We start from the raw sequence: 114,170 nt of genomic DNA, 5'->3' as shown, positions 1-114,170 counted from the left end.
ACTGACGCTTCGGACGCTTGCCATGCCCGGAGACGCCAACCCGGCCGGCGACATTTTCGGGGGCTGGGTCATGGCCCAGATGGACTTGGCGGCCGGCATCCGCGCCGCCGAACGCTCGCGCTGTCGCGTGGTCACGGCTGCCGTGAAGGAGATGGCGTTTCAGCGGCCGGTGAAGATCGGCGACACGCTCTCCATCTACACCGATATCGCCCGCATCGGCCGCACCTCGATCACGCTGCAGGTGGAAGCCTGGGTCAACCGTGCGCGCATCGGCAGGCTGGAGAAGGTGACCGAAGGCACGTTCATCATGGTGGCGCTCGATCCGGCCGGCCAGCCGACCGTCATTCCGCAGGCGTGATCGCTGTCAGTGCGGAAGCAATAGCGCACGAACCTGAACCTCGTCTGCCGTTTGAGTGGCGCCGCCCCATCCCTCACAGATAGGCGGCGGCCCCTTCGAACGACAGGCCGGGAAACACCTTCGTCGTCAGGTTTGCCGGCGTGATATCGAACTGCCGATGCAGCAGGGCGGCGGCGATGTCGCGCAGGTCTCCGGTCGCGGCAAGGTCACGCCCATCCGCCAGCGCCGCATCGGCAAGGCCGGGCCAGCGGCCGAGCACGCGCCCGCCGAGACCGCCGGCGCCCTCTTCCGCCGCCGTTGCCGTGCCGGGGCCCGCCGGACGCGACAGGGTACCACCCGCAAGAACAGCTACGCTCGCCATGCCGTGCTCGGTGCCGCCCTGCTCGTTCTGGCGTACACTGCGGCCGAATTCCGTGGCGGCCAGGACCACCGTATTGGCCCAGGCTTCCCCCATGCTTTCCTTCAGAGATAACAGTGCTGCGGCAAGATCCCCGGCGACCTTCGGAAACTGCGTTTTCTGGTCGGCATGGGTATCCCAGCCGTTGATCGAGAAACTGGCAACACGGTAGTCGGCCTTCAGCATGCTGCCGGCAAGGCGCGCGGTCTCCACGATGCCGCTGCGGCGCTGGGCGTCGTCATAAAGACTGCCGGATGCGGCACCATCCGTTACCGCACCGGCAAGCGCCGTCTCGAAGCCTGCATCCTCGCCATAGAGCCGTTGCAGGAACTGCAGCTCGTCCGGTGCCATGGCAAAATCCGACGATGGGGCAAAGACATCCGCATCGCTCGGGCCCGTGAGCACCAGTTCCATGGCAGCGGTGATATCGAGCGCCTTGCGCGAGGACGAGCGCGGCACGAGCGACAGCGCGCGGTTCAGCCAGCCGGTGCGCAGCGCCCTGCCCTCGATGCTGCCGGTCTCCAGCACGTCCTGGCCTTCGAAATGGTTGCGTCCGCCGCGATAGGGCGTCGACACCGCATGCACGAAGCATAGCTCCCGCGCCTGCCACAGCGGCATCAGCTCGGCCGCTCCCGGATGCAGACCGAAAGACGCGTCGAGATCAAGCAGGCCATCTTCGGCCGAAAGCCAGAGATCCGGCCTCAGGCTTTTCAGTGCCGGATCGTTCTGCGGCTGCACGAGCGCCAGTCCATCCATGGCGCCGCGCAGGATGATGGTCACGAACCGGTTGTCGCCGGCCGTCGCCGCCAGCGACAGCTGCGGCATCAGCGGCAGGGCTGCGGCACCTGCCGCCGACAGAAGAAAGCCGCGGCGCGACAGCTTCGAAAATGCGGTGTCGGCCATGCTCATCTCCTGTTGAATTCGGGTGAGGCAAGCACCATCGTCACGCCATGCACCTTGGTCGGCGCCTCGGCCACCACCTGGCGCGTTTCGGCGCGCGCAGCGTCGGCAAGGGTCGCCGAGAGGAAGGCGGACGGGTCGAGATCGCGCCCGAGCGTGCGCGCGGCAAGCCGCGCCCAGGCCAGCCTCTCGGAGAGCTGGCGGGGGGACAGCCAGGCTTCGACATCGTCGGGAAAGCCCGCCGGGCTTGGCGGCTGCCACACCGGCTGTCCGAGCCGGGCAAGCGCGCGAAACGTCAGGGCGCGCGCCACCGCCGGCTGCTGCAGGGCCGGTCCCTTGGCGGGTGCCACCGGCGCTTCCTCTGCCGCCTCCAGTTCGGCAGCCTTGGCAAGCGCTGAAAATTCGCCGCCTTTCTGCTCGAAGGCGCGCAGGCCCGAGACGACGAAATCGAAGGGCGGAATGACCTTGCCCGTTTCGCCCGACCAGGCGCGCGGATGCTCCAGCATGGCGCGATAGACGGCGGAGAGATTGCCGCCGCTCTCCGCCCAGGCCGCCACCATCTGGTCGACGATTTCCGGCGGCGGCTGGTCGGCGATGAAATGGCGCACCAGCTTCGTGGAAATGTTGCGCGCGGTTTCCGGCCGGGTTGCCAGATCCTCCAGCATGGCCAGATGGTCGCTGCCGCTGCGCCCGTCCGCGCCATAGGTCTTGCCGAGAAGGGCAAGCGTTCCAGGCTCCGCCGGCGGCGGCTGATACGCCACCTGCAGCGAACGCGTGTCGAGCGACAGACCCGCCAGAATGAGGGCGGCGCCGCGCACGTCGTCGGGCGTGTAACCGGAATCGCTGCCCAGCGTGTGGAGTTCCAGAAGCTCGCGGGCCAGCGCCTCGTTCAGCCCCTTGCCGCTGCGCAACAGTGCAGTCGCCACCGGCCCGCCCGGCTGTTCGGGATCGAGATAGATCAGCATGGCCGGATGCAGCATGGCCGCGCGCAAAAGCTCCGTGAACGAGCCGGCCAGATTCGGCCGAATCGCTTCCGCCTCGAACAGCGGCACGATCATGCGCATCTCATAGGCCTTGCGGGCGCTGACGGAAAAATGGTCGATCCAGAAGCTCGCCAGCCGTTCGAAGAAGCCGTTTTCCGAGGCAACGGCCTGCCCGATGCGCCCCAGCACGTCGCGGATGAAAAATCGTTCGGCCTCGCGCTGCGTCTCGCGGCGAAGGCCCGGATTGGGCCGTCCCTCAAGGGCGGCCTTGGCCTCCACGGCGCGTACGGTCAGCAGCCGCCCGATCGTCTCGCGCCGCCCGGTGATACCGTCGCGCGGGAAACGCGGCTTGGCGGCGCTGCCGCGCTTCAGCTGCAGCATCAACGCGTCCACGTCGGCGGCCGGCGCTTCGCCTGGCTTCAGCCCATAGCCATAGCGGCGGGCGCCAAGCGTCGCGGCGGAAAGGTCCGGTCTATCCGGGCCGGATTGGGCAGGAGCCATGCGATCATCCTCTGTAACCCACGGAACATGACGCGTGAATGTGACGGAAGCGGTCTGAGATTGCGGTCTTTTTCGGGACGGGAAACGCAACAGCCGCAACCCGGTTCCCGACCCTTCTTGTCGGCCGCCGTCCGAAAGCAGCCATACCGCCGAAAAGGGCAACGCAACCGGAGGCATGGACCGCATCCGCCCCACAGCCGGCATCAGGGATAAGGGAAACCGCCATCCGGCTCAACCCTCGCCGGGTGGTTTTCGCGGCGCTAACACAGATGTGTACGGGCTTGGCGACAGCGCGCCTGCGATGACCGAAACACGACATGTCCGCGCAAAATGTCATCAAAGTTACATTTAACTTTGTAATAACCTCTCGGAAAGCGAAAAGTCTTTCAATTCATTTGGATATAGCCGGTTTGGGGACTAGCAAGTGTCACAAAAATTACATTTAAATTCACACCAGCGGGCCGGCGTTTCGCGTCTCGCCATTGCGCTCTGCTGCGCCAGTGTTTGCGGTCTTGCCGGCCCGGCGCTGGCCGAGGACGGCACGTTTCGCCTGCTGACCTTCAACACCTGGAACGAGCGGTTTCGCAGCGATCTGTCGCAGATCTCCAACTTCCTCGCCAACGGCAACTACGACATCATCGCCTGGCAGGAACTTCGCTCCAACAGCCCTTATGCGGCGCAGGCACCGCAGGTGCTGCAGAATGCCGGTCTCGGCACCTATACGAGCACGCAGACCGGCGATACCGGCCTCACCTCGCGTCTCACCGGCACGGCCGGCGGCGTTAACGGCAGCGGCAGCCAGGGCAACCGCTTCAGCTACATCACGCTCGATGCCCAGAACATGCTGCCGCAGACGACGGTCGCCTCCGTCCACCTCGATTATTCCGACGAAGCGACCAACCGCATCCAGGAAGCCAAGAAGATCGTCGACTGGGCAAAGACCGTCGATGGCCCGCTGGTCGTCACCGGCGATTTCAATGCGGCAGACGTCTCCGAACGCGGCCTCAACCACGTCGATCAGCAGAAGCTGCTGCTGCGCGATTACCTGCAGTCCGGAAATAGCTTCTACTATCAGCTTCTCACGCAGTATGCCGTCGACCGCACGCAGCTCGATGCCTTCATCGCGGCCAACAGCGGCAAGAACCTGTCCAACACGGATATTCCGGATACGATGTTCGTTCCGGAAACCTATGCGGTGGCCGGCAATACGCCGCAGACGATGAACATCCTGAAGAAGCAGTTCATGCTGCTGCAGAATCCCGACGAGCGCGAGCAGTTTGCGCCGCACGACCTGCTCGACGGCAGCACCACCTGGCCGAGCGCCGGCGAGGACGCGACCAATACCTGGGCCAGCTGGGACCGCGGCAAGATCGACCATTTCCTCGTCTCGCGCCCCTTCGGCAAGTGGTGGCAGCTGGCCGACGATCCGAACAATCCCTATCTCGGCGTGATCGACCAGGTCGGCTATGCCAATAACGGCACGACGCCGCTTACCGACCACGAGGTGTCCGCCCATGACATCAAGTGGGTCGGCCCGGCCATCCAGAAATATGCAGTGGGCCAGGGCGCTGCCGATCAGAGCCGCCTCGTCTGGGGTTCGGAAGCCGCCGTCTTCAACGAGAAGGACAAGGTCTTCTATCTCACGCGCAACAACATGCGCACCGATGTCTATCTCGGCCAGATCGCCGACGACAACGGCATGCCGATCCTGACCAACCTGACGCTCGACGAAAAGAAGACGCTGCTCGACTGCGCCAGCAAGGATCCGCGCTTCCAGCAGGCGATTGCCGAATACTGCATCGACGATCACAGCTTCATCGACGAGACGCTGATCAAGGATGGCGGCACGGTGATTGTGGATGAGGATGCAGCCCTTGGCGGGTCCCAGGCCAAGCTTCGCCTTGCCGATGGCCGCCTGCGCATCGCCGGCACCGGCATGACGTCGCTTGACCGCGATGTGGTGCTGGAAGGCACGGGTGGCGCGCTCGACATTCAGTCCGCCGGCAATTCCGTCACCATGGCCCGCACCATTTCCGGCACCGGCGCACTCACCAAGGAAGGCCTCGGCCGCCTCAACCTCACGGGCACCAACACCTACACCGGCGAAACGCGGGTGGCCGCCGGCACGCTGTCGGTCAACGGGTCGATTGCCAGCTCGTCGCTCACCACGGTTCTCGATGGCGGCACGCTCGGCGGCACCGGCACGGTCGGCAACCTGCGGATCGCCAGCGGCGGCACGCTGGCGCCGGGCAATTCCATCGGCACGCTGAACGTCAACGGCAATGTCACCTTCGAACAGGGCTCGACCTACCGTGTTGAAGTGGATCAGGCCGGCAATACTGATCGCCTGGTTGCCACCGGCGCAATCACGCTGAACAACAGCGCGCTGTTCTTCGTCCCGACCAACACCAACTACCTGCCGCAGACCGATTACACCATCTTCTCGGCGGCCGGCGGCATCACCGGCACATTCGGTTCGGTTGGCTCCAGTGCGGCCTTCCTCAACCCCTATCTCACCTATTCGGCGAGCAGCATCAGCATGAAGCTGGTGCGCAACGACGTGGACTTCGCCGATGTCGCCACCAGTGCCAATGGTCGCGCCGTCGCCGCCGTCATCGACGCGCTCGGCTCGGCGGATCCGGTGTTCGATGCCATCCTGCCGCTGCAAGCCTCTTCCGCGGATCAGGCCTTCCGTCAGCTTTCGGGCGAATTCTACGCCTCGATGGCCGGCGCCTTTGCCGAGCAGAGCCAGTTCGGTCGGGATGCGGTATCGACCCGCCTTCGCGCCACCGCTCCGGGCTTTACCGATGGCGTCTGGCAACCGTGGATGCAGGCCTATGGTGCGCATGGCCGCACTGATGGCGATGGCATCGCAGCCCTCAACCGCAACAGCGGCGGCGTCTTCTTCGGCAGCGATACCGGCGTGGACGAGACGACCCGGCTCGGCGTGATGGGCGGCTACGGTTACTCGCACCTGTCGAGCAAGGGCTATAGCGCAACCGCCGATGCCGACAGCGGTCTCATCGGCCTCTACGGCACGACCGTGCTGCAGGGCCTGCGCCTCAGCTATGGCTCGTCGGTCGCCTTCGGCCAGGCGGATGTCGATCGCACGGTCGCCTTCGGCAGCTTCTCCAACGCGCTGCGGTCGTCGGTCGATGTGACGACGGCGCAGGTCTTCGGGGAAGCGGCCTATGCGATGAAGCTGGAGCAGGCCACCATCGAGCCCTTTGCTGGCCTTGCCCATGTGCGTGTCCGCACCGGCTCCTTCAGCGAAAGCGGCGGCACGGCAGCTTTGTCCGGCGGCGCATCGGACTACGATGCGACCTTCGTCAGCCTCGGCCTTCGCGCCTCCACCGAGATCCAGCTCGGCGAGAAGTCGGCCCGCCTCTCTGGGGAAGCCGGCTGGCGCCATGCCTTCGGCGATACACCGGATGCCACGCTCGCCTTCAACCGCGGCGCGGCCTTCTCCGTCGAAGGCGCCGGCGTCAATCGCGACCGGGCCCTCGTCAAGGCGGGTATCGATGTCAGCCTTCAGGACAACACCTCGCTGTCGCTCGATTATGTCGGAGGTTTCTCCTCCGAAGGTGGCACCCATGGCGTGAATGCCGGCCTGAAGGTCAAGTTCTGATCCCTCCTATCAGCCAGTCACCAGCGCAGGGCGGAGCAATCCGCCCTGTTTGTTGTGTGATGTCGCCGTCCCTGCCATTGCCCGGCGGTGGACGACGGGCTAACTTTTTTGAAAAAGCTGCACGCCCAGATGCGGCAATACCCACAAGGGGCAAGGAATGGATAAGAAGACCCGGCGACAGTCGGAACTCCTGCGTCAGCTGGAGCAGGTCCGCTATATTTCGCTGGAGGACATCGGGCGGCATTTCAACGTCACCACCCAGACGGCGCGCCGGGACGTCCAGGAGCTGGAGTTGCTGGGCAAGGTGCGCCGCCTGCATGGCGGGGTGACGCTGGCCCAGCCCATCGATCCGGTGGTGCTGCGCGCCCGGCGCGTGGAAAATGCCGATGCCAAGGAGCGGATCGGGCTTGCGGTGGCGCGCCGCATTGCAAACGGCTCGGCCGTGTTCATCGACACGGGCACCACCTGCGAGGCGATTGCCCAGGCGCTGCTCGGCCATACGGGACTGCGCGTCGTCACCTATTCGCTGCGTGTCGCGACCCTCCTGAGCGAGGGCGCGAATTTTACCGTGGCGGTGCCGGGCGGTTTCGTGCGCCCCGTCGATGCGGGTGTCTTTCGCGCCGAAACGCCGGAATTTATCGGTCGCTTCAAGTTCGACCTCGCGGTCATCTCCGTCAGCGGTATCGATTCGGCCGGCGACATCGGCGATGACGACCATTCGGAAGTCGCTGCCGTGCAGGCCGCCATGCGCCAGTCCGAGCGCATCCTGCTCGCCGTAGACAACAGCAAGTTCGGCCGGAGGGCACTGGTCAAGCTTGCCCATGTCGGCGACGTGCACGAACTGGTCTGTGACGGCGAACCCGACAAGGGGCTGCGCGCCCAGCTCGACCAGGCCGGCGTGCGGGTCACGGTTGCGCCCTGACGCGCCCTTGATCCGTCAAAGACGCTTCAAGCAATAGGAAAAATGCGCGTCCGGCTCGACGGTCATGAATTCGAACTGCCAGTCGAACTCGACGCAGAAGCGGTTGACCGCCTGCACGACGCCATAGACCACCGGCTTCAGCACATTGCCGGTGCAGAAATCATGGCCGCAGATGCGCCCGTCCGGCTTCACCTTGGCATTGCACAGCACCAGTTCGTTCCAGGTGTTCAGGTAGGAATGGTCGGTGTCGATATAGACCCAGTCGAAGGTCGCATCGGCAAAGCTGGGCAGCATGTCCGTCGAGCCGCCGACATGCAGTTTCACGCGCTCTGCCGCGATCTCGTCGGCAAAGGCGGAGCGCACGGTCTCATAGCCTTCGTTGTAGCGGCTGAGATCCCAGGCATCGATGAGATGCAGCTGGCGCGGCTTGTTCTGCGCCATGATTTCGCGCGTATAATCGCCGAAGGCAACCCCGATCTCGGCCGCCACGCCGCCATGCGGCAGGCGGTTCAGAAGCTCGGTGCGGTTGGGCAGCAGCCGGCAGTTTTCCGTATGATGCAGCGACAGCATGGTGCGCGGCATGCTCTGCTTGAGGGCCAGCCGTTTTTCGGGGGACAACATGTGCGATCAGCCTCCAGAGCAGCGGACGGGTCCTGTCGCCCGGGCTGGAACGCGGACCGCCTGCCGCCGTCTGTAGAGCAAGCGGCGCCGAAGGCCAACGCCTTTATGGCCGCACGAAGTGTTGATGACGCGCCAGGCGCTCAGAGACGGCGCAGGCAGAAGGAAAAATGCCCGTGCGATTCCATCGTCAGGTATTCGAACTGCCAGCCCGCATCCTGGCAGAACTTCGTCACCGCCTCGACGACGCCATAGACCACCGGCGTGATGATGTTTCCCGTGCAGAAATCATGGCCGCAGATGCGCCCGTCCTTCTTCACCTTGTGATGGCTGAGCACCAGTTCCTCCCAGGTGGTGTGGAAGGTGTGGTTGGTGTCGATATAGACCCAGTCGAAGAACTGGTCGGGAAACTCCTTGAGCTTCACCGTCGACAAGCCCTGATGGATCTGCAGCTGGCCCTTGTCGATGCGCGGCGCGAATTTGTCGCGGATCTGCTCGAGCCCGATGCGGTAACGGTCGGTGTCCCAGGCGTCGATCAGATGCAGCTGGGCCGGATGGTTGAGGCTCAAAATCTCGGCGGTGAAATCGCCATAGGCGGCGCCGATCTCGGCCGCCACGCCACCGCGCGGCAGACGCTGCAGCAATTCGCTGCGATTGGGCAGCAAGCGGCAGTTTTCCGTGTGGTGCAGCCCGAGCGTGGTCTGCGGCATGCTTTCCTTCAGGCGCTGGCGCTGCTCGACCGTATCCATGAAGACGTCCCTTTCCAGGAGGCGCCGGCCCGGCGCCCGTTGATTTCGAATGTGCGGATATGGTCACACGCATCTTGCGCCAGGATGACCTCGCGCGCGGCATTCCGTTCCCAATTTGTTTCGCTCCACTCTTCCCTTTCGCCGCCAACGCCTCCATATTCCGGCCATGTCAAAAGCTCCGAAAAAATCCGCCGCCCAGAGTTTTGATCCGGGCAAGACCTCCCGCCCGGCAACTGCCTCCGGTTTCGAGGAAGCGCCCCAGGCCGCCTTCGAGGGCGCGCCCCTCTCGGGCTCGGTCTCCGACTGGGTGAAGCAGCTGGAAGCCGAAGCGGAAGCCTCCGGCATCGAGACGCAGCGCGAGATCGCCTCCAAGGCCGGCAAGCACCGCAAGAAGATCGAGATCGCCGCCCGCGAGGCCGCAATCCGCGAGGCGAAAGAGGAAGCAGACAGAGCAAAGCGCAGCGGCCAGGCCGCCGCCGCCGGGCGTCCGGCGCTGCGTGCGGAGGCCAGCCCGAAGGGCGGTGCGGCCGTGAGCACCAACAAGAATACCACCGCCTCCAAAACCTCCCGTGGCGTCTCCATCGGCGCCTCCTCCGATCCGAAGACGCGCGCCGCCGCCGGCCTCAATCCCGTCGCCGGCATGGATCTTTCGCTGGAGGACGCGCAATCACTTGCCCCCGGCGCCGTCACCGCCACCGTCGATGCCCTGTCAAAACTGATCGAGAGCGGCAATCCGCTGTTCAAGGACGGCAAGATGTGGACGCCGCACCGTCCCTCGCGCCCGCAAAAATCCGAGGGCGGCATCCCCATCCGCATGGCCTCCGATTACGAGCCCGCCGGCGACCAGCCGACCGCCATCCGCGATCTCGTCGAAGGCATCAATTCCGGCGAGCGCTCCCAGGTCCTGCTCGGCGTCACCGGCTCGGGCAAGACCTTCACTATGGCAAAAGTCATCGAGGCGACGCAGCGCCCGGCCGTCATCCTGGCGCCGAACAAGACGCTCGCCGCCCAGCTCTATTCCGAGTTCAAGAACTTTTTCCCCGACAATGCGGTGGAATATTTCGTCTCCTACTACGATTATTACCAGCCGGAAGCCTATGTGCCGCGCTCCGACACCTTCATCGAGAAGGAAAGCTCGATCAACGAACAGATCGACCGCATGCGCCACGCCGCCACCCGCGCCATCCTGGAGCGTGACGACTGCATCATCATCGCGTCGGTCTCCTGCATCTACGGTATCGGCTCGGTGGAAACCTACACCGCCATGACCTTCCAGATGGAGCTGGGAGACCGCATCGACCAGCGCCAGCTTCTCGCCGATCTCGTGGCCCAGCAATACAAGCGCCGCGACATGGATTTCACCCGCGGCTCGTTCCGGGTGCGCGGCGATACGATCGAAATCTTTCCCGCCCACCTGGAAGATGCCGCCTGGCGCATCTCGCTGTTCGGCGACGAAATCGATGCGATCACCGAATTCGATCCGCTCACCGGCCAGAAGACCGGCGACCTGAAATCGGTCAAAATCTATGCCAATTCTCACTATGTCACCCCCCGCCCGACGCTGAACGGCGCCATCAAGGCGATCAAGGAAGAGCTGAAGCTGCGCCTCGCCGAGCTGGAAAAAGGCGGCCGCCTGCTCGAAGCCCAGCGTCTGGAACAGCGCACCCGCTACGATATCGAGATGATGGAGGCCACCGGCTCCTGCGCCGGCATCGAGAACTATTCGCGCTATCTCACCGGGCGGCGCCCCGGCGAGCCGCCGCCGACGCTGTTTGAATACATCCCCGACAACGCCCTGCTCTTCATCGATGAGAGCCACGTCTCCGTCTCGCAGATCGGCGGCATGTATCGCGGCGACTTCCGCCGCAAGGCCACCCTTGCCGAATACGGCTTTCGCCTTCCGTCCTGCATGGACAACCGTCCCCTGCGCTTCGAGGAATGGGATGCCATGCGCCCGCCAACCGTCGCCGTCTCCGCCACGCCCGGCAACTGGGAGATGGAACAGTCCGGCGGCGTCTTTGCCGAACAGGTCATCCGCCCCACGGGCCTCATCGATCCGCCGGTGGAAGTGCGCTCCGCCCGCACACAGGTGGACGATGTCTTGGGTGAAATCCGCGAGACCGCGCAAAAAGGCTATCGCACGCTCTGCACCGTGCTCACCAAGCGCATGGCCGAGGATCTGACAGAATATCTCCACGAGCAGGGTGTGCGCGTGCGCTACATGCACTCGGATATCGACACGCTGGAGCGCATCGAGATCATCCGCGATCTCCGCCTCGGCGCCTTCGACGTGCTCGTCGGCATCAACCTTTTGCGCGAAGGCCTCGACATTCCCGAATGCGGTTTCGTCGCCATTTTGGACGCCGACAAGGAAGGTTTTTTGCGCTCGGAAACGTCCCTTATCCAGACCATCGGGCGTGCGGCGCGAAACGTTGATGGCAAGGTCATCCTCTACGCCGACAAGATCACCGGATCCATGCAGCGCGCCATGGACGAAACGGCGCGGCGTCGCGAAAAGCAGATGGCCTACAATACCGAACACGGCATCACGCCGGAATCGGTGAAAGCCCGCATTTCCGACATTCTCGACAGCGTCTATGAGCGCGACCACGTCCGCGCCGACATTTCCGGCACCGGCCAGGGTGGCAAGGGCTTTGCCGATGGCGGCCACCTCGTCGGCAACAACCTGCAGAGCCACCTCAACGCGCTCGAAAAAAGCATGCGCGATGCGGCAGCCGACCTCGACTTCGAAAAAGCCGCTCGCCTGCGCGACGAAATCAAGCGCCTCAAAGCCGTCGAACTCGCCTCCATGGATGACCCCATGGCCCGGCAGGAGGCAACCCGCGCCGAAGGACCGCGAACAAGCGGAAAACCGGAGGGAAAAAGCAGGAACGGCGCCACCGAAGGCGACAGAAAGAACAAGGGTGCGGCGGACGCGACCGGCTCCCTCCCCCCCGTGGGGAGGTTTGGGGAGGGGTATTCCGCCCCGGCGGAGGACGGCAATGGCTCCTCCTATTTCGCCAAACCCAGCCTCGACGACATGGGCCCAGGCACCGACGCAACCAAACCTTTGTTCCGCAAGAACACGCTGGACGAAATGACCGTCGGCCGCACCGAAAAACCGGTAACCGGCAAACTCCCGGAAAAACCGTCCGACGCCTCCGCCAAACGCTTTTCACCCCTCCTCGAAGGCCAGCCCGACCGCGCCCCCAAGGACGGCCCCCGCCCCATCGTCCGCGGCAAAGTCGGCGCCGGCAGTTACGAAGATGCGGGCGACCAGAAACGCAAGTCGCGGACCAAGGGCAAAACGGGACGGCCGGGACGGTAACCGTATCTATGCATGATGATTGAGAACGGACGCCAATCCAGCCCAGTCAATTCTGTCTACGACTTACTGATCTATACGCGCGCAGATTGGCGCTTAGAATCCAGCAGCACTCGATGACTTGTGCAGGGTGTTACGACGGCGCTAGCAGCAGATCGGTGTGGGTGCTGTGGCGGATATAATTGGCAAAGACATCAGATATCTAACGCAAGATGTTAGCCAGAATCGTGTACGGCAATCCACGGTAATTCGTCGTGTTTTACTCTTGACAACGTTGCACAAACTTTTCAAGTGTCGGGAAAGCTTGACCCTCTAATTGGTGCCGGTGAATCCACGGCAACTCGCTATAACGTCTGTACACATGCGCGCGGGCCGGCGTGACCAAACACCGGCAAGCCAACGAAGGTAAAGATCGAGGGTCAAGCTTTCTTCCCATGTCCGTTTTCGATGATCCAATAACCAAACTGCGAATAGCTCACTCTGTACAAGACGTAGCGTTAGCGCTGAATCTTGATCCCGCCAAGCTTTTCTATGTCATTCAAAACAGTGAGAACGGAAGCTATTACAAGAAGTTCGAGATACCCAAAAAATCCGGCGGTGTCAGGCAAATTTCTCGACCTCTACGTGGATTAGCACTCGCACAAGACAGACTAGCAGCAGTGCTTGCAGCACACTACAAACCTAAGTCTTTTGTCAAAGGTTACATAAAGGGTGAATCGTTTCACACAAATGCCAAGTATCACGAGAGACAAAAATGGGTATTAAATCTAGATATAAAGGATTTTTTTCCATCAATAAACTTTGGCAGAGTTCGAGGATTATTTATCTCTCGGATGTTCGGGTTCAATGAGCGGGTTGCAACCATTCTCGCACGCATCGTTACATTCGAGAATGGGTTGCCGCAGGGTGCATCCACTTCGCCAATAATAGCAAATATAATCGCACACAACCTAGACAAGCAGTTAATCGTTCTCGCCGCGAAAGAAAGACTAAGATACACGCGATATGCCGACGACATTACATTTTCTTCATCTCAGAAAACCGTGCCTTCTGCCCTGATTAAATTATGGGAGCCCGAGAAGGGCGATCGAAAGATCACACTGAGTTCGGCGGTTTATGATGCATTTCGACAAAGCAATTTCGAGATAAATGAAGGCAAGATTAGGATCCAGTTTCCGTATGAACGGCAAGAAGTAACTGGCTTAATCGTTAACAAAAAAGCCAATGTCTGGAGAAGAGATATCTCCAACCTACGCATGAAGCTGCATGCAGCACGCAAGCATGGCGCGGAAAATGCTGCCAAATTATTCGTAGGGGAAAGCGCAAATGCTGAACAATTTTGGCAGCACATAACCGGATGGCTTGCTTACATCAGACAAATTCGAGGAAACGATGATCCAGTAGTTGCAAAGCTTTGCAAGCAAGCGATTCTTGCCGGGCTAAAGGGTACAAATTGGATAAGGAGATCTGCAGACATGGTTCGAGAGTTCGACGTTTTTCTTTCTCATGCGAGCGAAGACAAAGAAAAAGCTAGGAAGCTTAAAGATAAACTTGAGGAAAAAGAGGTAAGGGTTTTCTTCGACGAAAACAGCATTAGTTGGGGCGATTCCATCGTAGAAAAAATAAATAATGGATTGTTAAAATCGCTTTATTTTGCGCCGGTCTTATCTGAAACCTTTGCCAAAAAAGGCTGGACGAATAAGGAACTTAATTCGGCTATACAAAGCAATATTGGCCGCAAAGGTCGGATCTTGCCGATCGTTATGCCGGGCTTCTCTGTCGCTGAAAACTATCCGCTACTGAACGAGACACTTTATCGTAGCTGGCCAGCAGAGGAACATGAAGAAGGAGATTTCTTGGAAGAAATCAGCGACCAGATCCTGCTCAAAATCCATAAGTCGCACCAAGACAAGACGGACTTGGGCTGAACTCATCGTGATGGTAGTTCGACGTGGCTGTTGATTGGCGACTAGATCCGTTGTTTTGCATCACGGGCGCTTGATATTTTACATAGACTGGCGACAAATTCTGGACATTCAGTAACAAAATCAATCGAAGAGCGTTTTTCCTATGGCGGGGTGAATGTACTCGAACATGACGGCGAGAAGATCAACGCTTTCCGCACCTATTTCGATACGCGCCACCTGCCCTCGCCGTATGCCGGACGGGCGGACGTAGCGGAGGGACAAGGCAGCGCCACATCCTCCCCTGAAGACAGCGATCTCGACCGCGCCCAGCGGGAAGCCGCCGAACAGCGCGCCGCCGGCGGTTATGCCTAACACCATCGAGTAACGGTTTTGGCGCGCACACCATAAACCTCAGCACCCGCGGCTTTCCCCCCTCTGCCCTGCCGGGCATCTCCCCCACAGGTGTGGAGATTAGCCGGAAGCCATCGCCCTGCGTCCCCGAATTCATTGTCACCTGCCGCCCCCCTTCACGAGGGACGAACACGCGGACCCCACGGTGATCTCCCCACCTGTGGGGGAGATGGCCGGCAGGCCAGAGGGGGCTAACTCAGGTGCGACGCCCGATGCCCGGCCCTGATCACGTTCCACAAAAATATCCACCTACAGCAGATCCTCGGGTCGAGCCCGAGGATGACGACCGTTGGCGGCAGTTCCCCTCCAACAGACCCCAAGCGCGTCCCCGAAAATAAAAAAATCTCCCCTCACATTTTCCCCACCCCCTGCCCGTGCCCCTATAATGCCCCGGTCCCGCAGCGGATACACCGGCAGGCGTGCCGGCGATGCGGGGCCGGCGCTTGGCGGGAAGAGACGACGCAGGTCTTTCCGACAAGGGTTCGCGGAAATTGGTCTCCCTCCGGCGACATGGGGGAAATGGCGGGGCATCGGATGTCTTTAGCCGTTTCCCAGTCCAGCAAGCGCGCCGGGCGTGTCTGTGCGGCACACAGGGGAACCGCAGGCGGGCATCGGCCGCCCGTGATCCGTCCGGATCTTTCCCATCAGGGGAAAAGATTTCGGCGCGGGCGGCGGCAAGGGTGTTGGCCTTCGGTTCAGGCAGAGAGGCCCCAATCGCGAGCATAAACCGCCGAACGGGACGCTGAGAGGTGTCATTTATTTCAAACCTTATGCGGCAGCTCTCAGCGGCCCGACCGGTTTGATGATGTCCAAAAGTTTCACCACGGGCCGATGCGGCCGCGCGGGTTTTTGGCCTGCGCGAAAAACAGGGGAAGAACCATGACGGAGCAGCTTTTTACCCAGGAGACCTATCTTCGCCGGGTGGCCGAGGGGCTCGGCCACCCGCAGTTCTGTTGCAAGCTGCGGGCCTGCCGCCGTGCGGGCCGCTGCTGCGGCGCCATGATCGATGACGGGCTGCCCGTCTGCGTCGGCAGGAGCGTCACCTGCAACAAAACCTATTCCGATGGATTCGTCAGGCTGTGCTCAAGCATGTTCGCCGGTTTCGCCCAGCCCACGCTGCCCGCCGATTGGGCAAAGCACGCCGATCCCGATCAGATGGTGGCGGCCGCCGCCGTGATGCGCTCGCTTCTGCCGAACCGCTTCTGGCGCAGGCTTCACCGCTATCTGACAAAAATCACGACGGAGACGGGCGCGCAAACCAATGCAGAGATCAGCCCCCGGCCCTGATCAGGCACTCACGGCCATGTCGGCGCGCGCGGCACTGTCCGTCACCCGCGTCGGGCCGCCGGCAATATCCACGGCGGCAAAGGCCCGCGCGATCAGCTCCGGATCGATGCCGGGTTTTGTCGCTTCCGAGGAGAGGATCTGGCGATACCGCCGCGCCCCGGCAAACCCCTGGAACAGGCCCACCATATGGCGCGTCACATGGTTCAGCCGTCCGCCGGAGGCCATCACGCGCTCGGCATAGGCCATCATCGTCTCGCACAGCGCCTGCCAGTCGGGCGCCTGCCACGGCGCGCCGTGGATGCGGTGATCCACCTCGGCCAGAAGGCCGGCATTCTGGTAGGCGGCGCGGCCCAGCATCACGCCATCGACGTGATTCAGATGTTGAAGCGCTTGAGAGAGGTCCGCAATTCCACCGTTTATGCCGATGAAAAGATTAGGAAACTCGCGCTTCACCGCATGCACCAGATCATAATCGAGCGGCGGAATATCGCGGTTCTCCTTCGGCGAAAGCCCCTGCAGCCAGGCTTTTCGCGCATGGATCCACACCGCATCGGCGCCGGCATCCGCCATCTGCGCAACAAACGCCGGCAACACCTTTTCCGGCTGCTGGTCATCGACGCCAATGCGGCATTTCACCGTCACCGGCACGCTCGAGACGGCCTTCATCGCCGAAACACACTCCGCCACCAGATCCGGCGTCTTCATCAGGCAGGCGCCAAACGTGCCGCTCTGCACCCGGTCGGAGGGGCAGCCGACATTGAGATTGATCTCGTCATAGGCAAAATCGGCCGCGATCCGCACCGCCTCGACGAGCTTCTGCGGGTTCGACCCGCCAAGCTGCAGCACCACCGGATGCTCGGCCGCATCATGCCCGAGAAGCCGCTCACGCGGCCCATACAAAATCGCATCGGCCACCACCATTTCCGTATAAAGCACGGCCCGTTCGGACAGCTGCCGGTGAAAGAACCGGCAATGCCTGTCAGTCCAGTCGATCATCGGCGCAACGGCGAAGACGGGGGCCTTGGAAGGCTTGGTTTCCGCACGTTTTCCAGGCTCTTGCTGCATGTCTTTCTCCGTCTTGTTCATGCTTGTCCCGGACCAAATTCGGCGATGTCAGCAACGGATCCGGTCCATCGAACCCAGAGTGATCGCCGCCGGTCTCTACAGACCGTGGCCTTTTGCGCTCACGGTGCGCGGAAGCCCAAGGCCGGCAGCGTCACCGATCGGGCGTGTCTGCGCGTGACCCGGAACGGCGCCACATATCACGGAGCGGAGGCTTTTGACAGACGCCCGGCGGCCGTGGCGTGGATGAAGACACGCACGGGGTCGCGAACCGATGCGGGCTCACGGCTCGATGGCGATCTCACGGATGCGTTGAATGCCACTCTCGGAATGGGCGGGTCCCGGCTTTGCTGCGCGTCCGCCACGGCAGTCTCACCCTATTCCGATTTCATGGGCTAGCACGGCAAATCAAGGCTTCGCCCTAACGCGCCAAGATATTCTACAGAAACCATAGAAAAAGAATAACCAGTCTTTCTCTCCGGGCGACGGCATCGCTAGGCTCAGAGCATTGGTTCAACCCGGATTTGCCAGGAGGAAAACATGCCGAAAGCGCCGCGCTCGACCGTCGACCTCGCTCGATCCTGCAGCTGTTGCCCAGGTTGACGCACCGATTGAACGCAGCGCCGAGGCCGCAAGGGCATCGCGCATTCCTCCCTTGATCTGCCACTCGAAGACCAGGATTTCAAATGTCACACCTTGCACAGTTCGTTTCTCTCTCCCGCCGCCGCCTGCTGATCGCCGGCTCCGCGCTCGTTTTCGCCGGAGCGGTGACCTTCGCCGGCGTCAATCCGGCGCTGAGCGCGGAGGATCCGCGCAATGGCGGCGATATTGTCTTCCTGATCGACTCGCTCGGCGGGACGTGGATCCCTAACAACAGCGCGATCTCCAGCTTCCAGGGTCACGTCTGGGGGCATGTCACGGACAAGCTGATCTACGTTGACGCGGATGGCAAGGTGAGCCCGTGGCTTGCGGAGCGCTGGGAGCAGAACGCAGAGGCGACCGAGTTTACGCTGCATCTCAAGAAGGGCGTGACCTTCTCCGACGGGACGCCGCTGGATGCCGCTGCAGTCGTCGCCAATCTGGACATCTGGTATGCCGGGCGCAAGAACGAAGGCATCAACCCGATCGCCCTCTTCCCGAAGACCTATGATCGCGCCGAGGCCATCGACGCGCAGACGGTCAAGGTGACGTTCAAGAAGCCGACGCTCGGCTTCATCCCGACGCTTGGCTACCATGGCTCGATCCTGATTTCACCAAAGACGCTGGCCCAGCCGGCAACGCAACAGGCCGATCTCGGCAAGACCTCCGGCAGCGGGCCTTATGTGGTGGAATCCTGGAAGGAAGGCGATCACGTCACGCTGGTCAAGCGCAAGGACTATAACTGGGGGCCGTCCGCCGTCGGCCATACGGGACCGGGCTACCTCGACAGAATCACCTACAAGATCGTCAGCGAACCCTCGCTGCGGGTGTCCGCCGTCCAGTCCTCTCAGGCCGATGTCGCCTACAATGCTTCGCCCCAGGAACTGAAGTCCCTGAAGGATGAGGGTTTCACCATTGCGACGCCCCGCTATCTCGGCTTCGTCAATGGCTGGGCGATCAATACCAAGCTCGACCCCTACAACGACGTGAGGGTGCGCCAGGCCCTGCAGGCCGCGATCAACCGCCAGGAGATCATCGATACGGTCTATACCCCTGACTGGAAGCTGGCGACGTCCTTCATCCAGAGCAATGTGCCCGGCGCCACGGACCAGTCCGCTCTGCTGGCCTATGATCCGGCCAAGGCGGAAAAACTTCTGGACGAGGCGGGCTGGGTGAAGGGTGCGGATGGCGTGAGAGCGAAGAACGGCAAGCCGCTGACACTGACCCTTCATTCCAATCCGTATCTTGCCACCGCAAAGGCCATTGACGAACTGATCGCCCAGCAGCTCGGCAAGATCGGCTGGAAGGTGGACATCCGCGCCTTTGACGTCGTCACCTTCACGGACCGGGTGAAATATGGCGGGCCGACCGTGCCGGCCTATGAGGTGACGCGCAGCTTCATCGATGCCGGCACCATCGCGAGCATCCTGACCAATGCGAACAATGGCGAAAACTGGTTCAATCTGGACGACAGCGACAAGACGCTGAACGAGCTGCGCGACAAGATCGCTGGCGCCGCCTCAACCGACGTGCGCAATCCGCTGCTGAACGACTTGCAGAAATATGTGCTCGAACAGGGCTACTTCATTCCGCGCACGCAGATCGTGCAGCGCATCTATGTGCAGTCGCCGACGCTGAAGGGCGAAGTCTACAACGGCGTTGCCTATGCAAGCTACTACACGGCCTACAAGAGCGAATGACACCGGCTGTTGCGACAGAGCGTGAGGAGGAAGCGGCATGAACCGTTCCTATCTGGACTACGCGGCAAAGCGCATCGGCCAGGCGGTCATCGTGATCCTGCTGTCCTATGTGTTTACCTTCATCGTCGTCAGCGTCCTGCCCGGCGATCCGATCACCAACGTTCTGCGGGACCCGCAGAACGGCTTCTCCGAACAGGAGATCCAGCAGATCATCGCGGCGCAGGGCCTTGACCGGCCCGTGCTCGCGCAGCTGTGGGCTTCGCTCAGCCAGTTCCTGTCCGGAGATCTCGGCCTGTCGATGCGCTCCAACCGGCCGGTATCGACCCTCATCGCGGAGGTCTTGCCGTCGACGCTGGTTCTCGCAACCTCCGGGCTTGCCGTCGCCATCGTCCTGGCACTGGTCATTGGCTACGGAACGCAGTTCCTGCCTCGCCGCTATGGCCAGGGTCTGCTGAGGGGCTTTCCCTCCCTGTTCCTGTCCGTGCCGAATTTCGTCATCGGTCTCGTGCTGATCCATATCTTCGGGTTTCAGCTGGGGCTCTTCAGGGTCATCAATGCGGACAGCTTCTGGGCGACCTTCTTTGCGGCGGTGGCGCTCGGCATCCCGGTATCCGCCCAGATTGCCGAAGTGCTGATCGCCAATCTTGACCACGAAGCCCGGCAGGATTACGCAGCCGTCGCCAGGGGTCGGGGCATCTCCCAGTCCCGGTTGTTCTTCCGCCATCTCCTGAAACCCTCTGCGCTGCCTGTGGTCACGGTTGTCGCGCTCACCGTCGGCGAACTTCTGGGCGGGTCGCTGATCACCGAAACGGTCTATGGACGCACCGGGATCGGCAGCCTCGTGCAGCGATCGGTCACCACGCAGGACCTGCCGGTCATCCAAGCCGTGGTCTCGCTCGCAGCCGTCGCCTTCGTCGTGGTCAACCTCCTTGCCGATCTCGTCTATCCGCTGCTTGATCCGCGCGTAAAGCTGATCGGAACGGTGAAGCCGCGTCCGGCAACGGGCGATGACGCCTTCGATGACCGCATCGAAAGGATCCCCTCATGAGCGCCGTCCTTTCATCTCACCCGGTTGAGGAAACGGAGCGCGGGGGCCGCACGTCGCTTCGCATCCCGATCGGCGTCGCACTCTCCCTGGCAGTCATCATCCTCGTGATTGCCTGGTCCGTCGCACCCGGCCTGTTTACCAGCTACAGCCCGGTGGTCGGCGTCCCGGCACAGAAGCTGCTTGGCCCAAGCTTTGCGCACTGGTTCGGGACGGACCATCTGGGACGCGATGTCTATGCACGCATCGTCTATGGCACGTCGTCATCGGTCACCAGCGCCCTCATTGCCGTCGTCATCGGGGTCGTCATCGGCGGCCTGTTCGGTCTCCTCTCCGGTTTCCTGGGGGGCTGGACGGATATCGTTCTGGCGCGGCTGGTCGATATGCTGCTCGCCATTCCGAGCTTCCTGCTGGCGGTCATCATTGTCACCGCGCTCGGCTTCAACACCACCAATGCGGCCATTGCCACCGGCATCTCCGCCGTCGCGATCTTTGCCCGCGTCATGCGGTCGGAAGTGATCAAGACCCGGCAGGCCGTGTTCATCGAAGCCTCCTTCATTCTCGGTGGATCGCGCTGGTACATCCTCATCCGTCACATCCTGCCAAATGCCTCGCGCTCGGTTCTGCCACTTGCGGTGCTGCAGTTTGGCCTCTCCATCCTCGTCATCGCCGGACTTGCCTTTCTGGGCTACGGCGATCCGCCGCCCGCGTCCGACTGGGGCCTGCTGATCTCGATCGGCAAGGATTATCTGAAATGGCCCTGGCTGGTTTACGCCCCTGCGTTCGTCACAATCGTGACCGTCCTCTCCGTCAACAGGATCAGCCGATGGCTTCGCAAGACAAACTGACCCCGCGCCCGGACACCCTGTCCACTCTGCTTCCGCCGCCTCCGTTGCTCAAGGTGGATGGCTTGTCGGTTGCCTATGGTCGACGCACGGTCGTCAACGATGTGGGCTTCGATCTCGCCCGGGGCCGGAGCCTGGCCCTGATCGGCGAATCCGGCTCCGGCAAATCGACGATTGCCAAGGCCGTCCTGCGGCTGTTGCCGGACGGTGCCCATGCCGATGGCCGCATCGCCTTCAACGGGCAGGATACCCTCAAACAATCCGAACGGCATTTCCGGGCGCTGCGCGGCCGTGCCATCGGCTTTGTACCGCAGGATCCGGCCAATGCACTCAATCCGGTGCGCACCATCGGCGCGCAGGCGCAGGAGGCCGCCGCCCTCACCGACGAGCCGAACAAGGCCCTGCGCAAGGCGCTGATCCTCGACACCTTCGCCGAGGTCGGCCTCGACAATCCGGGCCGCGTATACGACTCCTATCCGCACCAGCTCTCGGGGGGCATGCTGCAGCGCGTGCTGATCGGACTTGCCGTGCTGCCGCGTCCGGCGCTTCTGGTGGCGGACGAGCCGACCTCAGCGCTCGACGTCACGATCCAGAAGCGCATCCTCGACCTCCTGTCGCGCCTGCAACACGATCTCGACATCAGCCTTCTCCTGATCACGCATGATCTGGCGATTGCCTCGGAACGGGCGGACAAGCTCGTCGTGCTGAAGGACGGCACGGTGCAGGAGGCCGGCAGGACGCAGGACGTCTTCTCCGCCCCCTCTTCCGCCTATGCCCGCAAGCTGCATGCGGATGTCCCGGCGCTCAATCCGGATCGCTATGCGGCGCTCAGGGACCCCGGCTTTCATCGCCTCGACGGACGGGAGGGCACGGCCACGAAGATTGCCGTCGAGGGCGTGAGCAAGACCTTCTCCGTCGATGGCAAGTCGCTGACGGCTGTCGACAGGATCAGCTTCTCGGTTGCCGCAGGCACCACCCACGCCCTGGTCGGCGAATCCGGCTCCGGCAAGACGACGACGATCCGGCTGCTTCTCGGCCTTGACGAGCCCGATGCCGGCCGCATCACCGTATCGGGGGAAACAATATCCGGCTCCGACCGGACGTCACAGCGCGCGGTGTGGCGCCATCTGCAGCTCGTCCACCAGAACCCGTTCACCTCGCTTGACCCGACCTGGTCGGTCGAACAGCTGGTGCGCGAACCGCTCGATCGCTACCGGATCGGCACGGTGGCTGAACGGCGCGCACAGGTGCGGGAGGCGCTCGCCAATGTCGGACTGGGCGACCACCTGCTGGACCGCAAGCCGGGCGCCTTGTCCGGCGGGCAGCGCCAGCGTGTCGCCATCGCGCGCACCCTCGTCCTGCGGCCGGATGTGATCGTGCTCGATGAGCCGACCTCTGCGCTCGATGTCAGCGTGCAGGCCGACATCGTCGAGGTCCTGCTGTCGCTGCAGGCCAATCTCGGCCTCACCTATGTGTTCGTCTCGCACGACCTCGCTCTGGTGCGACAGCTCGCCCACACCGTTTCGGTCATGCGCAAGGGCCGCATCGTCGAACACGGGTCCGTGACGGACATCTTCGACACCCCCCGCCAACCCTATACCAGGGCCCTCCTGGATTCGATCCCGGCCGGGGTTCACGCCTCACAGACCGCGACACACAAGGCAGCCAACCTGCGTCAGGAGATATTTGCATGACCCTCGCTTTGCAACAGACCGTCGCGGCTGCGCACTTTCGCCCGAAGACGCGGCTCGGCTTCAATACGCGCGTGTCGTTCAACGACATCGACGGACCGGCGAAGGGCCTGCGCGATGGCATTGCCCTCTATCAGGCCGCCGAAGCTTTCGGTTACCAGTCCGGCTGGTCCTATCAACGGCACTTCGACAACTATCTCTCTTCACCGCTGCCATTCTTTGCAGCCGTCGGACAGCACACAAGCCGCATCACGCTGGGCTCCGCGGTCATTCCGATGCGCTACCAGGATCCGATCCTGCTGGCGGAAGCCGCTAGCACGACCGATCTTCTCGTCGATGGCCGACTGGAACTTGCGATTTCAACCGGGGAGAACGCCGCCTTCGATGCCGTCTTCGGCGCCGTCGACACAGACTCGAGAACCGAGGCGAAACGTCGGCAGGCACGCTTCCTGTCCGCCGTCGCCGGCGACGTGCTCCACACGGTAAACGGTCCCGGCCAGGGCGCTCCGGAAGGAACGCAGCTGCGCGTGACGCCCCACAGCCCGACCCTGCGCAGCCGTATCCGGCAGGGCGTCGCAAGTGTGGCCTCTGCCATCCAGGCCGCCGAACTCGGCATTGGCCTCATCACCGGAACCGTGCAGCACGGCCATGCGGAGGGTGAAAGCTTCGGTGCCTACCAGGCCCGGATCATTGAGGCCTATCGCTCGGCCTGGCGGCGGATCTGGCAGAGCGAGTCGCCTGCGGTGGCCGTCGCTGCATCCATCCTTGTCGGCACGACCGCCGAACTGCGGGAAAAATACGCGGCCTATGATCTGGAGCGCCGCACGCTCGGGATCGCCGCTTCGCGGCCAAAGGGCGCGCTTGCGCCGGTGGCTCCGGGGCAGCTGCCTTCGGGCAGACAGATTTCCCCCGTGTTTCAAGGCACGCCAGACGAGGTGGCGGAAGCGGTTCTTTCCGATCCCGGTCTTGCGGCCGCCGATGAACTCGTCCTCTTCCTTCCGCCTGCCCATGGCCTGGACGAGAACCTGCGCGTGCTGCGCGATCTTGCCGAGACGGTGGCGCCGCACCTCGGCTGGACACCGGCCACTTGAGAAAAGCAGGACAGGCGCGGTCGTAGACCGCGCTGTCCAACAGGAACAATATTTTCCATTAATTCGATAGAATAGAAAGACCTGTCTTTCTCACAAATGTTCAGCCCCTTAGCCTGACCCTATCGCTCGGCAATCGGAATGGAGACCTCGTCAGATGCCCGTAGAATTTATCAGTGCAAGCTTCGCCAACGCCTCCAACGACCTGACCCCCATCCCGGATGCGCCGGTCGATCCGCTGTTCCTAGAGCGATATGCCCGCGCGCTCGACGATTACGGTTTCAACTACACGCTGATCCCCTATTCCTCGGCCTCCTTCGATCCGTTCACGCTCGGCGCGACGATCCTCGCACACACGAGGCAGATCAAGATCATCGTGGCGCTGCGTCCCAACACGGTCTACCCAACGGTGGCGGCGAAATCCCTGGCCACGCTCGACCAGTTGAGCGGCGGGCGCGTCGTCGTCCACTTCATCGCTGGCGGCAGCGACGAGGAACAGGCGCGGGAAGGCGATTTCCTCAACAAGGAACAACGCTATGAGCGCCAGGAAGAATATATCCGCATCCTGCGCCTCGCCTGGACGTCCACCGAACCCTTCGATTTCGAAGGCAAATACTACCAGTTCAAGCAGTTCCGTGCCGCAGTCCGCCCGACGAAGGGCCTGATCCCTATCTCGCTTGGCGGTTCCTCAGATGCCGCCTATCGCATCGGCGGCTCGCTTTGCGACATATTCGGCCTGTGGGGCGAGCCGCTGGCGGAAACCAAGCAGCAAATCGACCGCATCTATGACGAGGCGGCCAAGGCCGGCCGCAAGGATCGCCCGCGCATCTGGGTCACCTTCCGCCCGATCATCGCGGAAACGGATGAACTCGCCTGGGAAAAGGCACACCGTGTGCTCGACCGCCTGAACGAAACCCGCCAGAAGGGCCTGAGCCGCGCGCCTCTCTCGGCCGCTCCACCCGCCAATGTCGGTTCGCAGCGCCTGCTCGACATCGCCAAGCGCGGCGACGTGCATGACCGGGCGCTCTGGTATCCGACGGTCACGGCAACCAATGCCAGCGGCGCCACCACGGCCCTGGTCGGCTCGCCGCGCACCATCGCCGACTCGATCCTCGATTATGTGGATCTCGGCGCCGATCTCATCTCGATCCGCGGCTATGACAATTTCAACGATGCCGTCGATTATGGCCGCTACGTGCTGCCGCTGGTCCGCGAGGGACTTCGCGAGCGCGAGAACGCCAAGAACAAGGCCGCGGCCTGAGCCTTTGTTTCCGGCAGGAGGGACATCTGCCGGAAACCTTTTTCTCGATGCTTCCGATCCTCAAGGGGCGGCGGCAAACTTTCGGTCATTTTGAAAGGGCCTCTGCTGATGGTTCTCGATCCCCGCCAGCTCGACCAGATCGTCCGCGCCGTTGCAGACGCAGCGCCCGAGGTCGATCGCAGTGGTGCATTTCCCTGGGCCGGCATTCGTGCCGTTCACGCAGGCGGCCTCTTGGAAAGCACGGTGGCGAAACGCTATGGCGGCAACGGCGCCTCGCTTCTGGAGACCGCCCATCTCCTTGCGGCGCTCGGCCGTGGCGACCCGTCGGTCGCCCTGATCACCGCCATGACGCTCTTCAACCATCTGGCGCAGGCCTCCAGAAACCACTGGCCGGAAGACCTTTATCTCAGCCTGCTGGCTGAGGCGAAAGAGCGTCCGCTTCTCCTCAATGCAGCCCGCGTCGAACCGGAGCTTGGCTCGCCTGCTCGTGGCGGACTGCCCGCCACCCGGGCCCGCCGGACTGCAAGCGGCTGGTCGATCTCCGGCCGCAAGCGCTTCGTGACGGGTGCGCACGGGCTGACGCATTTCCTCGTCTGGGCCCATACCGACGAGGCGCCGACCCGTGTCGGCACCTTCGTGGTGCCGAACGGACTGCCCGGCATCCGCATCATCGAGAACTGGGACAGCCTCGGCATGCGCGCCAGCGGCTCTCACGACGTGGAATATGAGGACGTCGAAATTCCCCTGCAGAATGTGGTGGACCTGACGGGAACGGAGGTTGCCCAGCAGGACAATCGCGGCCACGCGGCCATGACATTGGCCCTGACCTCGCTCTATCTCGGGGTTGCCGAAGCGGCACAGGCGGCCTTCAGCCGTTTTGCCCATGAGCGCGTGCCCACCAATCTCGGCCACCCCATCGCACGCACGGAGCGGTTCGTGACGCTCTCCGGCGAGATCGATCTCCTGATCGGCGGTGCGCGGCAGCTCATCTTCGACGCCCTGTCGACAGGACAGGCCGATGCAGAACGTCTGGTCCGTGCACGCCTTCTGGCCGGGCGCCAATTGCGTGATGCCGTACAACTGGCTGTCCGCGGTCTGGGCAATCCCGGGCTCGGTGCCGAGCTGGGCCTTGAGCGGCATTTTCGCGATATCCAGGCCGTGCTTGTGCATGCGCCGCAGGAGGATACGTCGATTTCCATGCTCGGGCGTACGGCCTTCGATCGCTGGCAGCTTGACGAGCGAAATGCCTCTGTGGAACAGCCGGTTCTTCGCACAGCCTGAGCGCTTTTCCGTTTCACCGCCATCACCTCCTCCCGTCGAGACATGATCCCATGACACGCTACATCATCATCGGAGCCGGCGCTGTCGGCGCGAGCCTTGCTGCGGAATTCGAACAAAGAGGCATTGCCTATGCCCTTGTCGGTCGCGGACAACAGGCGGCCCATATCGCCACGCACGGGCTGACCTATCGCCGGCCGGCGGAAACCCGCACGGTGCGCCTGAACATTCACGACACGGCAAGCCCGCCAGACCTCGCGCCGGGCGATATCCTGCTGCTGACGGTCAAGTCGCAGGACGTGGAAGCGGCAACGGAGTTCTGGGCCTGGCAGCCTGTCGAAGGCGACGGCCTTGCGGCAGACCTGCCGCTGGTCACCTTTCAGAACGGCCTTGCCGCCGAAGACATCGCCCTTCGCCGCTTCGCGCACGTCTATGCCGCGAGCATTCTCATTCCGGCACGCTTCACGGTCACGGGCGAAGTCGTCGTCGGCAGCGAACCGCAGCTCGGCGTGGTGACCGTCGGGCGGTACCCCCATGGCCTTGATGATACGGCCCGCACCATTGCCGCGGATCTCACGGCTGCCAACTATCTGGTTGAGGCGCGGGCCGATATCCGGCGCTGGAAGGCCGCCAAGCTTGAGCATAATGTCACCAACGTCGTCGAGCTGTTTGCTGGAGATGCGGACGTGCGGACGACGGCTGTGGACGCGCTGGTCGCGGAGGCGCGCCGCGTTCTTCAGGCCGCCGGCCATGACCCCGCCGCCCGCTCCGAACGAACCGTCGACATTTCCGGATGGCGCATCGCCGAAGGCAGCGGCATCGAGCGGGGCCAGCAATCCACCTGGCAGAGTTTTACGCGGGGTGCCTCGAGCGAGGTCGATTATCTGAACGGCGAGATCGTCAGGCTGGGCCGGCTGCATGGTGTCGAGACGCCCCTCAATGCGGCCTTCCAGCGGGCCGCCGCCGAACTTGCGCGCGACGGACACAAACCGGGGACCCGTGACATTCGTGCGGTTGCCGCGTTCTGACATCGTCACCACGAGGCGAAAGGGCGGCCCCCTTCCGTTGAGAGCGCCGAGCGCGGAGCACCAGGACAGAGACAATGACCATTCCCATCCAGGACCAGATCCTCTCCACTGCAGGCGCCCTGTTTTACCGGGAAGGCATCCGTGCAGTCGGCATCGACCGGATCATCGAGGAGGCCCGCGTTGCCAAGGCGACGCTTTATCGACATTTCCCCTCCAAGGATCATCTTGTCGCCGCCTACCTCTTGCAACGGCATGAGCGGGTGGTCGCGTCTCTGGAGGATGTTCTTCGGACCGTCGAACGGCCGCGCGATCAGATCGATACGATCTTCCAGCGTCTCTTCGAAAAGGCGGAAAGTCCGGATTTTCGCGGTTGCGCCTTCGCGCTTGCGGTTGCCGAACATGGTGATTCCGAACGGGTCGTCTCGGTGGCGCGACGGCACAAAGGTACGATCCTCGACATCTTTGGTCGCATCACCTCCAGCGCAGGCATTCCTTCGGATGAGACCGGCCTCAGCCTGGCATCCCGTCATCTCGCCCTTCTCTACGAAGGCGCACTGGCCACGATTGCCGTCAACCGGGACCCGCAAGCCGCACTCACTGCCCGCGATTGCGCCCTTGCACTTTTTGATACTCTTTATGGAACGGCACGCCTATGACACAGGTCATCGACTACTTCTTCGGCATCGGCTCGCCCTGGGCCTATATCGGCTTTGACGCCTTTCTCGAGGTCGCCGCCCGCCATAAGGCCACGGTGCAGCCTCACCTCATCCCGCTGATCGAGGAAAACGGCGCGATCTATTCCCGCAATCGGCCCGAGGCGCGGCGCGCCTACTGGCTGCGCGATCTCAGGCGCTGGGCCTCTCTTCGCAACAAGCCGCTGGCCCTCGACAACCGTGCCGGTCTTTCGGATCCGACCTCCGCGGGTCGGCTGGTCGTCGCCGCGCAGATCGACGGCCTCGACTGGATCGCCCTCACCCGAGCCCTCCAAACGGCGCTCTGGGGACGGGCAGACAATATCGGCGCGCCCGATGTCCGCGCAGCCATCGTCTCGAAGGCCGGCTTCGACGCGCAGCGGCTGGAGGCCCGCGCCGGCGACGCCGATATTCAAGCAGTTCTGGATGCCAATTTCCTGCGCGCAAAGCAGGCCGGCGTCTTCGGAATTCCGACTTTCCGGTACGAGGACGAACTGTACTGGGGGCAGGACAGCCTGCCATTCCTCGAGCGCCACCTTGCCGGCGAACGTCTGGTCGCCTGATTTTTCCTCCCGCTTGACGAGACAGACCATGTCCATCTCCCTGCCCGGCCCGCTGGTCTCCACCCGGTGGCTCGCCGATCACCTTGGTACCGACAACGTTGTTCTCCTGGACGGCTCCTACAAGCTGCCCGGCGCAACACCGACCGCGACGGAGGATTATACGCGCCAGCATATTCCCGGTGCGCGGTTCTTCGATATCGACCGGATCGCCGCATCGGGGACCTCCCTCCCGCACATGCTGCCGGATGCCGCCGAATTCGAAGCGGTCGCCGGCAAGCTCGGCGTCGGAAACGACACGCTGGTGGTGATCTATGACACGCACGGGCTGATGTCGGCGCCACGGGTCTGGTGGACATGGCGCGTCTTCGGCCATGACAAGGTCGCCATTCTGGATGGCGGCTTCAAGCGCTGGCTTGCGGAGGGACGCGCCGTGACGACCGAGGTTCCGGCACCCCGACCCGCATCGTTTACGGCGCGCTTTCGCGCAGACCTTCTGCGGGACAAGACAGCGCTCCTCACAAACCTCACCACGCAGGCGGAACAGGTGATCGACGCGCGCTCCGCACCCCGCTTCGAGGGGACGGAGGCGGAAGTCCGGCCCGGCCTTCGTGCCGGACACATTCCCGGCAGCCGCAACCTGCCGTTCACGACCCTTAGCGATCCGGCCACGGGAGAGGTACTATCGCCGGACGCCATCCGCGCGGCATTTCTTTCGGCCGGTGTCGATCTGGACCAACCGGTCGTCGCGTCCTGCGGTTCGGGGGTCACGGCAGGCGTCCTGCTGTTCGGCCTTCACCTCATCGGCAAGGAGGATACCGCGCTCTATGACGGCTCATGGGCCGAGTGGGGCATTCCGGGCGACACACCCATCGCGACGGGACCCGCGGAGCATATGGCATGAGCAGCCTTGCCCCGGATCTTGCCGATGCCCTGACGGCCCGCTTCGGTGACCGGTTTTCCCAGGGCGAAGCCCTTCGCCAGCAGCATGGTCGCGGGGAGCATCAGGTGGCGGGCGGAACAAACGACAGTCCGTCTTTTCGCCATGCCGTGCATTCGGGCGCGCCTTCTGCCTGCATGCGCAATGGATAGCTGCAGCTGCGACCGGTTTCCCGACCGCCCAATGCGGATGATCGACGGATCCTGCGCATTGCACAGCGCTCACGCGCGCAGGAGCGGCAGAAGCTTCTGTCCCTGCCGGGCGATTTCCGTGAGGTAGGGCGTGTCCGACAGAACGAAATGGCTGATCCCGAGATCGCGGTATTTTCCGAGCGAGGCCGCCACGTCTTCGGCGGAGCCGACGAGCCAAGTCGTTCCGGCCCCGCCGCCGCCGAACCGGCCCGGTGCGGTATAGAGATTGTCATCGAGGACATCACCGCGCGCAGCTAGATCAAGAAGCCGCTGCTGGCCGACGGCGACCGGGCCGCGATGATCCTGCCAGTTGCCGCCGGCGCCCTTGGCCATCTGCTCCACCTTCGCCTCGGCATCAGCCCAGGCGGCTTCCCGCGTCTCGCGCACAACGGTGGTGATCCGCAGCCCGAATTCGAGCGGTGGCAGGTCGCGGTCCAGCGTCCTGCTCAGGGTCTTCAGCCGGTCGATACGCTCCGCGACGCCTGCCAGCGGTTCGCCCCAGAAGAGCTGCACGTCGGCTTCCGACGCGGCGACCCGTTCTGCCGCATCGGATGCGCCGCCGAAATAGAGTTTGGGGTGCTGGCGGCCGTCGCGTGCCTCAATACGGGGCTCGACCGTGGAGTTGCGGACCTGGAAATGTTCGCCCTCGAAGGTCACCGCCTCCTCGGTCCAGAGACGCCGCACCAGCCGCATGAACTCGCGGGTGCGGGCGTAACGCTGCGCTTGGTCCTGCTCGACATCGCCATAGGCTGCGAGATCATCCTGGCCGGAGACGATATTGACGCGCACACGGCCGCCGCTCAGCCGGTCGAGGCTTGCGGCTGCCGATGCGAAATGCGCCGGGCGCCAGTAACCGGGGCGGATCGCGATCAGCGGCTCGAACGACTTCGTGCGGGCCGCAAGCGCGGTGGCGACGGTGAACGTGTCCGGCCGGCCCCAGCCGGTTCCGATCAGCGCCCCCTGCCAGCCGTTCTGCTCCAGTGCCTCGGCCTGCGCCGTCAGCGTGTCGAGGCCGCCGAGATCGGTCGTCGTGGTATCGCCACGATGGCCTCCCTTGGCGGCGTTCGGGATGTACCAGAGGTAGGTCGATGATGCCGTCATGCCAAAATGTCCTGCAATGTCATGTGTTCGAACTATCGCTGCATGCCCCAGCGACGCACCGTCACCGTTTCGACGATCCTGAAGAGGATGCCCTCGACCACGAGGCCGATGATGATGACCATGGCAAGCCCGGCAAACACCTTGTCGGTGAACAGCTCGTTTCGGTTGCGGAAGATGAACCAGCCAAGACCGCCGTTCGAGGAGCTGACGCCGAAGACGAGTTCGGCGGCAATCAAGGTGCGCCAGGCGAAGGCCCAGGCGATCTTCATGCCGTAGAGAATGGAGGGCAGTGCCGCCGGAATGAGGATGCGCACCACGTAGGCCGGACCGCGCAGGCCATAATTGCGCCCGACCAGCCGCTGCGTTTCCGGCACGCCGTCAAAGCCGCTCAACGTCGCAAGCGCAAAGGGCCAGAGCACGGCATGCACGAGGACAACCAGCAGGCTGGTTTCCCCGAGCCCGAACCACAGCATCGCGACCGGTAGAAGCGCGATTGCCGGCAGCGGATTGAACATGGAGATCAGTGTCTGCAGCAGTTCGCGCACGAACCGGCTGGCCATGGCGAGCGACACGAAGACGAAGGCGCCGGCAATGGCAATCACATAGCCCTTGATCAGCACCGAAAGCGAGGTCCAGGAGGCCGAGAGGAGATTTTCCTTCAGCAGCGCCTCGATGAAGGCCCGGGCGGTTTCCAGAAAGCTCGGAAAGAGGATCGGCTGGGCGCTGAAGCGCGCCGCTGCCTCCCAGACCGCCGCGAGAAGCACAAGGACCAGCACCTTTCGCACCAGCGCCGAACCGCGCAGCCAGTCGATCCAGGTGGACCGCTCAGGCGCGGCTGCCTGCAAAGTCCTGCCGGACGCCTCAGCCATTCAGCGCCTCCTCCTGTGCGGGTTGGCGGGAAAACAGGATGTCATGCACCTCCCGGCTCAGGGTCTCGAGGCGCCGGCTGCCGAGATCGGCATAGCCGAACTCCGCCGTCGACAGGCTGGTGATCGTGCGGCCAGGATGCGGGCTCAACAGATGCAGCCGCGTGCCGATGAGGATGGCCTCCTCGATGGAATGGGTGACAAACAGCAGGGTGAAGCCGATCTCCTCGGCCAGTTCGAGCAGATCGCGCTGCAGCTGGCTGCGCGTCATCGCGTCCAGCGCGGCAAAGGGCTCGTCCATCAGAAGGACATCCGCGTCGGTCACCAGCGCGCGGGCAATCGCCGCGCGCTGCTTCATGCCGCCGGAGAGCGTGTGCGGGAAACTGTCGAGAACCCGTGCCAGGCCCACCTTTCTCAAGGCCGAATCGGCGCGCTCGCGCACCTCGGCCCTGGACAGGCGCCCGGCAAGTCGCAGCGGAAACTCCACATTCTGCCGCACGGTTTTCCACGGCAGCAACTGGTCGAATTCCTGGAACACGACGATCCGGTCCGGTCCTGGCCCCCTGACAGGTTGACCATGCATGCGGATCGCCCCGGAGGCCGGCTTCAGGAAGCCGGCAACGGCCTTGAGGATGGATGACTTGCCGCAGCCGGACGGGCCGAGCAGCACGAGACGTTCGCCGCCTGCCACCTCGAACGACACATCCTCGACGGCACGCACCGGGCCTTTTGCCGAAGGATAATCCAGCGTCAGACGGTCAACCTCGAAAACGGTCGAAGCCACGGGATCTCGTGCCAGCATGGTCAGCTACCGCTCTCGGCGTGCAGCGTGTCGAAGGTGTAATCCTTCCAGCTTTCCGCCTTCCGCTTGATGGCGCCGGTCCTGTAGAGGAAATCGGCAAAGGCGAAGGATTTGGCCGGAACCACGGTGAACTTGCTGTCCGGGCTTTCGATCAGCGACTGCACGAAGGCCGGCTCCAGCTTGGATTTCTCCACCCGGATATAGGTTTCCGCCGCCGCCTTCTTGTTGGCTTCGATCCAGGCGCTGGCTTCCTTCACGGCATCGAAGAAGGCCTGGAATGTCTTCGGGTTTTCCGCCTGCCATTTGGTGGTGGCATAGAGATAGGTCGGCGTTACCGCACCGCCCAGAATATCGTAGGATGAGAAGACCTTGTGGATCTTGGGGTCCTTCAGCGCCTGCTCCTGGAACGGCGTGTTGGAGAGGTGCGCGGTAATCTCCGTGGAGCCCGACAGCAGTGCCGCCGTGGCATCCGGATGGGCAAGCGTCACGGTATTGTTGTCGAGCTTGTTCTGGTTGCCGGGGCCGAATTCCTTCTCGGCGGCCATCTGCAGGATGCGCGCCTGAACGGAGACACCGACCGCCGGCAGGGCGATCTTGTCGGTCGGCTTGAAGTCCTTCAGCGTCTTGATGTTCGGGTTGTTGGTCACGAGGTAGTTCGGCTGGTTCGCCAGCCCCGCGACGATCTTGACCGAACCCTGCGTGCGGTCCCAGAGCGTGAGGAACGGACCGATGCCGGCCGCCGCGATGTCGATCGAGCCGGACAGGAGCGCTGCATTGATGGCGTCGCCGCCGGACAGCTGCGCCCATTCCACCTTCACGTCATTGAGGCCGAGCGCCTTGGCATGTTTTTCGATGAGGTTCTGGTCGCGGATGACATGCAGCGGCAGATAGAGCGTTCCGAACTGCTGCGAGATACGGATGAGGCCCTCGGCCTGAGCGGTGATGGCGGGAAACAGAGCCGCGATCGCAAGGGCGGAGGTGGCGAACAGGCGCATCAATCGGGTCATCAGGGCATCCTTGGACAAGAGAAAAGGGTGAAGGCAGATCAGCCGGCAGCGTCCGCCCGTGCCGGGCCAGCGGCGCGTCCGACCGAAAATTCGTTGACGATCCCGTCACTGAGCGTCGTGGCCCGCCGGGGATCGATGCCGAGGAGCGGAAACAGAAGTTCCGCCACGCGGTAGGCTTCCTCGATATGCGGATAGCCGGAACCGATGATCGTATCGATGCCGAGCGCCTGGTATTCGGCAAGCCGGTCGGCGATCTGGCGCGGGGTGCCGACAAGGGCTGTTCCCACACCTGTTCTGACGAGCCCGACGCCGGCCCACAGGTTCGGGGCGATCCGCAACCGGTCGCGCCGTCCGCCGTGCAGGGCGGCCTGCCGCTTCTGCCCGACCGAATCCATCTCCACCTGGAACCTTTGCCAGCTGCGTTCGATCTGTTCGTCGGAAATATGCGAGATCAGCCGATCGGCCGCCCGCCAGGCATCATCCTCGTCCTCGCGCACGATGAAATGGATGCGCATGCCGAAGCGGACATTGCGTCCGGCCCGCTTTGCCCTGGCGCGGACGGAGTCGATCTTTTCGCGCACCGCTTCGAGCGGCTCGCCCCAGGTCAGGTACATATCGGTGGCGTTTACGGCAAGCTCCTGGCCTGCCTCCGACGAGCCGCCGAAATAGAGCGGCGGGTGCGGTGCATGGACGGGCGGAAAATCGCAGCGGGCGCCCTTCAGGCTGTAGTGGCGACCCTCGAAATCCACCGCCTCTCCGGCAAGCAGCCGTTTCCAGATCTCCAGAAACTCGGCCGCCTGCTGGTACCGCTCGTCATGGGAAAGAAAGATGCCGTCTCCGGCCAGTTCGCTGGGATTGCCGCCGACAACGACGTTGAGCAGAAGCCGGCCGCGGCTCAGACGATCAAGCGCTGCCGTCTGACGGGCGGCAAAGGTCGGCGAGGTGACTCCCGGGCGCAGCGCCACCAGATATTTAAGCCGCTCGGTGACGGCGGCAAGGCCGCTGGCGGTGACCCAGGAATCCTCGCAGGTCTGGCCGGTCGGCAGAAGCACGCCCTCAAATCCCAGCGCATCGACCGTCGTCGCCACCTGCTTGAAATAGGAAAATTCCGGTGGCCGGCTGAGATGCGACGTTCCGAGATAGGATCCATCGCCGTGGGTCGGGATGAACCAGAAGAAGTTCAGGGCGTTTGTCTGGATCGGCGGCATGGCGTTCTCTCTGCGTGTTGAGAGGAAGCCTAAAGACCGTTCTGTCTATAGAAAAGAAAGGATATTCTCAATCCGCCGCCTGCGGTGGGTTATTCGTTTCGATCAGGGCGAAGTGCGGGCGGCCCTGAACCACGCGTGGGTGTCGAGGATTGCAGGCGACCCAGGGCCGTCGAGGCATTTCGGGCGCATTTGGCGCGGTCTGGAGTTGCGGCGTCAGAAATATTCCAACTTTCGCATCTTCTGTGTACACCGGGCGACCATCCAAAGATCCGTGGCGACAGGATCACGCCGCATCGGATGCCGCTGCGGCGGGCTGATGGTGGTTCACGGTTCCGACGACCTTCGTGCCGCGCTTCAAAAGGTTGAGGATCGGACAGAATGCCTCCACCGCCGCCGTCACCCTGGCGATCTCCGCACTGCCGGCCGGAGACACCAGCGTCACCGTATAGACGATGTCATGCGGATAGACGGGGATCGCTTCATGGCCCTCGGATCCTCCGCGGGGATCAAGAACCGCGGACACTTCTGCTTCGAGCGTTTCAAGCGGCACGCCCTGATCGGCAGCGTGGATGAGGTAGGTGTGTGTCAGGCAGCTCGACAGTGCCCCGAGCAGCAGTTCAGGAGAGGAAGGTCCGAGATTGTATCCGGCAAAATCCGGTGGGCTGTCGGTGATGACTTGAAAATCGCGGATGCGAATCCGCCGCACGCCGCTGCGTCCTTCGGCGGTCGCACCCGCTTTCAGGGTGATGGCACCTGCTTCACCGCTGCGAATGCGGCTGCGAATGCGGCTGCGACGCGCCAGCACCGCCTCTCTCTTCTGGCTCAGATAATCATTCAGTGTCGTCACGCGGTCTCTCCATGGTCACGATCAACAACATGATGCCTGCGCCCCAATCCGAAGATCGCGCCGATGAAGCCGGCGGTCAGAAGAAGGGCCTGCAGCCACCGGGGAATCTCGATCGAACAGACGGAAGCCACCAACGCGAGAACCAGAAGGATGATGCTGGCGCGGGTCACGCGGCACAGCGGCGCGTGGTCCAGGGTCTTCAGGCTGATCTTGGCGATATGCATGTCTTCCACCAGTACGAGGCCCAGCCAATCTCGGTGGGCAGGTCATTTCGATCTTCATTTCCGTCCGTGCGACAGCGACCGCTGCCGATACGCCTGACTCTCAGGCAAGATGGCGCGATGTTCAAAGGCGGGACGTGTTCGATCGCGCAGCGGACGGAAACGCCGTGCCAATTTTCTAGTATTCTGGTAGAAATTTGTGCCCCTCGAGAGGATGTGGCTACCCAATCGAGTCATTCGCAGTTCGATTAAAGAGGCCGCGACGGATGATTTACTTCTGACGAACGAGCACCAGATAGGTCTGACAGACTACACGGGGTGAGGACCAGTATGTGCCGTAGAATCCTCTTTGGTATCCGCAGCGGCACCGACTGAAAGGGTTCATCGTCTGACTGAAGCCCTCACCTTCGCCACCAAAACAGCACGAAATTTAGGCATTATCGATAAGCGCAGATTTCGTGGGCACCCCGCTTGCACAGATCCTGTCTTCGTGCTTGTATAGACAACTAAGAGAGCATCGGAGAACGGGCCAGATCCGATGCCTGAGACACAGGAACTGCGCCATGATCACATTTGATGCCGTCAGCAAGCACTATCGGGGCCAGACCATTGCTGTCGACAAGCTGTCGCTGACAGCGCCCACCGGGAAGCTGACGATTTTCGTCGGCCCGTCCGGTTGCGGCAAAACCACCTCGCTGCGGATGGTGAACCGCCTGATTACGCCCTCTTCGGGCAGAATTCTTCTGGATGGCGAGCCGACGGACACGATGGATGTTGCCGTGCTGCGCCGAAAGATCGGATACGTCATTCAAAATGCGGGTCTTTTTCCACATCGCACCGTCGCGCAGAATATCGCAACCACGGCGCGGCTGAATGGCACCCCCAAGGATCGGGCACTGCGCATCGCCCATGAGCTCCTGGAGCGTGTCGGGCTGTCCTCCGCTTTCGCCAATCGCTATCCATGGCAGCTTTCCGGCGGCCAGCAGCAGCGCGTGGGCGTTGCCCGCGCCCTGGCGTCCGATCCGAAATTCATGCTGATGGATGAACCGTTCAGCGCCGTCGATCCGGTTGTGCGCGGTCAATTGCAGGACGAGTTTCTCAGGCTGCAGCGGGACATCGGCAAGACCATCATCATGGTCACGCATGACATCGACGAGGCTCTGAAACTGGGCGACCAGGTGGTCGTTCTGCGCACCGGCGGCACGCTGGCACAGGTTGCGACCCCGCAGGAACTGCTGGCAAGACCGGCGGATGACTTCGTCGCCGATTTCATCGGGCGTGACCGCGGTTATCGCGTGCTTGGCTTTGCCGAATTCGCCAAGGGCGGCGTGCCGCTCGGAGCCGAGCCGACGGCAACGCTTGGCGCCACTCCCGAAACCCTTCGCCAGATTGCCACGGACAGATGGGTCCTCGTTACGGATTCCCTGAACCGCCCGCTGGGCTGGGCGGATGTCGACAGCGTCAAAGGCCCCCTGCGGGACGGCGACCTCAACCTCAGCGGCACGCTGGCCGTCGAAGGCAGCAGCCTACGGCATGTTCTCGACGCGGCGCTCAGTTCTCCGTCCGGCCGTGGTGTCATCGTCGGGCAGTCCGGCGAGTTGATGGGAACCGTGACGCTGTCGCATGTTGCTGAAGCCATCGAAGCCGCGCGCACCGGTCGCCTGGGGACGCAGCCATGAGGTTCGACTGGCTCTACCGCGAGTCCGGCCGCATCGCCGAACTCTTTCTCTGGCACCTCGGGCTGTCCGTGATCCCCGTGGTGATCGGATTGCTGCTTGCTCTGCCGCTGGGATGGCTTGCGCAACGGGCGGGGTTCTTCCGCTCGACCCTGCTCGGTGCAGCAGGCTTGCTCTACACCATTCCGTCCCTGGCGCTCTTTGTGCTTCTGCCGCTTGTGCTCGGCACGCGTATTCTCGATCCCATGAATGTGGTCGTGGCACTCACGGTCTATGCGCTCGCGCTTCTGGTGCGCACGGTCAGCGACGGCCTTGAGTCTGTCCCGCCGGATGTCATCCAGGCCGCCAATGCCATGGGCTATCGCAGGCTGCCACGCCTCTTTGTCGCTGAACTTCCCCTTGCCGTTCCGGTGATTGCGGCGGGGCTCCGGGTTGCTGTTGTCTCCAATGTCAGCATCGTCTCGGTCGCCGCCCTGATCGGTACGCCGCAGCTCGGGCTGCTGTTCACGCAAGGGCTTCAACTGCGGTTCCTCACGCCCATCATTGCCGGGATCGTGCTTTGCGTGCTGCTTGCCGCACTGCTGGACGGTCTTGTCCTTTTTGCCGCCAAACGCATGACACCCTGGCAGCCGGGAGGTGCCGAGCGATGATTGCATGGTTTTCAGACCCGACCCACTGGACGGGAAGCGACGGGGTGTTCGCGCTTGTCATCCAGCATCTGATCTATAGCGGGGTCGCGCTTTTCTTCGCCTGCCTGATCGGCTTGCCGATCGGACTCTACGTCGGGCATACGGGCCGCGGCGTCGTCCTGATCGCCGGACTTGCCAATGCCTTGCGCTCGCTGCCAAGCCTTGGCCTCATCGTTCTTCTGGTGATCCTGTTCGGGCCTGTCTTTACCTCCGACATGGCCTTCATCGTGCCGAGCATCATCGTGCTCGTCCTGCTTGCCGTGCCGCCGATCATGAGCGGCACCTATGCAGGCGTTGCGGCTGTGGACCCGGCTGCGGTGGATGCGGCGCGCGGCATGGGCAAACGCCCGCTCGACATTCTCTTCGATGTCGAACTTCCCTGCGCCCTGCCGCTGATCTTCTCCGGGCTGCGCAGCGCGACGCTGCAGATCATATCGACGGCGACCATTGCCGCTTATGTTTCGCTGGGCGGGCTCGGGCGCCTCATCATCGATGGCCGCGCCCAGAACGATTACTACCAGATGGCGGCGGGTGCCGTTCTGGTCGGCGCTCTGGCCCTCCTCGTCGATCTGGCGATCGGCATCCTGTCCAGGCTGACAGTCTCACCGGGCCTCACCCGCCGGCTCTAGGCGGGCGACCATCCACCCAACCGCGTTTTCAGTCTCATGACGTTGAACCTCAAGGAGTAGCTAGCATGGCATTCAGTATCTTAAAGGCCGCCGGCGCGTTTGCGCTGATGGCGCTTTCCGCCACCACGACGCTTGCCCAGACCGATCCGCTCGGGGCTGCTCCGGCCGCGCGCACCGACAAGACCACCATCATCGTCGGCTCGGCGGATTTCCCGGAGAGCCAGCTTCTGGCCACCATCTACGCCAAGGCGCTTGCGGCAAAGGGCATCAAGACCGACACCAAACTGAACATCGGCAGCCGTGAGGTTTACATGCCGGCGCTTCTCGACGGGTCGATCGACCTCCTGCCGGAATATGCCGGCGCGACGTTGAGCTATCTCGACAAGAATGCAACGGCGCATTCGCCGGAAGACGTCGCCAAGGCTCTGAAAGCCGCCTTGCCGGCCGGCGTTTCGATGCTGACGCCGTCGCAGGCGCAGGATTCCGATGGCGTTGCCGTCACCCGCGCGACTGCCGAGAAGTACAAGCTGAAGACGATTGCCGATCTTGCACCGGTTGCGTCCCAGCTGGTGCTGGGCGGTCCTCCGGAATGGAAGACGCGCAAGGAAGGCATCATCGGCCTGAAGGAACTTTACGGCCTTGAGTTCAAGTCGTTCAAGTCGCTCGATGTCGGCGGCCCGCTGACGCTTTCGGCACTGGTCAATGACCAGGTCCAGGCGGCAAACCTGTTCTCGACAGACCCGGCGATTGCGGACAACAAGCTTGTCATCCTCGAAGACGTCAAGAACCTGTTTCCGGCCCAGAACATCGTGCCGGTCATTGCCAAGGCAAAGGTCAGCGACGTAGTGACGAAGACGCTCGATGCCGTATCGGCCGCTTTGACGACCGAGGACCTCATCGTCATGAACGGTCGTCTGGCCAATCACGACAGCTTCGACGTCGTTGCCGATGAATGGCTGGCGAAACACAAGTTGAACTGACCGAGCTTCGCGGGTATGGCACTCACCATACCCGCGCACGCGCTGAAGATGTGTCAGATGCCGAACCCTTGTCGTTCGCTTTGTGGAGCCTCATGCAAACGGTAGAGAACCAGGTCGAAAAGGCGCGGGACGAGCAGGCATCCGACAAGCCGCTTTACGTCACGCTCAAGGATTATGTTCGAAGCCGTGTCGAGACCGGCGAGTGGTCCATCGGGCAGAGAGTGCCTTCGGAAAACGAACTGGTCGACCTGCTCGGCGTCAGCCGCATGACCGCCAATCGCGCCTTGCGCGAACTGGCGGATGAAGGCTTTCTTGTCCGCGTGCAGGGCAAGGGGTCCTTCGTCGCCAGCAAGAAACGCACATCCCAGTTCCAGAGCGTTCCCAATATTGCCGACGAGATCACCCGCAATGGCGGCGTCCATACGGCAAACGTGATCGCTCTGCGCATGGAAACCGCCGATGCGCAACTGGCGGACGCGCTCGCCATCGAGATCGGCAGCCCGGTGTCCCATTCGATCATGGTTCATGCGGAAGATTCCCTTCCGATGCAGATCGAGGATCGGTTCGTCAACCATGCGATCGTGCCGCACTATATCGACCAGGATTTCGCAAAGACGACGCCCAACGGATATCTGACCGCCGTGGCACCGATCGTCAGGGCCGAGCAGCATATCGAGGCGGTGACGGCGCAGCCCTGGGAATGCAAGCTGCTGGCGATCTCCAAGACGGAACCCTGCCTTCTTGTTAGGCGCCGCACCTGGTCGCAAGGCGGCGTCATTTCCTCGGTTCGCCTGCTCTATCCGGGCAGCCGCTATCGCCTCTATAGCACCTGATCCTCGGGTCTGTTCAGGAAGGGCAATCGCCCGACCGTGAACGACCGTTGTGCCCCCTTGCCCAAACTGATTTCAGGAAATCCCATGACCGTGCTGCTCAATGACACGCTGACCTGGCAGGATGTGGCGCGGGTGAGCAACGGCGATGGTCTTGCGCTTTCAGAAGCCGCCTGGCACCGCATCGACAACGCCCACCGGATCGTCGAAAGCATCGTCGAGCGCGGTATCCGCGCCTATGGCATCAACACCGGCGTCGGCGCCCTGTCGGACACGGTGGTTGATCGCGGTGCGCAGAGCAAGCTGTCGCGCAGCATCATTCTCAGCCACGCCTGCGGCGTGGGGCCGCTTCTGCCACGCCGGGAGGTGCGCGCCATCATAGCGTCGCAGATTGCCAATTTCGCTCACGGCTATTCCGGGGTTCGCAGGCAGATCGTTGCCCATCTGGCGACCTTTCTGGAGCGCGACTGCGTTCCGGATGTGCCCGCCCGCGGATCGGCCGGCTACCTGACGCATAATGCGCACACCGCCCTCGTGCTGATCGGCGAAGGTGCTGCGCATATCGGCGGCCGCGCCTTGAGCGGGCGGGATGCCTTGGCCGAGATCGGTCTTGAACCGCTGGTTCTGGGGGCCAAGGAGGGCCTGAGCCTCGTCAACGGAACGGCCTGCGCGACCGGTCTTTCGAGCGTGGCTCTCGACCGCGCCGCCCGTTTGCTGGATTGGGCGGATGCGATTGCCGCGCTGACGCTTGAGGCGGCGGGCTGCCAGATGCCGGCCTACAGCGAGCCCGTGCTGTCGCTGCGCGTGTCCGACGGAATCGCGGCCGTTGGCGCGACTTTGCGCGGGCGGCTTGAGGGCAGCGGGCTGATCGCGGCGGCGCAAGGCAGGCGCACCCAGGATGCGCTCAGCCTGCGCTCCATTCCGCATGCCCATGGCGCTGCCCGCGATCTCTTCGACAATTGTGCGGCTATCGTTGACCGGGAACTGGCCTCGGTCACCGATAATCCGGCCGTTGCGGGGACGCCGGAGGAGCCGCTTGTCTGGTCGGAAGCCCATGCGGTGGCACCGGCGCTGGCCCAAGCCGCCGACGCGCTTGCGATTGCCATCGCGCAGATCGCCGCCATGAGCGAGCGGCGGATCGACCGGCTCGTCAATCCTCTGGTGAGCGGGCTGCCGCCTTTCCTCGCCTCCGATCCCGGCAGCCATTCCGGCTTCATGATTGCGCAATATACGGCGGCGGCCCTTGCAAACGAGAACCGGCGGCTGGCCGCCCCTGCCTCGACGGATGGCGGCCTGACCTCCGGCCTGCAGGAGGATTTTCTCTCGCATCCGACCGCTGCCGCCAACAAGCTTCTCGCCCTCCTCGACAATGCCGAATATATTCTGGCAATCGAATGGATGGCAGCCACGCAGGCGCATGATTTCCTCGAAACCCAGGCGCGGCGCGCGCCGGGGACGGACGTGCTCTACCGTCATCTTCGCGCTGAGGTTCGCCATTATTCGGACGACCGGCCCATTTCCTCCGACATGGAAAAGGTCCGGTTGCTTCTGTCGCAGAGCGCCCCGCCCCACTGATCTGATCGCGGGCGACGCGGCGGCGTCTATATCAGAACATCGAGATCGATCCGCTTTGCGCGGATGAAGGGCAGCCCCGCTCGCCGCGCCGTCCAGCCGACGACGTGGAGTTCTTTCGCCGCCGGTTCATGCCGCTCCGCCAGCAGCCAGGATCTGCAGTCGATCGCCGCAAAGTCCGCCTTGCCCTCGGCCACGGCAATGACCGATGCGCGATGCGCCCCCGTTGCGACCACATCCGCAAACAGGCCGAGGTTTTCACCGGCGGCTTCCAGGTCGCGCTTCAGGGCGAGATAGCCTGACATCGATCGATGCTCGTTGAAGGCCAGTTTCCTGTCGCGGAACAGTTCAAGCGGCAAGAGCGCCTCCCCTGTCTCCGGTGCGGCGGTGCTTACCCCCTCCCCCTTGTGGGCGACGATGGCGCTGGAATAGAGCGCCCCCGCGCCACCGGCGATCCCATCATAACGGTCTTGCCCAAGGACCTGAACATGCTCCAGCAAGCCAAGCTCCATGGGCCCCCAGCAGGTTTGGGACACGAGCAGCGCCGGATGGCGCCAGAGGACGTCGAGATCGAGGGCGTCCGGATCAAGCGTTGCCGGATCCGGCGCGATGACCGAACCATCTTCGCCGCGAATGCCGCCGCGAACTGCCGGCATGTCGCCATTGCGGCGAACGAGATCTCGAGGCGCATCGATGCCCTGTTCGAGGAAACGTTTCCGCATCCTGGCCCAGGCGGCATCGGTTTCATCGCGTACCTCGGGCCAGTCATACATGGGAAGCGCTGCGATCCACCTCACACCGCAAGATCCGGCATGACGGCCTCACCGGGCATCCGATAACCCGCCCGCTCGACCTGTTCATTCGCGGCGGGATGGACTGCGGCGGCGTGTTCGTCCCGCCGCAACACAGGATGCACAACGGGCTCCTTTGCCTTGAACGCGAAAGCGCGAAAAACCTCGAAATAGTTGGCAAAGACATAGCCATCATTCATCGCCTGCCATTCGGCGCGTCTGGCTCTGTAGAGCGAAGGCAGCCTGTACCAGGCAGCGGACGGCAGCTTGTGATGGATGAAGTGCAGGTTGTTGTAGAGAAAGAGCGGCGCAAGCAGCGAGGTCTCGACGATGATCGTGCGTCCATCCGGCCGCTCGGACCATTGGTGCTCGCAATAGGACCGCAGCGCAATGATGGAGAGCCCGAGATAGGCGGAGACGCCGATGTAGAGCCAGACCGGGATACCGAACACAAGGGACACGACCAGCAGTGTCGGGATGAGCCCCAAGACATGGAGGACCCACGCGACCATGACCTGGCGATCGCCCTTCATAATCTTAAGCCACTCCGACGCGGTAAACCCGACGACCATCAGCGGCGGCCCGAGCAGCATGCGCCCGATCAGTGTGTTGTTCCAGACCAGCAGACGCTTCAGGACGGCGGGCATCGCCTCCCAGTCCTTCAGCGCGCGATAATAGCTTTCCGGATCGTCGAAGGGATCGGTCAGGCGCTCGTCCTCATGGTGCTGGATGTGGGTCCGCTTGTAGCTGCGATAGGGATAGAAGATGCCCAGAGGCGCGAAGACCAGCGCCTCGTTCAGCCCTGCGCTGCGTGTCGGATGTCCATGCAGAACCTCATGCTGGAGCGATGAATGCAAGGCAATTGTGATCCCGATCAACACCAGTGCGACGATGGGAGCGGCGGGATAAAGGACATATCCGGCTACCCACCAGAGGCCGTAGCAGGCGACAAGCAGCGCGACCGTCGGCCACTCGATTTTCAACGCGCCTGATCGCCGCTGATGGAAAAGAAGCTTCGAACTCCGGAAGGAAATGTCGCTCATAACGTCCCCTGCTCTTCAATGGGAACAGAGTTTCACCAACCGGTGAATCGGACAACGAGACTATGGTGACCGATTGTTGATTTTGACAACAGAAAGCGCGATATGTTTACTATCGTAAACAACGGGGTTATTTATGGACAAGCGCGCGCTCTCGGAGCTTTTCCGCATCCGGTTGATCGAGCTCGTGACCCGATCTGGCGCCAGCCATTCCGCCTTCGCAGACGGGATCGGCATCGACCGGTCCGCGCTTTCACAACTATTGTCTGGCAGTTCGGCGCGTCTGCCGCGGGTGGAAACCCTTCTCAAGATTGCGGAGCGCCATTCGGTATCGCTGGACTGGCTTCTCGGCATCTCGCACGATCCGGGCCTGACGGGAGAGTTGCGGCCGAGCTTCGAGATCGAGGAGGGCGGCGAGGATTATACCGAGACGCTGCTCATGAAATGGCATGCCGAGGCGACCGGCTCCAAGATCCGCTATGTCCCTGCCCGTATCCCGGATCTTCTTCGCACGCCGGAAATCATCGCCTTCGAGGCCGATTCCGCCCATCAGAGCGTGAAGGCGCAGACAAGCGAAACGGCCTTCCGTCTCGATTATAATCGTCAGCCCGGCACGGATATGGAAGTGTGCATGCCGCAGGAGACGCTGCAAGCCTTCGCGCAGGGGCGCGGCATGTGGAGCGGCCTGAAACGTGATGTCCGCGCCGAACAGCTGCAATACATGGCCAGTCTGATCAACGAGCTCTACCCCTCGTTTCGCCTGTTCCTGTTCGACGAAAAAGAGCGGTTTTCCGTTCCCTACACGATTTTCGGCTCTCAGCGCGCCGCGATCTTCGTGGGCGGAATGTATCTTGTGCTGAACAATGCCGACTCGATCCGGAAAATGCAGCGTCATTTCGATCAGCTGATCAGGTTCACCCGCATCCATGCGCATCAAACCGCCGAATATGTTAGAACCCTCCAGGTGTCGTGAAGAGTACGTGGCCGCTTGAAAGGACCGGAGATTCGGCCGCATCATCCGCGAGCGCCCTCACCTACGGCCTTTGGGGCGGACGCCATCGTCAGACGCTCTATCGCGCATGCCTCATAAAGCGAGGTCGGCGACCATCCGCCGTCATGCGCGTGGTGAGATGCCGGCGCCCGGACGGTCAGCTCAGCGCGGTGGACAGCACCTGGCAGACGTCAGCCGCGATGGCCCGCTTCAGAACTTGACCCCCACCTTGGCCATGGCCGAGTGCTCATCGACGCCATTTGCCAGGAGGGCATCATAGCCGAGCGACACATTGACGTTTTCAGCCGGATTGAAACCCACCGAGAGATTGAGCAGCAGCGCATCGCGCGCCGTACCGGTGCTTGCGACGGTAAAGCTGCCGGCGCCGGCATAGGCAAGCGCAGCTTCTGACGTCGTATCGCTGAAGGCATGACGCCAGCCGACACCCGCCGTCACATTGCCGCGCATGGTCTCCACGGCAATTTCGCGGCCGACCCGGACGCCGAGCGTGGAATAGACCTGCTCGTCATGGCGCGATGCTGACGAGAGGGCGGCTGCGCCGCCGGTCTCGGCAAAACCGTCCGTCCTGGTGTTGACGTAAGCAAGGTTCGCATAGGGCTCGACATGCGCCTGCTCGAGGTCGAAGCGCCAGGCGCCTTCCGCGAAGATCTGGCTGGTCGATGCGTCGTAATCGGCGTTCAGACTGTCGCTGAAGGTGGAGAAGGAAATGTTTCGGCGGCTGTCGACATCCTGGAAGGCATGGATCGCACCGAAGCGGATGGAGGCTGGACCGATGGTCGTTCCGCCATAGGCCGCGATGTAATAGCTATCCACATCTGCCGATGCGTTGAGCGCGTTTTCCGCCACACGGTCCTGGCCGTAGCCGCCCGCCAGACCAAAGCGCCACTGATTGTCGAGGACGGTATCGGCGCCCAGCATGACGCCGCCGCCATTGACGTCGATCGCCGGACCATTGCCATCCGATCCGTAACGGCTCCATGAACCGAAGCCGCTCGACCAGACCGTCACGCCTTGCGCCTCAGGCAGGATCGCCTCGCCGGCAATGCCTCCCCCGGACTGATCCTGTGGTTCGAAGGCATCCCGCATGCGGTTGAGGATGGTATCGCGACTGAGGCGGCTGCGCTCCATGAGCGAGGCGCCAACCGACGCATGCAATTCGCCGGACAGCTGCGAAAAGGCCAGCTGAGTTTCAGGGGTCGTCAGGTAGAGAACCCTGTCGTAAAGCGTCGCCCCAGACCCCAGCGCCTCGACAGCATTGGCGGCCGCCTTGGCATTCGACGTCGTGACGGCCGCGGCAAAGGCACCTGGATCGGCGGTCGTCCGATTGAGCGTCAGGTAAACGGCCGTATTGTCCGCGCTCTTGTCGACCGCCGCCGTCAGGAAGGCAAAATTTTCCGTTACGCTGTCGAACAGGCCGGCGACGCCGCCCGCCGCGGTGATGATCGTGTATTGCGTGTTGAGGGCATAGGTTGCGCCGGTGTCGGTGCCGTTCTCCGGCGTCACGGCAAGGGTGACGCCATTGCCGATCGTGACCGCTCCGCTTGCCGCCAGACGATCGGATGCGCCGAGGCTGTCGACCTCCACCGCATAGGTCGAGCCGTTGGCGAAGCTGGCATTGCCATTCACCGTCAGCGTTCCGATGGAGTTGCCGGGCGCAAGCGTCGCGCCGGAGAGCAGGGAAATCCCGCCCGTCGAACCACTGCCGCCAAGCGTTGCGCCATTGCCCACCGTCACCGCACTGGTCAGGCTGCCGTTGATGGAGAGCGTGCCGCCTGACACCAGCGTCGAGCCCGTATAGGTGTTTGCACCGGTGACGATTAGCTTGCCGGAGCCCGCCTTTTCGAAGGTGCCGGTGCCTGAAACGGCATTGGAGAAGGTTCCGGCGCCTTTGACCACAAGGGCTGCGTCATCGACGATCGCGCCGGTGCCGAAGCTGTCGGCATTGCCGGCGAGAACGCCTGCGGAAATCGTCGTGCCGCCGGTATAGGTGTTGGCACTCGTCAGCGTCAGATCACCGGTTCCGCTCTTCAGCACGCTGCCGGAACCCGAGATCACGCTGCTATAGGTGCCGTCAAACGCCTGATCGAATTCAAGGCGGCCTTCGTTGATCACCGAACCACCCAGCGTCGAGGTGTTGCCGATGAGCTTGCCGGCCAGGACCGTGGTGGTGCCGCTATAGGTCAGATTGCCGGTGAGGGTGACGACGCCCGTGCCGTCCTTGACGAGATTACCGGTGCCGGAAATATCGCCGGCGAAGGTGCCGTCGGTTGCCTGATCGAAGAGCAGCGTGCCGTAATTGGCGACATTGCCAAAGAGGCTGGTGGTCGTCACCGCCAGCGTGCCGCCGGAGATCGTCGTGCCACCGGTATAGGTGTTGGTGCCCGAAATGGTGAGCGTGCCGCTGCCGGCCTTTTCGAAGGAGCCGGAGCCGGACATGTCGTTGGACAGCTCGCCGCTGCCGTTCACCACCAGTGCGCCATTGTTGACAATGGCACCCGTGCCGAAACTGCTGCCCGAGGTTCCGATCAGCGTGCCGCCCGAAATCGTCGTTCCGCCGCTGTAGCTATTGGCGCCGGACAGGGTCGTCGTCCCGTTTTCGACGAGAAGCTGACCGCCGCCGCTGATATCGGCAGAGAGGTCATAGGCGCTGCCCGTATGGTTGAGCACCAGCGTGCCGGTGCCGTCGCCGAATTCGATGGCGCTGGTGTCGAGCGTGCCGGCCGTTGCGGCCGCCTGCCCGGATGCCGCCCCGATGTTGAGCGTGCCCGTCACGCCCGCCCCATAGGCGATACGGATGTCCGACGCCTTCAGCGTCGCCCCGTCCGTCAGCGTCAGTGCGCCGTCACCGTCGGCGCCGATATAGAGGCGGCTCGTCATGTCGATTTTAGAGCCCGCACCCGTCAGCAGCACGGTGCCGCTGGAGCCGGCCTCGTTGCCGATATAGAGCCGGTAGCCGGTCACGCTGCCGCCATTGGATACGGTCAGAGCCCCGTCTCCGAAACGGCCGACATTCATATATCCGGAATAGGCGATGCTGTTGTCGACGAAGGCGTTCCATTCGGAACCCGTGCCGGTCACGGTCATCGTACCGGTCGATCCGGCGAGATCCCCGAGCGTGCCCTGAAGCGCGCTGATGCGGCCACCATTGCTGAGCGTCACCGTCGCATCGCCATTGTAACCGGCGATGAAGGGGGAAGTCATGGTCCACTCGGACCCCGATCCGTCAATCGTGACAGACGAATTGGAGCCGGCCATCGTGCCGACATAACCGGCGTCGCTGCTGACAGTGGCGCCCGCACGCACCGAGAGGTCACCATCGCCGCCATTGCCGACATAGATATTGCCGCTGGCGGTCCAGGAACTGCCGGTGCCGGTGATGGTCGCCGTGCCGCTGGCATTGGCATTCTGGCCAAGGATTGCATTGGCGGAGCTGAGCCTCGCACCGTTGCGGATCGTGACTGAGCCCGTGCCGGAGCTTCCGATTTCGAGATTGCCTCCGGTGATCGTCCAGCCGGAGAGAGCGCCATCGACAATCAGCGAGCCCTCAGCCCCCAAGACATCGCCGAGCCGTGCCGATGTGCTGCTGACCGCGCCCCCATCCGAGATCGTCAGCGTGCCCTCGCCCAGCGTGCCGCTGGCATCTCCGCTGTCACCGCCGATGACCAGTGCGCCGGTGGACCAGGACGAGCCGGAACCGGTGACGGTGGCGGAACTTGCGGAATGACGACCGATCAGGGCGCTGGCACTCGTCACCGTCGCCTCATCCTCCACGGTTAGCGTGGCGCTGCCGGCATTGCCGACGATCAGGCCGCCGGTGATGTCCAGCGTCGACCCCGTCCCGGTGACGGAGACGCTGCTACCGGCGCTTGAGGTCAGGCCGCCGATGGCGAAATCACCGTTATTGTTCATCGTTGCGCCGTTCTCGATCGTCAGGCTGCCAATGCCGCCGCCGCCGACGCTCAGAATGCCGGTATTGTTCCATTCACTGGAGGAACCGGAAAGGGTTGCCGTGCCGCTGGAGGCAATGCCGTCGGCGATGACCGCGCCGGCACTGGTGACGTCACCGGCGGTGACGGTCAGCGTCCCCTTGCCGCCCGGACCGTTGGCATTGCCACCGTAACCGACATAGAGGAAGCCGGTTGAAAACTGGCCGAGACCAGCAACCGTCAGCGCGCCGGTGCCGGTGACACCCGCACCGAGATAGGCCGTGCCCGCAGTGACCGAGCCGCCGCCGATCGACACCGTACCTTCGCCGTCATTGCCGACATAAAGCGAACCCGAGACAGTCCATATGCCGCTCACAGTTACCGTGCCTTCGGCGGCGGCGCTATAGCCGAGTGTGGCGCTGGTATTGGCAAGGGTGCCGTTGATGCTCAGCGAGCCCGTCTGGCCCGTGCCGACGAGGAGCGTACCCGCAGATCCGGTCGTGCCGGCCCCGATCAAGGGACCGGACGTGTTGATGGTTGCGGTGTCGCCGGCCAACGGGGTATGCCCGTCCCAGACCCAATTTGCATCGCTGAACCAGTCACCGCCTGCCGGGCCATTCCAATAGACGGAATCGGCAAGAGCCGGCTGGACAAGGGAGCCGCCGAGAATGACGGCGAGAACGCTGGTGGAGGCCCGCATCGCCCGACGCTTTCTGCCTATCGCAGAATAGTGGTGTTCCTTCCCGCGGCAAGCTGCAGCAGGAAAACCGTTCGAGCCAGTCATCTTCATTCCCCTCACCCTTTTCATGCCATGCAATCTGCATGCACCACCGCCGTCCCGAACAACGGTGATTCCGAAATTCGATTTTATGGAGAGATGCCATTCCCGATGGTGTATCGTCTTTTTCTCGAAGCAGCAAAAACTTCGACATCAGCAGTATCAGCAGCGCCGACGTGGCTTGATGTGCTTGCACGCATTATGCAACAGGACCAATAACGCTTGCGCTGGCGGGAATGGAGACAAAGGTGAGCAAGCCGTTTCGGTGGGGGAGTTTTTCACAGCTTGTTGATGCGGGGATCGTGGACGACAGCCAGCTTCAACAGGACAAGAACGGATGGTTCGAATGCACCTCAAAGCGGCTGAACGTCGATGAGGGCGAGGGTCATCTCCTCTACGTGAACACCCCCGACATGCGCGTTCTCGTCGCCGACTGCACCTTTCAGCAGGAACGGCGCTACGAGATCTGCGACGATGGCCTCGTTCGTTTCCATTTCGGCTTCGATGTCTCGATCGAGACCTGGATCGGCCGTGAGGCCCGGCCGGAACTTACCGATAATGCGGCGGGCGTTCTCCTGGCCGGGGCGGATGATCGCATTCGGGAGCGTGTGCCTGCCGAGCAGCGCCAGACTTTCGTCACGATTGCCTGTCGTCCCGACTGGATCGAGGGTTTTTTCGGCATCCGGCTGCGCGATCAGCTGCCCGAGGGCGATGAGGAGTGGATGCATTATCCTCTGGCCTTCACCCCGACCCTGCGCAACACAACGCAGGCCATTCTCGGCCGCGGCTATACAAGCATGCTCGACGCGGCCTTCGTCACCACCAAGGCGCAGGACATCATCCTCTCTGCCATCGATGGTGTCGCGCAGACGCGCAAGGCAGCGGCGCAAAGGCTGAGTCAGGCCGATATTGCTGCCGTGCGAACCGCGCACATGATCCTCGAGGGTTGCTACAAAGATCCCCCGGATATCCAGACGCTCAGCCGGCGGGTCGGGGTCAATCGCACGAAACTCTTCTACGGTTTCAAACGGCTCTATGGCGTGTCGGTCGCGCAGTTCATCGACAGCCTGCGCATGAACGAGGCCCGCCGACTACTTCTGGACACCGACCTGTCCGTCTCACAAATCGCAGCGGAAGTGGGCTATGGCTATGCGGCCAGTTTCTCTACACGCTTCAAGGGCCATTTCGGCCATCCGCCCCGCGCCTTGCGGACAAGACACTCTGCGACAGAGTAGAGATCAGTTATCCTGAGATATCGATATCCAGCCTCGCCGCCCCTGTACCCCCTGCGTGACGTGATGGTTCAGCCGCCTTTAGGCGAGACGATGTGCTCATGCCGGCGATAATGGGGCAAGGCATTCGCCCGCGCTTCGATCGCGGCGATCAGACGCTGCACGGTGGACGGCAGAGGTGCGCCGGTTGCGGTAATCACGCCCCAGTAGAAGGGGATGTGAAAGGCAAGCGGCACCACGACGACATCGGCCACAGGCAACCCGCTCAGCGTCACCGATTCAACGATGGCGACGCCAAGCCCCGCGCGCGCCAGCGACAGCGAGACATAGGTGGCATTGCTGTCGATGACGCCGCCCGGCTCGATCGAAAATTCCGCAAGCGCCTCGTCGATGCGCATCCGCAGCCGGTAAGGATTGGCGGACGCGATCAGGCGGCGGCCCTTCAGGTCTTCCGGACGAATTGCCTCGCGGCTGGCCAAAGGATCACCGGCGGCCACCACGGCGACGCAGGGCACCTCGCCGATCCAGTGGACATCGACGCCGGGATTGTCGAGCGGCAGGCTCGCAATGCCGACATCGGCCGTCCGTGCCACAACCGCCTGAACCACGCTCTCCGACGCAATGCTCTGTACATGGACATGGGCGGGAAAGAGGTCGGCGGGTAGATCTTGCAGGGCCAGCGGAACGATGCCGGCCGCAATGGCCGGGATTGATGCCAGCTCGATAGCCTTTGCCTGTGACGATTCGATCTTTCGGGCCCGCTCGCTGATCGTCCTCAAGCCACTCAGGAACAGCTCGGCCTCTGCAAAGAAGGCAATGCCTTGCGCGGTCGGCCCGATGCGCGGGCCGTTGCGATGCAAGAGCGGAAACCCCAATTCGTGCTCCAGATCCTGGATCAGGCGGGTCACGACAGGCTGCGACTTTCCCAGCGCCTTTGCAGCACCGGTCATGCTGCCGATCGAGATGACCGCGACGAATGCTTCCAGCTGGCGGGTATCGAGGTATTCAGGCGGCATCAATGCTCCTGTGGACTTGGACATCCCGAATCACCGGTCCATTGTCGATGATGCGGTACGGGAAGGATAGCGACGCCGCGTGGCCGGCCTAAGACATGTGCAGGTGAGCCTATGCAGCATCGTCATGCTGCCAAAGTCTGTTGCGGGCATCGAACGGATCGGTTTCAAACGAAAAACCTGCCCTGCGCTGCAGGCGCAAGACTGTCGGTTCCTCGCGACAATAGCGGGGCCAGAGACCGGCTGGCGTTACCGGCTGATGATCGCGGATGAACGAGGCCCAGACCGCGTGTACGCTTTCGGCAAAGAGCGGGTCACTGACTGCGTGGCGAGCGGGAAGCCGCGCGACATCCATGCCGCGGCGATACCAGACATCGGCCACTTCGGCGCCATGTCTTTCCCCCAGTTCGTCGGCTTCAATTGCACCGTAGAGATATTTGAAGACCGGATGGCGGATGGCGTGCAGCTTGGCAAAGCGGGTCGCCGGGTTCTGGAACACGAGGTCGCCGCCGATGGCGCGCCAGATGCCGAGGGGCGAATGATCCGGCAGCGCCTCACGGTAACGCCCGACGATCTCGGCGCCGGTCAGCCCCATGGGCAGGACGCGTTCATGCAGCAGCCTTTCCGCATCGCCAAAATCCATCGGCGGCTGCGCCGTCGCATGCGTCGAATATTCCGCCGTGGTGCATCCGATCATCATCGGCACCTCAGCCGTTTCGCCAAGCAGCGCGGCTTCTTCCGGATGGCGGGGAAGAGAGGCGCCGTCGATGACCGGAACGAAGGGAACGCCGAGCATGGCGGCCGAGCCATCACGGGCGAAATCGTGTTGCGTGTAGGATTGGTTGCAAAGGTCGCGCTGGGCGATCAGCAGCTGCTCGATGGGCATCGTGCGAAGCGCTGCCTCATCCGCCTGCAGATGAGCGAGGAAGCGTCTATTGAGCTTTACGGCATCGTCCATGGTTGCGATGGCGGTGCTTGCCCCGCTCTGCGGCATGGCTTTGGAAAACAGCCCCCTCGCCTGCGGCGTGGCCATGAGGGCGGCGACGGAAAAGCCGCCGGCCGATCGTCCCGCCAGCGTCACCCGCGCCGGATCGCCGCCAAAGGCCGAAATGTTTTCCTTCACCCATTGAAGCGCGACGATCTGATCAAGCAGGCCACGATTGTCCGGCGACCCGTCGGTGAGGTGCAGGAAGCCGAGCGCACCCAGCCGGTAATTGACGGTGACCTCGACAATGCCGCTTGCGGCAAAGGCACCGCTCTGCAGCACAGCCTCGTTGGCCGATCCGACCGCATAGCCGCCGCCATGGATCCAGACCAGAACCGGCGCTGAGCCATCGAGCGACGGCTTGCGGATGTTGAGCGTCAGGAAATCCTCGCCGACATCAAGGCTGGAGGTGGCCGCCGTTCCGACCGGGCCATAGGTCGGGATCTGCGGACAGACGGCGCTCAGCCTGTCTGCCTTGCGAATGCCGGACCAGTGCTCCACCGGCTGTGGCGCGGCAAAGCGGCGCTCGGGCGTGATCGGCGCGGCGTAGGGAACGCCGAGAAAGACGGCGTAGCCATTTTCTTCAAAACCCTCGACGGTGCCGGACCTCGTTTCAACCTGCATGTCAGAGCGCCTTGCGCAGGCCGATCAGCCTTTCCACCCCGATCACCACGACAACCGAGATGAGGATGAGGATGACCGAGAGTGCCGCGATTTGTGGGTCGGTGGAGTGCTCGAGATAGTGATAGATCTCCGTCGGCAGCGTCGAGGCCTTCACCGACACGATGAACAGCGAGATCGTCGCCTCATCGAAGGAGATCAGAAAGGCGATCACGCCGCCGGCCACCAGGCCCGGGCGCACCAGCGGCAAGGTGATCCGCCAGAAGACCATCAGCGGCGATGCGCCATGCACCCGTGCCGCCTCTTCGACACGCGCATCGACCGCCGTGAGGCTCATGGTGATGGTGCGCACCGTGTAAGGAATGGTGATGCCGAGATGCGCAAGCACGATGCCCGGATAGCTGTCCAGGAGACCGATCGGCGCAATCACCAGCATGATCCCGACGGCCAGCACGATATGCGGCACCAGGAACGGCGCCAGAATGAGGAAATTGACCGCTCCCCGTCCGCGAAACCTGTAGCGCACCAGAGACAGCGAAAGCAGCATGCCGGCCGATACCGCCACGACCCCGACGACCGCCCCGATGGCAAGGCTTCGCCAGAAGGCGGAGACGAACTTCGCATTGTGGAAGACCTTGACGTAGGAGCCGAAGGACAGGCTCTCGGGCGGAAAGGCCAGATACTGGCGGGTATCGAAGGAAATGATGAAGACGATGATGATCGGCGCCAGCAGGAAGAGATAGAGCAGCGTGATCAGGATGGCCCAGGACAACCGGGGAAGGAAATTCTTGTCCGCCATGGCGTGCCTCACGTCTCGAGCGCGCTCAGCGCGCGCTGGTAGAGCAGGATGATGCTGCTGAACAGAACGAGCAGCATGACGGAAAGAGCGGCAGCCAGCGGCCAGTTGAGCGTCACAGTCGCCTCGTTGAAGACTTCCGTCCCCAGCACGAAGACGCGCCCGCCGCCCATCAGCCGCGGCGTGACGAAGGAGGAGATCGCCAGCACGAAGACAAGCAGCGCCGCGGTCAGTACGCCCGGCAGGCTAAGCGGCAGGATGATGCGGGTGAACACTTTCAAGCGGTTGGCGCCGAGCATGGCGGCCGCCTCCTCCAGCTGCAGATTGAGCCGGCCAAAGCCGCTCAGCATGGCGAGAATGGCATAGGGCATCAGGATCTCGACCAGGGCAACCGTCGCCCCCAGGCTGTTGTTGGACAGGCGAACGGGGCCACCGGTCAGCGACAGCGCCTGCAGCCCGCTGTTGATCACGCCACGATCCCCGAGGATCACCATCCAGCCATAGGTGCGCACGACGGAGGACGTCAGCAGCGGCGCAACGGCAAGCGCCGTCAGCACGCCGCGAAACCGGCTGGTGGTGCGGGTGAGAAAGAGCGCGATCGGATAGGAGAGAACGACCGCGGGAACGGCGACGTTGAAGCCGAGCACCAGCGTGTTCCAGGCCACCTGCCAGTAGAACGGATCAAACAGCACCGCCCGGTAGGATTGGAGCGTGACATCGCCACCGCCGAACGCGCTGGTCGTGTCGGAGGCAAACGAGGCGCGCAGCAGCCAGATCAGCGGCAGAAGAAAGGTGACCGTCAGGGCGGCAAGCCCCGGCAGAAGCAGCATCAGCAGGAGCGCGCGGGAGTTCCCCCCGCTTCGGGGGGAGCCTGTGGCGGACGCGGCACTCATGATGCCTCCTCGCCCACCAGCGTGACATCCTCGGCGGCGACAGACAGCGTGACCTCGCTCTGCTTTTCCGGCAGCACGCCGGCATGCGTCGGCAGATCGGCCTGCAACAGCCTGTCACCGCAGCGCACCTGCAGGGTCAGCGTCTGGCCGCGATAGACGACATGCTCGACCGTGCCGGTAAAACTGTTCGGCTGGCGTACATCGGTTGCCAGGACCAGCCGGTGGGGACGGATCAGCAGTTGCACGGTCGAACCGAGCCTCGCATGACCGGCAAAGCGCAGCGGCTTCAGCCCCTCGACCATGGCAAGGCCGGGCTCGACCACCTTGCCCTTGAAGAAGGTTCCCGCGCCGATGAAGGAGGCAACGAACTGGGTCTGCGGCCGGTCAAAGATTTCGCGCGGCGTGCCGATCTGCTCCAGCCGGCCCGCCGACATCACCGCCAGCCGGTCGGCCATCGACAGCGCCTCGTCCTGGTCATGCGTCACGAAGATCGCCGTGACACCCGTGCGCGCCTGGATGTCGCGGATTTCATCCCGCATCTCGTCACGCAGCTTGGCATCGAGATTGGACAGCGGCTCGTCGAGAAGCAGAAGTTCCGGCTCGATCACCAGCGAGCGGGCAATCGCCGCACGCTGCTGCTGGCCGCCGGAGAGCTGGCTCACCTTGCGCCCGCCAAGGCCCGTAAGCTTGACGAGATCAAGCGCCTTCAGGACGCGCTCCTCCCGCTCGCTTCGCCCGACCTTGCGCATTTCCAGACCGAAGGAAATGTTCTCGGCCACCGTCATGTGGGGAAACAGGGCATAGGCCTGGAAGATCATGCCCATGTTGCGCTTGTGCACGGGGATCGACGACACATCCCGACCGTCGATCCGGATCGCCCCCGAGGTCGGGTCGACAAGGCCGGCGATCATCCGCAGGATCGTCGTCTTGCCGCAGCCCGACGGTCCGAGAAGCGCCAGCATCTCGCCGCGCGGCAAGGAGAAGCTGACGCTGTCGACGGAAGGTTTCGGCGCGCCCGGATAGGTCTTCACGAGTTGGTCGATGACGACGTGATGATCAGCCATGGCCGCCGGTTCTCCCTGAGGGTCAGTTGAGTGCGATGACTTCGCGGGTGATGCGCTGGATCCAGGCCGCATACTTGTCGGCGACGAAGTTCCAGTCGAGCGACATCTGGGCGGCTTGCGCCTCCTTCGACCCATAGATTCGGGCAGCCACAGCATCCGGCAGGCTCACCTTGGTGTTGACCGGCCCGTAGAAGCTCTTTTCCGCGAATGTCGCCTGCGCCTCGGTGCCGAGAGCATAATTGATGAACAGCTGCGCTGCCTCGGCATTCTTGGAATTTTCAACCAGGCCGATGGTATTCGTCTGGCCGATCGAGCCTTCCTTCGGTGCCGCAACGCCGATCTTGCCGCCCTGGGTGTCGTGCAGATACTGCGCGCGGCCGTTCCAGCAGATCGACAGGTCCGCTTCGCCGCTCTGGATCACCGCGTAGCAATCGGGTGCCGGTTCCCAGGTGGAGACGTTGGGCGCCATCTTCTTCAGGAAATCCAGCGCCGGATCAATGCTCGTCTTGTAGTCGGTGCCGGCAAGCTTGGCGAGGATGGGCAACAGGATGACGCCGCGTGTATCGCTAAGCTTGGCAGCGATCCGGCCCTTGTATTTCGGATCGGCGAGATCCGTCCAGCTGGTCGGGGGCTGCTTCACCGTCTCGGTGTTATAGAGTATCGCCAGGTTATCCTGCGAAAAGGCCACGGCCTGATCGCCTTCAAGGCGCGCCCAGGCGGGCATCTCGTCAAGCACTTTCACCTTGGAGGGATCGAGCTTCGCAAAAATTCCGCCCTTTGCCGCCTTGATGGCAACGGCCACGTCGATCAGCGCCACGTCGATCTTCGGATCGGCCTTTTGCAGCGTGAGCAGGGCAAGCGTTTCCGCCGAATTCTTGCTCTGTTGGTAGGTGACGTTGATATCGGGATACTTGGCCTTGAAGGGATCGATGACGAATTTCTGGTAATTTTCCGCAAAGACGCCGGAAAAGCCGACGATGTTGACGGTGCCCTTCACGGAGGCATCCTGTGCCGCTGCCACGTCCGAAAGCGCCAGCAGCCCGGCCGCGACAAGGCCGGTGCGGGCGAAGAATTGCGTCATGCGTTTGTTCGTATCCATTGTCATCTCCGTCTGTCGGTTGTCGGCGAGCACGTCCCGTGATCGCCGCGCGGGTTCCAGTCTTGGCAATGCATTGCTGACGCAGCCGCGATCAGAGCGTCGGTGTCCAGGCCTGATCCAGGACACGAAGCCAGTTGCCACCGAGGAGCTTGCGCACGAGATCGGCACTCCAGCCGCGCGCCAGCATCCGCGCCGTCAGGTTCGGCATTTCGGTCATCCGCTCGATGCCCTTCGGCTTGTTGATCTTCACATTGCCGAATTCGGTGAGTTTGCGGGCCGTGCCCTTGTCCTTGTTGGCCCAGAGCAGCCAGGGGCCGGGGCGCGGACGGTCGAGCGAGAAATCCGTTCCGATGCCGACATGATCCTCACCGACCAGATCGATGATATAGGCCATTGCATCGAGATAATCCTCGACGGTGGCATCGTTTCCGGCGGCAAGCCCGGGCGCAAACAGGCTGACGCCGATGAGGCCACCCTTTTCGGCGCAGGCCACGAACAGTTCGTCGGGCTTGTTGCGCTTCACATCTTTGAGCGCCCGCGGCAGGACGTGCGAAATGCAGACCGGGCTTTTGGAGCGCGCAATCACGTCGGCGCTGGTCTTGTCGCCGACATGGCTCAGATCGCAGAGCACGCCGACACGGTTCATCTCGGACAGGATCTCACGGCCAAAGCCGGTCAGGCCGCTGTCGACCTCTTCCAGATAACCGGCGCCCGAATAGTTCTGGGTATTGTAGGTCAGCTGCATGATGCCGACGCCGAGATCCTTGAAGATTTCGACATAATCCAGCTTGTCCTCGAGCGGCGAGGTGTTCTGCCAGCCGATGATGATGCCGGTCTTGTTCTCGGCCTTTGCCGCGTGAATATCGGCGACCGTGCGGACCGGCCGCAGGATGTCGTCGTTCTCGCGCAGGAAGCGCTTCCATTCGGAGACATAGCCGATGCCTTCGCGGAAATTCTCCCACAACAGCGAGGACACGTTGACCGCCGTCAGGCCGCCGGCGCGCATTTCCTCGAAAATCGACCGGCTCCACTGGCAGGTCTGCAGCCCGTCGACGATGATGGCGCCCTCATGCAGTGACTTGGCTTCGGCCGGGATTGCATCGGTCATCAGATGGCGTCCTTTCGTGCAAGGGTCGCGTTACGGGCGTTCAAAGCCCTGTCCACGAAGTCGAGACGATCCTGTCCCCAGAAGAGTTCGTCGCCGACGACATAGGTCGGCGTTCCGAAAATTCCGCGCCGTTCTGCCTCGGCGAGATTGCCCTGCCATTCCGCGACAATTGCCGGCGGCTGGTGCTCGACCACAAGCGCGGCCGCATCCGCGCCGACGGTGGACATTGCAATCGCCCGCAGGGTGTCGAGATCGGCGATATCGCGATCCTCGGCCCAAAGCGCCCGCTGGACGGCAAAGGAAAAGGAGAGCGCGTCGAGCCCCGCTGCCTGCAGGGCAATGACTGCCTGCGCGGCGGGCTCGATGGTGCGGCACGGATAGAATTTCGGCTTGAGGTTCAGGGCCATGCCGAGAAATTCCCGCCAGCGGCGTAGCTCGATTTCATGATAGAGCTGGCGTGCATCGGGGCGCGTGCGCAGCGGAATGCCGCCGTTTGCCTCGATGATGCGGATGGGCCGCAGACGGACCGCTGCACCGTTGCGACGCGCGATGGCCACGGCACGTTCCGCACCGAAATAGGCCCAGGGCGATGAAATCCCGTAAAAAATCTGAAGCTCGGGTGCCGTTTCGGTCTCAGCCACGCAAAATGTCCTCATATGTATCGGCATCGGTCCATTCGTCGCCGAAAAGCTCCGGCGTCTCGAAGGTCATGAATCGGTCGAGATGCCAGGCGCGGTCCTCGACGAACAGGGAGCGGGCAAGACCCGTTGCCAGTCGCGTCGCGCCCTCGCTGATCGAGGGAATGCCGCTGGTGATCTTGCCGTGGGAGGGAACGGCCGGATAGGCAAAGCAGGAGATGCGCGAGATGGCCGCTGCCGTCTGCGGATCGAGCCCCGGCTTCGGCTGGAATTCGAAGGCCGGGCCGAGATAAGGCGTGGCGGCGATGCCCGCATGCTCCCATCCGGCCGGCGGCGTGTAGGCATCGCCCCAGAGCAGGATCTTACCGTCCAGCGTGGAAAACTCCGGCCGCGCGGAAAAATCCACCGAGAAGCCGGTGGCGAAGATCACGAGGTCGGCGCCGTAGCGCCCCTTGGGTGTCACGACATCGACGGCACCGTTCCGCTCGACGAGATCCTCGACCGGGCTTGCCAGATGAAAATGCGCATTGGCATGCCGCGTGACCCGCAGCACGCTGTGCCGCGGCGGCGGGATCTGCGCGCGCTCGCCGGCCACCATATAGGTCCACTTGTCGGCGTCCGGCAGTCCCAGATAGCCATGCGTCATGCCCTGGCTGCCGACGCCGGTGAACTTGTCGATGCGCGGAATATCGGCGCGCCGCACGAAGATATCGACGCGCGCTGCACCGGCCTCAAGTGCGGCTGCGGCATTGTCCATTGCCGAGGCCCCTGCCCCGACGACGGCCACGCGCTTGCCCTTCAGCAACGCCATGTCGATCAGATCCGCGCCATGGCAGACGAAGCGCGACGACACGCGGCTTGCGACCGCCGGCATGGTCGGTGCGCCGAGACCATCGAGACCGGTCGCGAGAACCACGCGGCGTGCAAGCACGGTCTCGACCCCATCCGCGTTTTCAAGTTCAAGCGAAAGAAGACCATCCGGGCGGATATCGAGGCGGGTCAGCGCCGTCTCGTTCACGACATCGAGCGCCAGCACCCGCCGATACCAGACGAGATAATCCATCCACATCGGCCGCGGGATGAGATCCATGGCCAGGTAGGCCTCCGCGCCGAATTGCGCCTCGAACCAGGCACGGAAGGTAAGCGACGGAATGCCGAGCGCCGGTCCGACCGCTTCCTTGCGGGTCCGCAGCGTTTCCATGCGCGCATAGGTGATCCAGGGCCCCTCGCGGCCGGCGGGGCTGCGGTCATAGGCGCGTGCATTGAAGATGCCGATCTTGCGAAGCGCTGCCAGCGTCACAAGCCCGCAAAGGCCCGCGCCCACCACCGCGACATCGAGCACGTCGGCGCCCTCCGCCTTCCTCGGCGGCATCCAGGCCTTCGGCGGCTGGCCGAGCCACAGAAGGTCGAGCTCCAGGCGCTTTTCGAGAGCCTCGAGCCCCACCGGACGTTGCAAATCAATCGCGCTCACTGTCGCCGTCTCATTATGTCATTAAAGCATTATCGAGAGGCTATAATTCATTTTTAAAAATGTAAATCGCGTATTCTGCTGAAATTTGCGGCAAGCAAAAATAATATCCTACCGTCCGAGACGCGGAATGTTTTCTCTATATCTCGGTTGAAGAGGGGATTGTTCTCCCCCACGCAGACTGCGCAGCGCGCATGCGGATTATCGATGCGGTTCAGGCGTCAGCAGTGATGTCTTGCGCCTTGCATGTCGCAGGCACGGTACATGTGGTCACGCCGGGTGCGCAAAGAACGAGCTCTTGCAAGCCCTTAACACACCTTGTCGATCATCTGCGCCAATTGCTCCTGGGTATAGGGTTTGGCGAGGCGCGCCACGTCGATCTCGATGCCGGACGGCAGATCCGCATAGCCGGAGGCCATCAGGATGGAGAGAGACGGCAACTTTTCGCGCGCGGCTCTGGCGAGTTCCGCGCCTGTCATGCCGGGCATGGAATAGTCCGTGATCAGGAGGTCGAAGGGCGCGCTCGTCTCCAGAAGATCAAGCGCCTCCTTGCCGGAATGGGCTTCCACCACATCATGGCCGAGATCGCTCAGCATGTCGGCCGAACTCATGGCGATCAACACGTCATCATCCACCAGCAGGATCCGCTTCGGGCCCGTTCTGTCGTGGGGCGAGGCCAAGGCAACCGCGTGCTCCTTTTGCTGGACGGTCTCGGTGGAAACCGGGATCCACAGCTCGGCCGTCGTCCCCACGCCCGGTGCACTGTCGAGCTTCAGCTGACCGTTCAATTGCAGCGCCAGACCGTGGACCATGGACAGGCCAAGGCCGGTGCCCTTGCCCAGTTCCTTGGTGGAAAAGAACGGTTCGATCGCCTTCTGCAGCGTATCGGCATCCATGCCCTGCCCCTCATCGATGACGGACAGCACCACATAGGCGCCGGGTGCCAACGTATCGGCCCCTGCCAGCTGATCCACCTGCCGCAATTGAATGCGCAGCGCGCCGCCATCGGGCATCGCATCGCGCGCGTTGACGGCCAGATTGAGAAGCGCAAGCTCCACCTGGTTCGCATCGGCCAGGACCTGGGGAATGTGTTCGGGAACGCTCACGGAAATGGCGATGCGCGAGCCGACCGACCGTTGCAAGAGGTCTTCCATCTCCGTCACCAGGTTGACGAGATTGACCGGGCCGACCTGCAGGTCCTGGCGGCGCGCGAAGGCCAGCAGACGCTGCGTCAGGGAGGCGCCGCGCCGGGCGCCCTGCAAGGCACCATCGATCAGACGGGTCGCCTTGACGTCGCCGCTCACATGCTTGCGCAGCAGTTCGAGATTGCTGAGAACCGCCATCAGCAGATTGTTGAAATCATGCGCCACCCCGCCGGTCAGCTGGCCGATCGCCTCCATCTTCTGGGCCTGGCGAAGCTGCTCCTCGGCCCTTTCGCGCTGGCTGACCTGCGCCAGCATCTCCTCATGCGCCTCGCGCAGCGCCCGGGTTCGCTCGGCAACCCTCTCCTCCAGCATTTCGTTGAGCTGCCGTTGCTGCTCCTCGGCCTGCAGGCGCTCGGTGATGTCGGCAGACACGCCGACGAGGCGGACAGGCCGGCCGGCACGGTCCCGCTGAAGCTGTGCGCGGATCTCGGCGCCATGGATGGAGCCGTCAGGCCAGACAGTGCGGTAGGCGATGGTGTAATCGGACCCTGCCTCCAGCCTCTCAGCCACCGCCTGGCGCATCCGCTCGACGTCATCCGGATGGATGGCGGAGAGCAGATCCTCGTAGGTGAAGCCATCCTCCGGGTCGCGCCCGAAAATGCCCTTGAATGCAGCTGAAGCCGTCAGCTCACCGCTTGCCAGATCCAGTTCCCAGGCGCCGAGGCGACCAGCCTCCAGCGCCGTCTGCAGGCGCCGTTCTCCCTCGTCGAGCGCCTCCATGCGCAGCCGCGCCTCGTATTGCCGGCGCCGCCCGCGCAGGGCCGAGCGGATAACGCTGATGAAGGAGGTGGGGTGAAAGGGCCGTTCGATGAAGCTGACATTGCCCAGCACATCCGAAAGCCGCGCCGCCGCCGGATTGCGCTCCGGACCGCCACCGCGTGCTGTCAAAATGATGATGGGAAGATCGGACCAGCTTGGCTGCATCTCGATCCACCGTGCAAGCGGACGCAGATCCGCCGAGCGCAGCGCCTCTTCCGTGATCACCACAAAGGCCACATCGTCGGTCAGGCTCGCCACCAGCACGTCCATCGACGGAACCGGCCTGGAAACGACATCTGCTTCCTGCAGCAGGGAGGCAGCAATCTGCGCATCGCGGCCAAGCGGAGCATGGATCAGACCAAAAACGGCACGGTTAGGAATGGGAGCCGTCCTCCCGGAGCGTGGGCAAGAGAGGCTGGTCGCCGACAAATTCCGGAACGCCGCGCAAGACGCCCTGGAAGTCGGAGAGAGGATCGCCCAGCGTCAGACCGGTTTCGCCGATCTTGTATTCGCGGATCGTTTCCTCGTGCGGGCCTGTGCGCTTCTTGATCACCGAGATTGCCCGGCGCACGCGACCCTGCGCCTCGAAATAGCGCAGAAGGATGACGGTGTCGGCGAGATAGGTGACATCCACCGGCGATTTCATGTCGCCGACCAATCCATGCTGCGCCACCGTGATGAAGGTGTTGGCGCCCTGCCGGTTCAGGTATTGCAGCAACTCATGCATATGCAGCACCAGCGCATTTTCTTCGGGCATCGCCGCCTGATAGCCGTTGATGCTGTCAATGACGACCGTCTTTGCATCAAAGCTTGCGACGCGGTCGCGCACGCGCTGGGTAAATTCGCCCGGCGACAATTCCGCCGCGTCCAGCTGTTCGACATGGACGAGACCCTTGTCCCGCATACCTTCAAGGTCCAGCCCCATCGCCCGGGTCCTTGAGAACAGCAGCCCCAGTTCCTCGTCGAAGATGAAGATGGCGGCGCGCTCGCCACGCTCGACCGCGGCTTTGACAAATTGCAGCGAGAACAGGGTTTTGCCCGTGCCGGCCGGACCAAGCAGCAACGTGCTCGACCCGCGATCGACACCGCCGCCGAGAAGCTTGTCCAGCGCAGCAATGCCCGTCTGCAGAATTGTTCGCGCAAAGCCCGTCCGGTGTTCGACTGCGCGCAATCGCGGGAAGACCGCAAGGCCACCGGTGCGGATGACGACATCATGATAGCCGCCACGAAACGCCTGCCCGCGATATTTCAGCACCCGCAGCCGACGGCGCTCGGAGCCGTATTCCGGCGCCAGCTGTTCAAGATGGATGACGCCGTGGACGACGCTGTGCACGGTCTTGTCGGCTGCATCCGACGTCATGTCATCAAGCAGTAGGACCGTTGCATCCGAGCGCGAGAAGAAATGCTTCATGGCCAGAATCTGGCGGCGGTAGCGCAGCGACCCTTGCGCCAACAGGCGGATTTCCGACAGGCTGTCGATCACCACCCGATGCGGCCTCACTCGCTCGAAAGCCTGGAAGATCAGCTTGGTCGTTTCGCCAAGCTCGAGGTCGGCGGAGTAGAGAAGGCTCTGCTGCTGATCGGCATCCAGCAGGCTTTCGGGGGGAACAAGCTCGAAAATCTCGACGGCGCCGTCAATGTCCTTGCCGTGGGAACGGGCGCTGCCGCGCAGTTCCTCCTCCGTCTCCGACAGGGTGATGTAAAGGCACCGCTCGCCATTTGCAGCACCTTCCAGAAGAAACTGGATGGCAACCGTCGTCTTGCCCGTTCCGGGAGCGCCTTCCAGCAGGAAGACGTGTCGGCGCGTGAGGCCACCCGCCAGAATGTCGTCCAGTCCCTCGACGCCGGTTTTGGCTTTCGTCGTTGAGATTTCCGTCATGCGCCCTCCTTGAAGATCAATTTAGATAGGGCGGTCCTTCCTGTTTGGTAGACGACAAGACGCGGTTTCGGCACGTTTTGTTCCGCCCTGCGCAGGACACGCACGTGCCGCGTGCGGCTTTCAGGCAGCGAAAACGAGGAAAAGGAAACGACGCAGCCGCTTCCTGCAGAGGGACAAGTCGAAAGGCGACGCAGCCCTTTCCCACGCCCCTTTCCGGGGCGTGGAGATGTTGAGGAGATGTCGGTGATGACAAGACTCGGAGGCGGCTTTAGCGGGCCGCCCACTGTGCGCCGCGACGAAAGATCGTGCGCATCTGCGGGACGTCAAATTCCTTGGCGACATGGCCGAGCGACGAATAGAACACGCGGCCCTTGCCGTAATTGCGCTTCCAGACGACCGGCATCACCACTCCGTCGATCCAGTAGGCATGATCACCGCGAAACGTCGTCGTCGCCAAAACCTCGTTGGAGGGATCGACATGCATGTAATACTGCTCCGACGTGTAGGGGAAATCGCCGATGCCTTCCATGACCGCATCGTCCGACCGGGTAACGTTCACGGTGTAATCGATGATATTGCCCGGATGGGCGACCCACTGGCCGCCGATGATGAACTGGTATTCGACGCATTCGCGGAAGGCATCGCCGGCGCCGCCGTGATAGCCGGCAATGCCGACACCACCCTCGACGGCGGCGGCAAGGTTCTTCGCCTCCTCCTTCTCGATCTTCGACATGGTCATGATCGGCACGATCAGCGACAGGTCATGGATCGACGGATCGGCAAAGGCCTCGGTGGTGTTTTCCAGATAGACCTTGAAACCGTCCTCCTGGAGAATATCCCTTATGATATGGGCGCATTCCTGCGGTTCGTGGCCGCTCCAGCCACCCCATACGATCAAAGCTTCGCGCATCTTGGTCTCCTCCAAATCAGTGTCAGCGAGCAAGCTCGCCGTTCAGCAGTGATTGCTTGAGCGGCGCCGGCCGCTCCGGTCGTGTGGTGATGGTGACGGTCTCGCCCGTGTCCGAGGCGCGCCCGAAGGCTTCCATGACCTCCAGCACATGCAGCGCCAGATCGCCATTGGCACGGTGCGGGCGGCCGGACAGGATGGCATGCGCCATGTCGGCAACGCCAAGAGAGCGGAAATTGCCATCGGCATAGGGTTCGGTGGTGGCCTGCGGCTCGAAGGCGCCACCCTTCTTCAACAGCTCGATCTCACCACCGAAGCGGTTGGGGTCGGGCACGATGAGCGTGCCTTCCGTGCCGTAGATCTCGATCGGCACATGCTTGTGGCCTGCCACATCAAAGCTCATGCCGATCTGAACGACGGCGCCGCTTGCAAAGGCCATGACACCGCAGACATGGGTGGGAATATGAACCGGAATTTTCTGGCCGTTGCGCGGCTCGCTGGTGATGATGCGCTCGCTGCGCGGCGCAATCGCAAAGCCCGCCACCCGCGCGACCGGCCCCAGAAGGTTGACGAGATCGGTGATGTAATAGGGCCCCATGTCGAGCATCGGCCCGCCGCCGGCTTCATAGTAGAAGTCCGGGTTCGGATGCCAGCGCTCGTGGCCGGGGCACATGAAGGTAGCCGTGCCGCCGACCGGCGTGCCGAGCACGCCCGTATCGATGATCGCCCTCGCCGTCTGGTGGGCGCCGCCGAGAAACGTGTCGGGCGCCGCACCGATGCGAAGACCGCGGGCGGAGGCTGTTTCGGCCAGTTTCTGCCCTTCTGCGAAAGTAACACCGAGCGGCTTTTCGCTATAGGTGTGCTTGCCATGCGCAAGCGCCTGAAGCCCCACCTCGACATGCGCCTTCGGCACCGTCAGGTTGACGATCAGCTGGATGGCAGGATCGGCCAACAGTTCATCGATGCCACGCGCGACAAGGTTGAACTCGGCGGCGCGCTGCTCGGCCAGTCCCCGGTTGAGATCGGCAATGCCCCGGATATCGAGGACCGGAAACGACGCCATGGCCGTGAGATAGGCCGAAGAGATATTGCCGCATCCGATGATGCCAATGCCGAGCTTTTCCATGGTTCTCCTCCCAATGCAGATGCTGGATCGACCGCGCCGTCAAAGGCTCAAGGCCGGGCCCGTGGTTCCCCAGGGCGATTCGTAAAGTTCGCGCAGGGCAACGACCGCTGCCCCTTGCGCCCAGGCCTCGTCGGGCGATTCATCGAACACCAGTTCGGCGACCTCCCGGATCGAGCGTGGAATGGCCTGCGCGTAAGACTGGCGCAGGCTGTCGATGAACATCGCCCCGAGCGACAGCGTCTGGCCGACGATGATGACGCGCGGCGGTCCGAAGAGCGTGACGATATTGGCAATGGCAAGCCCGACGGCCTCTCCGGCCCGCAGCGCAGCCGCCGCCAGCGGATGATCCCTGGAGGCAATCAGCGCCTGCGCATGCGCCATGCCGCGCCCGAGCCGCACGGCTTCGGCAAAATGCCCGCTCGCCTGCTGCTCGCCAAGGATCGCTGTTTCCCCGGCAATGGCCGAGAGCCTCACCGTTTCGTCAAGCGTCACACCAAGGACGAGGTCGCCGAGGTTATGGCTGAGACCGCCCGCGCCGCGAAACAGCTGGCCATTGTGCAGAAGCGCAAGTCCCAGCGTTTGCTCCAGCGACACGATGACGAAATCATCGAGGTCGCGCGCCTGGCCGAACCAGTGATGGGCAAGCGCGATCGCATGCGCATCGCTTTCCACGATGGTCGGACGGTTGAGCCGGCTGGTCATCTCTTCGGCAAAATTGACGTCGGTCTCGCGAAAGACCGGGCTGGAGCGGACCTTGCCGGTGCGGTGTTCGACGACGCCCGGAAGCCCGAGGCACACGGTGTCGATATCGCCGAGCGACAGGCCGGCATCAACGACGCAGCGACGCACGCCATCCTCGACGAGATCGCTGATCACCGCGATCGGAAGACGGTCCACCCGCACCGGGATGGTGAGCTTCGACAGCACCTCGCCGCAAAAATTCGTCAGCGCAAAGACGATGCGGTTGGTGGCGATCTTGGCGCCGACGACGCGGGCCGCATCCGGATTGAGTTTCAGCATCACGCGCGGACGGCCGCGGGCCGCCGTGTTGCGGATATCGCCTTCGTGTCTCGTCAGGATCAGCCCGTCATCGAGCAGCGAGGCCGTGATCGCAGAAACCGTGGTGGTGGACAGCTGCGAGCGTTCGCTGATCTCGACCCGCGAGATCGGCCCTCGCCTGCGGATCTTGTCGAGCACCGTGAACCGGTTGATCGCGCGCATCAATTCTGGGTCTGCAGTCTTCATGGATCAGCGGATGCTCACGAAAGGAACCGAACCTGCAGAGGGATATTTTTGCAGGGATACGAACTAAATAGCGGCGAGGCAGTGCACGTTGTCAAGCCACGCCGCTCAAATTATCGGCGAATTCGATTGACAACGCGACAGATGTCGTTTGAATTAATCCGCATAAGGGAAAAATTGAGGATGGTTATTTCCCTTGGGAGGAGACATCAATGACCGATCATCATCGGGCGCCTGTTGGCGCCTGGCTGAGCACGCTTGCCGCGGCCACAGCCCTTTCCGCATTTGTCTGCACACCGGCGATGTCGGCGCAGACCGTCGTCAAATGGATGCACGTGGAAACCGTCCCGGCCTATGTGCAGGCCTGGGAGGAGATTGCCCAAAAATACGAGGCGCAGCATCCGGATGTCGACATCCAGCTGCAGTTCCTCGAAAACGAGGCGTTCAAGGCCAAGTTGCCGACGCTCCTGCAATCGGACGCCGCCCCCGACTTCTTCTACAGCTGGGGTGGTGGCGTGCTGCGCCAGCAGGCCCAGACGGGTGCGCTGAAGGACCTGACCGAGGCGATGAATGCCAATGGCGGCGCCTGGGCGAAAACCTACAAGCCGGCCGCGGTGAACGGCTTCACCTTCGACGGCAAGATCCACGCGGTTCCCTATCGGATGGGCACCGTCAGCTTTTTCTACAACCGGGAGCTTTTCGCCAAGGCCGGCGTGAAGGCGGACAGCATCAAGACCTGGGACGACTTCCTCGGCGCCGTCAAGACGCTGAAGGCCGCCGGCATCACGCCGATTGCCGGCGGTGGCGGCGACAAGTGGCCGCTGCATTTCTACTGGAGCTATCTCGTCATGCGCAATGGCGGGCAGAAGGTGTTCGAAGCGGCCAAGAACAAGGAGGGCGAAGGCTTCCTGGACCCGGCCGTGATCAAGGCCGGTGAGCAGCTTGCCGCGCTTGGCAAGCTGGAGCCGTTCCAGAACGGCTATCTCGGCGCCACCTGGCCGCAAACGCTGGGCGCCTTCGGCGATGGCCGCGCCGCCATGCTGCTCGGCTTTGAAAACACCGAGCCCAACCAGAGAAAGAATGCCGGCGACGGCAAGGGGCTTGCCTCCGACAATATCGGCCGTTTCGCCTTCCCGACCGTCGCAGGCGGCGCCGGCAAGGCAACCGATACGCTGGGCGGCCTCAACGGCTGGGGTGTCACCAAGCGTGCCTCCCCCGCCGCGATCGACTTCCTGCGCTTCCTCACCAGCCCGGAAACCGAACGGGAGCTTGCTGCCAAGGGCATGATCATCCCGGCGGCGGTCAATGCCGAGGATGCGCTGAAGGATAGGCTCGTGCGCGAATCCGCCGACCAGCTGGCGGCGTCCACCTGGCACCAGAACTTCTTCGACCAGGATCTCGGCCCCTCCGTCGGGCGCGTGGTCAACGACGTCTCCGTGGAAATCCTGTCCGGACAGATGACCGCGAAGGATGGTGCCCAGGCGATCCAGGACGCCATCGAACTGGAGTGAGTGCACGGCCGGCAAGAGCGTTCAGGCGCTTTTGCCGGCCGCCTCGCCTCCCCATCGATCGACGAGGAAGAATGGGATGACCAATATGACCGCGAGCCTTGGCGAGGCGTCCGTTCCGGATGCCGCCGCACATGTGCGCTACAAGAGCCCGACCGCCCGCGGCAGGCTGCCGGCGCTCATCATTTTCCTGCCGCCGGCGCTGCTTCTGTTTACGCTTTTCGTCATTCTGCCGATGGGGGAAGCAGCCTGGTACAGCCTCTATCGCTGGAACGGCTACGGCACGCCGACTGAATTCGTCGGCACGCGCAATTTCCAGGTGCTGTTCAACAATGCGGCCTTTTCGCAGGCGCTGGTCAATAACGGCCTGATCATCCTCGTGTCGCTTCTTCTGCAGGTGCCGCTCGCCATCTGGCTTGCGGTGATGCTCAGCCGAAAGATCGCCGGCGTCGTTGCCTTCCGGCTGGTGTTCTTCCTGCCCTATGTGCTGGCCGACGTTGCAGCCGGCCTTATCTGGCGTTTCGTCTATGACGGCGATTACGGGCTGTTTGCCGCCATTGCCGGCTTTTTCGGCGTCGCCACCCCTTATGTGCTCGCCGACAAGGATCTGGCCATCTACGCGGTCCTTGCGGTGGTCATCTGGAAATATTTCGGCTTCCACATGATGCTGTTCATTGCCGGCCTGCAGGCGCTCGACAAGAGCATCATGGAAGCGGCCGAGATCGATGGCGCGACAGGCTGGCAGAAGTTCCGCTTCATCACGCTGCCGCTGCTCGGCTCGACGGTCCGGCTCTCCGTCTTCTTTGCCATCATCGGCTCGCTGCAGCTGTTTGACCTCATCATGCCGCTGACTGGCGGAGGCCCGTCCAATTCGACGCAGACCATGGTCACCTTCCTCTACACCTACGGCGTCACCCGCATGCAGGTCGGTCTCGGCAGCGCCGTCGGTGTCGTCCTCTTCGTCATCTGCGTGACGATCGCCTTCGGCTACAAAAGGATCTTCATGCGCCATGACTGACACGACCTCCACCCGCCGCATGCCAATCGGCACCCGGATTTATCTTTACCTGTCGCTGTCGCTGGTGGCGGCCATCGTGCTGGTGCCGCTGGTGACGACTGCCCTTGGCGGCTTCAAGACGCTCGGCGACCTCAGGGTCAATCCGTTCGGCCTGCCCAGCGGCTGGGTCTGGTCGAACTATGTCGATATCCTCTTCGGCGAGCGCTACTGGCGCCAGATGGTCAATTCGCTGATCATTGCCTGCACCACCGTATTCCTGACGCTCGTCGTCTCGTCGATGGCGGCCTTCTGCTTTGCCCATATCCGGTTTTTCGGGGCAAACCAGCTGCTCAACTATTTCCTCATCGGCCTGATGTTTCCGGCAGCCACCGCCATCCTGCCGCTGTTCATCCGTATCCGCGATCTGGGCCTGCTCGACAGCTATTGGGGCGTGATCCTGCCGCAGGTGGCCTTCGGGCTCGGCATGAGCATCCTTCTCTTCCGCAACTATTTCCGCAACCTGCCGGAAGACCTGTTCCAGGCGGCCTTTGTCGACGGCTGCGGCTATATCCGCTTCTTCTGGTACATCTCGCTGCCGCTGTCGCGGCCGATCGTGGCGACCGTCGGCATCGTCACCTTTGTCAGCAGCTGGAACAGCTACATCCTGCCGCTGATCATGCTGAACACCGAGAGCAAATACCCCTGGCCGCTTGGCATCATGGTCTATCGCGGAGAATTCGGCACCGACTGGCAGCTGGTGCTGGCCTTCATCACGCTCACCATCCTGCCGACGATCATCGTCTTCTTCCTCGCGCAGAAACACATCATCGCAGGCCTGACGGCCGGCGCAGTCAAGTCTTGAGACAAAAGGATACGCAACATGGCATCGGTCGGTCTCCGTCACATCGCCAAGAGTTACGGCGCGCTGCAGGTCGTCCACGACGTGTCGCTTGCCGTCGAAGACGGTGAGTTCATCGCGCTGGTCGGCCCCTCCGGCTGCGGAAAGTCGACGCTTCTGCGCATGATCGCCGGGCTGGAGGACATCACCGGCGGCGAAGTCTTGATCGGCGGCACGGTCGTCAACGCCATGACGCCGCGCGAGCGCAACATCGCCATGGTGTTCCAGTCCTACGCGCTTTACCCGCATATGTCGGTCGCCGACAATATGGGCTTCAACCTGAAGCTTGCCGGCGTGACGAAGCCTGAGATTGCCCGGCGCGTGCAGGAAGCGGCCAGGATGCTGGCGCTCGAGGATCTGCTTCAGCGAAAGCCGAGCCAGCTGTCCGGCGGCCAGCGGCAGCGTGTCGCCATGGGGCGTGCCGTCGTGCGCGATCCGGCCGTGTTCCTCTTCGACGAACCGCTCTCCAACCTCGATGCCAAGCTGCGCGTGCAGATGCGCACCGAAATCAAGGCGCTTCACCAGAAGGTCGGCACGACCTCCATCTACGTCACGCACGACCAGATCGAGGCAATGACGCTTGCCGACCGCATCGTCGTTCTCAATGCCGGCCGCATCGAACAGGTCGGCACGCCGATGGAGCTTTACCGGACGCCCGCCAATCTCTTTGTCGCGGGCTTCATCGGCTCGCCCGCGATGAACCTGCTGGAGGGCACGATCGACGCGGACCAGGACCAGCCGGTGGTGCGGCTGAACGGCGGCTCGTCCATTCGCATCGCGCCAGAGCGGCGCGTGCGACGCGGCCAGAGCGTCCGGATCGGGCTCAGACCGGAGCATCTGACGGCAACAGGTGACGAAAGCATCGGCGGGCAGACGCTGCTGGTCGAACCGACCGGTGCCCAGACGCATGTGCTGTTCGAGTTTGCCGGCCAGCAGATGACCGCGGTGGTCGATGGCGACCATCCGGCCCGCCATGGCACGCCGTTTCGCGCCGGCATCGACCGCAACCTCGTCTACGTGTTCGACGGCGAAAGCGGAAAGACCCTGTAGAACCCTTCCCGATGGAAAACCCATCCGATGCCGGTCAAGGCCGGCATCGGATGCAAGACGTCAGTCCGTCTTGCCGGTCGGAGCGCCCGCCCGGCCCTTTTCCCCAAGCAGATCGACCTGATCGGAGAGGATCGCGGCCGCTTCGGTGCGCAGCACATCCTTTTCGTTCTTGCGGGCATTTTCGATCGCCACATCGGCCCTGAGGCTGCGCTCGTTCGACTGCAGCCCGTCATCCGACGTATCGCCGATATCTTCGCCCGCCTGGCGGGCCGCCTTCAGCCGCGCGGCCACGGCATCGACCTCCCGCTTGCGCTCGGCTTCGTTGAGCGAGACGGAAGGCTTTTCCCGTTGCGCCTTCATTTCGGCGGCGGTTTCGACGAAGCGCTGGAAATCGGCATTTCCTTTGACGCGCGCATCGTGACGTTCCTGCAGCTGCGGCAGAACGGCCTTGATATCGGTCTTGGCCTTATAGGTGGCCGGCTTGATCTGCGCCCAAGGCAAGGCATTGTCAAAGCTCGATTCGCCGAGCGTCTTCGGATCGGACAGGCTCGGCAGGCTGATATCGGGCGTTACGCCGCGCAGCTGCGTGGTGCCGCCATCGACGCGGAAGAACTGCGCAATGGTCAGTTTCAGCTGACCGAAGATCGGCGTCGTATTGCGGGCAATCTGATCGAGGTCGATCACCGTCTGCACCGTGCCCTTGCCGAAACTCTGCTCGCCGACGATAACCCCACGTCCGTAATCCTGGATGGCGGCGGCAAAAATTTCAGACGCCGAGGCAGACCCGCGGTTGATCAGCACGGCGAGCGGCCCCGCCCAGGCCGGATGACGGCGGTCGTCGTTTTCCACCTCGACCTTGCCCGTCGCATCGCGTTGCTGCACGACCGGCCCGCGCCCGACAAACAGGCCCGTCAGGTCGATCGCCTCCGTCAGCGAACCGCCGCCATTGTTGCGCAGATCCATGAGAACGCCGTCAACGTTCTCTTCCTTCAGCTCGCCAAGCAGCTTTTCGACGTCGCGGCTGGCGCTGCGATAGTTCTTGTCGCCCTTCCGGCGCGCGTCGAAATCCTCATAGAACACCGGCAGCGTGATCACGCCGATCTTGCGGGTGACACCACCCTCCTGCACCGGAACGACCGTCTTCTGGGCCGCCTGCTTTTCGAGGCTCACCTTTTCGCGCACAAGGCTGATGATCCGGTGGCTGCCACTCTCGCCGGCATCGACCGGCAGGAGGTCGAGACGCACGATGGTGCCCTTGGTGCCGCGGATGAGTTGCACGACCTGATCGAGGCGCGTGCCGACGACTTCCGTGATGGGGCCTTCGGCGCCCTGACCGACGCCGACGATCCGATCGCCGACGGCGAGTTTCCCCGACACCTGCGCCGGCCCGCCCGGAACCAGTTCGCGCACGGTGGTATAGCCGTCGCGGTCCTGCAGCACAGCGCCGATACCAACTAGGGAGAGCTTCATCGAGATGTCGAAATCGGCGGAGGCGGAGGCGCCGAAATAATCCGTGTGGGGATCGACCGACGTGGTGTAGGCCGCCATGAACGACTGGAAGACGTCTGCGCTATTATAAGTGTTCACGCGGTCCAGCAGGTTCTTGTAGCGCTTGTCGAGCGTCTCGCGGATCGCGTCATCCTTCTGGCCGGCAAGCTTCAGGCGCAGCCAGTCATTCTTGGCGCGCTTGCGCCAGAGGTCGTCCGCCTGTTCAGCCGTCTTCGGCCAGGGCGCCTTGTCGCGCGACAGCGTCAGTTCTTCCTGCAAGCTGAAATCAAAACCCTTCTTCAACTGACCCCGCGCAAAGCTGACGCGCTCAGCCATGCGCGCGAGATACACGTCGAAGATGGCGAACGGGATATCGAGCTTCTCGCTCTTGATGGCATCGTCAATGCGCGTGCGGTCGGCGGCGAAGGAATCGATGTCGGACTGCAGAAAGAAGCTGCGATCCGGATCCAGCGACTGCAGATAGCGATCGAGGATCTTGCCGGACAGGGCGTCATCAAGCGGCACCGGCTTATAGGCATAGCGTGAGAGCAATTGCGCGCTCAGATTGGCAGCCTTGCCCTGGCCTTCCAGCGGCACCAGATGCGGCGGCGCCGAATCGAGCGCATGCACCGGCACGGCCAAGATCAGGAAAAGGCCCAGTAAACTGTTTATGAGGCGCATGAGCACATTCCTTCCGCGTCCATCTTCGTCCTGATGGTGGTGAAACACCCGGAGCCATTTGGCAACCTGATAAATGCAAACTGCACCAAACGGTGAACATCCGTGTGCGTCAGGACGGGTACTCGCCCGGCGAGCAAGGGGCGCAGCCGACAGATCCGCCCGAGCCGCTGATTGCGTTGCACCTCTCCCGTTCCAGAAGCGGGCGACACTCCGCCGGATGTGAACAGAGGGCCACGAAAATCCCAAGACAAAGCGCTCACTCTGTTTTACGGATGATTCAGGATTCTGATCAAGGAACATGTGCATGCCAGACACGCCCCTCGTCTTTCCGCTGCCCGCCCCGGTGCTCCTGCCGATCAAGGGATCGCAGGCTGCCTTTCCGGTACGCCGCGTTTACTGCGTCGGGCGAAACTATGCCGATCATGCCATTGAAATGGGCCACGACCCGTCGCGCGAGCCGCCCTTCTTCTTCCAGAAAAACCCGCAGAATCTGGTGACCGACGGCCGCTTCCCCTATCCGCCCTTGTCATCCAACGTGCATTTCGAGGTGGAATTGGTGATGGGGCTGAAGGCGGGCGGTCGCGATATCGCGCTCGATGCCGCCTTCGATTGCGTCTGGGGCTACGGCGTCGGCATCGATTTCACCCGCCGCGACCTGCAGGATCTCGCCAAGAAGGCCAGCCGGCCGTGGGAAGCGGCCAAGGCCTTCGAGGGCTCTGCCCCGGTGTCGCCGCTTGTGGCCGCCGAGGCAATCGGCCACCCGCAGACGGGCGCGATCTGGCTCGACGTCAACGGCGAGCGCAAGCAGTCGGGCGATCTGGCGCAGATGATCTGGAAGCTGCCGGAAATCATCTGCGAGCTTTCGAAACTCTTTACGCTGGCCCCCGGTGATATCATCATGACGGGAACACCGGCAGGCGTCGGGCCGATCGTGGCCGGCGACCGTATCACCTGTGGCGTCGAAGGCGTGGCCGACCTCGCAATCGATGTGATCTGACAGGCAGCTTTGGCAGGGGAAAGCAGATGCCGCTTTATGCTCTAGGTGACCAGCAGCCGACGGTTCCCGACGGTGGCCACTTCTGGGTGGCGCCGGGCGCCCATGTCATGGGCAAGGTCGCGATCGGTGAGGATGTCGGCATCTGGTTCGGCGCCGTGCTGCGCGGCGACAACGAGTGGATCACGCTCGGCGCCGGCACCAATGTGCAGGAAAACACCGTCATTCATACCGACTGGGGCTTTCCCGCCACCATCGGCCAGGGCTGCACGATCGGCCACGGCGCCATCATCCATGGCTGCACGATCGGCGACAACAGTCTGGTCGGCATGGGAGCCACCATTCTGAACGGCGCCCGGATCGGCAAAAATTGCCTTGTCGGTGCCAATGCGCTGGTGACCGAAGGCAAGGAGTTCCCGGACAACAGCCTGATCGTCGGGGCACCGGCCAAGGCCATCCGCACGCTGGACGACGAGGCGGTGGCAAAGCTCAAACTGTCGGCGCAGAATTATGCCGCCAACTGGAAACGGTTTGCCGCGGATCTTCGTCCTCTATGAGCATGTTTTTCTCCTCCGTCGACGAGGCCGATACGGAACTGCCGAACGACATCGACCTTGACCCGCTGATCGAAAAGAGCCTCGTTCAGCCGTGGTGGAAGCTGCGCTTCGAGGAACCCCTAGAGACGGTCTACCAGGCCCATATCGAACGAAACAAATGGCGCCAGACCACCATTGTCGGCGGTCTCTGCCTGCTGATCTTCAACAGCGGCGCCATCCTCGACTATGTCCTCAAGCCGGAAGACATCTGGATTTCGCTCTTTCTGCGCGTCGTTGTCGGCACGGTCCCCTGCGGGCTTCTGTTCTGGTGCACGCGCTATGTCCGCAACCACCGCAGGCGCGACGGCATGGTGGCCGCAGGCCTCCTCCTCATTGCGCTCGTCATCAATCTGCTGCTGGCGATCCGCGGCGGCGTGCCGATGCGGCAGGCGTTCAGCATGGGACTGCTGATCGTCGTGATCAACATCGTGATGCAGCTGCCGCTGATGTTCGCCTTTGTGTGCAACCTCGGCGTCTTTTTCCTCAACGTCGCGTTTGTCATGATCGTCTCCAGACCGAACAGCGGCGAACCGGCCATGGCGCTGGTGTTCATCGCGGTTGCGAGCGCCATCACGCTTCTGGCCTCGCTGCGGCTGGATACCGCGCTGAGACGGCTCTATCTGGTGCTGTTGCGCGAAAGGGTGCGCCATGAGGCGGTGCGCCGGGAAAATCAGGCGCTGAACACCTATTCCTATACCGACACGCTGACCGGCATTGCCAACCGCCGCCGGCTGGACGAGGCGCTGCAAAATGCCTGGCAGACGGCGCGCGAAACACAAAGGCCGCTGGCGCTGCTGATCATCGATATCGACCATTTCAAGCGCTATAACGACACCTATGGGCATCCGGCCGGCGATGCCTGCCTGGCATGGGTGGCGCGTGCGGTGGCGAGCACCACGCGGACAGGACTTGATCTTGCAGCCCGCATGGGTGGCGAGGAGTTTGCCGTTCTGCTGATCGATTGCGAGGCTGTGGGCGCCCGGCTGGTTGCCGAGCGGATCCATCAGGCTGTCTCCAGCCATGCCACGGCCTTATCCGCAAACCAGCTCCTGGAACCGGTCACCGTCAGCATCGGGATGAGTGTCAGCGTGCCGGTGGCCGGCGCATCCGTTGAGGATTTCATCCAGGCGGCCGACGATGCGCTCTACCGGGCCAAAGAGAACGGCCGCAACCAGACCTGCGGACAGGCTGAGGCCGCCTGAGGGAATCAGGCGGCGCAGGCGCTGCAGAGGCCGCGCAGCTCGATCGTGGTCTTTTCCGCCTTGAACCCCTTCTGCCGCGCCCAGCCCTCCAAGCGATCATCGATGGCGTGATCGTGAAACTCGCTCACCTGGCCGCAGCTTTCGCAGATGGCAAAGGCCACCGTGCCATGGTGGCGGCAGCAGGACTGCTCCTTGTGGGAGCAGGCCACGAACGAGTTCAGGCTTTCCAGCCGGTGCACCAGTCCCAGTTCCAGAAGCTTGTCGAGCGCCCGGTACACCTGGAGCGGCGCGCGAAACCCATTGTCGCGCAGCTTGTCGAGGATCGTATAGGCGCTCATCGGTGCATCGGCGCGGTTGAGGGCCTCGAAAACCAGGGACTGGTTTTTGGTCAGGTTCGGCGCGGTGTTCATCGGCGATCTCCCGTCATGGGCGTGGATGAGGCCAGGCCTTTGCCGGCAACGGGCAAAAGGCTGAGGATGAAAAGAACAAGGGCCGCCACCACGATCGAGGGACCGGAGGGCGTGTCGCCATAGAGCGAGCCGAAGAGGCCGCCGATCACCGCAATCGCGCCCAAGACGGATGACAGAACGGCCATGGCCTCGGGGCTTGCGGAATAGCGGCGCGCGGTGGCGGCCGGTATGATGAGGAGCGCGGTAATCAGCATGATGCCGACGATCTTCATGGCAATAGCAATGACGAGCGCCATCAGCAGCATGAACAGCAGGCGGGCCCGATCCGGATTCTGGCCCTCGGCCTCGGCCAGATCATGGCTGACGGTGGAGGCAATCAGCGGCTGCCACAAAAAGACGAGGCAGACGAGGACAAAGGCGCCACCCAGCCAGATCAGCAGGATATCGGCAGGTGTCACCGCCAGGATATCGCCGAACAGGAAGGCGATGAGATCAATGCGCACCGAGGTCATGAAGGCCACGAGCACAAGACCGATGGCGAGCGTCGAATGGGACAGGATGCCAAGAAGCGAATCCGCCGACAGCGCCTGCCGGCGCTGGAGAAGCAGCAGCAGCAGAGACACACCAACCGCCACGGCAAAGACGCTGAGTAGCAGGTTCACCTCGAAAAACAGCGACAGCGCCACGCCGAGCAGGGCCGAATGAGCCATCGTATCGCCGAAATAGGCCATGCGCCGCCACACGACCAGGCAACCGAGCGGGCCGGTGGTCAGCGCAAGGCCGATGCCGGCCAGAAGCGCGCGCACGAAAAAATCGTCAAGCATGGCGATGCGCCTCCCCAGCCCGATGCGGATGAGCGTGGCGATGATCGTGGTCATGCGCGTGATCTTCATGCGCGTGCTCGTGGCCATGGTCGTGACCATGGTCGTGGTCGTGGCCTTCCGCGTGATGATGACCGTCACCCGGATGGCAGTGATCCGTAATGCTACCATCGCCGTGCTGGACACGACCATCCGGCAGATGGGTATGATCGTGATTGTGGTTATAGACGGCAAGGCCGCGGCCGATATTGCCAAACAGCCGGCGGTAATCATCGCTCTGGCTGACGACCGCCGGCGTTCCCCGGCAGCAGACATGGCCATTGAGGCACACGACCGTATCGGTGCCGGCCATGACCATATGCAGATCATGCGAGATCATCAAAATGCCGCAGCCGGTTGTCTGGCGGATCGAACCGATCAGTTCGTAAAGCGCCGTCTCGCCGGCGAAATCGACGCCCTGCACCGGCTCATCGAGCACCAGCAGGTCCGGATCGCGGGCCATGGCGCGCGCCAGAAGCGCCCGCTGGAATTCGCCGCCGGAGAGATGCTGCACCTCTGCCTTCAATAGGTGGGGTATGCCGACGGCCTCCAGCGACGCCATGAGCTTGCCGGCCTTCAGCCGGCCCGTGAGCTGCATCAGGCGCTCGACGGAAAGCGGCATCGTCCGGTCGATCGACAGTTTCTGCGGCACATACCCGACCGAGAGCCCGCCAGAGCGGACGACAGTGCCCTCATCGGGCTTCAGCACGCCGATCGCAAGCTTCGCGGTCGTCGATTTTCCCGCGCCGTTCGGGCCGATCAGGGTGACGATCTCGCCGCGTGCAATGGTGAGATCGACGCCGCGCACCAGCCATCGTCCCTGCCGGTGAATGCCGCCATTGGCAATCGAAACGAGCGTCCCCTCACGGGCTTGCGGTTGCATCAACATCAAATTTCCTGCCGTGGTGTTGCCCTCTGCTATTACACACGTTATAGCGTAACACAACCAATGTAATAACATTACAGAACGCATTCAAGGAGCGCCCGCATGAAGTCCGTAACCGCAGCCCTGTTGGCGTCCGCCACTCTGTTTGCCGCGGCCGATGCCATGGCCGCACCTCAGGTGGTGGTGTCGATCAAGCCGATCCATTCGCTCGTCGCGGCCGTGATGGAGGGCGTGGGCGAGCCGAAACTGATCGTGGAAGGGGCAGCCTCGCCGCACACCTATACGATGAAGCCCTCCAACGCCCGCGCCATCCAGGATGCCGACCTCGTGTTCTGGATCGGACCCAACATGGAAGCTTTCCTCGACAAGCCACTGGACGCTCTGAGCAAATCGGCAACCGTCGTGGCGCTTGGAGATGCGCCGGGTCTCCAAAAACTGCCGTTCCGCGAAGGCGGCGCCTTTGAAGCCCATGACGACGGCGATGCGCACGAGGCGCATGAAGCGGGCGATCATGGTGCAGAACATGCCGAAGCGCATGACGATCACGCCGGCGAAGACGCCCATCAGCATGAGACGCACGAAGCCCATGCCGAGCATGACCACGCGCATTCCCACGAAGGCTTCGACACGCATATGTGGCTCGACCCGATGAATGCCAAGGCGATGGCAAAGGAGATCGAGGCAAAGCTCATTGCCGTCGATCCGGAAAACATCGCCGTCTACAACAAGAACACGCTGGCACTCCTGAAGAAGATCGATGCTCTGGATGCCGACCTGAAGGCGACCGTCGAGCCGGTGAAAGACAAGCCCTTCGTGGTGTTCCACGATGCCTACCAGTATTTCGAGCACCGCTACGACATTCGCGTGGCGGGCTCGATCACGGTCAGCCCCGAAACGGCACCCGGCGCCGAACGCCTCTCCGACATTCACAAGAAGCTCGTCGAGCTTGGGGCGGCCTGCGTGTTTGCCGAACCCCAGTTCACGCCGAAACTGATCAAGGTCGTGACCGAGGGCACCAAGGCCCGCGCTGGCGTTCTCGACCCCGAAGGGGCTTCGCTGAAGGAAGGGCCGGAGCTCTATTTCCAGCTGATGCACAACCTTGGCAATGCGCTGAGCGAGTGCCTGTCTCGCGACAGCTGAGCCGCAAACGGCCGCGACTGGACAAAGGCGGCTTTCCGCCTTTTTTCAGAACACAATATGTTACGTTATAACAATTGGAGAATTCAGATGGATCATCGTCCGACGGACAAACGACTGCCGGTGACCGTGCTCTCCGGCTTTCTGGGGGCGGGCAAAACAACGCTGCTCAACCATATCCTCACCAACCGCGATGGGCTTCGCGTGGCCGTCATCGTCAACGACATGAGCGAGGTCAATATCGATGCGGCGCTGGTGCGCGACGGTGGCGCCGGCCTCTCGCGCACGCAGGAACAGCTGGTGGAAATGACCAATGGCTGCATCTGTTGCACGCTGCGCGACGACCTGTTGAAGGAGGTTCGCCAGCTCGCCGAACAAAGACGCTTCGACTACCTGCTGATCGAATCGACCGGTATTGCAGAGCCGCTGCCGGTGGCGGCCACCTTCGAGTTTCGCGACGAGAGCGGCAAGAGCCTGTCGGATGTGGCGCGGCTCGATACGATGGTGACGGTGGTGGATGCCGCCAACCTGCTGAAGGATTATGGCTCTTTCGATTTCCTCTCAGACCGGGGTGAAATTGCAGGCGAAGGCGACACCCGCACGCTCGTCGATCTTCTGGTGGAGCAGATCGAGTTCGCCGATGTGGTCGTGCTGAACAAGGTGTCAGCGGCATCGCCCGAGGCGCTCTCGGCAGCCCGCGCGATCATTGCCGGTCTCAACCCCGATGCGCGCATTGTCGAGGCGGATTTCGGCGCGGTGTCATCCGGCTCCGTGCTGGGCACCGGCCTCTTCGATTTCGCCCGGGCAGAAACCCATCCGCTCTGGTTCAAGGAATTGCACGGCTTTAACGATCACGTTCCGGAGACGGAGGAATACGGCATTCGCTCCTTCGTCTACCGGGCGCGCCGGCCGTTCGATCCGGCCAAACTGCATGACTTCATCAACCGGTCCTGGCCGGGTGTCATCCGCGCCAAGGGATTTTTCTGGCTGGCCACCCGCGCCTATCACGTCGGGGAAATTTCCCAGGCAGGTGCCCTCATCCGCACGCAGAAACTCGGCCTCTGGTGGGATGCAGTACCGCGCGACCAGTGGCCGGACGATGCGGGCTTCAGGAGCGGCCTTGCCCGCTATCTCGATCCTATCTGGGGTGACCGGCGTCAGGAGATCGTCTTCATCGGTGCCGATCAAATGGACGAATGCTGGATCCGCAACCATCTCGACATCTGCCTTCTGCCGGACAGCGAATTCAAGCCGGACCGCTGGCGCGATCTGCCGGACCCGTTTGCCAGCTGGAGCCGGGCGAGCTGACGGATAGGCCTGATAAAACGTCACCTGCCGTTTGACACAGCGCGATGCAGTGACCACATGCGCCTCACCGCACGGCGCGCCTGGATGAGCCTTTGACAATCCAGGCGCGCCGGCTTTGCGTAGCAGGCAGCAGTTGTCATAGGCGTCATTCATGTTTCATCTTATTTTCGGTCTGCCCTGGCTGGTGGTCGTTCTGCGGTTCATCCAGCCCCTGCCCTGGCTTTTGTCGGTCAAGTTTGGCGTCGCTGCGGTTCTGCTCGTTGCTTCGCAATACCACTTCATCAGCCGGCTTTCCTCCGGATCGGTGTTTTCACCGGAATTTCCGCGCCCGCTGATCATCGCCTTCAACATCATCTTCGGCGCGCTCGTTCTCCTCGCCGTCTTCCAGCTGGCAGTCGATGCAATCTCGCTGGTACTTCTCGCCCTGAAGGGCCATTTCCCGGCCGTGCCGCCTGTTGCGCGCTATGCGCTGGGGCTTGCAGCACTGGCGCTTTCAGCCTTCGGCGTGTCGCAGGCCGTACGGGTGCCGCCGGTCAAGACCATCGACATCGCGATTGCCGGCCTGCCCGCGGAATTTGACGGATACCGCCTTCTGCAGCTGACAGACCTGCATATCAGCCGCCTTTTCCCGGAACGATGGGCGAGAGACGTCGTCGCCCGCTCGAACGCCCTTGGCGCGGACCTGATCGTCGTCACCGGCGATTTCATCGACGGAAGTATCGAGAGCCGAAGGCAGGACGTCGCGCCGCTGGCAGGCCTTGACGCCCGTGACGGCGTCTATGCCATTCCGGGCAATCACGAGTATTTCTTCGAGTATGAGCGCTGGATGCAGCACCTGTCCGGCCTCGGTTTCTCCATGCTCTCCAACAACCATACCGTCATACGGCGCGGCGACGCGGCCCTGACCCTTGCCGGCGTGGCCGACCTTTCGGCCGCCCGCAGTGCAGCGCCCCCGCACGATCTTGCTGCTGCCCTTCGCGGCGCGCCGCCGCAGGCGCCGGTCGTTCTGCTCGACCACCAGCCCATGCTGGCAGCCACCGCTGCCAAGGCGGGCGTCGCCCTGCAGCTTTCCGGCCACACGCATGGCGGCATGATGATTGGCCTCGACCGGGTGGTCGCCCGCGCCAACAATGGCTTCGTCTCGGGCCTTTACGAGGTCGATGGCATGCAGCTTTACGTCAACAATGGCACGGCGCTCTGGCCGGGCTTTGCGTTGAGGCTCGGCATTCCCTCGGAACTGACGGTCATCACCCTGCGCCGCAAGAACTGACGGGGCGCCAGGCGAAGCAAAGGCGAAAACACGAAAACCCGGCGCGAGGCCGGGTCTCCAGATCATGAGCCGCTTTATCGATTGGTTGGGGTTCAGCGACCAGCCACGACGCTCGCAATGATGCCGCTTGCCGCACCGATCAGCAGGAACTGGTTATCCACCCGCACCCACTGGTAACCGCGCGGCGGCGCCGACAGACGGTACTGGCGATAATCGCGGATATTGGCGAGGCGTGCGCGTTCTGCCCGCGTCAGCTTATGGCCCTTCGACCAGCGATGCTTCTGCACCACGACCTTCTTCTTCTCGATCACAACCGTGCGCTCGCTGGGGCGATGGCGGTCATGGCCAGGGCCGCGATAATCCTGCGCCTGGGCAATCGGGGCGGCCAGAATGGTGGCGGCAGTCAGAAAGGAAATCAGGACTTTCATGGGGGTGTCTCCTTGTTTTCTGTATTAGACACCCTGAACCTAGCCCTGCGGGGATGAACGACAGATGAACCTCAACATTACAATTCCGCAATGATTAAAATGGCTTGGCTGAAGAATTTAAGGTTTCCATTGAGATATTCACCCGATTTATGGGACAAAAAACCCGGCACGAGTCCGGGTTCATGATACGTCGGTCAGGCCTTTGTCAGCGTGCCGGGCCTTCCCGTTCCGCCGATTTTGCCCAGAGATTGATATCGGCATCCTTGGCAAAGACTTCGATTTCCGCCAGTTCTTCGGCGGTGAAATCAGGGCGATCGAGCGCGACGACGCAATCCACCACCTGCTCCGCACGGCTGGCACCGATCAGCGCCGAGGTTACGCGGCCACCGCGCAGCACCCAGGCGATCGCCATCTGCGCCAGCGTCTGGCCGCGCTTTTCGGCAATGGCGTTGAGGCCGCGCAGATTGTTGACATTGCGCTCGTTGAGGAAGGCCGGACGCAGCGACTTGCCCTGTGCCGCACGGCTGTCCTCGGGAATGCCGCCGAGATATTTCGACGTCAGCATGCCCTGGGCGAGCGGCGAGAAGACGATCGAGCCCATCCCGACATCATCAAGGGTATCAAGGAGGCCATCCTCCTCCACCCAGCGATTGATGATCGAATAGCTCGGCTGGTGGATGATGCAGGGCGTGCCGAGATCCTTCAGGATCGCGGCCGCTTCCCGGGTGCGCTTGGAATTATAGGACGAGATGCCGACATAGAGTGCCCGGCCGGAGCGCACGATATGATCGAGCGCGCCGCAGGTTTCTTCAAGCGGCGTATCCGGATCGAAGCGGTGCGAATAGAAGATGTCGACATAGTCGAGGCCCATGCGCTTCAGGCTCTGATCGCAGGAGGCAATGAGATACTTGCGGCTGCCCCATTCACCGTAAGGGCCCGGCCACATGTTGTAGCCGGCCTTTGAGGAGATGATCATCTCGTCGCGGTAACCGGCAAAATCGGTCTTCAGGATTTCGCCGAAGGCGGTTTCGGCGCTGCCGGGCGGCGGGCCGTAATTGTTGGCGAGATCGAAATGGGTGATGCCGAGATCGAAAGCCGTACGGCAGATGTCACGCTTGCGCTGGTGCTCGGTATCCTCACCGAAATTGTGCCAGAGGCCGAGCGAGATCGCCGGAAGCTTCAGCCCCGTGCGGCCGCAGCGGTTGTATTTCATCTTGGAATAGCGGTCTTCAGAAGGCTGCCAGGCCATGTTCGGTCTCCTCCGGATTGATGGCAGGTCCGCCCAGCGCGAAAGACGTGGACGGAAAAGCCGTGCGCAACGGTTTTGTTGCGCACGGCCGATGTGTCAGGATCAAAATCTCAGGCGTTGAGGCCGCTGCCCCAGGGCCCATGCGGCTTGTCGACGCCATCGACGCGCTCGAACCCATGGGCGCCGAAGAAATCGCGCTGTGCCTGGATGAGGTTTGCCGTGCCGCGGCCACGACGGTAGCTGTCGAAATAGGACAGCGCCGAGGCCAGTGCCGGAACCGGCAGGCCCGACATGACGGCCGTCGAGACGACGCGACGCAGCGCGCTGTCGGTTTCCTTCACAAGCGCGGCAAAGGCGGGAGTTACGATGAGGTTTGCGATATCGGGATCCTTGGTGAAGGCAGAGGTGATCTCGTCCAGGAATTCCGAGCGGATGATGCAGCCGGCGCGCCAGATCTTGGCAATCGTCGGCATCGGCAGGTTCCAGCCGTATTCCTTCGACGCGGCGGCCATGACGGCAAAACCCTGCGCATAGGCGCCGATCTTGGCGGCCAGCAGCGCGTTTTCCAGATCGTCGAGGAAGGCCATTCCGTCGATGCCCGGCATGGCAACCGTCTGCGGCAGGCCGAGGATCTGTTCGGCGGCCTCACGCTCTGTCTTCTGCGACGACAGGATACGCCCGGCAACGGCGGCCTCGATGCCGGTTGCGGCAACGCCGAGGTTCTGCGCCTCGATGACCGACCACTTGCCGGTGCCCTTCTGGCCGGCACGGTCGAGGATCACGTCGACCATCGGCTTGCCGGAAATCGGATCGGTAGCCGACAGCACCTTTTCGGTGATCTCGATCAGGTAGGAATTGAGGCGCCCCTTGTTCCAGCGGCCAAACACCTGCGAAATCTCGTCCGCCGACAGTTTCAGGCCATCGCGCAGGATGCCGTAGATTTCGGCAATCATCTGCATGTCGGCATATTCGATGCCGTTATGGATGGTCTTGACGAAGTGACCGGCGCCGTCATTGCCGAGCCAGGCGACGCACGGCTCGCCATTGTACTTGGCGGAGATCGAGGTGAGGACGTTTTCGACGCGCTTCCAGCTGTCTTCCGTGCCGCCGACCATGATGGACGGGCCATGGCGGGCACCTTCTTCGCCACCCGAAACACCCATGCCGATAAAGGTCAGCGGGCTGTCCTTCAGATTGTCGAAGCGGCGCATCGTATCGCGGAAATTGGCATTGCCGGCATCGATCATGATGTCGCCGGCCGACAGATAAGGCTTCAGGAGCTCGATCTGCTGGTCCACCGGATCCCCGGCCTTGATCATGATGATGATCGGGCGCGGCGGGCGAATGGCGGCGACGAATTCCTCCATGGTTTCGCAGGGAATGATCTGACCCTGAAGACTGCCGGCTTCGGCATAGAATTTTCGCGTCGCCTCAACCGTGCGGTTGAAGACGGCAATTTTGTTGCCCTTTTCGGCGATATTCAAGGCGAGGTTGGACCCCATGACACCGAGACCGATTAGGCCGATTTCTGCCTGTTCCACGGACATATCTCCATTGCGATTGGGTGCCTGTTTTGGCACCGCAGCTGATAAACGGCAAGGCCAAGGCTGCGCAAACCGATTAAATTCGTCGCGGCTCTTGGCATTCAGCCATTATTTTGAGCAGGGTTTTACAAGTCCGGCTTGAGAAGCGCCGGCCCCTGCACAGGACCTAACGCGCAAGACAGGACGGAGGATCCGGCACATGGAACCGATGGAAGCAAAAGCAGTCCATATCGGCATTCGGCGCGACTGGCGCGCGGTCTATGCCTTTGCCGCGCGCCCGGAAAACATCGGGCGCTGGGCGGCGGGTCTTGGCGCGGGCCTCACGCGCGATGGTCCCGACTGGCTGGCCGATGGCGGCCCGCTCGGCACGGTGCGGATCAGCTTTGCGGGGGAAAATCCGTTTGGCGTCATCGATCACGTGGTCCACATGCCGTCGGGCCTCAAGGTCCACAACGCGTTTCGCATCGTGCCGAATGGCGATGGTGCAGAAGCGATCTTCCTGCTGACCCGCCTGCCCGGCATGTCGTCGCAGCAGTTCGAGGAAGATGCGCGCCAGGTGGCCGCGGACCTGGCACGGCTGAAACAGATCCTCGAAGAGGAAAACCTTGCCGAAGACGCCTGAGGGTCAGGCCTTCAGCGTATGCTTGATATTCCAGCGGTCGTGATACCAGAGCCACTGCTCGGGATGTTCGCGCACCCAGCTTTCAACCTTGTCGTTGAGCAGCTGGCCAAGCGCCTGCACATCGACGGCGCCTTTGTCGTTGCGCGGCACGTCGATCTTCGGCTCGATTTCCAGCCGGTAGCGATTGTCAGGCAGGCGGATGCTGCGGGCGGGATAGACATCGCAATCGAACTGGCGCACGAGCTTGGCAAGGAGCGGATTGGTCTGCACCGGCTGGCCGAAAAATTGCGTGGACAGCCCCTTCTGGAACTTCTGGTCGACCAGAACGCCGATGGCCTTGCCCGCCTCCAGCTGGCGCGCCAGCGCAAAGGAGGATCCGGCATGCGACGGCACGAGTTTTCCCATGCGCGCGGCACGGAACGAAAACACTTTTTCGGCGATATACGGATTGTTCGGCGGGCGAAACATCACCGTGACATTGAGCCCGAAGGCATTGCCGGCAACCGGCAGGAGCTCGAAATTGCCGGTATGGGCGGTAAAGACGATGAAGGGACGCGGGTTTTCGCGAAGCTCCAGAAAAATCGGGATGCCCGAGACCTCGATGCGGCCGGGCGTCTCGCTCTCCGGATCAAAATCGAACAGGCGGTCGAGAAAGACATATTCGGCCGCAAGCCGCCCCATATGCCCCCAGCTGGCAAGCGCGATTGCCTCGCGCTCGCTCTCCGATTTTTCAGGATAGGCATTGGCGAGATTGGTTAGCATCAGCGTGTGGCGGCCAGTGCCCGGCCCGATGCGCCGCACCAGCCAGTCGGCAAAGCGGATGGCCGGATCGGCGGGCAGAAGCTTCAGCAGGTTGAGGAAGGAAAAGGCAAGCTGCGCCACCAGCCATTGCTGGAAATGGCGCGCCTTCAGCACAATCCTCGTCAGGAGCATTTTCAACGGGTCAATCCATCCTGAGGATGATCTTGCCAAAGATCTGACGGCTCTCCATGCGCTCCAACGCCTTGTCGATTTCGCCGAAGGTCACTTCCGTGTCGATCACTGGGTGCACGATGCCGCGCGCCATCTTCTGCATGGCGTTTGCCATGTTTTCCATGCGGCAGCCGAAGGAGCCAAGCAATTTCAGCTGCTGCTGGAACAACATCATCAGGTTGACATCGGTCGACACACCCGAGGTGGAACCGCAGGTGACGAGGCGGCCACCGCGCTTCAGGCTGAACATCGACGCGGCAAAGGTATCCTTGCCGACATGTTCGAAGACCACGTCGACGCCCTTCTTCTTCGTCAGCTTGCGCACGACGCCTTCGAACCGGTCATTGCGGTAGTTGATGACGTGATCGGCGCCGAGCGCCTTCGCCTTCTCGATCTTGTCGTCGGAGCCGACGGTGGTGATGACGGTGCAGCCGATCTTCTTGGCGAGCTGGATGGCGGCCGAACCGATGCCGGAACCGCCGGCATGGATCAGAATGGTTTCGCCGGGCTCGAGCTTCGCATTGTCGAACAGCATGTGCTCGACAGTGCCGAAGGTCACCGGTGCGAGCGCTGCGGCCACCGCATCGACACCGGGCGGGGCCGGAACGAGCTGGCGGGCGGGAATGTTGATCTTTTCCTGCGCGAAGCCATCAAGATGGAAGCCATGCACGCCGGCGACGTGTTCGCACAGATTGTCGCGGCCTTCACGGCAGGGCTTGCACAGACCGCAGGTGCGCGCGCCATAGATCGATACCAACTGACCGGGCAGCACGCTCGACACGCCGGCGCCGATCGCTTCCACGACGCCGGAAGCTTCCGCGCCGATGGTGAGCGGCATCTTGCGCTTGGCAAACGCCATGCCGCGCCAGCCCCAGACGTCGATATGGTTCAGCGCAACGGCCTTCACGCGCAGCGTCACCTCGCCCGGCGCCGGAGCGTCCGGTTCCGGAATGTCGGTCGCTTCAAGACGGCGGTCATCGATCAGTTGCAAAGCGCGCATGCGTTCTTATCCTTCGCCCGGAGGCGTGCGTTGAGGTCTTCGTGGGCGCCGGAACCGGAGCCGGGTGCTGAACCGGTGTTTAGGCCGGCTCCACCGTCATGACAAGGCTGGCGTTCTGGCCACCGAAGCCGAACGAGTTGGACAGCACCGCCGTCACCTGCTGGTCGCGCTTCACATTCGGCACGACATCCAGAACGATGGTCGGATCCGGATTGGTGTAGTTGATCGTCGGCGGCAGCGTTCCGGTCAGCATCGTCTGGATCGAAAAGACCGCTTCGACCGCACCGGCCGCCGTCAGCGTGTGGCCGATCATCGACTTGTTGGAGGAAGACGGAATGCCATCCTTCAGCCGCTCGCCGAAAACGGACAGCATGGCGCCATATTCCATCTTGTCGTTTTCCGGCGTCGAGGTGCCGTGGGCGTTGATGTAGCCGATGCGGCTTTCATCGAGACCGGCATCGTCAAGCGCTGCACGAATGGTGGCAATCGCCGGACCGCCATCCGGAGACGAGCGCGTGCGGTGGAAATGATCGGCCTTTTCGCCGCAGCCCTTGAGGATGCCCAACACCTTGGCGCCGCGGGCGACGGCCGATTCGAGCGATTCCAGCACCAGTGTCGCTGCCCCTTCGGCAATCACGAAACCGTCGCGATCCTTGCTGAAGGGTTTGGATGCCTTTTCCGGCGGATCGTTCTGGGTGGACAGCGCAGACAGAAGCGAGAAGCGGATGAGCGCTTCGGCAGACACCGAGCCATCGGTTGCAACCGTCAGCGCGCGGTCCGTCCGGCCTTGGCGAATGGCTTCGACGCCGAGCTGGATGGCCGTGGCGCCCGAAGCACAGGCCGTCGAGAGCGTGACGGGCAGGCCGCGTGTGCCGAACACGTCGGACAGCCGCTCGGAGATCGAGCCGAACTGCGCGGCTTCCAGAAACACCGGATCGGGCCGCTCGCGCATGGCAGCCAGGAACCGCTCATACGCATCGCCTTCCGTCTTGGCCGACGGCGCGCGGTCGGCAAGCTCGAAGCGGGCACTCCATTCCGGTTCGACCGGGGGAGCTGCGAGAAACAGCGGACCTGCGAAATCACCGGAGAGCCCGGCCTGCGCCAGAGCCTCGCGCGTCGTTTCGCGGGCAAAGGCGAACGAGCGCTCGACGGAATTGGGGTGCGGAACCTCGATGAAATCCACCGTGCCGCAAATGCGGGTGGAAAGACCATCGGTAGGGAAGCGCGTGATCTTGTGGATGCCGGAGGTGCCGGAGGTGAGCGCTGCCCAGTTATCGGTGAGCCCCTGGCCCAGCGACGTGATGACGCCCATGCCGGTGACGGCGACAATCGGCCGGCCGAGATGATCCTTGAAAGCTGTGCTTGTCATGATGAAATCCTCAGCCGTTTGCCGACAGGACGGCAAGGCCTTCGCCGCGCATATAGCCGACCGTGGTGACGACGGCATGGCTTGCACCACCGCTCATCGGGCGCTCATGATCGGTATCGAAAGCCGGTACGTGGGCATGGTTATCAAGGGCAAGGGCTGCCAGCGCAAGGCCGAGCGGGAACTGCGCTTCCATGGCATGGCCGGTGACCCCGCCATAGCCGCGAATGGCGGCACCCGGAAATTCGGCTTCAAGCGCTGCCCGCTCGCGCGCGGCAAGATCCACAACGCCGCTCGAGCCGGAAAATACAACGAGATCACCAGGCGTCACATCCGAGGCGAGGTTCGACATGCGGCCAAGCCGGGCTTCGAGCCCACGGTCCTCGCGGCTGCCGCGATCGCCTTCGATCGCATCGACCACCGCGTAAATGTGAGCGCCGCGCGTTTCGGCATGGGTGCGCGATTCCATGACGAGGAAGGCGCCGACGGAGCCCATCATCATGCCGCCGCCGTTTTCGATGGCGCGCGACCAGAGCGGATGCCAGTCGCCGGTTGCATGGGCGCGGATGCCCTCGACCAGGAGGATGATATCGGCACGTTCGGCGACAAAGGCGCCGCCGACGAGCGAATGGGTCGACTGGCCGGCCTTGATGCGGTGATAGGCGGTCTCGACTGCGGAAATACCGGCGGCCTCTTCGCCCATGAAGGTGCGCGAGGAACCGGTGACCTTGTGGACGATGGAGATATTGCCGGCCATCAGGTTCGACAGCTGCGCGAGAAACAGCGTCGGGCGCAGTTCCGTCGTCAGCTTTTCGTTCAAGAGCTGTTCGCGGTCGTTGCGCTTCAGGGCCTCATCGACGATCAGCGAATCGACCTTGATGTCGCGTTCGCCGCCGCCGGCTGCCACGATCATGTCCATCGAGCCGCAGGCTTCGGCATTGTCCTTCAGCCCTGCGTCATCCAGGGCAAGACCGGCTGCGAACACGCCGAGGCGCTGCCAGTTTTCCATCTGGCGCTGGTCGCCGCGCTTGGCGATCTGGGCGGACCAGTCGATTTCCGGCATCGGGTGGACGGGATAGGGCTTGAAGCGTTCCGTCTCGATCGGCGGGCGGGCCACGGCGGCACCGGTCAGAAGCGCCACATGCGGCTCCTTGCCGACGCCCTGACAGGTGACGATGCCGACACCGGTGATCACGACATCCTTGTCTGAACTGCTCATCTTGAGGTCGATCCTTTTTATGCCGGCCCTTATCGCTGGCCCAGCGCATCCATGAGGCCGACTTCGCCGGCGCGCTTGCGCACGATATCGGCCAGCGGCACCTCGTCGAACGGCATGGTGCGCAATTTCAGCTGCGCGTCGCAGACCTTCTTGCCCGCAGAGGTGATCTTCGCCTTGGTGACCGCGTAGCCGGATCCCTCATGCTCCAGAAACACCTCGATGTCGAGAACGGCATCGGGTTCAACGAAAGCGCGCATCTTGGCGCCATCGACGGACATCAGAAACGGCATGGCGGCAAAATTGCTCGACGCCAGCACCATGAACCCGCTTGCCTGCGCCATCGTCTCGATGAGGAGAACACCCGGCACCAGAGGCATGCCGGGAAAATGGCCTTCGAAGACAGGGCTTTGCGAGGGCACGACGGAGCGCGCCTTCAGCGTTTTTGCCTCAAGATCGACCGCTTCGACGCGATCGATCATCTGGAAATATTCAAGAAGCATCAGGCTTGGCCGGCAAGGCGTTTCAGCCCTTGGCCGCCTTCAACTCGTCGATCTTGGCGCAGAGGTTCTTCAGCACGAAGTATTCCTCGGTGGAAACCTTGCCTTCGTTGACTTCCTGTGTCCACTGCTCGAGCGGGATCTTGATGCCGAATTCCTTGTCGATCGCAAAGACGATGTCGAGGAAGTCGAGGCTGTCGATGCCAAGATCGTCGATCGTGTGGCTTTCCGGCGTAATGGTTTCGCGGTCGATCTCGCTGGTTTCTGCGATGATATCGGCGACTTTATCGAAGGTAGCGGTCACGCTCATGTCCTCTGAGTTCTGATTGTTAGGGTTCCACATAGGGAAAAGACGCTTCGATGCCAATGGGCTGCGACGCGCAAGTTCAAATTTTGCACCTGAACTGTTGCCGAAACAGCATCCGGCGCTATGGCGGCGTGGTCGATCGGGACCAAAGGCGGGCCGAAGCCCTTGCGTCAGGCGGCGCGAGCGTCGACCAGGGCTGCCCGGATAACCTCGAGCACGCCCTCAGGACGCACGCCGACGGTCACCTTCTGGCTTGGAAAACCATCCCAGGCACCCGGCGGAAAGCCGCGGCCATCCGGCTTCTGGATCGTCTGGCCATCGGCAATGCCGCCGCAGACGACGCGGATGGCACCGCTTCTGGTGTCGAACAGGTCCGGACGCACGAGGTAGACGCAGGCGCAGCTGTCATGCACCACCATGCCGTCGGCGACACGGGTCTTGTAGAAATCGATGTAGAGCTGGGAAATATCCGAGAGCAGCCGGATTTCAGGCGCGCCCGAGGCGACCATCTCGGCTAGGAACCCGCTCGTCATCACCGTCTGCAGCGTCACGTCGAGACCGACAACCACGACCGGCCAGGCGGCGGTGAACACGATATCGGCGGCTTCCGGATCGCCATGGATATTGGCCTCGGCGGCCGGCGAGACATTGCCGTTCACATTGAACGCGCCGCCCATGATGACGACCTGCTTGACGAGACCGGCAATCTCCGGATCCGCCTTCAGCGCCAGCGCAAGGTTCGTCATGCGGCCAACGGCAATCAGCGTGATCTCGCCCGGATGGGCACGCACGGTGTCGATGATGAACTGGAATGCCGGACGCGGATCTTTTTCGCGCGACAGAGCGTCCGGGACCGGCACGTCGCCGATGCCGTTATGGCCGTGTATGGCGGTCGGCCAGTAGGCGCCGCCGCGGGCCGGATCGAATGTCTGGCCTGCCCCTTCGGCAACCGGCGCCGGAATATTCCAGGCTTCGCCCAGGTAAAGCGCATTGCGGGTGGTGATCTCGATCGGTGCATTGCCGAAGACGGTCGTCACACCCACAAGGTCGATCTCAGGGTGCTTGTGAAGGAAGAGAAGCGCCATCGCATCATCGATGCCCGGATCCGTATCGAAAATCACCTTGTGCATGCTGAACTGTCCTGCCGGTTTTGAAGTGCGGCACAATAGCGCCGAACGCCGCCGACGCAAGCCCGGCGGGCGGTCGCCCGCACAGGATCACGGAAAGGAGGGCAAAGGCCGCGCCATACGCTTGCGACAGATGCGCCGAAGTGCCAGAAGGCGGCGTCCACCCCTGCCGATCCTGCCACCCACGCCCGCCCTGCCCCCGAAAGTTCATCCGTGCACGACCTTGCCCCCCAGATCCTCGCGCTGCTCTTCCTGGCGGCGATCCTTGCCGGCTTCATCGATTCGATCGCCGGTGGCGGCGGCCTGATCACGGTGCCCTGCCTGCTGCTCGCTGGCGTGCCGCCGCTCGAAGCAATCGCCACCAACAAGGTTCAGGGACCGTTCGGCACTGCGTCCGCCACTCTTGCCTATGCAAGGCGCGGCCATGTGAAGCTGAAGGAACAGCTGCCGATGGCCCTCATCGCAATGCTGGCCGGCGGCATGGGAGCGCTGATTGCATCCCACGTGCCGGGGCGCCTTCTGGGGGCCGCCATTCCGTTTCTTCTGGTTGCCATCGCGCTCTTCTTTGCCCTGAAACCCAATCTCTCCGACAAGGACAGCACGCGCCGCATCTCGCCCGCCATCTTTGCCGTGACGGCGGTTCCTTTCGTCGCGCTTTATGACGGGATTTTCGGCCCGGGCGCCGGCTCGTTCTACATGCTGGGCTTCGTGCTGCTGGCAGGCTTCGGCATGCTGAAGGCGACCGCCCACACGAAGCTTCTCAACCTCGGCTCCAATCTCGGTTCACTCGCCGTCTTTGCGGTGAACGGCGCGATCCTCTGGAAGGTCGGGGTGATCATGGGCGTGGGGCAGTTGATCGGCGCACAGATCGGCTCGCGCCTTGCCATGCGCGGCGGCGCCCGTCTCATCAAGCCGCTGCTGGTCATCTCCTGCCTCGCCATGGCCACCAAACTCGTCGCCGATCCGACGCATCCGATCCGCCTCTGGCTTGGCCTCTGAGGCTTATCCCTTCATCTTCAGCGGCAAGCCGGCAGCGACGAAGAAAACCGTATCGGATACCGCCGCGAGCTGCTGGTGCAGACGCCCGGCATAATCCCGAAACTGCCGTGCCATCCGGTTTTCCGGCACGATGCCAAGGCCGACTTCGTTGGAGACGAAGACGACAGGGCCAGACAGCCGGTCGAGCGACGCGACCATCTGCTGTGCCTCCTCCTCCACCGGGCGCTCGGCCATCATCAGATTGGTAAGCCAGAGCGTCAGGCAATCGACAAGCACGATCCGATCCGGGGACGCGATCTCCGTAAGGGCAGCGGCAAGATCGATGGGTACGTCGTGGGTCACCCAGCCATCGCCACGATCGGCACGGTGCTGCGCGATGCGATGCCGCATCTCGTCGTCCCAGGCCTGCCCCGTCGCCACGTAATGTTTCTGGAGGCCGCTTTCCGTGGCGAGGCCTTCGGCAAATCGGGATTTTCCCGAGCGGGCGCCGCCCAGCACGAAGGTGATCTTGCCGGAATGCTCAATTGCCATGCTCTGCGCCATGAAATGTCGGGTAAGAATGGGACGGACCAGGCTTGCCGCATCGCCCGCGTGAAGGAGTGGCAAATTCGTAGGAAAAGAGGTCGCCACCCCGGCTGATCACGTGCACAATCCGAAAGCCATCGGCTGGAAGCCTGCAGAGAGAGCGGCACCTGCACGCCCACACCCTGCCCGCCATGATCCTGTTCTCCACCGGAGAACGCCGATTGGTCCGTCCAGCCCTGCTGCGACGTCCCGGACGCAGCAAAACCTAAAAGAGAGTGCGGCAGGTCAGACACACTGTCAACCTTCACCGACGCTCGTGTTCATCATGATGGTTAAAACGGCCGCACCTCACACCACCAAAGATGGTGGCCGGCAGCAAAAAGGAGAGCGATCTGGCTCCGGGACGCAATACCTATCCGGAGCCATGGGCTTGACGCCTCGTCAGACTGAATAGCCGTCCATTCGTTACCGACCGGTTATTAAGGCGGCGATTTTTTCGATTTTCTCACGCCGGCTTCGATATTTTTTTGACGGGCGAGAAAGGGCGCTAATCAGATAGCATGTGTCAAACTTCAGGCGTGACTTTTGGGCGATTTTGAAAGCCTTGCCGGCTGCATGACAAGCGCCGCCGACAATAGCGGCAGCCTGCACCGCAAGTGGCGTCTTTTGATGCAGAATACCCGGTTTGCGAGCGCCCTCACCCCTTGCTAGCGGCGGCACCTCCTCCCGGGCAAGGTTGATTTTCAACACGAAACGCTTAGGCTCACATCCCTGTCACATGCACGGGTCAAAATCCGCAGCAAGCGGAAACCCGAAGCAACGGCGCCCGCATCAGCAGACATGACATAAGGTCCGCCACCGAAGCGGACCCGCTTTTTAAGTACCTGCAAGACAACAGACCGTTCGTTCCGCGACGCAAGCTCCATTTTGACAACCATCAAAGACTGGGAGGTCTTAGACGATGAAAACACTTCTCGCTTCCACCGCACTCGCGGCTGGTCTCTATGCCATGGCAGGCAACGCCCAGGCGGCCGGTTGCGGCGACGTCTCCATCGCCGAAATGAACTGGGCGTCTGCCGGCGTGGCAGCCCAGGTCGACAAGATCATCCTGGAAAAAGGCTATGGCTGCACCGTGACGCTGGTCACCGGCGATACGATGCCGACCTTCACCTCGATGAACGAAAAGGGCCAGCCGGACGTGGCGCCGGAACTCTGGGTCAATGCGGTGCGCACGCCGCTCGATGCCGCTGTCAGCGAGGGCCGGCTGATCATAGCCGCGGAAATTTTGGCCGATGGCGCGGTCGAAGGCTGGTGGATCCCGAAATTCCTCGCTGACGCCCATCCGGACATCAAGACCGTCCAGGACGCGCTGAAACATCCCGAACTGTTCCCCGCACCGGAAGATGCCTCCAGGGGCGCCGTTTCCAACTGCCCGTCGGGCTGGAACTGCCAGGTCTCGACGGCCAACCTCTACCGGGCGCTCGGCGCCAAGGACAAGGGCTTCGATCTGGTGGACACCGGCTCGGCGGCCGGTCTTGACGGCTCCATCGCCGGCGCCTTTGCCAAGAAGACCGGCTGGCTCGGCTATTACTGGGCGCCGACAGCCATCCTCGGCAAATACGAAATGGCCAAGCTCTCCTTCGGCGTCCCGCATGACAAGGCGGACTGGGATGCCTGCACGGCCGTGCCGGATTGTCCCAACCCGAAGGTCAATTCCTACCCCACCTCGCAGGCCTATACCGTCATCACCAAGCAGTTTTCCGAAAAGGCAGGCGTCGCGCTGGATTACGTCAAGGCGCGCAAATGGGGCAATGCCATGGTGAACTCCATCCTCGCCTGGCAGGACGCCAACCAGGGCACCAACGAGGACGCCGCCAAATACTTCCTGAAGAACAACCCGGATGTCTGGACGACCTGGGTGAGCCCCGAGGCCGCCACCAAGGTGAAGGCCGCCCTTTGAGGCAGCGCCCTGCGCATGACTGATCTTTTGTCCGCCGGCCTTCCCTCAAGGGAGGCCGGCTGCAATCGGCTGGCGGACGGGGATCCGCATCATGCACACGCTCAACTGCCAGCCCAAAAAGTCTTGAAATAACGAGGGGATGAAATGGCGACCTGCACCGTGCTGCCGGACATAGCCTGCAACTTTCCGGCCATCAGCGACCAGACGATCCGCATGGCCCGCAAGACGATCGACGACGGGTTCAAGGGCCTCGTGCGCCAATATGCCGAGGTGATCGATGCGGTGGTTCAGCCTCTACAATGGTTCCTGAACTATCTGGAGCGGCTGTTTACCAGCTCTGCCTGGATTGTCGTGCTCGTCGTGATGCTGGCAATCGTTTACCTCGCCAGCCGCAGCAAGACGATCACGCTCGGAACTGCGCTCGGCATGGCCGCCATCGGGCTGGTCGGGCTCTGGCAGGATACGATGGTCACACTTGCCATCGTCACCGTCTCCACCCTGATCGCCATTCTGATCGGCCTGCCGATCGGTATCGTCATGGCGCGCTCCAACCGTGTGCAGGCGGTGGTGAACCCGGTGCTCGACGTGATGCAGACCATGCCGAGCTTCGTCTACCTGATCCCTGTGGTGGTGATCTTCGGCATCGGCAAGGTGCCGGGACTGATTGCCGTCGTCATCTATGCCGTGCCGCCGATGATCCGGCTGACCAATCTCGGCATCCGCCTGGTCGATCGCGACGTGCTGGAAGCGGCCGATGCGTTCGGCTCCTCGCCCGCGCAAAAGCTCTGGAACGTGCAGATCCCGCTTGCCCTTCCCACCATCATGGCCGGCATCAACCAGACCATCATGATGTCGCTCGCCATGGTCGTCGTCGCCTCCATGGTCGGCGTCGGCGGGCTCGGCAAGAATACGCTGCAGGCGATCAACAACCAGTTCTTCACTTTCGGTTTCCTCAACGGCTTTGCCCTGGTTGCGATTGCCATCATTTTCGATCGCGCCAGCCAGGCGTTCGGCAAGCGGCTGCAGAAACATTCCGAGGTGGTGCATGGCTAGTCACGGCATCGAGATCCGCGGTCTCTACAAGATTTTCGGCAGCAGGGGCGCAAGCTATATCGACGCCGTCAAGGCGGGCATGAGCAAGGCGGAGCTGAACGAGACCCATGGCCATGTGCTGGGGCTGAAGGACATCAACATCTCCATGCCGGGCGGTGCGATCACCGTCGTGATGGGCCTGTCCGGCTCCGGAAAATCCACCCTCATCCGCCACATCAACCGCCTGATCGAGCCGACGGCCGGCGAAGTGGTCTATGACGGCGCCGATATCTGCCGGATGAACCAGAGCCAGCTTCGCGAGTTCCGCCGCCACAAGACGGCGATGGTGTTTCAGAAATTTGCGCTCCTGCCGCATCGGACGGTTCTGGAAAACACCGTCTATGGGCTGGATATACAGGGTGTTGCGCGAGCAGACAGCCTGAAGACGGGGCGCCACTGGATCGATCGCGTCGGTCTTTCCGGTTTCGAGAACCATTATCCGAACCAGCTTTCCGGCGGCATGCAGCAAAGAGTGGGGCTTGCGCGGGCGCTTGCCACCGACGCCGACATTCTGCTGATGGACGAGGCCTATTCGGCGCTTGATCCGCTCATTCGCGTCGACATGCAGGCCGTGCTTCTCGATCTGCAGGCGGAGTTGAAGAAGACCGTCGTCTTCATCACCCACGACCTTGACGAGGCGCTCAGGCTTGGGGACCGCATCGCCATCCTGCGCGATGGACAGGTGGTGCAGCAGGGCAGCGGACAGGAGATCGTGCTCAAGCCCGCCGACGCCTACATCGCGTCCTTCGTGCGAGAGGTCAATCGGGGCCGAATCATTCAGGCAAGGACGGTCATGACGCCTTTGGAGAGCGTCGAAGGCCCCGCCCCGGGCTTTACGGTGGACGCGGCAATGACGCTTGAAACGGCCGCACGACAGATGACGCTTGCCAATGTCACGGCAGCCATTGTCGTGGATGAGGCGGGCCAGCCGCTTGGCCGGCTGGATTTCGCGACATTGATCTCCGCCATGGTGACGCCAACGGCCTGCTAGCACTCCTGCTAGCACTAGGGAGTGCCGCGCCAGCTTGCCACAAGGTTCCTGCGCTTTCGTGCCTGTCCAAAGACCATTAGACCGTCTGCATATGCGTCATCGGACGCTGTTCAGACCACCAACAGGACAGGCCGATGCCCGAGATTGCTTCCCTTGCCAACCGAGAAACCGTGGCCGACGCGCTTGCGGCTCTGCTTCCGGAAAACCAGTCCTTCCTGCAACTGATGATGGAAAATCCGAAATCCGACGAGGCGCTTCTCGACGGATTGCATCTCTATCTCAATCGCGCGGCAGGCTCGACGTTTCTGCATTCGCTGAAACTGCAGAAATGCGGCGAATGGATCGGCAAGACGGCACCGGCGCGCCTGCAGGTGCGCCTTTCGGAAGCCTCCAAGTCCAGCCAGCATCCGGCTTTTGCAGCCTTCAAGGACGGTCTTCAACGATCCGGCGGGCTGGCGCGCGCCTATCCGAAGGCGCCTGTGTAAGGCGCAAGGGGACATGTCGCTGACGAGGCCGGCAGACCGGGCTTGCCGCCTGCCTTACCGTTGCTCAGGCAAAGCATTCCTCGGCAAGCGCATGGACGCGCCGGAAGGCGGCCTCGGCACCGGTGATGGCACGCTGTTCGGCTTCGCCCGACAGGTCTATGCCATCGAGAGCAGCCGTGAACGTGCGCCAGTGAAGGCCGCGCCCGGTCGGTGAGCCGGCCAGATGGCGGGCTCCGAAATTTTCGTCTAGGCCGAGTTTGGCTGCATATTTCAGAAGGAAGGCCGCACCGAGGTTGGACCCCTCGATGACGTAGAGCCAGCCGAGCGCTTCGGCGAGATCAATGGACTGCCCGGCGGCAAAGATCGGCGGCTCCGACGCGTCCGGAACGGCAAGGCCGAGATCCGCCAGATCCTGGCCCACGAAAGCCAAGCGATTGCGTCCGGCCAAGTCCGGCAGAAGCGCATCCAGATCGGCATTGGAAAACAGCGCGTCGAGATCCCGATGGAAGCGGTATTGCAGGATGAGGAACCGCCCGTAGCTTTCCCGGTCGGCGAATGGATTTGCGCGCATGATCCTCTGGTCAAGACGCTCATGCGCCGAATGCGTTGCCGCCTTCAACCGCTTCGTGCGGCTTTCCTCGGCCAGGTGGGGTCTGTCCAGAACTTCTGCTGCGCTCATCTTGATCGCGATCCCTTCAATACGACGGCCCGGGCTTTTGAGGATAAAGACGCGTGGTCGATCGTCCCGCCCTGTCGGCTGATATCAGCTTGTCCGGGGTGCGGCAACAAACATGACAAAATTTATCACCAATAAAATCCGACGCCCGAACCAGACGCAAAAAGGCCGGTCGAGCGGACCGGCCTTGTTGCAGAACCCGTACTTTGCCTTAGCGCGCGGCGCGCTCGACGCGATGGCCGGCATCCTGCGTGGCGTTGACGGTGTTTGCAGTATCCTGACCCATGCCACGGATCGTGTTGCCGCAGGACGAGAGGGACAGTGTCGCGGTGAAGACTGCGGCGAGTACGGTGAGGGTCTTGGCCGTCATTGGGAAATTCTCCGGGGGTGATGGACAGGATTGTGTCGGGAAAGTGTGTTTCCGCCTCTGGAACGTATGAGGCGGCAAAAAGTTCACGGCCCTCATCATCTCTTTTTCGGCCGGACCCGGCTTTCTCGCCGACAAGCCCAAAAATGTAGATGTCCAGACTTTGTCTTAACCTTTTTTTCTGCGCATGCGCGCATAAATGCACACGGGGAAGAGGCCGCAGAGAACAGGGTGGGGATGCAGCACAGACGCGAGGCAAAAGTAGTTGTGTTGACGTCCGGCGGGCTCAATCCACAGGTGATGATTAACGCGCTGGCCAAGTGCTTTCCAAAGCTACAGGTCCTTCAGGAGGACGCCGAGCCCAAGCGGGCGATTTACCGGCGACGCGCCAAGCGCCTCGGCCGGCTGACGGCCCTTGGCCAATTGGCGACCATGGCCTTGTCGCGGTTAGCCAAGCAGATGACGCTCACCCGGACGGAAGAGATTCTGGAGGAATACCGGCTCTGGGCCGGCGCCGATGCCTCGATCAGAACCACGCGCGTCTCCTCGCTCAACAGCCGCGAAGCGCAGGCGGAAATCCTGCGCCTGAAGCCGGACGTCGTCTTCCTCATCTCCTGCCGCGCCCTCTCCCGCGGCACGCTCGCCGCGATTTCCTGTCCGATCCTCAATTTCCACGCGGGCATCAACCCGATGTACAGGGGACAGATGGGCGGATACTGGGCGCTGGCGGAGCGCGACGCAGCCAATTTCGGCGCCACGGTGCACCTCGTCGATGCGGGGCTCGATACGGGCGACACGCTGTACGAAGTGCGGCCATCGCCCTCGCGGCGCGATTCGATTGTCACCTATCCGCTGCTGCTGACCGCGGCCGGCACGCAGATTTCCATCCGCGCCATCGATGATGCACTGCTTGGCCAGTTGCAGCCTTACCGGCCGCCCGGCCGCTCCGTGCTGCGCTATCCTCCCCCCATCTGGACCTATCTCCTCAACGGCCTGACCCGCGGCATCTGGTAACTCAGAGACAGCCGCCAGCCCCGCCCCCGGTCCTTGCAGGCCCGCAGCCGGCCGGGCATCGAGGCCCCGCGCGTGCGCACAAAACTTGGGCAGGTTCGCACAGGATTTAATCGCTAATAAAGCGATACGTGGAATGCCGATCCGCGACACAGTCCCGCCTGGTCATGACGATCCCGCGGCGGGGGCAGAAAGGCAGCATGATGCAATATGATTGGACTGGCGTGGAGCATCGCCGCCGCATGGTCATGCGTTCCAGTTTCGCCATCGCGACCGTCCTGGTGGTGGCGACGCTGACGGTGCTGGGTGTGATATGAAGAGTGGCCCGTGCCGTGACACTCCGCCCGTTCGCCAAGGAGACGAGGAACGGGCCGTTCAACCAGAGGCGCCCCTGGGGTGCCGAGGCGTCCGAACGGCCCTCCCCGGCGCGTGCGCGAGGGTCATGGCGGGAGCCGCAGGCCGAAGGTGTGAGGGAAATCGTCAGGCGGCCGCACGCTGCATCTCGCCATAGGCTTCCCGGATACTTTCGGCGACCGCCTTGCCCGGCACCGACAGGTTCGGTGCCGTGACAAGCCGGATGTCGAAAGCGATCAGTTCCGGCAATCCCTCCTTCGGGCCCAGCACCACCATGTCTTCGCCGAGATAGGAGCGCGGGAACGGGGCGATGGCGAGATCGGACACCACCGCGGCCCGCTGCGCCATGGTATTGGCGCTCAGATATGCAATCCGGTAGGGACGCTTCACCGCCTCCAGGCGCGTGACCGCCTCATGCCGCCAGATGCAGCCATCCTCCCAGATCGAAATGGGCAGCGGATCGCGCAGATGCGCCGTGCCGCATTTTGCGCCCGCCCAGACAAGATTTTCCCGAAACACCACTTCGCCCTCGGTCGGCGATGGCCGCATGGCGCAGTTGATAAGGGCAAGATCCAGCCGCTGCTCTTCCATCCGGCGGCGCAGATTGGAACTCATGTCCACGGTCACATCGACCATGATCCCCGGAAAAGTCGCGCCGAAATCTCTCAGAATCGTCGGCAAAAGCCGTTCGGCAATGTCGTCTGCAGCACCCAGCCGCACCACGCCCGACAGTTCCGGCATGACAAACCGCGACACCGCTTCATTGGACAGGGCAATCATGCGCCGCGCGTAGGACAGCAGCATTTCGCCATGCTGGGTAAGGCTCACGGAGCGCGCATCGCGCAGGAAGAGCGTGGTGCGCAGTTGCTCCTCCAGTTTCTTGATCTGCATAGAGACGGCAGACGGCGTGCGCAGCACGGCTTCGGCAGCCGTTGAAAAATTTCCGGTTTCGGCAATGGCCACGAAGGTGCGCAGGACGTCGTTATCCAGAAGCGGCAGGCTGTGGCGGAAGGGTGCGTTCATCGGTCTATCTTTCAATTTAACTGAACATAAGCACCATATCATTTCGTTTGATTGATCGTCAATCCGGACGCATGGTCGCCACCAGACGAATGAATCACAAAATTCGATGCGTGGCATAAAATTCATTCGTTTGATTGATTGAAATCGCCGGTGCATCTCTACCGCCGCGACCGGCGCGGTCGCACCCTAAAGGAGAACGATAATGACCATGATTCTGGACCACCGCATCGAGAGCGGGCAAAGGCGGTGGCAGCTGCCTTCCCTGCCGCTCTTGCACAAGGCTTTTGCACTGGCAGCGCTTTGGCGTGCCGCCTATCGCCGGCGCCAGACCGAACGGCTGCTCGAAGCGCTGCCGTTCGACGCGCGCAAGGATATCGGCTGGCCCGCGGGCGACGCGGCCGAGACGAGGCGCCGCTGAATGCTGAAATGCGACATGACCTGAACCCGCGTCCTTCAGGGCCAGGACGCGGGTTTCTTCAAGCCTCTCATGTTTGCACTTTAATTACGCCGCCTTAGCCTAAAACTTGCGCCAGTTGACCCCGGATCGGGCATGTGGCCGCAGATGTCGCAAAAACGAAACGACCGTGAGATCCGCTTTCGCCAAAACGGCGCGAATACAGCTATAGATGTCGCCAATGGGACATTGATGCACCATATTTTCACGCGAGGAATGAGCATCCGCCACGGAGCCCCCTCTGCGATGAACAAGCCTCAGGTCACGAAGCGCACGCTTGTCTTTTTTCTCGTCCCCCACTTCACCATGCTGCCGTTTGCCGCGGCGGTGGAAACCCTGCGCATTGCCAACCGCATGCTCGGTTACCCCGCCTATGAATGGCGCCTCGCCTCCACCGATGGCGAGAAAGTGTTTTCCTCAAGCGGCATCGCCATCGAGGTGACCAGTTCGCTGGCCGATGAACGCCGGCATCTGGGCGGCGAGCACCGGCCGAACATGGTGCTGATCTGTTCGGGCGTCTACGTGGAGGAATTCAACAACAAGTCGGTCAACGCCTTCCTGCGCGAGACCTACAATCGCGGCGTCGCCGTCGGCAGTCTCTGTACGGGCGCCCATGTGCTGGCGCAGGCGGGCTTGCTCAACGGCAAGCGCTGCGCCATCCACTGGGAGAACCTGCCGGGCTTTGCCGAGGCCTTTCCGCAGGCCGAAGTCTATGCCGATCTTTATGAGGTGGACGGCAATCTCTACACCTGTGCCGGCGGCACCGCTTCGCTCGACATGATGCTGAACCTCATCGGCCAGGATTTTGGCGAAACGCTGGTGAACCGGGTCTGCGAGCAGCAGCTGACTGATCGGGTGCGCAACCCGCATGACCGCCAGCGCCTGCCGCTGCGGGCACGGCTGGGCGTGCAGAACGCCAAGGTGCTGCAGATCATCGAGCTCATGGAAAGCAGCCTGGCCGAACCCTTGTCGCTGATCGAGATTGCCGACGATGTCGGCCTGTCGCGCCGGCAGATCGAGCGGCTGTTCCGCCAGGAGATGGGCCGGTCGCCGGCCCGCTACTATCTGGAAATCCGCCTCGATCGTGCCCGCCATCTGCTGGTGCAATCCTCAATGCCGGTGGTGGAAGTGGCGGTCGCCTGCGGTTTTGTCTCCGCCTCGCATTTCTCCAAGTGTTATCGCGAGGTCTACAACCGCTCGCCGCAACAGGAACGGGCCGAACGCAAGCTGACGATGAACACCGTTCGGACCGGGGTGGTGGTCTAGCCATTGGAGGCTGGGCCACGCCCGCGCGTCACGGCGGGTCGTTCGCGTCCTCGGCCGACGCGCGCTCGAGCGTATCCAGAACCTCTTCCGGCGTGACATCCTTCTGCAGGTCCCGGATTTCGGCGCTTTGCTCGACGGGTACGCCGAGCTTTTCGGCGATCGCGGCAACGATGGAGAGGATCTGCGTCGCCTCGTGTTCCGCCAGCAGCGAAATCTGCAGGTTGAGATCCGCCCGCTTGTCATCGGCCTTGGCCATCCGGTTCTGGCTGATCATGACGAAGGTGGAGATGAAGATGGCCTCCACCGATGCCACCATGGCCAGAATGACAAGAGACGGGTCAAAGGCGGGGATCAACGACAGAAGGCCGACATTGACGAGGATCCAGATCCCGAAGACGAAGGCATGGAGATAGACGAAGGTCATCGATCCGGCAAAACGGGTAAGGGCGCCCGCGGCCTTGTCCTGCCTCGAGGAGCGCGCCTCTTCCTGCGTGCGCCGCTCCAGAAGCGCGGCAATGTTCCGGTCAAGCCGGCTGGAAAGGGTCATGGGTTGCTGATGGGGCTGTGACATCCGGGTTCTCCGTCTCTGACGTCAAACATCTCCGGTGTGCGCAAGTTGCGCGCATGGCGGAGCGGCCGCATGAAAAAGCTGGCGTGTTGCTGCAAGGTTCTGGCCGGTCGAGCACCCGTCAGCTGCGAGACTTGCGGCAAGAACCTGAAACGCCGCGTCCCTTTCGGAACGCGGCGCAGGCAGACCAGCCACGGCGGTGGAGATCAGGCCGGAACGGCAGCCTTGGCGGAGGCTTCACGCCGCTGATAAGCCTGCATGGACTTGATCTGCAAGAGCGTATCGAGGTTCTGGTTAACGCGGCAGTAAAACTCCTCGTCGATGAAGGGGCGCAGCATGAAATCATTGCCGCCGGCCTTCAGGAAGCGCGCCGACAGCAGCCGGTCGGTCGAGGAGGAAACGCCGATGACGCGCAGTTCGTGCGAGCCGCGCACGGAGCGGATGCGGCGCGTCAGTTCGAAGCCGTCGATATCGGGCATATTGTAGTCGGTGACGACAAGGCCGATATCGGCGTTCTTCTTCAGGAGATCGATGGCCTTTGCACCGCTTTCGGCAACGCTGACCCTGAAATTGTAGCGCTTCAGGCGGGTGGACAGGAGCGCCCGGGCCGTCGGGCTGTCATCGACGATCAGCACGTGATGGCGGTGGTTGGTGAGGAAGCGGCAGACCGATTCGACCAGCATTTCCACGGCAAAGACATTGTCCTTGAGGATATAGTCGACGATATCCTTGGCCAGCAACTTTTCACGCGTCTGTTCCTGGAACGTGCCGGTAAAGACGATGGTCGGAATGTTGAGATCGAGCAGGTATTCGAGCGCCTCGCCGTTTTCAGCCCCCGGCAGGTTGATGTTGGAGATTGCCAGCGTCACCGGCTCCTCCGACAGCTCGTTTGCCATCATCAGGTCTTCGTGGGTGCGGCAGATGTCCACGTCGACGCCAACGATTTCCTTGAGGCGCTGGCGGATCATGGAGGTGAAGACGTTCGAGTCTTCCGCCACGATGATGCGTGCATCCGGAAACTGTTCACCAGAGTATTGCATTCCGGAAATTCCGAGGTACGTCATGATCCGCCTTCTTTATATTCGAGATGCATTGAATATAAAAAGCCAGACTTGCCGAACCCTTAAACGCGGCGGGCACAAGTTACACAATCAAGCGAAAAAGGCGGCCCTTGCGAGCCGCCTTTGATTTATGGTCAATCAATTCTTGATCGTGCGGATCAAGCGGCGCGGATCGCCGCATTGTCCGGGTCGAACGGGCTCTCAGCCACCACGACCGCGTCAAACAGCTTGCCGAGGATCTTGATCTTCAGCTTCGTGCCCTCGCCCGCATGGTCCGGCCGCACCATGGCGAGCGCCACGGACTTGCCGATACGCCAGCCAAAACCGCCGCTCGTCGCACGGCCGACCAGTTCGCCTGCCTCGTTGTAGATCGCTTCGGAGCCGCGGGCATCGACATCCTCATTGCCGGAGACGATCAGCGTGACGAACGTATTGCGCAGTCCCTTGTCGCGCGCCGCCAGCATGGCATCGCGGCCGATGAACTGCTTTTCGGGACGGATGAACCGATCGAGGCCTGATTCGAAGGCGTTGTACTCGATGGAGAGTTCGCGACCCATATTGCGATAGGACTTTTCGACCGCCATGGAGACCATCGCCCGGATGCCAAAGGGCTTGATGCCGAACTCGGCGCCGGCTTCCATCAGCCTGTCGAAGAGATAGGCCTGCATCTCGATCGGGTGATGCAGTTCCCAACCCAGTTCGCCGATGAAGTTGACGCGTAGGGCATGCGCCGTTGCCACGCCCACCGAGATCTTCTTGCCCGTGAGCCAGGGGAAATCCTTGTTGTCCAGGCTGGTGCGGGTGAGCTTCTTCAGGAGCTGGCGCGATTTCGGCCCGGCCAGCACCAGAACCCCGTATTTCTGCGTGATCGGCTGCAGGATGACGGAGCCGTCCTTCGGCGCAAGGCGCTGCAGCAGGTCGTGGTCATGGGCTTCGAGGAAGCCGGCCGACACCATGTAGAAGCGATCCGGTGCCCATTCGTAGACGGTAAATTCCGCCTTTACGCCGCCGGCCGGCGTCGGCAGATGGCAGAGCGCGATGCGGCCGCGCTTCTTCGGGATGGCATTGGCCAGGATCGATTCGAGCCAGGCGCGGGCGCCAGGGCCGGAAACTTCCATCTTGGCAAAGGCCGACATGTCGAGCACGCCGACATTCTCGTGGACGTTCTTCACCTCGTTGCCGACATGCTCGAAATAGTTCGAGCGGCGGAACGACCATTTTTCCACGATGCGGCCATCCGCCGTCGGCGGCGCATGGTTGTGGCTGGTGATGACATCGGCGCCGACGCCGAGCTGGTCGGCGGGCACTTCATAGCCTTCCGGCGCAAACCAGTTGGCGCGCTCCCAGCCGTAGACGGAGCCGAAGACGGCGCCCAGCTTCTTCAGGCGGTCATAGACGGGCGTCACCTTCAGCGGACGGGCGGCAGCACGCTCCTCGTCCGGGTAATGCATGGTGAAGACGTTAGCATAGGCTTCCTCGTTCTTGGCAATGAGGTAGCCTTCCGTCGCATAGGGGCCGAAGCGGCGGGGATCGACGCCCATCATGTCGACGGTCGGTTCGCCATCGACGATCCATTCGGCGAGCTGCCAGCCGGCGCCCCCGGCGGCCGTGATACCGAAGGAATGGCCTTCGTTCAGCCAGAAATTCTTCAAGCCCGGCGCCGGGCCGACAATCGGGTTGCCATCCGGCGTATAGGCGATGGCGCCGTTATAGACCTTCTTGATGCCCACCTCACCAAAGGCCGGCACGCGGGCAATCGCGGTCTCGATATGCGGCATCAGGCGGTCCAGCTCTTCCTGGAACAGCTCGTACTCGCTTTCGGCCGAGGGACCATCGACATAACAGACCGGTGCGCCGACCTCGTAGGGCCCGAGGATGAGGCCGCCGGCCTCCTCGCGCATGTACCAGGCGCTGTCGGATTCGCGAAGCACGCCCATTTCCGGCAGGCCCTGGCGGCGCCGCTCGAGGATCGCCGGATGCGGCTCGGTGACGATATACTGATGCTCGACCGGGATCACCGGCACATCGAGCCCGACCATTTCGCCGGTCTTGCGGGCAAAGTTGCCGGTGCAGGAAATGATGTGCTCGGCGGTCACCTCGCCCTTGTCGGTCGTCACCTTCCAAAGCCCGTCCGGCTGCTGCTCGATGGCAGTGACGGTTGTGTTGCGGTAAATGGTGGCGCCGAAATCGCGCGCGCCCTTGGCCAGCGCCTGCGTCAGATCTGCCGGCTGGATATAGCCGTCATCGGGATGCTGGATGGCGCCCAGAATGCCATCGGTTTCGCAGAGCGGCCAGATCTCCTTGACCTCTTCCGGCGTCAGCATATTGACCTTGACGCCGATCGTTTCGGCAATGCCGGCATAATACATGTACTCGTCCCAGCGGTCCTTGGTGCGGGCGAGACGAATGTTGGAGACTTTCGAGAAGCCGACATTCATGCCGGTTTCCGCCTGAAGCTCCTCGTAGAAGCGGACCGAATATTTGTGCAGCTGGCCCACCGAATAGGAGAGGTTGAACAGCGGCAGAAGGCCCGCCGCATGCCAGGTGGACCCCGACGTCAGTTCCTTGCGCTCGATGAGGATGGCATCGTTCCAGCCCTTCTTGGCCAGGTGATAGAGTGTCGAAACACCCACGACCCCGCCACCGATCACGACCGCCCGTGCATGTGTCTTCATCTGAGCAACCCCTCTCAACAAACAAGCGCCCGATGAACGGCGCCCGCGCATGATTTTCTGCGCCGACTATGCAACCCCGGCCCGCCGGCCAAACGCCTGTTTACGACATGCGACAAGCTTGCCGCGACGGGCACCAATTTGACAGGTGCCAATTGCAGGGCAGCTTTGGTCGCGGTTCACGCCGGCCTGGGAGACCCATCCTCACCTTCGTCATGCTTGTCTGTCTGCGACGCCTTTTCCGGGATCCTGGAAGCCGAAGGCTCAAGCCGGGTCAGCACCGTTCCGCGGATATTCACGTCCTGATGCGGATACGGCATCTCGATGCCTTCGGCGCGGAACCGTTTCAGGATCTCGGCGCGCAGATTGTTGCGCACGGTGAGGCCATCATTCATGTCGGCGAGGTGAAAGCGCAGTTCGAAATCGAGCGAGGACGCGCCGAACCGCAGGAATTCCACATGCGGCTCGGGATTGCGCAGGATCTCCGGTACGGCTCCCGTGAGTTCCAGAAGCAGCGCGATCACGCGTTTCGGATCGGCGTCATAGCTGACGCTCACCGGCACTTCCGAGCGCTGGATGCGGTTCCGGTGCGTCCAGTTGCCGACGGCGGCATTAATGAGATCGGAATTCGGCACGATGATCGACTGTTTGCGGAACGTCTCGATCTCGGTGGCGCGCACCGAAATGCGCTTGACGATGCCTTCGGTCGTCCCGGTCACGACATGGTCGCCGACCTTGAACGGACGTTCCACCAGAAGGATCAGGCCGGAGACGAAGTTCGACACGATGTTCTGCAGGCCAAAGCCGATGCCGACCGACAGCGCGGACGCGACCAGCGCAAGGCTCGACAGATCGATGCCGGCGGCCGAGACGCCGACCACCACCGCAAGGCCGATGCCGAGATAGCCGATACCGGTCTTGACCGAATTGCGCACGCCCGCATCGACCTGGCTGCGCGCCATGACATTGCGGTCAATCCAGCGCTGCGCCCAGTTGGTGCCGATATAACCGAGCAGGAACAGCAAGATACCGCCGAGGATGCCGACAAGCGAGATGTTGATGCTGCCGATGGAGATCTGCGTGAACAGACGATAGGCCGCACTCTGGATATCCTGGATCTGGAAGCCCCAGGTGAGGAGGATCATCGGCACGCCGAACAGAAGCGCCACCGCATAGATGCCAAGGCCGGCAGCAAGGCCGATCTGATCGAGCGCCACCTCCCCCAGATTGAACCGCTTGGCAAAATGCTGCCCGACCACCGTATTGGCAAAGCTGCCCTGCTTGCCGACGGCCTTGCCGGAGAGAATGCCGATATACATGGTAACAACCATGGCGCCGGTGAGCACGAACTGGGTCGAGGCAAAGCGTGCGAGGCCGACATAGCCGGTCAGCACCGCAAAGATCAGACTGAGCCCCATGGTGCGCATCAAGAGCGGGATACCACGTGCCCAGGGACGCCCGGCTTCTTCCGGATCCTTGCTTTCGGCCAGATTGGGACGCAGGAAGGACATGCCGATGAGGATCAGCCCCACGAGCACGGAGGCGATCAGGCTCTTGACGATGGTAAGCACCACCGGCGAGTTGAGCGCCTCGCTGATGGCACTCAGCATGTAATCGAGGCCGTTGATGACGGCCATGCCGAGCACCAGCCAGTAGAGCCATCGCCCGCCGCGGTTCGACACATGAGCCAGCCGCCAGTTCGGATGCTGGGGCGCAAACAGCAGTCCGCTCAGACGCGCGACGAAGAACACCACCCAGACGAAGCCGAAGAAGGCGACAATGATGGGGGCGACATCCGGGCGCAGCACGTTGAAGCTGACGAGGAAGAAGAAGGTGGCGATCAGAAATGCCGTCAGCGACGCCGTCTGGACGATGAGAGACCAGAAGGCGAAAGAGAGCCGCGTGATATAGGGCGGATTTTCCACCGACAGGTCACGATTGATCATCCGGCCGAACAGCCGGTAGCCGCCGGCGAGAAACAGCAAAGCTGCGCAGATCGACAGGAAGATGGCCGAGAGCAGCTGCAGTTTCTTGAACTTCCAGGCAAAGCCGATCCAGCCGCTGACCGCGGCGTTGAAGGCATGCACTTCAGCGGTAAAGGCCTGTCCCGCATCGACAAAGACGGCAGCCGAGAGGTCGGTGTATTTGAGAAGCGTTTCGCTGAACAGCCGGCGGCGTTGCTCGGTGATCTTGCCCGACAGGGCCTTGGCCGCCCCGACCACCTGGGCCGCCTCGGCCGTTACCGCGTTCAATTCGTTGCGCTCCGCCAGCAGGCGGTTCCGCTCTTCCGTCACCACGGCGGCTTCCGGCGGCTGCCCGTCCTTCGGCGGTTCGCCAAGCTGGGCAAAGCGGCCCTTGATCTGCTCAAGCCTCTGGCGGGTCTTGGCGGTCGCCTGCTCGACGCGGGTGACCAGATCGTCGGCCTGCACCTTGAACTCGGCGAGGCGAAAATCCTCCACATCCTTGTCCGCCGCCTGGGCAGTCAGCGAATCCACTATCTTGCGGGACTCGACAAGCAAGGCTTGGGTATCGACGGCGGCAGTATCGGAGGCGGCATCCGCTGGCGCGGGCGCCTCGGCCGGCTTCTGCTCCGAGGGGGTTCCGCTGGCCGCCTTGGTCGTTGCGGCAGCAATCGCTGCGGCAGCATCCTGCGCCGACAAGGGGCCAGCGGCCATCGCGGCCGCCGCAAAGCAGATCACGCAGAGCAGCAGGCGCAAGGAAGGCAAGAACCGGTCTAAGGCGAATGTCGTCAAGGCAGGAACCCCGTGCAGAGAATGTATCTGTCCATAAATTCACTTCGCCTCCAAGGGAAGCGGAATGGCCGGACTGTTGCGCTTCCACACGCGCGAGGGGGCGGAACTAAGGCAAGCGCGTCATGGGCGGACAGGCGGCGGCCAGCTTTGCCCGGTTTCCCATGCGCAAAAGCCAGCGGTGGAACAATCGCCTGCGACCGGCGTTGACGGGCCGACATCTATGAAAACGAGAGGGTAAGGTCATGGAAAACGCAGGTATCGGCTGGATCGCAGCCATCATCATCGGCGGCATTGCCGGCTGGCTGGCAGAACAGTTCATGAAGAGCAACATGGGCGTTCTGATGAACATCATCCTGGGCATCGTCGGCGCCATCGTCGCCAACGCACTCCTCAGCGTCTTCGGCATCGTGCTGGGTGGCTGGATCGGCTATCTTATCGCCGGCTTCATCGGCGCCTGCATCCTGATCGCCATCGCCCGAATGTTTCGACGTTAAATCGGCCGACCTTCGGTACTTTTACGGAAACCGGGTGCGCAAGCATCCGGTTTCTTTTTTGATGCGCTCACAGACGGTAAGGCGACGTCAGGAAAGCCGCAGCGATGCCTCGTCCAGCCTCAGATGGAATGCCAGCGCCTCCACCACCAGATTATGATCGTCGCGCTGCGGCAGGCCGGACACTGTCACCGCTCCGATACAGCCCACGCCCCGCACGGTGATCGGGAAGCCACCGCCATGGGCGGCGTAATCGGCGCTGTTCAGCCCGAATTTCTCTTCCATCGTGGTATTCTGCGCCTTCAACTCCAGCCCAAAGCCGTAGCTTGCGCGCAGGAAGCGAAGCACAAGATTGCGCTTGCGGCGGATCCAGTGTTCGAAATCCGGTTTTGCCTGCGGCAAGGCGACAAAGAACGCCTGCATGCCGTTGATGCAGATATCGATCGAGACCGCATGCCCGCGCTCCACCGCAAGCTGGCGCAGATGCACGCCGAGCGAAAACGCGTCCCCCAGATCGAAGCGATCGAACTGCAGCAGCCGCTCCTGCTCTGCCACCTTTGCAATATCGTCCTCAATGGTCACTGGTGCCTTCCTCCATGCCGCGCAATCGTTGCCATGCGTCGACATCCTAGCGCAGACTGCGCATGAACGGCCAGTTCCTCGCCTGAAGTTTCAACCGCCCAGCCCACCGGATTGCCACTCCAGCACCGCCGGCCGCGGAAGCCGGTAGAGCGCGATTTTTTTGGTGAAGACCAAAAGCCCGGCTTTGCAGGCGTTTCGCGACAAAACTTGGCGCTTGATGGAAGGCCTGTTGAAAAGAAACGAAAGTTTTTTTGAAAGGGCGCTAGACAAGCTGAAACAACCCCTTTATACGCCCTCTCACACCAGCGGCGCCGCTGAAACGCAGGGCCGCACGGATGGGTGATTAGCTCAGTTGGTAGAGCAGCTGACTCTTAATCAGCGGGTCGTAGGTTCGAGCCCTACATCACCCACCATTCTTCTCTTTCAGGAAGAATGCAATACGCTGAAGCGCAGATGTGATGAATAAATCGACGCGGCGCTTATTTTAATTTCCCTTGATGTCTTGCTCCTTGAAACAATCGCGACCATAGCGCTCGCTTGAGCATTGATCTCGTTGCACCACGCGATGCACGTCCTGACCGGCTAAATGATTCGAAGGATACGCAACGGCCGCTTCACGTCCCCGGCAAGGGTGCCTGTGGCTCATCACGAAAAATTCGCCGGACGCAGCAGATCCGCGTCCGGGGTCGAGTAGGGGCAAAGCCTGCCCCACTCTGCAGATCAGGCGCGCGCGTCGAGTGCCCGCTCTTCTTCCTCGGCAAACAGATTTTGCAATTCCATCTGCACGGCATTCATGAACAGGCCCGCCTGATGCGAAACCTCTTCGCCGGAAGCACCCTGGCGCATCAGGCCCTTTGCAAGCTGCGCCATCTCGGCGCGCCAGAACCGGTTGGCCTCCTCGCCCTGAAGATCGAGCAGTGCCTGCGCACAACGCTTGATGTCTGCCCTACGTCGATCGGCGGGGAAATGTGCAAGCGCCATGGTGTCTCCTAATACGCACACAATCGAATCAATTCACTAGGGTGAACAATCGCTGGAAGTGGTTCCCAAATTCTAAACAGCAGGGTTCCAAGGTCGATCTATTCTCGTTCCGACGCAAAAAGCTCAGCGCCTCTAGCACCAGGGGCGCGGTGCACCGGCCACGCCCTGAACCAGGCCTTCGCGCACCAATTGCTGCCCGAGCGACTGGCCACCGCGCAGCACCACCC

General features: G+C 62.6%; 103 protein-coding genes and 1 tRNA gene (2 of these 104 only partly in view). 49 read left to right on the top strand and 55 right to left on the bottom strand.

Annotation, left to right across the window (positions count from 1 at the left end):
- On the top strand, positions 1-358 hold the 3' portion of the coding sequence (locus tag ACEXP3_RS14450) for an acyl-CoA thioesterase (RefSeq protein WP_210104873.1). 29 nt of this gene lie to the left of the window's left edge; only the last 358 of its 387 coding nucleotides appear in the window; its start codon lies beyond the left edge, outside the window; its stop codon occupies positions 356-358.
- A 73-nt stretch (positions 359-431) separates the two neighbouring features.
- On the opposite strand, the gene ACEXP3_RS14445 is transcribed toward ACEXP3_RS14450, so the two are convergent.
- Complete coding sequence (locus ACEXP3_RS14445; RefSeq protein WP_377297918.1) at positions 432-1,658, bottom strand: DUF1501 domain-containing protein; 1,227 nt, start codon at positions 1,656-1,658, stop codon at positions 432-434.
- A 2-nt stretch (positions 1,659-1,660) separates the two neighbouring features.
- On the bottom strand, positions 1,661-3,139 hold the full coding sequence (locus tag ACEXP3_RS14440) for a DUF1800 domain-containing protein (protein ID WP_377297917.1): 1,479 nt from the start codon (positions 3,137-3,139) through the stop codon (positions 1,661-1,663).
- Positions 3,140-3,563: 424 nt separating this feature from the next.
- Here ACEXP3_RS14440 and ACEXP3_RS14435 point away from each other — a divergent pair, with 424 nt between their 5' ends.
- Together ACEXP3_RS14435 and ACEXP3_RS14430 are read left to right on the top strand one after the other, a co-directional pair.
- Complete coding sequence (locus ACEXP3_RS14435; protein ID WP_377297916.1) at positions 3,564-6,767, top strand: autotransporter domain-containing protein; 3,204 nt, start codon at positions 3,564-3,566, stop codon at positions 6,765-6,767.
- Positions 6,768-6,924: 157 nt separating this feature from the next.
- Positions 6,925-7,689, top strand: a complete 765-nt coding sequence (locus ACEXP3_RS14430; protein WP_210104870.1) for a DeoR/GlpR family DNA-binding transcription regulator — start codon at positions 6,925-6,927, stop codon at positions 7,687-7,689.
- A gap of 15 nt (positions 7,690-7,704) precedes the next feature.
- On the opposite strand, the gene ACEXP3_RS14425 is transcribed toward ACEXP3_RS14430, so the two are convergent.
- A complete protein-coding gene (locus ACEXP3_RS14425) occupies positions 7,705-8,310 on the bottom strand; it encodes a class I SAM-dependent methyltransferase (RefSeq protein ID WP_377297915.1) in 606 nt (201 codons plus the stop codon).
- Positions 8,311-8,450: 140 nt separating this feature from the next.
- Positions 8,451-9,056 (bottom strand): class I SAM-dependent methyltransferase, encoded by a 606-nt coding sequence (locus ACEXP3_RS14420; RefSeq protein WP_377297914.1) that lies wholly within the window; start codon positions 9,054-9,056, stop codon positions 8,451-8,453.
- Positions 9,057-9,222: 166 nt separating this feature from the next.
- On the opposite strand from ACEXP3_RS14420, the gene uvrB reads away from it, so the two are divergent.
- From uvrB to ACEXP3_RS14400, 4 genes are all read left to right on the top strand, one after another.
- Positions 9,223-12,384: an excinuclease ABC subunit UvrB gene (gene uvrB, locus ACEXP3_RS14415; RefSeq protein WP_377297913.1), complete on the top strand. Its 3,162-nt coding sequence runs from the start codon at positions 9,223-9,225 to the stop codon at positions 12,382-12,384.
- Positions 12,385-12,815: 431 nt separating this feature from the next.
- The gene (locus tag ACEXP3_RS14410; RefSeq protein WP_377297912.1) at positions 12,816-14,309 is read left to right on the top strand and encodes a TIR domain-containing anti-phage reverse transcriptase; all 1,494 of its coding nucleotides are present in this window, start codon (positions 12,816-12,818) and stop codon (positions 14,307-14,309) included.
- Positions 14,310-14,459: 150 nt separating this feature from the next.
- Positions 14,460-14,660: a hypothetical protein gene (locus ACEXP3_RS14405; RefSeq protein ID WP_377297911.1), complete on the top strand. Its 201-nt coding sequence runs from the start codon at positions 14,460-14,462 to the stop codon at positions 14,658-14,660.
- 918 nt (positions 14,661-15,578) lie between these two features.
- Positions 15,579-15,986, top strand: a complete 408-nt coding sequence (locus tag ACEXP3_RS14400; protein WP_377297910.1) for a hypothetical protein — start codon at positions 15,579-15,581, stop codon at positions 15,984-15,986.
- Here ACEXP3_RS14400 and dusA read toward each other — a convergent pair whose 3' ends face one another.
- Positions 15,987-17,051 carry a tRNA dihydrouridine(20/20a) synthase DusA gene (dusA, locus tag ACEXP3_RS14395; RefSeq protein WP_377297909.1) on the bottom strand — a complete coding sequence of 355 codons (1,065 nt, stop codon included), beginning with the start codon at positions 17,049-17,051 and terminating at the stop codon, positions 15,987-15,989.
- A gap of 683 nt (positions 17,052-17,734) precedes the next feature.
- Here dusA and ACEXP3_RS14390 point away from each other — a divergent pair.
- The 12 genes from ACEXP3_RS14390 (at position 17,735) to ACEXP3_RS14335 (ending at position 29,967) form a co-directional block, all read left to right on the top strand.
- Positions 17,735-19,387 carry an ABC transporter substrate-binding protein gene (locus ACEXP3_RS14390; protein WP_377297908.1) on the top strand — a complete coding sequence of 551 codons (1,653 nt, stop codon included), beginning with the start codon at positions 17,735-17,737 and terminating at the stop codon, positions 19,385-19,387.
- 37 nt (positions 19,388-19,424) lie between these two features.
- Positions 19,425-20,435 (top strand): ABC transporter permease, encoded by a 1,011-nt coding sequence (locus ACEXP3_RS14385; protein WP_377297907.1) that lies wholly within the window; start codon positions 19,425-19,427, stop codon positions 20,433-20,435.
- Entirely contained in the window at positions 20,432-21,280 is an 849-nt protein-coding gene (locus tag ACEXP3_RS14380; RefSeq protein WP_377297906.1) for an ABC transporter permease, read from the top strand. Before ACEXP3_RS14385 ends, ACEXP3_RS14380 begins: the two co-directional genes overlap by 4 nt.
- Entirely contained in the window at positions 21,259-22,971 is a 1,713-nt protein-coding gene (locus ACEXP3_RS14375) for a dipeptide ABC transporter ATP-binding protein (protein WP_377297905.1), read from the top strand. The genes ACEXP3_RS14380 and ACEXP3_RS14375 overlap by 22 nt, the downstream gene beginning before the upstream one ends.
- Positions 22,968-24,059: an LLM class flavin-dependent oxidoreductase gene (locus ACEXP3_RS14370; RefSeq protein WP_377297904.1), complete on the top strand. Its 1,092-nt coding sequence runs from the start codon at positions 22,968-22,970 to the stop codon at positions 24,057-24,059. The genes ACEXP3_RS14375 and ACEXP3_RS14370 overlap by 4 nt, the downstream gene beginning before the upstream one ends.
- 154 nt (positions 24,060-24,213) lie before the next feature.
- A complete protein-coding gene (locus ACEXP3_RS14365) occupies positions 24,214-25,317 on the top strand; it encodes an LLM class flavin-dependent oxidoreductase (protein ID WP_377297903.1) in 1,104 nt (367 codons plus the stop codon).
- A 108-nt stretch (positions 25,318-25,425) separates the two neighbouring features.
- On the top strand, positions 25,426-26,598 hold the full coding sequence (locus ACEXP3_RS14360) for an acyl-CoA dehydrogenase family protein (RefSeq protein ID WP_377297902.1): 1,173 nt from the start codon (positions 25,426-25,428) through the stop codon (positions 26,596-26,598).
- Between the two features lie 50 nt (positions 26,599-26,648).
- Complete coding sequence (locus tag ACEXP3_RS14355) at positions 26,649-27,623, top strand: ketopantoate reductase family protein (protein ID WP_377297901.1); 975 nt, start codon at positions 26,649-26,651, stop codon at positions 27,621-27,623.
- 74 nt (positions 27,624-27,697) lie between these two features.
- The gene (locus ACEXP3_RS14350; protein ID WP_377297900.1) at positions 27,698-28,279 is read left to right on the top strand and encodes a TetR/AcrR family transcriptional regulator; all 582 of its coding nucleotides are present in this window, start codon (positions 27,698-27,700) and stop codon (positions 28,277-28,279) included.
- Entirely contained in the window at positions 28,276-28,878 is a 603-nt protein-coding gene (locus ACEXP3_RS14345; protein WP_377297899.1) for a 2-hydroxychromene-2-carboxylate isomerase, read from the top strand. The genes ACEXP3_RS14350 and ACEXP3_RS14345 overlap by 4 nt, the downstream gene beginning before the upstream one ends.
- A gap of 28 nt (positions 28,879-28,906) precedes the next feature.
- Positions 28,907-29,779 (top strand): 3-mercaptopyruvate sulfurtransferase, encoded by an 873-nt coding sequence (sseA, locus tag ACEXP3_RS14340; RefSeq protein WP_377297898.1) that lies wholly within the window; start codon positions 28,907-28,909, stop codon positions 29,777-29,779.
- The gene (locus ACEXP3_RS14335; RefSeq protein WP_377297897.1) at positions 29,776-29,967 is read left to right on the top strand and encodes a hypothetical protein; all 192 of its coding nucleotides are present in this window, start codon (positions 29,776-29,778) and stop codon (positions 29,965-29,967) included. The genes sseA and ACEXP3_RS14335 overlap by 4 nt, the downstream gene beginning before the upstream one ends.
- 69 nt (positions 29,968-30,036) lie before the next feature.
- Here the strand turns inward: ACEXP3_RS14335 and ACEXP3_RS14330 are convergent, their stop codons facing one another.
- The 7 genes from ACEXP3_RS14330 to ACEXP3_RS14300 all read right to left on the bottom strand — a co-directional run bounded on the left by ACEXP3_RS14330 (position 30,037) and on the right by ACEXP3_RS14300 (position 36,061).
- Positions 30,037-31,107 carry an LLM class flavin-dependent oxidoreductase gene (locus ACEXP3_RS14330; protein WP_377297896.1) on the bottom strand — a complete coding sequence of 357 codons (1,071 nt, stop codon included), beginning with the start codon at positions 31,105-31,107 and terminating at the stop codon, positions 30,037-30,039.
- A 32-nt stretch (positions 31,108-31,139) separates the two neighbouring features.
- Positions 31,140-31,976, bottom strand: a complete 837-nt coding sequence (locus tag ACEXP3_RS14325) for an ABC transporter permease (RefSeq protein WP_377297895.1) — start codon at positions 31,974-31,976, stop codon at positions 31,140-31,142.
- Positions 31,969-32,757, bottom strand: a complete 789-nt coding sequence (locus ACEXP3_RS14320) for an ABC transporter ATP-binding protein (RefSeq protein ID WP_377297894.1) — start codon at positions 32,755-32,757, stop codon at positions 31,969-31,971. The genes ACEXP3_RS14325 and ACEXP3_RS14320 overlap by 8 nt, the downstream gene beginning before the upstream one ends.
- 20 nt (positions 32,758-32,777) lie before the next feature.
- On the bottom strand, positions 32,778-33,782 hold the full coding sequence (locus ACEXP3_RS14315; protein ID WP_377297893.1) for an ABC transporter substrate-binding protein: 1,005 nt from the start codon (positions 33,780-33,782) through the stop codon (positions 32,778-32,780).
- A gap of 38 nt (positions 33,783-33,820) precedes the next feature.
- On the bottom strand, positions 33,821-34,990 hold the full coding sequence (gene ssuD / locus ACEXP3_RS14310; protein ID WP_377297892.1) for an FMNH2-dependent alkanesulfonate monooxygenase: 1,170 nt from the start codon (positions 34,988-34,990) through the stop codon (positions 33,821-33,823).
- Between the two features lie 283 nt (positions 34,991-35,273).
- Positions 35,274-35,837, bottom strand: coding sequence for an OsmC family protein (locus ACEXP3_RS14305; protein WP_377297891.1), 564 nt, complete (start codon positions 35,835-35,837; stop codon positions 35,274-35,276).
- Positions 35,834-36,061 carry a hypothetical protein gene (locus ACEXP3_RS14300; protein ID WP_377297890.1) on the bottom strand — a complete coding sequence of 76 codons (228 nt, stop codon included), beginning with the start codon at positions 36,059-36,061 and terminating at the stop codon, positions 35,834-35,836. Before ACEXP3_RS14300 ends, ACEXP3_RS14305 begins: the two co-directional genes overlap by 4 nt.
- A gap of 560 nt (positions 36,062-36,621) precedes the next feature.
- Between ACEXP3_RS14300 and ACEXP3_RS14295 the strand changes: the two genes are divergently transcribed.
- From ACEXP3_RS14295 to ACEXP3_RS14270, 6 genes are all read left to right on the top strand, one after another.
- Positions 36,622-37,737: an ABC transporter ATP-binding protein gene (locus ACEXP3_RS14295; protein ID WP_377297889.1), complete on the top strand. Its 1,116-nt coding sequence runs from the start codon at positions 36,622-36,624 to the stop codon at positions 37,735-37,737.
- Positions 37,734-38,384, top strand: a complete 651-nt coding sequence (locus ACEXP3_RS14290; RefSeq protein WP_377297888.1) for an ABC transporter permease — start codon at positions 37,734-37,736, stop codon at positions 38,382-38,384. The genes ACEXP3_RS14295 and ACEXP3_RS14290 overlap by 4 nt, the downstream gene beginning before the upstream one ends.
- The gene (locus ACEXP3_RS14285) at positions 38,381-39,052 is read left to right on the top strand and encodes an ABC transporter permease (RefSeq protein WP_210104841.1); all 672 of its coding nucleotides are present in this window, start codon (positions 38,381-38,383) and stop codon (positions 39,050-39,052) included. Before ACEXP3_RS14290 ends, ACEXP3_RS14285 begins: the two co-directional genes overlap by 4 nt.
- Positions 39,053-39,117: 65 nt before the next feature.
- Entirely contained in the window at positions 39,118-40,032 is a 915-nt protein-coding gene (locus ACEXP3_RS14280) for an ABC transporter substrate-binding protein (protein ID WP_377297887.1), read from the top strand.
- A gap of 92 nt (positions 40,033-40,124) precedes the next feature.
- Positions 40,125-40,865: a histidine utilization transcriptional repressor HutC gene (gene hutC / locus ACEXP3_RS14275; RefSeq protein ID WP_377297886.1), complete on the top strand. Its 741-nt coding sequence runs from the start codon at positions 40,125-40,127 to the stop codon at positions 40,863-40,865.
- Positions 40,866-40,949: 84 nt separating this feature from the next.
- Entirely contained in the window at positions 40,950-42,437 is a 1,488-nt protein-coding gene (locus ACEXP3_RS14270) for an HAL/PAL/TAL family ammonia-lyase (protein WP_377297885.1), read from the top strand.
- 26 nt (positions 42,438-42,463) lie between these two features.
- Here the strand turns inward: ACEXP3_RS14270 and ACEXP3_RS14265 are convergent, their stop codons facing one another.
- Positions 42,464-43,207 (bottom strand): phosphate/phosphite/phosphonate ABC transporter substrate-binding protein, encoded by a 744-nt coding sequence (locus ACEXP3_RS14265; protein WP_377297997.1) that lies wholly within the window; start codon positions 43,205-43,207, stop codon positions 42,464-42,466.
- Positions 43,208-43,227: 20 nt separating this feature from the next.
- The gene (locus ACEXP3_RS14260; protein WP_377297884.1) at positions 43,228-44,268 is read right to left on the bottom strand and encodes a fatty acid desaturase; all 1,041 of its coding nucleotides are present in this window, start codon (positions 44,266-44,268) and stop codon (positions 43,228-43,230) included.
- Between the two features lie 133 nt (positions 44,269-44,401).
- Between ACEXP3_RS14260 and ACEXP3_RS14255 the strand changes: the two genes are divergently transcribed.
- On the top strand, positions 44,402-45,238 hold the full coding sequence (locus tag ACEXP3_RS14255) for a helix-turn-helix domain-containing protein (protein ID WP_210104836.1): 837 nt from the start codon (positions 44,402-44,404) through the stop codon (positions 45,236-45,238).
- A 228-nt stretch (positions 45,239-45,466) separates the two neighbouring features.
- On the opposite strand, the gene ACEXP3_RS14250 is transcribed toward ACEXP3_RS14255, so the two are convergent.
- Positions 45,467-49,903, bottom strand: a complete 4,437-nt coding sequence (locus ACEXP3_RS14250; protein ID WP_377297883.1) for an autotransporter domain-containing protein — start codon at positions 49,901-49,903, stop codon at positions 45,467-45,469.
- 326 nt (positions 49,904-50,229) lie between these two features.
- Between ACEXP3_RS14250 and ACEXP3_RS14245 the strand changes: the two genes are divergently transcribed.
- The gene (locus ACEXP3_RS14245) at positions 50,230-51,216 is read left to right on the top strand and encodes a helix-turn-helix domain-containing protein (RefSeq protein ID WP_377297882.1); all 987 of its coding nucleotides are present in this window, start codon (positions 50,230-50,232) and stop codon (positions 51,214-51,216) included.
- A 68-nt stretch (positions 51,217-51,284) separates the two neighbouring features.
- Here ACEXP3_RS14245 and ACEXP3_RS14240 read toward each other — a convergent pair whose 3' ends face one another.
- The 14 genes from ACEXP3_RS14240 to ACEXP3_RS14175 all read right to left on the bottom strand — a co-directional run bounded on the left by ACEXP3_RS14240 (position 51,285) and on the right by ACEXP3_RS14175 (position 68,019).
- Entirely contained in the window at positions 51,285-52,229 is a 945-nt protein-coding gene (locus ACEXP3_RS14240; protein WP_377297881.1) for a LysR family transcriptional regulator, read from the bottom strand.
- Between the two features lie 109 nt (positions 52,230-52,338).
- A complete protein-coding gene (locus tag ACEXP3_RS14235) occupies positions 52,339-53,835 on the bottom strand; it encodes a carboxylesterase/lipase family protein (protein WP_377297880.1) in 1,497 nt (498 codons plus the stop codon).
- Position 53,836: 1 nt separating this feature from the next.
- On the bottom strand, positions 53,837-54,631 hold the full coding sequence (locus ACEXP3_RS14230; protein WP_377297879.1) for an ABC transporter permease: 795 nt from the start codon (positions 54,629-54,631) through the stop codon (positions 53,837-53,839).
- A gap of 8 nt (positions 54,632-54,639) precedes the next feature.
- Positions 54,640-55,521 carry an ABC transporter permease gene (locus ACEXP3_RS14225; protein ID WP_377297878.1) on the bottom strand — a complete coding sequence of 294 codons (882 nt, stop codon included), beginning with the start codon at positions 55,519-55,521 and terminating at the stop codon, positions 54,640-54,642.
- Positions 55,518-56,585 carry an ABC transporter ATP-binding protein gene (locus tag ACEXP3_RS14220; RefSeq protein WP_377297877.1) on the bottom strand — a complete coding sequence of 356 codons (1,068 nt, stop codon included), beginning with the start codon at positions 56,583-56,585 and terminating at the stop codon, positions 55,518-55,520. The genes ACEXP3_RS14225 and ACEXP3_RS14220 overlap by 4 nt, the downstream gene beginning before the upstream one ends.
- A 22-nt stretch (positions 56,586-56,607) precedes the next feature.
- On the bottom strand, positions 56,608-57,684 hold the full coding sequence (locus tag ACEXP3_RS14215; RefSeq protein WP_377297876.1) for an ABC transporter substrate-binding protein: 1,077 nt from the start codon (positions 57,682-57,684) through the stop codon (positions 56,608-56,610).
- A gap of 91 nt (positions 57,685-57,775) precedes the next feature.
- Positions 57,776-58,792, bottom strand: coding sequence for a dipeptidase (locus ACEXP3_RS14210; RefSeq protein WP_377297875.1), 1,017 nt, complete (start codon positions 58,790-58,792; stop codon positions 57,776-57,778).
- On the bottom strand, positions 58,792-59,433 hold the full coding sequence (locus tag ACEXP3_RS14205) for a 2-hydroxychromene-2-carboxylate isomerase (protein ID WP_377297874.1): 642 nt from the start codon (positions 59,431-59,433) through the stop codon (positions 58,792-58,794). The genes ACEXP3_RS14210 and ACEXP3_RS14205 overlap by 1 nt, the downstream gene beginning before the upstream one ends.
- Entirely contained in the window at positions 59,426-60,901 is a 1,476-nt protein-coding gene (locus ACEXP3_RS14200; protein WP_377297873.1) for an FAD-dependent oxidoreductase, read from the bottom strand. The genes ACEXP3_RS14205 and ACEXP3_RS14200 overlap by 8 nt, the downstream gene beginning before the upstream one ends.
- Positions 60,902-61,206: 305 nt before the next feature.
- Positions 61,207-63,132: an ATP-binding protein gene (locus tag ACEXP3_RS14195; RefSeq protein WP_377297872.1), complete on the bottom strand. Its 1,926-nt coding sequence runs from the start codon at positions 63,130-63,132 to the stop codon at positions 61,207-61,209.
- A 103-nt stretch (positions 63,133-63,235) separates the two neighbouring features.
- Positions 63,236-64,741 (bottom strand): ATPase domain-containing protein, encoded by a 1,506-nt coding sequence (locus tag ACEXP3_RS14190; protein ID WP_377297871.1) that lies wholly within the window; start codon positions 64,739-64,741, stop codon positions 63,236-63,238.
- A gap of 268 nt (positions 64,742-65,009) precedes the next feature.
- On the bottom strand, positions 65,010-65,651 hold the full coding sequence (locus ACEXP3_RS14185; RefSeq protein WP_377297870.1) for a ThuA domain-containing protein: 642 nt from the start codon (positions 65,649-65,651) through the stop codon (positions 65,010-65,012).
- Between the two features lie 22 nt (positions 65,652-65,673).
- Positions 65,674-66,774: a Gfo/Idh/MocA family protein gene (locus ACEXP3_RS14180; protein WP_377297869.1), complete on the bottom strand. Its 1,101-nt coding sequence runs from the start codon at positions 66,772-66,774 to the stop codon at positions 65,674-65,676.
- Between the two features lie 39 nt (positions 66,775-66,813).
- Positions 66,814-68,019 (bottom strand): ROK family protein, encoded by a 1,206-nt coding sequence (locus ACEXP3_RS14175; protein WP_377297868.1) that lies wholly within the window; start codon positions 68,017-68,019, stop codon positions 66,814-66,816.
- A 209-nt stretch (positions 68,020-68,228) separates the two neighbouring features.
- Between ACEXP3_RS14175 and ACEXP3_RS14170 the strand changes: the two genes are divergently transcribed.
- The 4 genes from ACEXP3_RS14170 to ACEXP3_RS14155 all read left to right on the top strand — a co-directional run bounded on the left by ACEXP3_RS14170 (position 68,229) and on the right by ACEXP3_RS14155 (position 72,469).
- Positions 68,229-69,527 (top strand): ABC transporter substrate-binding protein, encoded by a 1,299-nt coding sequence (locus ACEXP3_RS14170; RefSeq protein ID WP_377297867.1) that lies wholly within the window; start codon positions 68,229-68,231, stop codon positions 69,525-69,527.
- 85 nt (positions 69,528-69,612) lie between these two features.
- Positions 69,613-70,542, top strand: coding sequence for a carbohydrate ABC transporter permease (locus tag ACEXP3_RS14165; RefSeq protein WP_377297996.1), 930 nt, complete (start codon positions 69,613-69,615; stop codon positions 70,540-70,542).
- Positions 70,535-71,383 (top strand): carbohydrate ABC transporter permease, encoded by an 849-nt coding sequence (locus ACEXP3_RS14160; RefSeq protein ID WP_377297866.1) that lies wholly within the window; start codon positions 70,535-70,537, stop codon positions 71,381-71,383. Before ACEXP3_RS14165 ends, ACEXP3_RS14160 begins: the two co-directional genes overlap by 8 nt.
- A gap of 18 nt (positions 71,384-71,401) precedes the next feature.
- A complete protein-coding gene (locus ACEXP3_RS14155) occupies positions 71,402-72,469 on the top strand; it encodes an ABC transporter ATP-binding protein (protein ID WP_210104818.1) in 1,068 nt (355 codons plus the stop codon).
- Positions 72,470-72,529: 60 nt separating this feature from the next.
- On the opposite strand, the gene ACEXP3_RS14150 is transcribed toward ACEXP3_RS14155, so the two are convergent.
- The gene (locus ACEXP3_RS14150) at positions 72,530-74,638 is read right to left on the bottom strand and encodes a carboxy terminal-processing peptidase (protein ID WP_377297865.1); all 2,109 of its coding nucleotides are present in this window, start codon (positions 74,636-74,638) and stop codon (positions 72,530-72,532) included.
- 298 nt (positions 74,639-74,936) lie between these two features.
- Between ACEXP3_RS14150 and ACEXP3_RS14145 the strand changes: the two genes are divergently transcribed.
- From ACEXP3_RS14145 to ACEXP3_RS14135, 3 genes are read left to right on the top strand one after another with little or no spacing between them, the layout of a single operon-like run.
- A complete protein-coding gene (locus tag ACEXP3_RS14145; protein WP_377297864.1) occupies positions 74,937-75,635 on the top strand; it encodes a fumarylacetoacetate hydrolase family protein in 699 nt (232 codons plus the stop codon).
- 26 nt (positions 75,636-75,661) lie between these two features.
- Positions 75,662-76,189, top strand: coding sequence for a gamma carbonic anhydrase family protein (locus ACEXP3_RS14140; RefSeq protein ID WP_377297863.1), 528 nt, complete (start codon positions 75,662-75,664; stop codon positions 76,187-76,189).
- The gene (locus tag ACEXP3_RS14135; protein WP_377297862.1) at positions 76,186-77,430 is read left to right on the top strand and encodes a GGDEF domain-containing protein; all 1,245 of its coding nucleotides are present in this window, start codon (positions 76,186-76,188) and stop codon (positions 77,428-77,430) included. Before ACEXP3_RS14140 ends, ACEXP3_RS14135 begins: the two co-directional genes overlap by 4 nt.
- 5 nt (positions 77,431-77,435) lie before the next feature.
- On the opposite strand, the gene ACEXP3_RS14130 is transcribed toward ACEXP3_RS14135, so the two are convergent.
- The 3 genes from ACEXP3_RS14130 to ACEXP3_RS14120 are packed head-to-tail and all read right to left on the bottom strand — an operon-like array spanning position 77,436 to position 79,589.
- A complete protein-coding gene (locus ACEXP3_RS14130; RefSeq protein ID WP_210104813.1) occupies positions 77,436-77,840 on the bottom strand; it encodes a Fur family transcriptional regulator in 405 nt (134 codons plus the stop codon).
- The gene (locus ACEXP3_RS14125; protein ID WP_377297995.1) at positions 77,837-78,664 is read right to left on the bottom strand and encodes a metal ABC transporter permease; all 828 of its coding nucleotides are present in this window, start codon (positions 78,662-78,664) and stop codon (positions 77,837-77,839) included. Before ACEXP3_RS14125 ends, ACEXP3_RS14130 begins: the two co-directional genes overlap by 4 nt.
- On the bottom strand, positions 78,657-79,589 hold the full coding sequence (locus tag ACEXP3_RS14120; RefSeq protein ID WP_377297861.1) for an ATP-binding cassette domain-containing protein: 933 nt from the start codon (positions 79,587-79,589) through the stop codon (positions 78,657-78,659). The genes ACEXP3_RS14125 and ACEXP3_RS14120 overlap by 8 nt, the downstream gene beginning before the upstream one ends.
- 99 nt (positions 79,590-79,688) lie before the next feature.
- On the opposite strand from ACEXP3_RS14120, the gene znuA reads away from it, so the two are divergent.
- From znuA to ACEXP3_RS14105, 3 genes are all read left to right on the top strand, one after another.
- A complete protein-coding gene (znuA, locus tag ACEXP3_RS14115; RefSeq protein WP_377297860.1) occupies positions 79,689-80,726 on the top strand; it encodes a zinc ABC transporter substrate-binding protein ZnuA in 1,038 nt (345 codons plus the stop codon).
- An 87-nt stretch (positions 80,727-80,813) separates the two neighbouring features.
- Entirely contained in the window at positions 80,814-82,031 is a 1,218-nt protein-coding gene (locus ACEXP3_RS14110) for a GTP-binding protein (RefSeq protein ID WP_377297859.1), read from the top strand.
- Between the two features lie 151 nt (positions 82,032-82,182).
- Positions 82,183-83,301: a metallophosphoesterase gene (locus ACEXP3_RS14105; protein ID WP_377297858.1), complete on the top strand. Its 1,119-nt coding sequence runs from the start codon at positions 82,183-82,185 to the stop codon at positions 83,299-83,301.
- A gap of 92 nt (positions 83,302-83,393) precedes the next feature.
- Here the strand turns inward: ACEXP3_RS14105 and ACEXP3_RS14100 are convergent, their stop codons facing one another.
- From ACEXP3_RS14100 to gnd, 3 genes are all read right to left on the bottom strand, one after another.
- Positions 83,394-83,729, bottom strand: coding sequence for an RcnB family protein (locus ACEXP3_RS14100; protein ID WP_377297857.1), 336 nt, complete (start codon positions 83,727-83,729; stop codon positions 83,394-83,396).
- Positions 83,730-83,934: 205 nt separating this feature from the next.
- Positions 83,935-84,978: an L-glyceraldehyde 3-phosphate reductase gene (mgrA, locus tag ACEXP3_RS14095; RefSeq protein ID WP_377297856.1), complete on the bottom strand. Its 1,044-nt coding sequence runs from the start codon at positions 84,976-84,978 to the stop codon at positions 83,935-83,937.
- A gap of 110 nt (positions 84,979-85,088) precedes the next feature.
- On the bottom strand, positions 85,089-86,519 hold the full coding sequence (gene gnd / locus ACEXP3_RS14090; RefSeq protein WP_377297855.1) for an NADP-dependent phosphogluconate dehydrogenase: 1,431 nt from the start codon (positions 86,517-86,519) through the stop codon (positions 85,089-85,091).
- A 202-nt stretch (positions 86,520-86,721) separates the two neighbouring features.
- On the opposite strand from gnd, the gene ACEXP3_RS14085 reads away from it, so the two are divergent.
- Complete coding sequence (locus ACEXP3_RS14085) at positions 86,722-87,144, top strand: SRPBCC family protein (protein ID WP_377297854.1); 423 nt, start codon at positions 86,722-86,724, stop codon at positions 87,142-87,144.
- Between the two features lie 3 nt (positions 87,145-87,147).
- Here ACEXP3_RS14085 and ACEXP3_RS14080 read toward each other — a convergent pair whose 3' ends face one another.
- From ACEXP3_RS14080 to ACEXP3_RS14050, 7 genes are all read right to left on the bottom strand, one after another.
- Positions 87,148-88,083: a lipid A biosynthesis lauroyl acyltransferase gene (locus ACEXP3_RS14080; protein WP_377297853.1), complete on the bottom strand. Its 936-nt coding sequence runs from the start codon at positions 88,081-88,083 to the stop codon at positions 87,148-87,150.
- Positions 88,084-88,087: 4 nt separating this feature from the next.
- Positions 88,088-89,116, bottom strand: a complete 1,029-nt coding sequence (locus tag ACEXP3_RS14075) for a zinc-binding dehydrogenase (protein WP_377297852.1) — start codon at positions 89,114-89,116, stop codon at positions 88,088-88,090.
- 79 nt (positions 89,117-89,195) lie between these two features.
- Entirely contained in the window at positions 89,196-90,485 is a 1,290-nt protein-coding gene (locus ACEXP3_RS14070; RefSeq protein ID WP_210104802.1) for a beta-ketoacyl-ACP synthase, read from the bottom strand.
- Between the two features lie 10 nt (positions 90,486-90,495).
- The gene (locus tag ACEXP3_RS14065) at positions 90,496-91,701 is read right to left on the bottom strand and encodes a beta-ketoacyl-ACP synthase (protein WP_377297851.1); all 1,206 of its coding nucleotides are present in this window, start codon (positions 91,699-91,701) and stop codon (positions 90,496-90,498) included.
- A 29-nt stretch (positions 91,702-91,730) separates the two neighbouring features.
- Complete coding sequence (locus ACEXP3_RS14060) at positions 91,731-92,201, bottom strand: 3-hydroxyacyl-ACP dehydratase FabZ family protein (protein WP_210104800.1); 471 nt, start codon at positions 92,199-92,201, stop codon at positions 91,731-91,733.
- A gap of 22 nt (positions 92,202-92,223) precedes the next feature.
- Positions 92,224-92,508, bottom strand: coding sequence for an acyl carrier protein (locus tag ACEXP3_RS14055; RefSeq protein WP_210104799.1), 285 nt, complete (start codon positions 92,506-92,508; stop codon positions 92,224-92,226).
- Between the two features lie 167 nt (positions 92,509-92,675).
- The gene (locus tag ACEXP3_RS14050; RefSeq protein WP_377297850.1) at positions 92,676-93,635 is read right to left on the bottom strand and encodes a nucleoside hydrolase; all 960 of its coding nucleotides are present in this window, start codon (positions 93,633-93,635) and stop codon (positions 92,676-92,678) included.
- A 210-nt stretch (positions 93,636-93,845) separates the two neighbouring features.
- Between ACEXP3_RS14050 and ACEXP3_RS14045 the strand changes: the two genes are divergently transcribed.
- On the top strand, positions 93,846-94,631 hold the full coding sequence (locus ACEXP3_RS14045) for a TSUP family transporter (protein ID WP_377297849.1): 786 nt from the start codon (positions 93,846-93,848) through the stop codon (positions 94,629-94,631).
- A 3-nt stretch (positions 94,632-94,634) separates the two neighbouring features.
- On the opposite strand, the gene cobU is transcribed toward ACEXP3_RS14045, so the two are convergent.
- Together cobU and ACEXP3_RS14035 are read right to left on the bottom strand one after the other, a co-directional pair.
- Positions 94,635-95,162, bottom strand: coding sequence for a bifunctional adenosylcobinamide kinase/adenosylcobinamide-phosphate guanylyltransferase (cobU, locus tag ACEXP3_RS14040; RefSeq protein WP_377297848.1), 528 nt, complete (start codon positions 95,160-95,162; stop codon positions 94,635-94,637).
- 459 nt (positions 95,163-95,621) lie between these two features.
- The gene (locus ACEXP3_RS14035; protein WP_377297847.1) at positions 95,622-95,903 is read right to left on the bottom strand and encodes a hypothetical protein; all 282 of its coding nucleotides are present in this window, start codon (positions 95,901-95,903) and stop codon (positions 95,622-95,624) included.
- Between the two features lie 214 nt (positions 95,904-96,117).
- On the opposite strand from ACEXP3_RS14035, the gene ACEXP3_RS14030 reads away from it, so the two are divergent.
- The 4 genes from ACEXP3_RS14030 (at position 96,118) to ACEXP3_RS14015 (ending at position 99,684) form a co-directional block, all read left to right on the top strand.
- Positions 96,118-97,116 carry an ABC transporter substrate-binding protein gene (locus ACEXP3_RS14030; RefSeq protein WP_377297846.1) on the top strand — a complete coding sequence of 333 codons (999 nt, stop codon included), beginning with the start codon at positions 96,118-96,120 and terminating at the stop codon, positions 97,114-97,116.
- 144 nt (positions 97,117-97,260) lie between these two features.
- On the top strand, positions 97,261-98,169 hold the full coding sequence (locus tag ACEXP3_RS14025) for an ABC transporter permease (RefSeq protein WP_210104793.1): 909 nt from the start codon (positions 97,261-97,263) through the stop codon (positions 98,167-98,169).
- Complete coding sequence (locus ACEXP3_RS14020) at positions 98,162-99,199, top strand: quaternary amine ABC transporter ATP-binding protein (protein ID WP_377297845.1); 1,038 nt, start codon at positions 98,162-98,164, stop codon at positions 99,197-99,199. The genes ACEXP3_RS14025 and ACEXP3_RS14020 overlap by 8 nt, the downstream gene beginning before the upstream one ends.
- A gap of 134 nt (positions 99,200-99,333) precedes the next feature.
- Positions 99,334-99,684 (top strand): hypothetical protein, encoded by a 351-nt coding sequence (locus ACEXP3_RS14015; protein ID WP_210104791.1) that lies wholly within the window; start codon positions 99,334-99,336, stop codon positions 99,682-99,684.
- A gap of 64 nt (positions 99,685-99,748) precedes the next feature.
- Here the strand turns inward: ACEXP3_RS14015 and ACEXP3_RS14010 are convergent, their stop codons facing one another.
- Together ACEXP3_RS14010 and ACEXP3_RS14005 are read right to left on the bottom strand one after the other, a co-directional pair.
- Positions 99,749-100,363 (bottom strand): biliverdin-producing heme oxygenase, encoded by a 615-nt coding sequence (locus ACEXP3_RS14010; RefSeq protein WP_377297844.1) that lies wholly within the window; start codon positions 100,361-100,363, stop codon positions 99,749-99,751.
- 208 nt (positions 100,364-100,571) lie between these two features.
- Positions 100,572-100,730 carry an entericidin domain-containing protein gene (locus ACEXP3_RS14005; protein ID WP_210104789.1) on the bottom strand — a complete coding sequence of 53 codons (159 nt, stop codon included), beginning with the start codon at positions 100,728-100,730 and terminating at the stop codon, positions 100,572-100,574.
- A 234-nt stretch (positions 100,731-100,964) separates the two neighbouring features.
- Here ACEXP3_RS14005 and ACEXP3_RS14000 point away from each other — a divergent pair, with 234 nt between their 5' ends.
- Positions 100,965-101,741, top strand: a complete 777-nt coding sequence (locus tag ACEXP3_RS14000) for a formyl transferase (protein ID WP_377297843.1) — start codon at positions 100,965-100,967, stop codon at positions 101,739-101,741.
- Between the two features lie 477 nt (positions 101,742-102,218).
- Here ACEXP3_RS14000 and ACEXP3_RS13995 read toward each other — a convergent pair whose 3' ends face one another.
- A complete protein-coding gene (locus ACEXP3_RS13995; RefSeq protein ID WP_210104787.1) occupies positions 102,219-103,157 on the bottom strand; it encodes a LysR family transcriptional regulator in 939 nt (312 codons plus the stop codon).
- Positions 103,158-103,317: 160 nt separating this feature from the next.
- Between ACEXP3_RS13995 and ACEXP3_RS13990 the strand changes: the two genes are divergently transcribed.
- Both ACEXP3_RS13990 and ACEXP3_RS13985 read left to right on the top strand, forming a co-directional pair.
- Entirely contained in the window at positions 103,318-103,533 is a 216-nt protein-coding gene (locus ACEXP3_RS13990) for a hypothetical protein (RefSeq protein WP_377297842.1), read from the top strand.
- A gap of 282 nt (positions 103,534-103,815) precedes the next feature.
- Positions 103,816-104,835: a GlxA family transcriptional regulator gene (locus ACEXP3_RS13985; RefSeq protein ID WP_210104785.1), complete on the top strand. Its 1,020-nt coding sequence runs from the start codon at positions 103,816-103,818 to the stop codon at positions 104,833-104,835.
- Between the two features lie 28 nt (positions 104,836-104,863).
- Here the strand turns inward: ACEXP3_RS13985 and ACEXP3_RS13980 are convergent, their stop codons facing one another.
- The 4 genes from ACEXP3_RS13980 to ACEXP3_RS13965 all read right to left on the bottom strand — a co-directional run bounded on the left by ACEXP3_RS13980 (position 104,864) and on the right by ACEXP3_RS13965 (position 111,811).
- The gene (locus ACEXP3_RS13980; protein ID WP_377297841.1) at positions 104,864-105,406 is read right to left on the bottom strand and encodes a DUF1003 domain-containing protein; all 543 of its coding nucleotides are present in this window, start codon (positions 105,404-105,406) and stop codon (positions 104,864-104,866) included.
- A 203-nt stretch (positions 105,407-105,609) separates the two neighbouring features.
- Positions 105,610-106,467: a response regulator gene (locus tag ACEXP3_RS13975; protein ID WP_210104783.1), complete on the bottom strand. Its 858-nt coding sequence runs from the start codon at positions 106,465-106,467 to the stop codon at positions 105,610-105,612.
- Between the two features lie 155 nt (positions 106,468-106,622).
- Positions 106,623-109,139: a GcvT family protein gene (locus ACEXP3_RS13970; RefSeq protein WP_377297840.1), complete on the bottom strand. Its 2,517-nt coding sequence runs from the start codon at positions 109,137-109,139 to the stop codon at positions 106,623-106,625.
- 176 nt (positions 109,140-109,315) lie between these two features.
- Positions 109,316-111,811, bottom strand: a complete 2,496-nt coding sequence (locus tag ACEXP3_RS13965) for a mechanosensitive ion channel family protein (protein WP_377297994.1) — start codon at positions 111,809-111,811, stop codon at positions 109,316-109,318.
- A 320-nt stretch (positions 111,812-112,131) separates the two neighbouring features.
- Between ACEXP3_RS13965 and ACEXP3_RS13960 the strand changes: the two genes are divergently transcribed.
- Positions 112,132-112,383: a GlsB/YeaQ/YmgE family stress response membrane protein gene (locus ACEXP3_RS13960; RefSeq protein WP_210104780.1), complete on the top strand. Its 252-nt coding sequence runs from the start codon at positions 112,132-112,134 to the stop codon at positions 112,381-112,383.
- A gap of 87 nt (positions 112,384-112,470) precedes the next feature.
- Here the strand turns inward: ACEXP3_RS13960 and ACEXP3_RS13955 are convergent, their stop codons facing one another.
- Positions 112,471-112,962 (bottom strand): heme-degrading domain-containing protein, encoded by a 492-nt coding sequence (locus ACEXP3_RS13955; protein ID WP_377297839.1) that lies wholly within the window; start codon positions 112,960-112,962, stop codon positions 112,471-112,473.
- A gap of 163 nt (positions 112,963-113,125) precedes the next feature.
- Between ACEXP3_RS13955 and ACEXP3_RS13950 the strand changes: the two genes are divergently transcribed.
- The gene (locus ACEXP3_RS13950; RefSeq protein WP_377297838.1) at positions 113,126-113,305 is read left to right on the top strand and encodes a hypothetical protein; all 180 of its coding nucleotides are present in this window, start codon (positions 113,126-113,128) and stop codon (positions 113,303-113,305) included.
- A tRNA-Lys gene (locus ACEXP3_RS13945) sits at positions 113,300-113,375 on the top strand. Before ACEXP3_RS13950 ends, ACEXP3_RS13945 begins: the two co-directional genes overlap by 6 nt.
- Positions 113,376-113,682: 307 nt before the next feature.
- On the opposite strand, the gene ACEXP3_RS13940 is transcribed toward ACEXP3_RS13945, so the two are convergent.
- Positions 113,683-113,943 (bottom strand): DUF6074 family protein, encoded by a 261-nt coding sequence (locus ACEXP3_RS13940; RefSeq protein WP_210104777.1) that lies wholly within the window; start codon positions 113,941-113,943, stop codon positions 113,683-113,685.
- Between the two features lie 132 nt (positions 113,944-114,075).
- Positions 114,076-114,170 carry the end of a thermonuclease family protein gene (locus ACEXP3_RS13935; RefSeq protein WP_377297837.1) on the bottom strand. 646 nt of this gene lie beyond the right edge of the window, so 95 of the gene's 741 nt are visible here — the last part of the coding sequence; the start codon falls outside the window, past its right edge — the gene reads right to left on this strand; the stop codon is at positions 114,076-114,078.

This window comes from Neorhizobium fuzhouense (assembly GCF_042611105.1).
In the GTDB taxonomy this organism is placed as follows: Bacteria; Pseudomonadota; Alphaproteobacteria; order Rhizobiales; family Rhizobiaceae; genus Neorhizobium; species Neorhizobium galegae_A.
The sequence above is the reverse complement of the archived record's forward strand: the minus strand, read 5'-3'. Positions and strand labels throughout refer to the sequence as shown.

Bases quoted from the DNA above. Each gene is read 5' to 3' on its own strand.
- ACEXP3_RS14445 (WP_377297918.1), bottom strand. From the start codon at position 1,658: ATGGCCGACACCGCATTTTCGAAGCTGTCGCGCCGCGGCTTTCTTCTG.
- ACEXP3_RS14440 (WP_377297917.1), bottom strand. From the start codon at position 3,139: ATGGCTCCTGCCCAATCCGGCCCGGATAGACCGGACCTTTCCGCCGCG.
- ACEXP3_RS14430 (WP_210104870.1), top strand. From the start codon at position 6,925: ATGGATAAGAAGACCCGGCGACAGTCGGAACTCCTGCGTCAGCTGGAG.
- ACEXP3_RS14425 (WP_377297915.1), bottom strand. From the start codon at position 8,310: ATGTTGTCCCCCGAAAAACGGCTGGCCCTCAAGCAGAGCATGCCGCGC.
- ACEXP3_RS14420 (WP_377297914.1), bottom strand. From the start codon at position 9,056: ATGGATACGGTCGAGCAGCGCCAGCGCCTGAAGGAAAGCATGCCGCAG.
- uvrB (WP_377297913.1), top strand. From the start codon at position 9,223: ATGTCAAAAGCTCCGAAAAAATCCGCCGCCCAGAGTTTTGATCCGGGC.
- ACEXP3_RS14410 (WP_377297912.1), top strand. From the start codon at position 12,816: ATGTCCGTTTTCGATGATCCAATAACCAAACTGCGAATAGCTCACTCT.
- ACEXP3_RS14400 (WP_377297910.1), top strand. From the start codon at position 15,579: ATGACGGAGCAGCTTTTTACCCAGGAGACCTATCTTCGCCGGGTGGCC.
- dusA (WP_377297909.1), bottom strand. From the start codon at position 17,051: ATGCAGCAAGAGCCTGGAAAACGTGCGGAAACCAAGCCTTCCAAGGCC.
- ACEXP3_RS14390 (WP_377297908.1), top strand. From the start codon at position 17,735: ATGTCACACCTTGCACAGTTCGTTTCTCTCTCCCGCCGCCGCCTGCTG.
- ACEXP3_RS14385 (WP_377297907.1), top strand. From the start codon at position 19,425: ATGAACCGTTCCTATCTGGACTACGCGGCAAAGCGCATCGGCCAGGCG.
- ACEXP3_RS14380 (WP_377297906.1), top strand. From the start codon at position 20,432: ATGAGCGCCGTCCTTTCATCTCACCCGGTTGAGGAAACGGAGCGCGGG.
- ACEXP3_RS14375 (WP_377297905.1), top strand. From the start codon at position 21,259: ATGGCTTCGCAAGACAAACTGACCCCGCGCCCGGACACCCTGTCCACT.
- ACEXP3_RS14370 (WP_377297904.1), top strand. From the start codon at position 22,968: ATGACCCTCGCTTTGCAACAGACCGTCGCGGCTGCGCACTTTCGCCCG.
- ACEXP3_RS14365 (WP_377297903.1), top strand. From the start codon at position 24,214: ATGCCCGTAGAATTTATCAGTGCAAGCTTCGCCAACGCCTCCAACGAC.
- ACEXP3_RS14360 (WP_377297902.1), top strand. From the start codon at position 25,426: ATGGTTCTCGATCCCCGCCAGCTCGACCAGATCGTCCGCGCCGTTGCA.
- ACEXP3_RS14355 (WP_377297901.1), top strand. From the start codon at position 26,649: ATGACACGCTACATCATCATCGGAGCCGGCGCTGTCGGCGCGAGCCTT.
- ACEXP3_RS14350 (WP_377297900.1), top strand. From the start codon at position 27,698: ATGACCATTCCCATCCAGGACCAGATCCTCTCCACTGCAGGCGCCCTG.
- ACEXP3_RS14345 (WP_377297899.1), top strand. From the start codon at position 28,276: ATGACACAGGTCATCGACTACTTCTTCGGCATCGGCTCGCCCTGGGCC.
- sseA (WP_377297898.1), top strand. From the start codon at position 28,907: ATGTCCATCTCCCTGCCCGGCCCGCTGGTCTCCACCCGGTGGCTCGCC.
- ACEXP3_RS14335 (WP_377297897.1), top strand. From the start codon at position 29,776: ATGAGCAGCCTTGCCCCGGATCTTGCCGATGCCCTGACGGCCCGCTTC.
- ACEXP3_RS14330 (WP_377297896.1), bottom strand. From the start codon at position 31,107: ATGACGGCATCATCGACCTACCTCTGGTACATCCCGAACGCCGCCAAG.
- ACEXP3_RS14325 (WP_377297895.1), bottom strand. From the start codon at position 31,976: ATGGCTGAGGCGTCCGGCAGGACTTTGCAGGCAGCCGCGCCTGAGCGG.
- ACEXP3_RS14315 (WP_377297893.1), bottom strand. From the start codon at position 33,782: ATGACCCGATTGATGCGCCTGTTCGCCACCTCCGCCCTTGCGATCGCG.
- ssuD (WP_377297892.1), bottom strand. From the start codon at position 34,990: ATGCCGCCGATCCAGACAAACGCCCTGAACTTCTTCTGGTTCATCCCG.
- ACEXP3_RS14300 (WP_377297890.1), bottom strand. From the start codon at position 36,061: ATGCATATCGCCAAGATCAGCCTGAAGACCCTGGACCACGCGCCGCTG.
- ACEXP3_RS14295 (WP_377297889.1), top strand. From the start codon at position 36,622: ATGATCACATTTGATGCCGTCAGCAAGCACTATCGGGGCCAGACCATT.
- ACEXP3_RS14290 (WP_377297888.1), top strand. From the start codon at position 37,734: ATGAGGTTCGACTGGCTCTACCGCGAGTCCGGCCGCATCGCCGAACTC.
- ACEXP3_RS14285 (WP_210104841.1), top strand. From the start codon at position 38,381: ATGATTGCATGGTTTTCAGACCCGACCCACTGGACGGGAAGCGACGGG.
- ACEXP3_RS14280 (WP_377297887.1), top strand. From the start codon at position 39,118: ATGGCATTCAGTATCTTAAAGGCCGCCGGCGCGTTTGCGCTGATGGCG.
- hutC (WP_377297886.1), top strand. From the start codon at position 40,125: ATGCAAACGGTAGAGAACCAGGTCGAAAAGGCGCGGGACGAGCAGGCA.
- ACEXP3_RS14270 (WP_377297885.1), top strand. From the start codon at position 40,950: ATGACCGTGCTGCTCAATGACACGCTGACCTGGCAGGATGTGGCGCGG.
- ACEXP3_RS14265 (WP_377297997.1), bottom strand. From the start codon at position 43,207: ATGTATGACTGGCCCGAGGTACGCGATGAAACCGATGCCGCCTGGGCC.
- ACEXP3_RS14260 (WP_377297884.1), bottom strand. From the start codon at position 44,268: ATGAGCGACATTTCCTTCCGGAGTTCGAAGCTTCTTTTCCATCAGCGG.
- ACEXP3_RS14255 (WP_210104836.1), top strand. From the start codon at position 44,402: ATGGACAAGCGCGCGCTCTCGGAGCTTTTCCGCATCCGGTTGATCGAG.
- ACEXP3_RS14250 (WP_377297883.1), bottom strand. From the start codon at position 49,903: ATGCGGGCCTCCACCAGCGTTCTCGCCGTCATTCTCGGCGGCTCCCTT.
- ACEXP3_RS14240 (WP_377297881.1), bottom strand. From the start codon at position 52,229: ATGCCGCCTGAATACCTCGATACCCGCCAGCTGGAAGCATTCGTCGCG.
- ACEXP3_RS14235 (WP_377297880.1), bottom strand. From the start codon at position 53,835: ATGCAGGTTGAAACGAGGTCCGGCACCGTCGAGGGTTTTGAAGAAAAT.
- ACEXP3_RS14230 (WP_377297879.1), bottom strand. From the start codon at position 54,631: ATGGCGGACAAGAATTTCCTTCCCCGGTTGTCCTGGGCCATCCTGATC.
- ACEXP3_RS14225 (WP_377297878.1), bottom strand. From the start codon at position 55,521: ATGAGTGCCGCGTCCGCCACAGGCTCCCCCCGAAGCGGGGGGAACTCC.
- ACEXP3_RS14220 (WP_377297877.1), bottom strand. From the start codon at position 56,585: ATGGCTGATCATCACGTCGTCATCGACCAACTCGTGAAGACCTATCCG.
- ACEXP3_RS14215 (WP_377297876.1), bottom strand. From the start codon at position 57,684: ATGGATACGAACAAACGCATGACGCAATTCTTCGCCCGCACCGGCCTT.
- ACEXP3_RS14210 (WP_377297875.1), bottom strand. From the start codon at position 58,792: ATGACCGATGCAATCCCGGCCGAAGCCAAGTCACTGCATGAGGGCGCC.
- ACEXP3_RS14195 (WP_377297872.1), bottom strand. From the start codon at position 63,132: ATGGACGTGCTGGTGGCGAGCCTGACCGACGATGTGGCCTTTGTGGTG.
- ACEXP3_RS14190 (WP_377297871.1), bottom strand. From the start codon at position 64,741: ATGACGGAAATCTCAACGACGAAAGCCAAAACCGGCGTCGAGGGACTG.
- ACEXP3_RS14185 (WP_377297870.1), bottom strand. From the start codon at position 65,651: ATGCGCGAAGCTTTGATCGTATGGGGTGGCTGGAGCGGCCACGAACCG.
- ACEXP3_RS14180 (WP_377297869.1), bottom strand. From the start codon at position 66,774: ATGGAAAAGCTCGGCATTGGCATCATCGGATGCGGCAATATCTCTTCG.
- ACEXP3_RS14175 (WP_377297868.1), bottom strand. From the start codon at position 68,019: ATGAAGACTGCAGACCCAGAATTGATGCGCGCGATCAACCGGTTCACG.
- ACEXP3_RS14170 (WP_377297867.1), top strand. From the start codon at position 68,229: ATGACCGATCATCATCGGGCGCCTGTTGGCGCCTGGCTGAGCACGCTT.
- ACEXP3_RS14165 (WP_377297996.1), top strand. From the start codon at position 69,613: ATGACCGCGAGCCTTGGCGAGGCGTCCGTTCCGGATGCCGCCGCACAT.
- ACEXP3_RS14160 (WP_377297866.1), top strand. From the start codon at position 70,535: ATGACTGACACGACCTCCACCCGCCGCATGCCAATCGGCACCCGGATT.
- ACEXP3_RS14155 (WP_210104818.1), top strand. From the start codon at position 71,402: ATGGCATCGGTCGGTCTCCGTCACATCGCCAAGAGTTACGGCGCGCTG.
- ACEXP3_RS14150 (WP_377297865.1), bottom strand. From the start codon at position 74,638: ATGCGCCTCATAAACAGTTTACTGGGCCTTTTCCTGATCTTGGCCGTG.
- ACEXP3_RS14145 (WP_377297864.1), top strand. From the start codon at position 74,937: ATGTGCATGCCAGACACGCCCCTCGTCTTTCCGCTGCCCGCCCCGGTG.
- ACEXP3_RS14140 (WP_377297863.1), top strand. From the start codon at position 75,662: ATGCCGCTTTATGCTCTAGGTGACCAGCAGCCGACGGTTCCCGACGGT.
- ACEXP3_RS14135 (WP_377297862.1), top strand. From the start codon at position 76,186: ATGAGCATGTTTTTCTCCTCCGTCGACGAGGCCGATACGGAACTGCCG.
- ACEXP3_RS14130 (WP_210104813.1), bottom strand. From the start codon at position 77,840: ATGAACACCGCGCCGAACCTGACCAAAAACCAGTCCCTGGTTTTCGAG.
- ACEXP3_RS14125 (WP_377297995.1), bottom strand. From the start codon at position 78,664: ATGCTTGACGATTTTTTCGTGCGCGCGCTTCTGGCCGGCATCGGCCTT.
- ACEXP3_RS14120 (WP_377297861.1), bottom strand. From the start codon at position 79,589: ATGTTGATGCAACCGCAAGCCCGTGAGGGGACGCTCGTTTCGATTGCC.
- znuA (WP_377297860.1), top strand. From the start codon at position 79,689: ATGAAGTCCGTAACCGCAGCCCTGTTGGCGTCCGCCACTCTGTTTGCC.
- ACEXP3_RS14110 (WP_377297859.1), top strand. From the start codon at position 80,814: ATGGATCATCGTCCGACGGACAAACGACTGCCGGTGACCGTGCTCTCC.
- ACEXP3_RS14105 (WP_377297858.1), top strand. From the start codon at position 82,183: ATGTTTCATCTTATTTTCGGTCTGCCCTGGCTGGTGGTCGTTCTGCGG.
- ACEXP3_RS14100 (WP_377297857.1), bottom strand. From the start codon at position 83,729: ATGAAAGTCCTGATTTCCTTTCTGACTGCCGCCACCATTCTGGCCGCC.
- mgrA (WP_377297856.1), bottom strand. From the start codon at position 84,978: ATGGCCTGGCAGCCTTCTGAAGACCGCTATTCCAAGATGAAATACAAC.
- ACEXP3_RS14085 (WP_377297854.1), top strand. From the start codon at position 86,722: ATGGAACCGATGGAAGCAAAAGCAGTCCATATCGGCATTCGGCGCGAC.
- ACEXP3_RS14075 (WP_377297852.1), bottom strand. From the start codon at position 89,116: ATGCGCGCTTTGCAACTGATCGATGACCGCCGTCTTGAAGCGACCGAC.
- ACEXP3_RS14070 (WP_210104802.1), bottom strand. From the start codon at position 90,485: ATGACAAGCACAGCTTTCAAGGATCATCTCGGCCGGCCGATTGTCGCC.
- ACEXP3_RS14065 (WP_377297851.1), bottom strand. From the start codon at position 91,701: ATGAGCAGTTCAGACAAGGATGTCGTGATCACCGGTGTCGGCATCGTC.
- ACEXP3_RS14060 (WP_210104800.1), bottom strand. From the start codon at position 92,201: ATGCTTCTTGAATATTTCCAGATGATCGATCGCGTCGAAGCGGTCGAT.
- ACEXP3_RS14055 (WP_210104799.1), bottom strand. From the start codon at position 92,508: ATGAGCGTGACCGCTACCTTCGATAAAGTCGCCGATATCATCGCAGAA.
- ACEXP3_RS14050 (WP_377297850.1), bottom strand. From the start codon at position 93,635: ATGCACAAGGTGATTTTCGATACGGATCCGGGCATCGATGATGCGATG.
- cobU (WP_377297848.1), bottom strand. From the start codon at position 95,162: ATGGCAATTGAGCATTCCGGCAAGATCACCTTCGTGCTGGGCGGCGCC.
- ACEXP3_RS14030 (WP_377297846.1), top strand. From the start codon at position 96,118: ATGAAAACACTTCTCGCTTCCACCGCACTCGCGGCTGGTCTCTATGCC.
- ACEXP3_RS14025 (WP_210104793.1), top strand. From the start codon at position 97,261: ATGGCGACCTGCACCGTGCTGCCGGACATAGCCTGCAACTTTCCGGCC.
- ACEXP3_RS14020 (WP_377297845.1), top strand. From the start codon at position 98,162: ATGGCTAGTCACGGCATCGAGATCCGCGGTCTCTACAAGATTTTCGGC.
- ACEXP3_RS14015 (WP_210104791.1), top strand. From the start codon at position 99,334: ATGCCCGAGATTGCTTCCCTTGCCAACCGAGAAACCGTGGCCGACGCG.
- ACEXP3_RS14010 (WP_377297844.1), bottom strand. From the start codon at position 100,363: ATGAGCGCAGCAGAAGTTCTGGACAGACCCCACCTGGCCGAGGAAAGC.
- ACEXP3_RS14005 (WP_210104789.1), bottom strand. From the start codon at position 100,730: ATGACGGCCAAGACCCTCACCGTACTCGCCGCAGTCTTCACCGCGACA.
- ACEXP3_RS14000 (WP_377297843.1), top strand. From the start codon at position 100,965: ATGCAGCACAGACGCGAGGCAAAAGTAGTTGTGTTGACGTCCGGCGGG.
- ACEXP3_RS13995 (WP_210104787.1), bottom strand. From the start codon at position 103,157: ATGATATGGTGCTTATGTTCAGTTAAATTGAAAGATAGACCGATGAAC.
- ACEXP3_RS13990 (WP_377297842.1), top strand. From the start codon at position 103,318: ATGACCATGATTCTGGACCACCGCATCGAGAGCGGGCAAAGGCGGTGG.
- ACEXP3_RS13985 (WP_210104785.1), top strand. From the start codon at position 103,816: ATGAACAAGCCTCAGGTCACGAAGCGCACGCTTGTCTTTTTTCTCGTC.
- ACEXP3_RS13980 (WP_377297841.1), bottom strand. From the start codon at position 105,406: ATGTCACAGCCCCATCAGCAACCCATGACCCTTTCCAGCCGGCTTGAC.
- ACEXP3_RS13975 (WP_210104783.1), bottom strand. From the start codon at position 106,467: ATGACGTACCTCGGAATTTCCGGAATGCAATACTCTGGTGAACAGTTT.
- ACEXP3_RS13970 (WP_377297840.1), bottom strand. From the start codon at position 109,139: ATGAAGACACATGCACGGGCGGTCGTGATCGGTGGCGGGGTCGTGGGT.
- ACEXP3_RS13965 (WP_377297994.1), bottom strand. From the start codon at position 111,811: ATGGCCGCTGGCCCCTTGTCGGCGCAGGATGCTGCCGCAGCGATTGCT.
- ACEXP3_RS13960 (WP_210104780.1), top strand. From the start codon at position 112,132: ATGGAAAACGCAGGTATCGGCTGGATCGCAGCCATCATCATCGGCGGC.
- ACEXP3_RS13940 (WP_210104777.1), bottom strand. From the start codon at position 113,943: ATGGCGCTTGCACATTTCCCCGCCGATCGACGTAGGGCAGACATCAAG.